A 115343-nucleotide genomic window follows, 5' to 3' on the forward strand; every position below is an offset into this window, starting at 1 on the left:
TTATTCGTAGTCCATCAATTGCGTGAAAATCCAATTTATACTGTTATTCATTGTTTTTAGTTGGCTATGAGGTTTTTGTTAAGTTGCCAGCAACGATTCTATAACCACACCTCAAAGTGCGGTTATTTCTCCTTTATCAAAACAAAAGGTGCACAATACATCCAAACACCGATTGTATTGTGCACCTTTTAATTCTTTATTAATTCTTCCCAGTCCTTTTGAGGAGAGGAATCTCAGATTTTCTTTAATCTCTATGTGGGATAGGGCCGTCAATTTGTTTTATTGTTTTAAAGTTTTTTTGTTTACCGTAAAACTAACTTTTTTGTTTTCTTTTTCCAATAAAAATTAACACTTTTCCATCAACACTTTTTTTTAAAATAAAAAAGGCCACCTTCCGGCAGCCTTTCTTTAAACATAAACATTTCAAATTCATCAAAACACCCCAATCTCCCCACTTCCCCCAAACCGATTTTTCTCAGCCCTGGCGACACCACCGGTAACCACTACTGAAGTATCGCAATCATGCTCCCATTCAGCACTTCCCCGGAAATTTCCGGTTTTGGTAACCTTATGGATGGTAACCAGATTCATGTTGGGGTATTTCAAGGTAAGTTTGGTGGCACCATCCGGAGAGAGACGGAGACTGTCGGCACTATCCAGGAACACCACATCGTATTTGCTCAAATCCGCTGGTATCTTATCGACCAGAAAGAAATCCGGATGCACTGCTTTGAGCATCTTGATTTTTTTCTGGAGGGTAGCTCCGAAACCTTCCTCATTGGCCACGAAGAGGACGGTTTTCCCCATCTGGTCGGCCAGATATTTTGCCAGGTCGATTGCCAGGGTGGACTTGCCACTACCTCCTTTACCGTAGATCATCAAACGGAATGGTTCGCTCATTTCACCCAGAAGTTTATGCCACTTTCCGGAAAGGCCCATGGGATAGAAAGCTTTTTTCTCAAAGTCGGTGGAGGGTATTGCTTTTCCGGATTTGACCGTGATTTTCCGGTTCTGTTTTTCCAAACCATCGATTCCGGCAAGACCTTCCAAACCATTAAGTTCTGACTGGCTGATGGTAGGGATAGTGCTACTTCCGGCAATATATCTCTCCAGTGCTTTTCTAATAATCTGAAGTTTCGTGCTTAAAGGCTTTGAGGCATTAACCCCTGCTTTTCCGGCTTCGATCTTCTCCAATATCTTTTTTGCCTCCTCTTTAACTCCTGTTTTGCCCTGGATTCGTAAAAACCGTTTAATGACCAGAACTGCCGGCATGGTGGCAAGCCCGGTTGTAATAGATTTAAGCTCTGTAAGCTTATCTTCCGAGAAATTGACGGTTATGCTGCCACCATCATTGACCATGGCAATCAGCTTGTCCTGCATATACTCAATTTGGTCAGAGTAGCGCGAAGCTTTGCGCACCCGTCTTTCAATGATGGCTGTCTGTAGTGATTTCAGCATGGTGAGCAATTCCTCATGAGTCTTGGTTTTCCCGTTCATCGCCACAAAACGCCTTAGAAAAGATACTTCAGCATCCACCTTTTCGGTATGTTCGGGAAGTGGTTTGTCGATGCGGGCCAGTTTCTGCTTAATGAGCCCTTTCAAAATCGTTTCAGAAACTTCCTTTTTGGTGCCCTTGTCAGTTCGATAAACGTAGGTCGGTTCGCCCGATTCTGTATGCGAAAGGGATTCAATTTCCGATTTTTCCACATATCCGTTTACATAGGCATAGAGGAATTGACCTGCTTTGTATTTGTGCTTTTTCAGCTTTTTGCGGGTTTGGCGCGGCTTTTTTTGTTTTTGAGTTTCTTTGTTTTCCTGTTTCTTAGTTTTAGAATTTTTCTGTTTGGAAGTTTCTTTGTTTCCCGTTTTATCCTTTGTGCTTTTCAATGCTTCCGGATTGGCTTTGATGTCTTTGCCCAAATTCTCGAAATACTTATCCAGAATTCGATGGATAGTAGCCAGGTTGTCGGGGTTGGTTTCCTCATGAATGTTTTCAATAATCTTAATGACCTCCGGGTGTTTGCGGTTAAAAAAGTCGCCGTGTGCCAGTTTTGAGAAGTCAATTCCTTTTGCTTTCTCAATGTAGTTGTCGATAGTAAATGCCATTTTGTGAAATATTAGTTTTTCAGAATTCAAATTCCATCTCCATTTCCAGCTCCAGAGCTGTTGCCAGGGAGAATGCTTTTGGTTTTTTAGTTTCTTTGTTTTGTCCGATGCGCTGCCTGTACCGTTTTTTGTCGATGGCCAGCTGCTGACGTGCATACGCTTCATCCGGATCCTGATGTGCGATGGCCTCAGACACATCTTCATCCTCAAAAATAAGCTCGTACATGGTTCGTGACATCTGTGCAGATAATGAGTATTTGTCCTGCAGAATCTGTGTCACTTTGGACAATACGGACGGATCGAAGCTACCCACCATATTGCTGCTTCTTTTGTTGAAGCCGTCATTTCCGTTCATGAGCCTAAACAACTCTGAATCGGTGTAAACATCCTTGTTACGGGCTCCAAAGGGAATTACCAGGTCATAACCATCGTAGCCACGGGACAACACAATGCCATTGGTCAGTGCTACCAGTGAGTTTCGCTGCAGTGATTGCAAATAAGGCAAAATCTTAATGACCGGCACCTGAACACTGGCTGTTGCTTTGTCCTTTTCCCATCCATCGGGCATCAGAATACCTTTTTCTTTGCCTCCGCCCTGCAAAGTAAAATCAATCAGCTTTCCCCGGTAATTGGCAATCCCTTGAAGAATATTGTCCGTTATGATGTAACGGGTAATGCGATCCGCCTGGCGTTTTTTCATCATCTCATCCCACTGGTTGAGAATCTCCACCTGACTGTAATTGTCCAGCGAACTGCTCAATCCTATGATTCGCTCCACCATGGCTCCCTGATCACCCGAAAGAGCCAGTACCATGTATTTACGGCCATCACCAACCGCAAAGCGTACCTTGATTTTGGAAAGCGTGTATGGGTTTTCTTCCTTATGGTTAATGACAAATCCCAGAAAAACGGACGGAGACGGATCATTGGAAACAATGTTGGGCACATAAACGCCTCGTCCTGGATAAAAAATCCTAATGCGGTTGCGGATTGCCCGCCTGAGAAGTTCCGATTTTTCCTGCTCCGATTTGATAAGTGATGCTTTGGAATTCTCAATCTCATCCATCCGTTTTTTAAGGTAAGCAGACTGTTCTGCCTGACTTTTCAGTTTTTTGTAATTCTTCTCCTGACGAATGTGCCTGCGGGCTACGTCCAGGCGTTTATCAATGTGATTGAGCATATTTTGAAGCCGGGTCTCCAACGATTTTTCCATTCCGGCAATGATCTTTTCCGTATAAACCATCGGATCATCAGTGCCGGTGGTTTGTCCAATCAATTCCTGAATCTGACTTTTGCGGAACGGCTTACGTAGATTGGCACAATCACATGTTTTCAATATGGAATCGCGTCCGAAAGCACTCTTGCCGCCTTTCCCGGCCTTGATGACTTTCCGGTCAATGACCACAGCATCCAGGGCAACAGCTTCCACCTCCAAATCGTATTCCTCGATTTGTTTGAGATACTCCACGTATTCGGTGTATCGAAGAGCCATATCGGTATAGAATTTCTCCTGGTCGGCTACCGATAGAATCGCCACGCGACCCGACACTTTCTGAATACCCCCTTCGCGTACTTCCGGAACCTCTAAGCCAAGAGGTTTGCCCAGCATTTCATCGATCTCCGGATTTTCTATGAGGTAATCTGCTACCAGCTTGTCACCGTATTTGTTCAGGAAATCCACCTGCTCACCTATCTGACTCTGATTGGCCTTTTGGTTACTGGTGGTGTTGGCATCAAGACTCCGGAGTTTTCTTTGCAGCATCATTTGAAGCCTCTTTTCAGCCGGAATGGCTGATGAGATATACCGATAACGGGGCTTGAGTATCTGTCCGGTGCGGTTGATGCGACCGCGTTTTTGCACCTCGGTATTAATGTCCAGTTCAGGCTGAAGCACAATCATTTCACGCTGCTTTACCTGTCCTTTGGCAACTTTACGGGTTACAATGGCATGGGCAGATGCACCGGTGGATCCACTCTGGTTGATAAGCAGGCAATCCACCTCATTATCGTTGAATTGCCGGAAAGCATCATTGGTGGCAACCCGTTTTCGGCTTAAAATAGTACCCGTTTCCTTCCCGGAAAACTGCACCATGATTTTCCGCCCGGTTACCTCCGCCACTTTGAAGCCTGCCTTTTCAATGATTTCCACAATCCGGTCAATGGGAGATATGGTGATTCCGGTGGAAACGCGGTCTATCTCATCAGTAATCCGGTTGTATTCTGCCAGGGCCTCTTCGCTGATCATGGTCGGTTCCAGGTAATCGTATTTCTTCTGCCCCCGGTAATCGGTAATGGTAATTTTCAAAACCGATTTGAGCCCCTTGTACAAGACATGTTTAAAATCTGTATTAATGGCTTCTCCGGGTGCGGATTCAGCAATCTCTTCCAGGAATGAACCCATGGTATTGGCAAAGGCAATAATCGGCTTGCGTCCGGCTTTCAGCGAACGGATGGCATCACGGGCCACATCCTCCGCTTTCAGACTCAAAAGCAGCTGATTGATCACATTAAAAACTTTGGAGAAATAGGGCTGATTGTCCACCCCTGCAGAAGAAGTGCCTTTTCTGGAGCTGGCTTCCCCGCCTTCAGCCTTCATGGCATCATCCATGTTATCTACCGCCTCGGTGACATAATCCTTTTGAAAGGCAATGATGTCCCGGATAATTTCCGTTACCTTATCAGCAATGCGGCGGTGTTCCCGCTCATTTTCTGTCAATGTTATGTAATCCACCTCAATACCTTCAAAAGAGCGTTCGCGGCGAATCATTTGTCCCTCCGACACCAGCTGGGCCGAGAGAATCTCCTGCAATGCCACCCCGCCACGGGTAATGGAATCCACCAGCTCATCTTTGGTCATGTTGGCCTCCGAGAGACAGGTTTTAAGGGCATAAATAGGCATATTGTCTGGTCGCTTGGCAAAGGTGGCAGAGAGGAATACCACTCCCGCAGCATTCTGAATTACATTCATCAGAAAAGTGCCTGTTTGTGAAGCACCCGAAGCATTGTGAGCTTCATCCATAATGATAATATTCCCCTCGGCCATTGTTGCCAGGAACATTGGTTTTAATGGTTTCTTATCCGGCTGATTGAACTGGGTATAGGTAGCCAGGATTACATCATATTTCTTTGGCAGTTGCTGCGATTTGAAAACCGATTCCTGAACAGCTTTGGCATCCGGCTGATAGAGAATATTTCCTTCCGCATCCTTTATTTTGGTTTTGGCATCATCGGCATTCACGATAAACGGCACCAGATGTCCGGAACCAATATCTGCCAGGTCGCGGTAGATGTCAGAGAAAAGGTTGGGCTTTTCACTTAAAAATATGGGAATCTTCTTTTGCTGATTGGCATAACGGATCATGGCCGCCGCAATACGTCCTTTCCCTATGCCTGTCTGGTCACCCACTATCAGCGACTGATTGCGCTCTTCAATATTGTAAATGGCCAGAGCTACGGCATCTATCTGCTCGGCAGAAAGAGCTGATGCAAGTTCTTCCTTGCTTTTGTACCCCAGCTTTTTACGAACCAGCTCAAACACATTGCCTCCGATATGCTTTTTGATTTTACGAGCTGCAATGTGCGTCTCATCCGCCATAGAATCGGGCACCTGGGTTTCCAGAATAACCCCTTCTTCCGAAACCGGGATATAAAGTTCTCCCAGTCCTTTGCCTGCAGACTTGTGACCACGGGAAGTCAGAAACAACTGCCAGTGATGGGGATTGCGCTCTGATAAATCTTTCAGCCGGCCTGAGAACTTTTTAAAGCCCGAAGCCGGTTCAAAACCCCAAAACAACAGTTTTTCACTGATTTCAGGGGCGGGTCTTTTGTCGAACGTTATTGTTGCTTTCGATTGCAGGGCCTGTTTCTTTTTGTCAATCTGTATGTGAAAGGTCATATCATTTGTTTTTTAGTTTTTCTGTTTCTCTATTTTTCAGTTTTTTACTTCCTGAGTTTTTCTGTTTCAAAGTTTTTCTGTTTTTCAATTTCTTTGTTTTAATCTTTCCTTAATAGCTGCGATGCGCGCCTCCCTGTTGTTGAAAACCCGGCCAACGGTTATTTCTTCTCCGTCGATAAACCGGGCTGTCCAGGTGCGATTGTGATAAAACTGTACTTTGGAAAAAGCCTTGTATCCCTTTTCCCTTTTGTCGGCTTTGCAGGCAAAAAGCTCCGGTACGACCTGTGATTCCTGTAAAACCAGGGGCTCTTTCTGGCTTTTAATGGTTATTTCCACAATACCGGAACGTGGTAATCCGGTCACGATGCCATTGGTAATGATGTTTCCGGTGGCCAGGAACGAAACGCGGTCTCCGGTTTTGAAAAGGTGTTCCGCCTTGGGTTTCAGAGCAGCAAGATCCAGGAAGTGTCTGATGTCACAATTAAGGATCCGCTGGTAAAGTGCATCAAGGGAAGAGACCACTTCCCGCAGGTGCCGGCTCTTTGCGCTGCCTTGCGGGGCATAATCCGCAATGCCTCCGGGTGTCTCCTTACGTCCTGCAATCAGGATAAGACGTGTATCAAAAGCGGTTCCCTGGCGGGAATAGAGTTTGTGCCCGTCAATGGGAATGATGTCCTCCACATGATAAAAGTGATAGAGAAAATTCAGAAAGTAACGGTCACCCTTATTGGTAATCAGTCCTGAATCGGGATTGTAACGGGTATGCCCGCCAATGATTATGGCTGCCCGCCCGTCATCCTTCATGGTCTCCAGGGAGCGGATGGCCATGATGTGTTCCAGCTTTTTGATGTGAAAACCCTCAACCTGTTCGATGGCTTCGAGATCACCAAAAGGCGGGTTGGTAATGATTCCGTCATAGATTCGACCAAATCCGAATGGAAGAGAAGCATCCAGACTGGTTATGGTTTTAAATGGCTGCCGGTTCAGGTTTTGAAGACGGATCTTATCCAGCTCGTTCACATGAAGCTGTTTGTAAGGTAGTGCATGACAAAGCAGTCCGTTTCCGGCGCTGGGCTCAAAGTATTGGGCCTCTCCCTTGGCCTTTTTGACCCATAACCCGGCCAAAAAAGAAATAGGTGCCGGAGTTGAATACTGTTGCAAAAGCACACTCATGGAAGTGCGATGCGAGAGGTTAATCTGTGAGCGATAAAGCTCAACTATCCTCTCAAATCGTTGACGAAAGTTTATTTTTTCATTAAAGGCAATTCTTCGGGCTTCCAGTACAATGGCCAGTTCTGTCAGCTCTTTTACCTTGTTTTGGTTGTCAATACCAAAGCGCTGACGGGCCAGCTTCTCAATGGTGGTTTTGTTGTGAGAAGTCTTTTTGCGTAGCTCCTGCTGAACGGCTTTTACAAAATCCGTTTCCCGGGAATTGGAACTGATGGAATCCTCCGAAAAGGCGAATTCCATCTCTGTTTCCAGTTCCAGAGCCAGGGCAATAGCCAATATGGTGAGTGCAACTTTTGCGGTTTTCATAATTTTCAGAATTCAAAAGTCATTTCCATCTCCAGTTCCAGAGCTCTGGCCATCGTCACCGGAGGATTTTGTTTTTTTGTTTCTTTATTTTTTTGTTGGGAAGTTTCTTTGTTTTTCTGTTCTGATGGTTTTTTATTTTTCTGTTTTTCAGTTTCCACAAAAACAACCCCGCCTTCAGCATTGCCCTGTTTATCCAGTTCTATAAATTCATCCACCCGCTGATCGGTAAAGGGCACAAAATGACCCAGGCCAATCACTTCACGGGCCTCACTGATAATGCTCTCAAACAATCGGTTAAGAAAAGTTCTTTCTTCTCCCTGAGGATAAACGCCCACCCCGAAATGCGCTCCGCTAACCAGATAGTTGTTTTCCATGCCTTTGGCACTCAACCGGTCAAAGACAAAACATTCAAAAGCCCTGGCAAACATCTCCACCGGAGAAGCCCAGTATTTTGTGCCGTAGAATTTCGATTCCGCATAGAATTCTGAGATGTTGTTAAGGGTAAGCGGGATATCCAGAAATTCAAGACCAAACTTTCGTGGAATACTGCTCAGCAGCGCTTTGGCATTGCTGTAAAAGGAAGGATATTTTAGATAGCCCGGGTATCTTCGTTTCAGAAAATCGAGAGATTCTTCAGGTGACTCTCCGTATTCAACGCGAAAGGCGTATTTGGCATCTTTGGTATAAAACCGTCGGCTAATGATTTTTCCGGCATTGTGCTCATTATTGCCTCGGTAGATAAAGCGGGCCAGATTAGTGACTTTGTTGTATAACTCAACTGCCTTCGGATTTTGAATATAGCTGTCACTATCAATTTCTATATGCTTCTCACGAAATGCATAACATCCTGTGGCCATTTTACCTTTTCGAAGACCATAGCTCATCCCCAACAGATGGTCAAAGAAATGTCCCCACTCGTGTGCCACGGTTCCGTCCCCGCGCTTTCGCGTGAGATTGATAATTTGACGCATGGGCTCATAGTGCGCAAGGGCTTTCCCTTTTCCCCTGGCGGCAAATGCAATGGCCAGATTTCCGATTTCATGAATCCGGCAGATGTCAATATCCAAAGCTTCACATAAATCTGTAATGGCACCAATGAAATAGCGGATATGCTCTTTCAGCTCCTTGTCGGTAATGGAATTGCCAATCTGCACGGCATTAAAACCGTATCGCCTGGTCAGTACCTTTTCCGAGATGTCATTGTCAGAAATAAACAACCCACCTTTGCGCCTGATGTGCGAAAGCGGCAGGCCTGAGTTGATCTCAATTTTGTCGCTTTTACCGGTATTTTTTGTCGCCTTTTTGAAAGCCCAGTCCCAGGAAGGTTCCTTGTAGAGGACATTGGCGGTTTCATGAACTTTCCTGCTTTTCAATATCAGCATATTGGAAAAACGCGAAGAAAAGTTCTCACTTAAAAGACGCTGGAAGTAGTATCGCTTTTTCGTTTTAAAATAATGATCCAATCGCTCGTAATGGTCTTTCAGAAAAAGATCAACTTCAGTATAATCCCGGCAATCTTTAAATTCCAGGGAGTGCCGTATCATTCCGGAAAGTTCTATCGTCATTTGCGCGGAAGTGCTGTAGGCCATGGCTGCATCCAAAGACCACAAAACCTCAGGCAAATTATCCACTAAAGGCTTTACAGAATCATACTGACCAAGCTTCTGCTGGAGGTATTCGGCCGTCCTGACATAAACTTTCCGCATATCTGCCGTGTTTGAAGAAGGCTTTGGCGGAAAAGATTTTCGGAATTCATTCTTCAGATAGCAAAGGGCCGGATCGGCATTGGATTCCTTCAGGATTTTAAAGTCATAAGCAGGCCAGACGTTGTCTTTTACCACCATTTCAATGGCTGAGACTTCATCCTGTTCCAGTTTGTCCAGGTCTTTGGAGTTGACCAGAGATCGCATGGCAGCGCGCTCCTTGGCAGAACCCGGAACATACTCACCGGCATCCCTGAATTTGCGTTTTTTCTGCTTCTCCTTTAGGAATTCCACTAAATCAGGCGACTGGCCTAACATACTTCCAAGAAAAATGGTTCTTACCTTTCCCATGGATCAAAAACATCAATTATTTCGCTAATGCTGACATCTATCCAGTCGCCTTTCAATGCGGAGGCTTCGGGAGCCTGAACCACCTTCCCGTGAACCCATGATTTATTGAAGCAATAAACCTCTATGATTATCTCCGAATCCCCTCTGATCACTGAGATGTGACTGCGCTCAAAAAGCTGAGAGAATAGTTCTTCTGATTTTTTGGTTACCATACTCAAGTACCGCTATGGATTTGACCTCTTTTTTATTGATGATGAGCTCGGCTACAGGAAGTCCCCGCTGGTTGTAACTCTTTATCAGCAGGTAGTAGCCGCTCTTTTCCGACACACCACTCAGTTCTCCACTGGTGTAGGAGTTACCGTTTAGGAAACTGACTTTGGCCCGGATCTTCATTTGTAGTCTTTTTGCCGGCTGCCCATGGAGCTGCCAAAGTGAAAGCCCACCACCTGATTGCGCTCCTGGAGAAGCGAACCAATCACCGTTCCGATGGCTGCACCAACAACCGATCCCAGAGAACTGCCAATGGTTACTGCAGTCTGTTTGTCTTCAATGAAACCTGAAGCCAGGAATACAGAACTGATGGTCACTACCACCTGCACCAAAAGCAAAATGAAGATATAGGTCAGATTCCGCCCGATGATCTGATGTCCGATGGCATCAGCTGAAGCCTTGTCGGCATCAATGTACTTCTGACGGGCACCGGCCCGGTCGGACACCTCTGTTTTATAGGCATCAATATCCAGGACATACATTTCTTTTTCCCACTGCATCCGGTATTGCTGCAATTCATCCAGTGCCAGCCTGGCTTTTTCATCCTTTTCGGCTTTGGTTTTAAGCAAATCACTCACTTTACCAATGGCAACCCCTGCGGGATTGGGAGATGTGGCAATCTCAAAAATATCAGTAGCAATGGAGGGCACTTTCTGCACCACTTCGGCGCAGAACTGCTTAAATGATTTCTTTGCCATCGGGGTTAGGGATTAAGGGGGTTAGGGGGTAAGGGTTTGTCATCCATTGAAACTTGATTGAATACCCGTTCTTTGAGCCATCCGTAGATAAATTTGCGTTGTTCCGGTCGCGCCTGGGCAATCCTCACATAACGCGAACACTGCACCGCATTCATCAGCATACAAAGTCTTTCGGGCATGGGGTAACGGTTGACAAAGGCCAGGGTTTTTATCCCCAGGCGACCATCCAAGTCCAGGTCGCTGCCATACCGGTTCCGGTAATTAAGCAGATTGCAGCTGTTCTGCAGAATTTCCACCGCTGTCTCCGGGCCCATATTTACGGCAGTGTCCAGCAACTCAAAAGCCAGCTGGTCATTGCTTATTTTATCAAAGCCGGGTTTGTACCAGTACTGCCGGAGATAAATCTCCCTGGCCGTTTTTACATTCAAATCTGCCATTGGCCCGTCATACCCGTTATCTCTGGCCGTTTTCAGGGTAATCCCGAATTTTGTTTCACCTCCCAAATCTGACGGATCATTCACGTACCCGCCTTCGATTTCAATGATTTTGGAAATGAATTGATGTTCTCTTGCCATTTTGTGAAATTTTTATTGTCTATTTAATCGCATAGCCGGTGGGGAATATCTGCTCAAAAAGTAGCTTGTCATTTTCCTTTTTGATCAGCAGCATCTTTTTTATCTCTTCATTGCTGGAGCTAAGCAAAAGAAAATATTCATTAATCTTTTTCAGCTCCATCTTAACGCTTGCATTGGTTTGACCGATACGACCATCCATTTCATCAAGATTGGTTGCTACCTGGCGAAAACTCCCTGCCACCTCCAGTCGGAAATGACGAAGACTATCAGACGCTGCGTTTTTTTCATGCTTCAGCTCCACAAGCTCCTTTTGGAGAGTGGGAATATCCTGTAAATAAGCCAGCGTTTCATCGACCTTGCGCCCAATTGTCCATATTTTTGTGATGACCGAAAAAGAAAGAATCCCGGCAACCAGCAGATTCATCATCCTGGCAGAAAACAAGCTGCTTCCGGTAATTATCCGTATTTGTTGAATTAGTTCTCTCATGGCTTTATCTGTTAAATCCGTTGTAGTTGAGCTTTATCAAACCGCCTTTGGGCATTTCGTTGCATTTCACGAAAGTGCCTCCCAGAAGAAAAGTCCCATCACGCATAGGCTTCATGAAATAGGCGGTTCCTTTGGTATTGGAAGAAGTTATGATTTCAGCTGTCCGGAAGCTTCGGTCGAAGGAACCATCACTGTTGATCCGGAAAAGACTGTTGGAAAAGACATCTTCCTGGTGAACCAAAGGATCAGCGCCATTGGTGCTCAGAAGAATCTTCCCGTCAGGTGTGGGATACAGTCTTCCCCCATTGCTGTTATGAGGATATGGCCCCAGGGAGAAATCAGTAACAAAAGTTTCATCCACAGTCCCGTCTGAATGTAAACGCCAAATCTGGCTTGCTCCGTTAATACCTGTGCTTTGCCCTCCGGCCACCAGGATTTTCCCGTCAGGTAATACCACGATTCCGTTGAACCGCAATTCGGTAAGCCCTGATTTAAAGGTGGGGTCGGTTGTTCCGTCAGGATTCAGACGAACGCAAAAGAGGCTCTCCGAACTTCCGTTAATCCGGTTTTTACTACTGTAGCAAACCAGAATTTTCAGATCTTCCTGGATTGCAATAACGGACGGGGCATTCGTAGCAGAACTTCCCAAGAAAGAGAAAGTATTGTCAAAGGTTCCATCCGCATTCAACCGAACCAACTTGCCTGTAAAGGGTGTGCCTTCATAGCTTGCTATGGATGTGCCCCACACATAAACTTTCCCGTCCGGTGCTACATCAAATCCATTGGGAGCTGCGGGACTACCGGAAGAGCTATAAAATCCCGTTACGGTATTTAAAAACAACGGATCCTGATTCCCTTCTTTGTCCAGCTTGCAAATATGCTTGAAACGGTCATTGTAAAACTGTCCCAACACAATGGCACCGCTTCCATCGGGAGTCAGCTTCACCTTTGAGATGTAGGAATTCAAAAAACCGCCAAAATCCGTGCGAAAGGGAGTTCCGTCCGCATTCAGCATAAAAAGGCGGTCAGTAGTTCTTGTTCCAAGGTAATCATAAGCCGAGGCAACCGCCCAGATTACAGGGTGCTCCGGATCCCCGCTGTAATCCACATCGATGGAAGAAACAGAGGGCGTCGAGGAAGAAGTTACATTGAAACCCCGCGAATTCTGATTAAAGATTCGTCTCCCCATTTTTTTGCGTGGTAAAAGCACCGAAGCAAATTCAGCGGTTGAATTGATTTCCATCTTGTATATTCCTTCTTTTACGGTGACAGTTGCCTCAGAGGCAAGGGAGAAATTATCAATTACCCTTTTCTGCTTACCGAAAACCCCGGTAAGCGACAAGTGTGAAATACCGGAGTTATACTCAGGCTGTGACAGCTCCACATCCTGATCAAAGACTACACATTGCCTGTCATCTGTTGGAGAATTAACCAACAAAGGTGAAACCAGAGCGTTCATCTCTTCTTCCAGCAGTGGCTTCCAGTGATCATTGGTGATACCTCCTGTCAGCACATATTTGGTTTTGGTACTGAGCACGCGGGTTTCCATGCCATCATAGCGAATTGCCGGGTTTATGGCGTTCCGCTCTTCCAGGGTAGCAACCACTGTTCTCTGAGTATCTACAGGCACATTCCTGTTAACTTTAAATCCGTCAATGACTTCAATAGGCATAGCGCAGGGTTTATGGATAAATAACTGAAAAAACTTTGTTGACAACCGAAGTGGGCATGATGCTTCTCCAGACAAAATAGCTGTATGACCATTTTGGGAACGCCTGTGTGGTGGTAACCATCACATTTTGCATGGAAAAGGAATCTGAAACATCGAAGCCGTTGTTGTCACGAAAAACCGGTTTGATATTTCTGAAAGGGGTGGCAAACCAGATGTATTGGTTTTCTCCGTTTAAAGGAATGGCAAACTCTCTGGTGGATTCGGGGACTACCAGTCTGGCCAGACCTGAATACAGATTAGAGCCACTCATAATCGGGCCCATGCCATAAAGAACCGGATAATAAAAGTGAAAGGTTCGCAAGCCCGATGCTATGCTTCCCGGCGATCCGTTTCCTCCCACATCAGCCAGAGCTTTAAAAACCTGCTTTTTATCGTGTAAAGGGGCAGTTCCATCGCCCTGAATGGTTATTGGTGTGGAAAAATCGTTGGTCGTGCCCACATGTACCAACGCATCGTTGTTGGTCACATGAATAATCCGCCGATTGGCAACCTCTGTCTCATCGTTTGCGGTAATGATTGCCCTGAGCGTAACGGTCTGACTGGTGCCATATTCATAGGTGGCATCACCGCCTGCAAAACCAATTTCGGCCGGAACAAATGGATAAAAGTATTTCTCCAGAAAACCTTTTACAGAGATGGCTGCAGGATTAATTTGAGGGATGCCGGCCCGCTTTACCATTCGGTTGCCATCAAAGGGTAAATCAGTAATTACAGGCAGCTCATCTGTATTTACGGGATTATCGGAGTCACTCACGCTTCGGATGGAGGAAACAAGGTAAGGCTCATTGTCAATGATGACGTAATCTCCTTCCACAAAACGAACCCTTTGAGAAGAAAAGACATAATCGGGAAACAAAGTCTCTTTGCCGCTGGCAGAAGTAATGTATATCATAGCCGGATAGATTTAAAGCATTTGGTAAGCCTCTTCGAATTGACGATCGGTTACGGGAAAAGCAGGGCCGTTTTCCATCACAGACATGGCCCGAACCAGTTTTCTCAATAGTGCTTTGGTGCTGACTAGTCCGGCATTTTTATCCAAACCTGTCTGAGAGGCAACAAAAGTGATGTAGCCGGAAGTATTGTTTTCCGAGATTGGTGCATACTTGCCGATAAGTTTGACCAAGGTGTTGTACCCGCGGTCAATATCGTTTTTCAGCTGTTTTATCATGGCTCTGACCCCGTACTCAAAAGAGATAAACTGCTCAAATGTCCCGTCAGAATTCTTATCTGCCGGAAGCTTTCCGTTCCAGGCAGAGGATGTAATCTTCAGGTTTCCCGGATTGTTATTGCGGATTCCCCGGGGATAAGTAGCGCTGAGAAATCCCGGCAGTCCGAAATAATTTCTGACCACCGGGTCACTCTCACGACTGACATGGGGAAGAGATTTTCTTTTTTTGGCCTGTCTCACTGCTATGATGGCCAGTATCATGCTCCCTGCAATTAATGAGGCAGCTACAATGTGTCTGGTTCTGCTTTTCATTTTCAAAAGGGAACATTAAGTGCATTAAAAATTTCGCGAACCCGAATTTTGTCTTTACTGCCCAGCTCTTCATTGAACCAGCCTACCAGGTTCAGGTCACTACCAAACCAGAGACTGGTCACGACCCCATACCGGCGAATGCCAAAAGCTTTGATGAGCATCAGCAGATCATCGCGGTTGCGCATACTCTGAATGATGGCAAAAATGGTCTCCTCGTCCGTTCCCGGGCCGTCCATGGCCAGGTAAAGACTCTGTGCCATGATGCCGTATTCACTGTCGCTGAAGGAAAGGCCCGTTTTGCTTATCTGCAGTTTGCTCAGATTGTTCCCGGGAGTTTCTTTGGTATTTCCCTTGATCTTTTTGTAAATAAAATAGCCTCCACCAACAGTCACAGCCGTTAGGAATACCAGTTTCATTATTGAAAAGGATTTCTCCATTATTCCGGGGGCGGCCTGTACGGCAGCGGCAGCAATCAAAGGATTCATTGACAAAAGAGTTTAAACCAGGTGGATGAACTTCAGTGCCATTTTGGCCACTGAAGGATTGTCGTTGACTTTCTGTAAAAGCAGTAAAAAATCATCGTGATTGACCTTCTTTACCACGTTTTGCAAAAGGTTCTCCATGCGCTTGACCTTCAAAAGGCTTTCGCTCTGAATCTGAATAGTGATGTGATTCTTCATGTGCTAAGCCTCCTTTGGTTGCAATGATTTTTCATTGATCAGTTCCAGTAATTCCAGCTGACCTTCGGGATTGTTTTCCATGAAAACCATCACATGTATCAGGTGTTCAATGGACGCATCTGTCCAGGTGGAAAGAACCTCGGATATTTCACGAATGGTATTGTCTTTGGGTGTTGCTTCAGTTATCTGACTTTCTACTTTGGACTGAGATTGATTTGGGCCGGAAGTTGACTGATTCACATCTTCATCAATCCCCAGGAGCCCTTTCAGTATAGGACTTTTGGTGGCCAGCTGCATGGCAATATTGGTGATGGCTCCAATGCCCACATCTTTAATCAGACGGTTGGGTTTGTATTGCTCATTCTCCTCTTTCAGTTCTTCGTTGGCCGTTTCCAGACTCTCCAGAGACAGGCGGGTCTGACGAAGATCATCATCCAACTCCCTGTTCTCCGTGGTGAGCTTCTCCAGTTTCTCTTCAAGTGCCGAAATATGGTTTTTCAGCTCCAGTTCGGTGAACTTCCGGTCATAGTTGAGCCGGTCAATCATCATATCTTTGGTGTGGCGTTCCCGCTCAAAAGCCAGTAGAGCGCCCAGCCCGTTTTTCACCCCTTCAAATCCTTCAATGCCACTCAATCCTTCGAAAACATTGTCGATGGCAGAAGGAGCAACTATGGGTTGCATCATTGGCATGTTGGCCGTGGTACCTCCGGGTGCAGGTTCATCGCTCACGCGGATTCTTAAAGGGTAATTGCTAAGGGCATTCCCCTTGATACCGGTAAACTCATCAATGATGATTACATCGGGCGTGAAATTGTTCATCATCTTGTTGATGCATTCGCGAAACAATGTCCCGCCTTTCATTCTTTTGGTGATGAATTTATGGGCAATTCCGGGGTTAGCGTCATTCTCATAACTTACCAGAAAAGCATAAGGGCTTTTTGCCTCGTCCCAGTAGTCGTATTTCCGGGCGATGGACTCAATTTCTTTTAAATACTTCTTTTCCATGTCGTAAAAGCATTATTGGTGATCGTGATAGATGGGCTGGACTTTCAAAAACTCCAGTTTGTAAGGGCGAAACGTCAGGTAATTCTCCAGAGTAATTTCCAGATAGTCGCGAAAAGCGGCATACCTCGACAACTCCAGGTTTTCGTACTCAATGGCGGAGGTGGTAAAGGTGTTATCACTGCTTCGAATCCGCAGACGAGCCACCTGGTCAATGTCGTTGAGATTCTTTCCGGTCAGAAAGAAAAAAGCATTGCCTATGTCATGAATCTCTTTGGGGGAGTTAATCATAAGCACCATGGGCACGGTTACATGACTCTTGATGTTTTCCAGTTCATAAACCTTCTCCCGGATTCTTTCCTGCAGAATTACATCCATGACTTCAGACAATTAAATAGTTTCGTAGAAGAAGTAAGTTTTCACATAAAAAGGGTTGACTGCCCGTCCGTTGTTTTTAAAAACCAGTCGTACAAAGGAGTTGACCTGTTCCTTTTGCGAAAGGCGAAGCAGATCGTAATGCACACTCTTGGAGTTCATGTTCAAATCGATGGGCATATCCCTGACTGCAATGTCACGACCGCTGTTGAACAACACACTGAGTTCTCCCACATTGGATTTGTCCCAGTTGATGTTTTGCCAGTAACTGCCCGATTTAACCCAGGTAATGTGGTTGAAATAGTGGTTCAGGACAATGCGGGCCGTCTCATAAGCGTCAAAACTGTAGATGTTGTAAGTCTGTGGCACATAACCAAACCAGGATGCGTCCGGGTAGCCATAAAGATTCCCAAACCAGGTATAGGCATTGACTTCTCTTGTTGCTTCGCGCCCTCCCGAAAAAATTGTCACATAAACAGTAGCCGTTTCATAGGTTTCCCGGGCAAAATTGGAAGGCTCCTCAAAAAAGGTGTTCCGGTAGTTGGGAGTGGTTGCCCCGGTTTTGTATGTCATCTCCTTTGTAAAATTCTGGTACCAGGCTTTCAAATCTTCCGGGGTCCAGGCTTTCTGTTGATTGACAAATCTAAGCGGTTCTCTTGTGCCGTAGATATAGCTTCCATCCACCAGCTTTTGTTTGTTAACCCCCAGCTGAACGTACCAGCGTTGCCTAAGACCGATGGCAAAGAATCCGGCATTTACGCGCTCTTTCAGCGTTGCCAGCTTTCCCGTAAGATAATCAGCCGTGAAAATGCTTTTCTTCTCCGGATCCTGCTCCCTGTTTATCAGGGCAGTGATATATTCGGAAATCAACGCCTGGACAAACTGATCACGTGCTGATTCTGTCAGCGCCTGATCGCCTGCGCCATCTTCCAGGACGTTTCGTCCCAAAAATGCCGGGAGACCCTGATTGTCACTTAGAAAAGCCGTTGCCGTATAAGTAGGTTGCAGATGGTCGTACCCCCAGGAAACGGTAACACCTTTTTCCCGGTCGTAGGCATTCACCAGCATTCCGGTAACCTCCCGTGTGTTGAGCGGTAACTGAATATCTGACATAAAATCCTCTTTGGGAAAAGCCTGATGGGTATGAATAAGCACTTTCTTTGCCATGCCGGAAAGATGAACAATTAATAATCAACAGCCCTCAAATAAACGCTTACCGTGTAGGGGTAAACCGCTCCGGGAGCTGCACCGTCTTTGTAGTTCAACTTGATTTTGCTGTTGCGGGCACGTACCTCAAATTCATAAGGCATATCGTTGATGCTAACGCCCACTGTGCGGTTGATCAACACCGCCTCAAAGCCTTCAGGGATGATCTCCGTATCATCAATACTAAGATCAAGCATGGAGCCCACCAGGGCATTTTGTTGATCCACATTGATGAACACACCGGTAATCCGGTCATGCTCCTGCTTGGTGTTGGTATTGAGTAATTGCGATTGTCCGGCTTCGGTTACCTGAAGCCTTAAAACCTGATACTTCTGTTTGCCTTTGGGAGGTTGCGGCTGAGCTTTCTTCTTTACCGCACCCAGTTCTTCAGTTTCCATGACAGAGTGTTTTTTAGTTTTTTTAGGGGTAAGAAAAGACGGCTTCTGCAGCCGCCTTTTCTTTGAAAAAATCCACAGCAGGATCAGAAACATAAAGCCCTTACTTCTTGTGGACTTTACATCCGATAAGCGTGAACTTCACTGCTTCAAGCGCTGATCCGGCTTTGGTCATGGTCAACCTGGGTTTAATTTCCATCTGGGGTTTGATCCACTTGGGGTGATCCAGTTTGAAAATGTGAGGTTTGCCACCATCGGTACTTTCGTTGTTGAAAATCTCGCAGGAGATATTTTCAGGCAACAAACTTTCAGCTCCCACTTTTAATTCAAACTCACCGTTTTTAATTTTGGCCGGCAGATCATCCACAAAATCACTGTCTGTGGCAGCTCCGCCATCCGGGAATGTTCCGAAGTCAAGACACACGGCAGTAACCAGGAAATGCTCATTCAAATCGAGCTTGGCACCATTCAGGTTGCTGCGTCCTGTTGCCTTATCATCGCTACTGGTAAGCAGATCAATAACACTTTTGCCTTCGATGGCTTTAATTCCGTAGATGTTGGCATCCACCACCTGAAGCGCCCTGTTGGAAAGACCTTTTACAATCTCCGGAGGCAATTCATTCTTCTTCATTTCGAAGTAGCCCTTGGAGGTAATATCAGTGCGAAAAGCCGCAGCTGTCATTACACTGTTTTTACCTTTGTTTTGTCCAGCGCTGTGGGCCTGACGAACAAAGGGTTTTACCGCTTTTTGTGAAATTCTTTTGGCAGCGGGACGACGCACCTGGGCAGGAACGCCGATCTCACCCAATACACCTTCGATTTCCTCTTCCATGGAAGAGCTGGCATACTCTAAACCTTCAATCATGGCATCTAATTAATTTGTGGTTAAAACTGTTGTTTATCGGAAAAAAGCAGTTGTTAGAATCTTACGCCGTTATGGAAAGATCATCATCTTCATCAATAGCCGAGATAGAGCCGTCTCCATCAAGTCCTGCAGTAATCTCATCACTGGTCACGGCAGATAAGTCGCCAATATCAGCGGATCCCTGAATCTGGTCGGATACTTTCTCCGCATTCACATCCTGATCATCGTCAGGCCCCATCACGGGAATCTGATATTCGGGCAGTGCCTGATACGAAGGAGGAACATCTCCCAGGCCGGGGCCGGCAAGCATCTTCTGACCGGTGAACTTCTGAATTCCATCCACAATACCATAAGCAGCAACGCCTAATCCCATGCGTTTAATCAGGGGGTGACGAATCATCTGATTAGCTATCAGACCTACGCCTGCAGTGGCCACGGGACGAATTAAATCTTTCAGGTCGGTGCCGTCAATGCCCATCATACCGCTCACGGTATTGGTGCCTTGTTCAACAAAGCCGGCCACTGATTTTCCCAGGATAAGTCCTGCTCCGACGGCAGCTGCAACTTTTAAATCGTCCATCATCTTATCTCCCGATACACGGGAGGAACGCCTGCGGGATGCTCTGCTTGCATACCTTCGAGGCCTTCTGGTTGTTGTTTTTCTTTTTGCCATTTTGTGAAATTTTTAAGGGGTTTCTCTCATTTACCGAAGAATCACTTTTTTTACGCCTCTTCGGGTTTTTCTGCGTACTGCCGCCTTTCTTTTGACAGGCTTTCTTTTCTTTTTAGTCCGCCGGGGTGCCGGAGGGCCTGCCAGGGCTTTGGGGCGGCTGGTTGTTCGTGGCAGGGCTGCAGGCTTTCTTTTAGGCTTGAACATTACATAAGCTGCTGTTCCCACAAGAAGAAGTCCTCCGCCAATGAGTAACTTCTTTTTGTGCCTGGCCAGAAAGCCCGGTTGCTGAACTGGTGCTGGTGTTGACATAGTTGATATGGTTTGCATTGGAGTAGCATAAGATTGAACAGGGGCCCTGACCGTCACACGAGGTGCAGAAACGGTTGTCACAGGCCTGCTGTAAGTTTGTGTCCTGACTGTTGGTCGAACAGTGGCAGATTTCATCGTTGCAGGCCTGGAAGCCATCGGACGGCTGGAGGCAACAACGCTTTGAACCATTTTTGTAACCGGAACAGTTGTTTTTCCACGGGAAGAGCTTCCTCCTGACTTGTTCACCAGTGAGGATGTAAGTTTTCCGGCTGCCGGGGCCAGTGCCATGGTTAACGGGTTGGAAGCAACTACTGCCGTTAAAATCGGGGCAACCAGAGGTTTTGCAATCTTGGTAATCGTCTTGAAGCCTTTCTTAGCCACCTTGGAAACACCTTTTCCTACTTTTTTAGCCAACCTCCCGATTTTCTTAAAGAACCCACCTTCCAAACCACCGTCCAGGCCTTGGATGGAAAGTTTAAAAACGCCACTGTTTTCCAGAAGCTCTTCATACTTTTCCAATCTTTCCAGCACCTGATCGCGCATGGGCGTATGCCAGTATTTGATGGCATCATTGAGCATGTTGAGCAGACTGGTCGAATCATTGGTGAAGTTCTGTACCAACGCAGGATTGACCTGGATCGCATCCCGTGTTTTTACCAGATAATTGTAGGTTTTCTTCAAGACATCCTCGTCCGACACATCTCCCAGGCCATCCAGCCCTTCCAAAAATGTTTTTCCGGAGATGATTTCTTCGATATCCGGGTCTTCCAGACCATGGAGCATTTCGATGGGCATTCCTGCCAATCCTTCTACTGAGTAAAGTGAAGCCATATTAAAATCGTCTTTTTGTTCTGAATAGGGCTTCTCAAAATTGAAGCTGTCCAGAACCGGGTCAATAATTATTTCCGGGTTATTGTCTGTCGCGGGAATGCACACGTAGATATGTTGGTAGTAGTCTCGTCCGTAATATTTTGTTATCCTGAATTTGAAAGGGATATTCAGACAATGCAGGATGGAAGCACAAAAAATGGAATAACAGTCACAATCAATACCGGCGCTGTCAATGCCCATCTGCTTGTGACGCACCTGGCCGTCATGCCAGCTGCGCGCGGGTGTTCTAAGCTCCTCCACGCCGGGACGATCGCGGCGGTATTGCAGATAATTGTAAGCAAACTCGAAGATGTTGGCCGCTGTTTCCTGTACGGTACGCCCTTTCAGAACCTCCGCTATTTGTGCTGCTTCCCGATGATGATCCCGGACAATCTGAATGGCCAGGTCAACCACCTCTTCCACCTCGCCATTGCTGGTAAGTCGTTTGTTCTTATTATCCGGTTTGGGGAAGTATTTATTGAATTTGGAGCCATCTTTCACTTTCCTGGGGCCTGCCGACAATGCCAGACCTGTCCCTTCCAGTGATTTGGTGGTGGTCATGGTGGCACCGTTAACCTTTACAGTTATGGAAAAACTAAGATGCTCGGCCAGGAGTTGTTTCAGCTGAGCTGAGTTATTAAGAATGTCCTGCGTTACCCCGTTACTGTTGAGCGCGTGAACAGGCATCTCTATTCTGATGCTCTTTTCACCCGCACTATTGGGCATAATGACAGTAGTGGAAGCATCAGGAGTGGAATAACCAATGGGCTGTCCGTTGTAATATGCTTTTACCGAAGGAATCTGGAGATTTACCGTATTCTCAGAATGGTTGTAAATTCGGATACCCACCGAAAGGACTACCCGGTAGGCCGCAATGTCCAATATATTGGAGGGAACAACCAGGTTATGGATCTTGAAAGAGGAAATAACAAAAGAAACCCGGTCACTGATGTCCATCAGCGACCAGAGTTTCTTTACTGCAATGCCGGTTCCGACGGCAAATAACCCAAACAAAACTGCTTTCTTCCGATTCATGAAACGAAATTAGCAGCAGGAAGATTCCCCTTTCGGGGTTGTTCAGGTTTAATGGGTGTTTCTGTTGTTTTTTGCCAGATAACCGGGATTCATCTGGCTTTTTGGCTGTTATCGGGGTTTGGTGGTTGCTGAGCGGCGCTGACCTTAATTGCGACGATCAAAAAGCCTGTTGCTAATCTTCTCTTTCAAAGAAACTATGGCATCATCAAGCAGTTCAAAGCCCAGGTTTACAATTTTCCGGGAAACTTCCTCGGGTAAAAAATCTGGAAACCGAAACGCTGAATTGCCGGAGAGCTCTTTCAGGCGTTGCTTCATGGCCAAATGGATTTTAATAAACTCATCCTTATTGCCACCCTTGTCGGGATGAAATTCAAGGGCCAGGCGACGGTACTCGGTCTTTAGCTCCTGGAGGGTGTGACAGTGGTCGAACATGAGAAATACTTTTTAGTTTCGGGACTATCGATATCGGGCAATCCAAAGTGGTCAATGACTATTTGGGCCTGCCGTGGAGTCAGCGTTTTGTGCGTAGGCGCATATCCGGCAGCCCGGAGTTGTTCCATGACCTCCCGACTCTCTTTCAGCATCCTGGAGAAGGCTTCCACCGGACGCGAGTAAACCCCTTCGCGCATGTACATCCGGGCGAAGAGGGACTTGGGGACACACCCCTTGATTTTTACTTCCATAAAATTGTTTTTGAAATTAATGAATAGGGGAATTCTCGTTTCGAGGCCCTTGTTTTTCAAGGTTTCTTCCCGGATAATGGTCATTCCAGGAATCGGTAAATGGGATCATCCGATCAATTTCCTTTCTTGTTCTGTTATCGAAGATGATGACTTTCTGAATTTCAGACTCGTTAAATGCGCGCATAACGTAGCGCTTCAGCTTCATAGCACCATACTGTAGTGAGTAGTGATCCCACTTGGTGACAGACGCCCGGTTGGTTGAGGTTCCGTTTCGAAATACAATCCAGGCATAGGACAGAGCGGTATCCGGATCAAAAAATTTTCCCATGATGTTAAGGTTTTAAGCGTTTACAAGTTCGAAAGGCTGGTTGGTGCTTCTCAGCTGCCTGATCTCTTCCAACATAGACAAAAAGTGTTCGTTGCCCTTTTCGGCAGTTGGCTTTGTTCCCATTGGACAACTGGAAACACGCTGAATGAATTCTGCCTCCAGGTATGGGATGCAGCGCCTTACGGAACTTAGCTGCCGGGTATAGTTTTCAATGGTGGGATTCTGCAGGTAGTCATCCACGCACTGCAACAGCTTCTTGCGTTCAGTCTTCTGCTTTGTCTTGCGATCCTGCCACATCTTCTTCTGCGTAATCCATCTGAATGTACCCATCAAACCATTGGGATTGTCTTTGTGAAAAAACATGGAGGGGGAAACAAACCACTGACCCGTCAGGTAATACTCTTTTTTGCGGAGATAACCGGAAGCCATGAGCAGACGATTTCGCAGGTTTTCGAGTTGTGTCTCCAAAGCCTTTGGGGAGGTGTCGTGGCAGAAGTAGTTGGCCGCCAAGTATTCGATGGTCTGCTTCTCTTCCGGCCGGTGAATTTTACGCCCATTCCAAAGCTGGCCGCCATAGAGGGTTTTCAGATGGTCTGGCAAAAGCAGGTTGTCCTGCTGAGGATCTGCATTCCAAAGAAGCCAGACAGCGTATTTGTAGAGGTATTCAGCTGCCAGCAGCGACCTTTTCCGGGCATTTGACTCTCCTTGATTAACATAATCGCGCGCGCCCCCCGGCTCGTCGAAATTTTGCACAGCAGCCCCTTCCAAAGAACATTCACTCCGTTCAGGGCCTGCACTCTGACCTACTTCCGGTGTCTTTAAAAGTGTCTTTTTGGGGTTTATTAAATCCCGCATTTCATTGGCCTTTTCGGAAAGTGACAATTCTGGGTTATCAACACCCGGGGAATTAACCGGCATTATTTTTTTATTTTTTCTGAAAGAAACAGATACTTTAGATGGTTTGCAATTTGCTTTTTCTTTGAGATAAAGCGCTGAATTTTGGCCTTTTAAAAATTCTGACGTCGGATGATATTCCGGATCCTCTGCATCCCAGAGCAAGATCAACTCCGGATGAACGTACAAATCATAATTGGCCTTCACACCATGCGTTATTTTACTAACGATGGCACCGCATTCCTTCAGTCTTTCCAGACGTCGGTAAACGGTAGAGGCTGCCCTCGGAGTACTCCGACTCAATCGATATGCAAGATCCTTGTTGTTGGTATTAATACGTACCGGACTGCCGACAGGAACAGGAAGCGGTGAGAGTTCCGTATTTTCAAAAAGGGAAAGCTTCAGCTCAAACTGGCTGACAGCTTCAAAGTAGAGTTGTTGCAGAAGTGAACGGTGTGCTTCGGTTAGTTTCTTTCGCCTGGCTTCCGGGAAATTACGATTCTGCTCATCAATCTTCCGGTTGGTGTAAAAAATAAAATTATCCAGAATTTGCTGATGCAGCTGAAAACTTTCCCTTTTTATATAAGGCTTGACTATTGATTTTCTAGCCAAAGGTTTGTACTTTTGGACCGAATTCATTTTAGTATGTTTAAAGTGAATCGACCTCCATAGGGGTGCCACCCTGTGGTTGTCATTTTGTGAAATTTGAGTGTTATCGCCAATAATGCTCATTAAAGGGGACTCAAAAAAGTCCCCTTTCTCTATTTAATGCCCTAATAATAAGGGCGTCTTCCGGTAGTTTTTGATTCTGCAAGGAATTCGTCCAGGGCTTCGCGGGTTATGATGTATTTCCTTCCTGAACGTTGAGCTTTGATTTCACCGCGTCGAAGAATTTGAACCAATGTGTTGCGGTGTACTCCGATGATTTTGGCAGCCTGTTCGGTGTCAAAAATTTCTTTATCCGATATGGATACAATTTGGCTACTCAATGAGGCAAGTTCGCTTCTGACAAGTCTGATTTCGGACATCAGGACTTCAAACGGATTCTGAAGTGTTTGGGTTTCCATACAATTATGTTTAAAGTTAAGTAATGCAGGGTTTTACTCTGTGCCATACCCTGCAAACCATTTTGTGAAATTGATTATTAAATTTTTGTTTTTAAGTTTTATTATTTTCAATCTTTACTCTTGTTTTCAGCCCGCCCCTATTAAAAGCCCTCTTGCTTAAAACCTTTAATAAACTGAAAATCATTTATTTTAACATACCTGATAAGTAAAGATATGTTAAACGCAAACATAGAATAAAAGTAGATTCAATTCTAAATTTTAATAAAATTTTTTTCACTTTCATGTAAGATTTTTCAAAATGTCAGTAAAAGAGAGACTTAAAACATTTATCAGGTACCGGGGCGTTGGTGAACGACATTTTTGCCGAACCATAGGTGTATCTGAATCGTTTGTCAGTGCTATGCGAAAGTCGTTGCAACCTGATAAGATCAGCAACATCATCCACCAATACCCGGAGCTAAACATTTACTGGTTGCTCACCGGTGAAGGTTCCATGATTCAGAAATCTCATGCCAGGCTAAAAGAGGCCAAAACCACCATCCACGTTCTCAATGATCTCATCGACTCCCGGGAAGAGCGTATTCATATTCTGGAAGAAGAGAACACTGCTCTTAAACGTGAAATTGACTCCCTGCACAAAAAAAATCACCCTTTACAAAGAACGTTATGACTCCGGTGATTCTCCCGGGAAAGGTGGAGTCATCCTGACCTTTCCCGAGCTTTACTCCACTTTTCGCGACCTTTTCAGCACCTTTCATCTGCATAAGTGCTGTAGTCGGCTCCTTTTAGTTCCATTTCACATTCTGCAACTGCTTTTTCAGCCGCTGTTCACTCTGATGGATGTAAATCATACTGGTTTTTATATCGCTGTGTCCCATGAGTTCCATGATCAGATAGGGATTGGCTGTAATATCCGCCAGTAAAGTGCCAAAGGTATGTCTGGCCACATGAAAACTAATTGCTTTCCTGGTTTTGGCCATTACGGCAATAGCTTTCAAGTGACGATTTACAACCTGATTCGCTATTGGTTTGATGATCCGGGATGTCCCGTCTCTTTTTTCAAGCAGCTTTTTTAGAATTTGCTGGGGTTTCCCTTCAAACATTAGATACAATGGCAATACAACGTCCGTGGTTTTGGCGTATTCCACCTTGGCTTGTTTAAAGCGAATAGTGTATCCTTCTTCTGATGATTCAATGTTTTTTTCTTTTAAGGCCATCAGGTCAGAATAACGAATTCCGGTATAGGCTGAGAAAAGAAACAAATCCCTTACATAACTGATCTGTTCAAAGCCAACTTCCGGGAATTCCAGGTCTTCTATTCTTTGAACTTCTTCAAGAGATATATTCTCCCTGGTTCCCGGCACCTTTTTGGAAGAGAAATCATTGTAGGGGTTGTCTTCAGATTTGATATACTTTCGCTTAATGGCTATGTTGATAAAGCGCAACAGGTTTTTGTGATGCTTGTGAATGGTGTTTTGCTTAAGTGCTTTTGCCCGTAGCATTTTGTCGAAAGCCACCACCTTTTCATAGTTGAAGTCTGAGAACTCACAACGGTTTTCACCGCAGAATTCCTTAAAAATATTGATGGTGTAGTTCCATTCTTTTCTTGTGCCGTAAGCCATGTGCTCATCATTTTCAGCCTCGGTTTCAAGAAAAGTGATAAAATCGAAGGGGGTGTTCTTGTTGTTAACAAAATCTTCCAGGACAGATTTTGAAAATTTACGGCCGCTATTGATCAGTGAATATTCAAAGTTTTGAATGTCACTAATCATGTTATGCAGATATTGATTCATGGAAATGTAGTTGGGGTGGGAGGGTTTGACTTTGTCTTTGTACCTTCCTGAGGTTCCCCATTGCTCCGGTTCCAGAAAAATTTTTGTTGAAATGTACTTTCGCTCTGTCCGGCTGAAGTAAATTTCCAGTTCCAACGGTGCTTTGTCGCCGTCTTCAAGTTTCTTCTTTCTCCTATTGAAGACAAACTTGTACTTTGCTTGTTGCTCCATCTGTTTTCAAAAAAACGTGTTACATGGTATCACAAAAACGTGTTTTGTGTATCGCAAATGTATCACAAAAACCGATTTTAAATGTTTTTTTGAACAACAACAAAAGAAGTGCTAAAACAAACAAAAGCCGCATAAACAGTGACGTTCATGCGGCTTTTGTGTTTTGTTTTTATTTGAAAATTTTCTTTCAGTCGGGATGAGAAGATTCGAACTTCCGACCCCTCGCCCCCCAGACGAGTACTCTAACCGGACTGAGCTACATCCCGAGCAATAATGTTGTCTTGTTTTTAAGACGGTGCAAAGATAACCAAATTGAAGGTCTCTGCAAGCCCCCAAAGCCAAAAATTGCGATTTTTTTAAGGTAGAAGAAACAACTGCTTTGATTTTAAAAAAGTTACAATTTCCTTTTATTGATAAAAAGAAGATCGGGAATAAACATTATCTTTACGTAACTGACACAAAAGAAATCAGATTAAAACGACTAAACCCATATTAACATGATTGACACAGAAGCTTTCAAAAGAATGTCTTACGGACTGTATGTCGTATGTTCCGGTAATCAGAGCAACGGAAACGGTTATATTTCGAACAGTGTATTTCAGGTAACAGCAAGCCCTGCGCAAATGGCGGCCTGCTGCCACAAAGACAACCACACTGCAGGCATCATAAAAGAAACCGGAAGTTATTCCATTTCAGTTCTCCATAATGAGGCTGAAACGGCAATCATTGACAAATTCGGTTACAAAAGTGGAGCAGACATTGACAAACTAAAAGGGATGAATGTGGAATATGGGGGAACCGGAATTCCAATTCTTCTCAACGAAGCCATTGCATGGATTGAATGTAAGGTGGTAAAACCGATTGATGTTGGCACCCATCTTATTTTCATTGGCGAAGTGCTTCAGACTGAATTGCTGGACGAAACAAAACCTGCAATGACTTATGCGGAATTTAAAGAGAAAAAACAGCGAACGGCTCCTGCCAATGCCCCAACCCACATTGATGAACAAGAATCAACAGACTCAGAAAAATCAGGGGACAAATACGAGTGCCAGCAATGCGGGTTTGTTTATGAAAACGACAAAGAGGGCACCCCATTTGATGAGTTGCCCGACGACTGGCAGTGCCCGGTTTGTGGGGCACCAAAATCAAAATTTAAAGCTATATAGTTTCTGTCCATAAAGTACCACTTGCGTCGTTACGCTTGCCGCCAAAATACTCATTTACGATTATATAGACATACTATATAGCCCTTATGAATCAAAGATCGACGAAATCAATAAGCCAGGTTTAAAAAGAATAGTTTTGTAGATTTGCCAAAAATTTTTTGATGTATTCCAGACTCTTCTTTTTCAACCCCACCAACGAAATGGCCATTGCCAATGGGGAAGTATCCTATATGCCTCCGCGACACTTGCATCATTTCGAAATGGATATGGCTGCTCTGCCATGGCTGTTGGGCACTGAAAAAGATTACATCCTGGTCAGAAAGAAGGAAGGCAATTCTATTCAACATCTGGAACGGTTCAATTGGGATTTACCTTCTTTGGTAACCTCCCCCGAGGATCTTTCCTCCAAAGATCAACACAACCTGTGGTTTTCTCCCTGGGGCTGGAGTCCGGCTGTTTACAGACATTTTAAGCCCTGGGAACCATTTAGCCATCCACTCTGGTCATCAAACCCCTTTGCCAACTGGAGAAAAGAGCTGGCGGGTATTTTGAGCAGAGAAACCAGTTATCAACTTCTGAAAAAGATCTTTGCCATAAAAAGTGCGAACCCATCGGCATATTCCCTCATTACCATTCCGGATATGCCCATGGAAGTTTACAAAGAAGAAAACCTCACCGAGATCCTCCAAAAGCAATCTCCTCCGTTGATTGTCAAGACACCCTTCAGTGCATCAGGAAGAGGACTGTTCAGAATACGAACCGCTGAAGATGCACCCGAAAAATCCCTCTGGGTAAAAGGGATGCTCAAAAGACAGGGGAAAATATACATTGAAAAGATGCTCAGGAAAGTTCAGGATGTCTCTTTCCAGTTTTATATGAATCCTGATGAAATAACATTTCTGGGACACAATTACTTCTATGCCGAAGCATCCGGACAATTTGCCGGCTGTGCCATCGGAATTCCGGAAACTTCCTCTCCCCTGTTCAGGGACCAAAAGCTTGTATCTGAATCCATTGAACAGGCATCAGAACTTCTGCATAAAGGAGTCTCAGCATTGGGCTTAAATAAACACTATACGGGGCCTGCCGGGATTGACGGAATATTTACAGAAGACACCAACGGCAAATTAAAGTTGCAACCCTGTCTGGAGATTAACCTGCGGTACAATATGGGATATGCCAATGTCCTTTTTAAACAAAAAATGCACCCTGAAGCAAAGGGGAAATGGAAAACAGGCATCTTTACTAAAGAAGGATGGAGGGAATTTTGCCAAAAAGAAAGCAAAAAACACCCGGTGAAGATGCTTGATGGCAAACCGATAAGTGGCTTTATTCCTTTTGTTGATCCTGAGGGCAACAAACTCTTTGGAGCCTGGCTGCACCTACGCTAAGTCAGGCTTGAGTTTCCTGCTCTTCAATCTTATCTTTTTTAAGGACGGGAGCAAGTTCCTCTTTTATCAACTTCAATGTCGCCTTGTAACCTACCTCCACCAAATCGTCAATCCGGTCAAAATCGAAAAAGGTAAACTCTTTCATCTCTTCCGGTTCAATCATAAAATCACACAACTTACGACTCTCCACTACATTTTGCTCAACTCCAAGACTAAAAGCCCGCTGAGCAATATCTTTCATCCCCTCTATTTCTTTCATGGGACCATTGTAATTCACATGAACCCCTATCAAAGTCTGACATTTATCTTTTATGGACCGGGCCGGAAGATTGTCAAACAAACCTCCATCAATATACGTGACACCGTCAATCACCTGCGGCAAAATTATTACCGGAACGGAACAGGAAGCCAAAACAAAATCAATGAGCGGTCCTTTTTCGCCTTTCACCTCATTTTTACCGTCGGTAATATTAGCAACCGACAAATAAAACGGCTTTTTAAGCGCAGAAAAATCATCCTTTTCAATTTTGTCTTTGAGAATTTTCTTCACGGCATCCAGTTCAAAAAAACCATTCTGACCAATGCGCAGTGAAACCAGATTGTAGATCTTATCCTTCTTCACAATTTCCAAAATCTGATCAGGACTATATCCGGCTGCATAAAGCACTCCAATCAGAGATCCCATACTTGTGCCGGAAACAATATCGGGTGACATCCCGTTTTCATCAAGTGCCTTGAGAACGCCAATGTGAGCAAAGCCTCTGGCACTGCCACCACTAAGAGCAATCCCAATATTATGATCGTACCTGTTTTCAGCAGGGGCAGCAACTTCTTTGGAGGCTGCGTCCTCAGATTTATTTTTCTCTTTGGAGAACCAATTAAACCAACCCATTCGACTGATTATTAGATAAAACTTCTGATTGACAATCACAAAGTAAAATTATCAAAAAAGGGAAAAACAACCAATTTGTTTTTCCCTTTTTAACGAACCGTTAAAAACGTTGTCTCATGCATTTACTTCTCCACCGAGTACATAATCAATGCAGAATAGGTGTTAACTCCCTGGCTTGAATGTGATGAGTACTCCAGATCAAGAATTTGTTCAGGTGTAATAGCTTCCTCCTGCAAAAATGAATTCATTTGATCATCAAGAGACATATCGTAATCATCCAATCCGGTATACTGAAAGTGTTTGGTAAAAACTTTTTTCATAGGTACATTAAATTAAAAAAATTAAACCGATTCCGTTTATAAACTGATTGACTCCGCAATCAAATTAGTTTGATTTCTTGTACGCAGAAAAGAGCTTTTTGATTCAAAAAAAGAGCGGAAGATCTTCTTTTTTTCAACAAACACCTGTAATTGATTGCTATATAACGCATAGCAATTAAAAAGGCCGGAAACATTGATGCGCCCGGCCTCTACAAACAATCAAAATCAGATTATTTCAGGTTATTAACGGCCTCAACCAACTCAGAGAATCTTTTATCCATTTCGGTTCTGATTCCCTTGAAAAAAGCCTTCACTTTTTTGGGATCATCTTTCCCGTCGGGATGATTTACCTTTGCAATGACATCATTCCGAAAATCAATAGCATCAGTGACCACCTTTTTAAAATCTTCTTCTTTAATCTGATCAAATATCATTTTACGAACATAAGCTTCAGTAACAATTTCCGAAGCAAGGAAGTTTATGTCTTTTTTTAAATCACGAATACTTGCCATTTTTATCTGTTTTTATGGTTCTTCTTCAAATTTAGTTGTTTTTTTTGAACTCTGAGAATTGTGAATCAAGAAAAAAGCCCCTGATGGCAATTTTAATAGAAAAGGCCCCATACTCTTTCCATTTATCACAAAAAAACGAACATTCGTAAAAGAATACAATCATTTAGGCATTAATGAGAAACACCGGAAAGATAAATTCTTAAATTTGTGTGTGTCAGAAAGTGCTTGTGCTTTTTTTAACCCAAAAAGCGCAGCCTGACCCAAGTAACCCATGTTCAAAAAGAAAAAGACGACCCAAAACGTTGGGCCGTCTTTTTTACTTTATAATAAATTGTTTGATTAATTCAGCCACACTTCAAGCTGGTCCATCACCCTGTTTTTTAGGGAGTCCGGTAAATTATTTATTCTGGTCCGATGTGACCCTCCAGGTTTCTCAATTTTCAACATTTTACTAAACCCTTCAGGTTCAAGGGATGTTGCACTCCAGGGATCATTCTCCCCGGTAATAAGAATCATTTCAGGATCAATCTTCTTTAATTTTTTCAATATGCTGAGCGGCACCTGCTCATCAAAAGAAAGATTTTCCACCTCCGGAGCCATAAAACGATTGGAAACGGTATCTTCCTTTATTTCATCCAGAAAATCTTTGAATGGAGCTGCCAGGTATGGATAATACCCGAGCTCTTTATATGCCTGATAAAAGAAAGGACCAATTTCTTCCCACTGCTGATCTGAAAAATATCCAAAATCGCTTCCCTGATGCAGATGGGCAAAAAGCACTTCAGCATCTGCCCCGGGCTCGGGAATTTCATCCACAGGTCCGCCCCACTGCCACAAGCTAAATGGATATTCAAGCACTGACAACTCAAATGCACGCTCCTTCCCCATTCTAAAAGTATATTCTTTTTGTGCAACCAAATCATTAAACCAGGGCATCAATTCCTCCTTGCGTTTCAAAACTTCTTTTTGAAAAACGGCAATTCGTTTGCGTTGTTCGGCTGTGCCCACACTGTCAAAGAACTCCACCAAACGGCGATCGTCCCGTTCAAAATTAAATGGCGCCACATAGGAAACAGTAACATCAACATCCTGTGGGAAAAAAGCCCGGTGAATCATTGCGGTCTGACCTCCCTTACTTATTCCGGTATTAACCCATTTGCCTTTGTAGAATTCCTTCAAGGCTTCAACTACCCGATGATGATCTTTAGCAGCCTGCTCCACCGTCAGGTACTCCCACTGCACAGAATCGGGAACAGACTCTCCAAAATACCGATGCTCCACAACCACCTGATTGGCCTGCAGTAAAGAAGCCAGTTCGGATGTAAAATTTCCAGGAGCCATATAACCTTCTGTAATCAAGACCACAGGAGCTTCGTGGGATTTGTGAGACAGCCAGACACGTTGCTTAAAAAATCCTTTGTCCGGATTGTTGTGATCCAATGGTTGATTGATCCACAACAACCATGCTTTGGAGTACATGGAATCCGGTTTAATCTCCTCAATGGAAGAAAAAGCGGGTCGTGATTCCACAAACTCTGTGGCAGTTTGCCATTTTACACTACAAAATGAAAGAATACCGGTAAATACCAGCAGAAATGAAATTCGTAAAACTTTTGCCATTTTCTTACGTTAAATGAAATCTTCAAAGAGGCCAAAATTACATCAAATTGTTTTTCTTTGTAATGATTTAAGTTAATAAAAATAATAAACCATGAAGCATCTTTCTACACTATCAGTATTCTTCTTTCTTTTCAGCTTAATCTCGGTAGCAGCCCCTTTAAAAGAGGTTCACCGTTCCACCAAAACATACGACAATATAACATCGGTTGATATTAAAGGAGATTTTTGCAAAGTAATACTGAAACCATCGGCCACCCCGCAAGTTACCGTAAACAGTTTTATTGAAGCATCCAAAGACATTGAAGGTTTTGGCATCAATGACCAAACCGAAGCAGGAAAACTCACTTTGTTGGTGGCTGTTCCTTCAGAGCATGTATCCACCAAGTCGGGTGAAATTGAGATTCAATTACCTGCCGGCACGGAAATTAAAATCAAAACAGCTTCGGGTTACATTGAAGCTTCAGACCTGAAGGGGTGTAATGTAAATGCGCACGCCTCTTACGGAAAAATAATTGTGGAAAACTTAACGGGTGATTATTCTTTCAAAACCTCCACCGGAGGTATCAGTGTAAACCAACTGAGCGGAAAAGTGTCTGCAACATCCACAAAGGGAGACATTGAATTGACGGACATTGATGCATCCACCACCATTGTTACCGACGCCGGAGCCCTGACTCTTAAAAATCTGAAAGGTAAAATTAACACCCAAAGCAACACAGGTACCCAAACCATCAATAATTTGACTGGTGACCTGATGCTAAGAACCTCCACCGGTGAGATAACCCTCAACAACCTCAAAGGCAATATTGAGACTGCCAATGATGACGGGGATGTATGGTTAACGGATGTGGAAGGAACGTTGCGTCTGATATCCATTTCCGGCAACCTGGTGGGGAAAAACATCCTGCTAACCGACAATGCCTATTTTGAAACTACCAAAGGAAGAATTGAGATGGAACTCCGAAACGATATGAATGAACTCACTTTTGATCTGGCGTCCAATTACGGTTTTCTTTACATCCCTGGAAAATCAAAGAAGAAAAAGCTGAGAGAAGGCAAAGGCCCCATTCTCATTTCAACTTCATCGAATAACGGAGCGCAACGCTTCACATTGGTTAATGAATAATAGAGATATTAAAGAACAAAAAGCCGTTCATCCCAAAATCGGAAGAACGGCTTTTTTATTTCTAAGCCCCATCAGGAATTACTTCTTGTTTGATTTTCCTGACTGACTTTTGTCTGCATCATCATTTTTCTTACCACCTGCAGGCTGACCCTTGGATTGAGAAGCCTTTGCTTTCGTTGCATCAGCATCCTTTGCTCCACCCTTTTTGCGGCGCTCAAGTTCTTTAAGCACTGCATACTTTGCAGCTGCAATGGTTTCACGATTCACTTTTTCGGTGATTCGTCCTTTCATCAAATCGTCAAACTCAATGTAACCATCCATCAGCAGCAACTGGGTAATCATATTGTTGATCATCGTTTCGTCGCTGTATCCTTTGGCCTGGTAGAGTTTTCCTGAATCTTCAAGGAACTCTTGAGCAAAATCGGGATAGTTGGGCAAACTCATCAGTTCATTACAGGTTTCCCCAAAGCTGCTCAACTCAATATTGAGGTTAGGAGTCACCAACAGTGGGCTGAACTCTTCCTTCTTGTCTTTAGGACAGAACATATTGACACCACTCATATCCACAGAAACTGAAGGATCATCCATCCTGACAAATTCTGCCTTCATCATCTTATCCAACTGATAAAGATAAAAATTGTATCTCCACAGCTCATTACTGCTCTGACCATTGGTGAAAATGTGACCATACTTCTCACGTACAATTCTACGTACGTGATTTTTCTTATCGTTGATCTCACTGCTATTGGCACGCAGTTCCTTAATCAGATTGGTGAGCGATTGAGCAGCCTTTTGTGGTCCCATAATCTCTTTCCCCTTCTTGCCGATCTCAGTGGAAACGATACCACATTCAATCTTGGAACCTTCTCCATTACCGTCGGGCCCGCCACTCAGTACATCAATCAGCTGGTAGCGCTGCTCAATCTGTCCGTCCTGAGCAATAAACGGCTGTCCTGCAGGGGTACTGGCAAGGGAGTCGAAGATAGAGCTGAAGATATTTCTTGAAAGGATCACATCCTCCATCTGATCATTCAGTTCCACATGAGCAATAAAGCGGTTTTTCACGATATCGAAATTCACCTGAGTAACAAGCCATTTCTCATCTTCGAAAGGTATCTTTTTACCCATAAAGATCTGGTTGACCACTTTTTCAACATCTACCTTATCCATCATTTTGTATGAGGATGCCAGATAATACTTGCCATCTTTGGGATCAATTTCCCAATCAAGCACATCATCCAGATAGTTTCCGTGTTGCGACAACACCTCCACAATGTTCTTATCGGCGGTATAACGCGACAGGGTACGCTGAAAGTGTGGTCCATCCTGACTGGTTGCTTTTTCTTTTCGCTCACCATGCGAATCGATGTAAAGCAGGAAGTTTTCAGGATTACTGACTCTGGTAATACCGGCTTCCTCCTTGGAATAGTTGTGAGCAGTAAGAATGATATCAATCTTGTAAGGCATCTGAATTTCACACAGACCGCTGATAGTACTTCTGGAGTTCAGATCTTCCACATTACTGTCGGCACTACTCTCAAACAGGTATTTATAATACTTTATGTATTCCGGATCAAAATCTGTAACACGTGAGAAGTCGCCCTCTTCAGTTCCAAATCCATAAATATTTCCCTCCTTGTCACGGAAAACATGGTACATATCACCAGCCACATTCTTGATGGAGCGAACGCCCGGAAGATTCTGTTCCAACCATTTAAGTGTGAGTCCGGCAAGCATTTCAGACTTACCTACCCCACTGTCACCATCCACTTCCACCACGAAAATGGAACCATCTTCCAACTCAATAGCAAAAAGTGATCCGTGTTTGGGAATACCACCCATCTCTTTCACCCGCTCATTCATCATAGTGAGCCATGGCTTCTTCACATCACCAAAATAATCGGCTTCCTTACGCAGGGGTGTCACCAGTGTTTTGATGTTACCACGAGGTCCTTTAATATCGAAGTACCCAACCTGCGGAAATGAGATTACTTTTTCCGGAGCTCCCAGCAACAGGAATACATCAGGCACAAAGTTTTCGGCCTCTTCAAGTGAAATATCTTTGTACTGAGTCAGTCTGAAAAAGTCGGTCAGATATTTAATATATCCCTTTTGGAAAATAATCAACTGGGTTACGACACCGCTTTTCATTATTTTACAGCGATAATCGTCGGGATCCATATTGGCCACAAAACGAGCAAGTCGGCGTTCGAAGAATTTGGAATCGGGCTTGGTCGAAAGCGCTTTGATATAATCGTTTTTCGACTTGTTACGATTCATATCCAACAGATACATAGGTTCATCATCTCCACGATCAATTTTGTGGAAAGGATATTCACGCTTCTTGGCATCGGTGGAGATACGTGTGTGTCGCTGAACCGATTGTTCAACAGAAATCACCCCACACTTGGTCATCACGTCATTGATCCAGTTGAGAGATCCTCCGTTAAACTCCTTGAGGGTTTTGTCCTTAACTTCAAAATTACGGAATAGTGTGATACCATGCTGAATCATCTGGTTCACATCACTATTCTGACGTCTGAAATAGGTATCCAACACTTTTATAAGTGTATGTGTATATTTATGGTAATAATCGGTACCTTTTGACAGATTCTGAAGAAGAATCAGGAAGCCCACAACTTTCTGGGTCACCTCAGCCAAACGGGTTTCGTCCACTTTTATATCTTTCTTACGAAGGATATAATTCATGATGTCGTCCACCTCCTGAGGAAGAATATCGGTAAGAATATTCTCTGTAAATATCTTCAGATCGGCATCATCGGTACTGTTTATACGATCCTGAAGAAATTGCATCTTCTTGGTAACATGATTGAAGAAACTGTTGTCGTTCTTCAGCAGGTAGAGATAAAGCACCTGATCGCTGACCGACAGGTCGCTTTCGAAAACACGACGCTTCACCACATCTGCAATAAACCCGAGACTTCTGGCAGAGATGCCAATTTCAGAAAACTGTTTATCCTGACGCAGGGTTTCCACAAAGTGACTTACATAACGTTCCAAATCAAAGTCTTTAACTGCCAATCCGGTGACTTCCTCAAAAAGGTCACAGGCAATGCGTATCATTTCGCGACGACTGGGTTCGATGGTTGCCTGCTCAAATGGCAGGTTGAAGTGCAGGAGTATTTCCTGAATGTGCTTCTTCAGCACGGCATTCACACCTTCCAGACGAGCCACATCCATGTAGTAGTCACCACTGGCCTGAAGCGTCAGAATCTTCATTTTCGTATCCGAGAAGAGCAGACGTTCCATCTCAATCAGGATTTCGCGCATGATGTTCTTCTCTTCCGGATCGTCGAGCACGTAATGATTCGGATGGAAAGTTTTCTTATTGTTAATGTATTTCAATATGGTGGCTTTGCTAAAACGCGAAGCAACTATATTGAAGTTAAGATTTCTCAGCTGAGGAATCTTCTTGTAGATCTGCGGAAGTAAATTCTCATATATTTTTGTAAATGCGCTGCTACGCACAAACTCTTCCACATCCCGGCAATCACCCACATTCCCCTGAAATTCAATCACTGAATTTTTAGAATCTCCGATGGTGGTAATGGAGACACCACTAACCTGAGGGGATGCATGATAAAGCGAACGATTCTCATTGATGAGTAACGACTGATTAACTTTCTTAGTCAGGTCACGTACCTGTTCATAATCGGAAAATACAGCATTCAGGAATTCATTATCTTTTCCGGAATTCAGGATTTTACTCATCAACGCCGGAACTTCAGCTTTTGGTTCAGCCTTACGTGCAGCCTGCAGTTTTTTCCAGTAGTTTAAGAATAAGGTAAAGGCTGTTCGTACTTCCCTTTCAAAAATCTCATAACTTTTGGATGTCCCCTCAATGAAACCACCCAATGAGAAGCGAACGACTCCGGTGCGATATGGTAGCGCTGAAATTCCTCTTTCACCGGCAATTTTTTTAGCAAAATCTTCAAGATCGTTGTAACTGCCAAAGTTTTTAAACAACAAATTGAAGAGATAAGAACCATCAGAATGGATAATAGAGACATCTTCAACCTCCAGTTCCTGAATAACCTCTTCAGCAATTTTGGCGGCTGTCTTTAGACGCAGATTGGATTCCGTTCTGAAGTTTTTGTTGATTCTGAAACGGTTCAAACCTTTTACAAGTTCACCTCCGTAATAGATATAGAAAGGCACATCCTTGTACTTAAAGTCATCGGGAAGTCCCAGAATATCAAGTTTGGCTAATGACACCAACTCATCGAGTAAAAACAGGTGCATGGGACTACCTTCGAATCCGGCACGTACCAAATCACCTGTCGCAGTTTTCTTTTTACCGTCATCAGCAAGTGAGGCAACGATAAAGCTTTCAATCTGATTGACAATCCGGCTACGGCTGGCATCTTTAGGCAATCTCGATTCCAGTTTATCCTTCAATGCTTTTGCCTTCAGACCAACCTCAAGCACGGCATTCAGGAAGTACAGAGAGCTGCTGTTGCCTCTGACAGCCTGATTTCGTTTACGGGAATAATCAATAACCTCCTTCATGGCCGGAGTAGCCACTAGAGCACCAAGACGATCGCCCGATCCTGCCAGGTTTTTGGTGGTAGAAAGTGACGATACAGCCCGCATTTTAGAGTAAACATTCTCATTATTGAAGATGTAACGGGAAATGGACCGCCATTTGGGCATCATCTCTTCTTTCACCTTCACACTATCGGTGTAAGCCTCGTCAAGCAACAGTGTAATTTTGCTATTGTTAACAAACTTCAGAAACTCAATCAGGCTTTCACGATTGAAATCACTGTATCCTGTAGGGTTGGACGGATCATTAATGATGATGGTAACATTTTCACAGAACCGATCCCACAAATTGCCGCTTGCATCAAAAAGCTGTAAGGTGTTTTTGATTCTGGAAAGTTTTGTCAGCAGGCGTTCATAATCAATCCGTTGATCTTCCAGATTCTCAATTTCAATATCAAACGGATTGATGTAAAACTTATCGTCTGAAAAGAGGTCTGTATATTCCCATGCAAGCACTTTATTATAAATGATGTACGGCTTCGGACTCTTATCGCGATAAAACAATAAATCGCGAATAATCATCTGTACATCATCAGAAATAGAGGTCTTGTCCAGGTTTCCAAGATCACTAATAAACCCTTTAATAACCTTCTGATCTTCTTCGCTGAGCTTTTCAAAATCTTTATACACGCCAAGGTCGATAAGCACATTGCGGAACCGGCCTTTATTATCAGATTCATTGTCAATTTTTGCAATGAATTTCTGATACTTCTCCATAAAGAGATTTACACCGAAATTTTTATGAAAATGGTTATGAAGCGTCCTTTTGTAATTATCAGGAATAAAGTTTATGATGGTTTTACACCTGTCAAGAATTTTATCCTCAATGGGTTTCACCTTACGCTGAAGCAGATATTCGCCATAGGTACGAATCTGGTTTCGTCCACCTCCTTCAAGGATTGTGGCAATCTGCAAGGCAGGAGTGTCCGAATAAAAATACTTACGAATGCGATCTTCAAAAGTATTGATGAGGTCATCATTTTGTTTTTCACGCGTTTCGGGTGATGCTGCATTCTGGATAAACTGAATAAAATCGCGAAAACGTGCCAGGGAATATCGGTCCTTAAGAATCTGACGAGAAAATGAATCAAATTTAAACAGATTGGTATTCTTCACCTGATCATTGGTTTGCCCCAGCTGTTCTTTTTTTATTTCGTCAAGTTCCTGATTGTAATCTTCAATTTTCTTATCGAGCAGTTCTTTAAATTCCACAAGGTTCTTGTTGTTCACATTCTCAAGTATCAACCTGAGGTTGAGCTGCGTATTGGCAGGAGCTCCAAGCTTCTTGGTATGAACTTTATTCAGGGTGTTGATAACCCCGTTGTGGAAACTAAAAACAAGAGAGGTATTGGAAGCATGTGATTCGGGAGAGTCGTCAATAACCACGATGCGCGAAATAAGCGGGAACCATTTGGAACCGGCAAACATATTCTTACGCATATGTTTCACTTTCACCACAAAAACGCTGGATGTATCCTCCTGCATCAACTCATACAGTTCTTCGCTTTTGGTGTTTTCCAGCACTCGCACAGAGCTTGTACCGAACACCTCACCTTTTATCAGCTCCACAGCGGTATCGCTGTTTCCCGACACGACAGTCCGGATAAGTCCGTTAAGACCTTTAAAGTTGACTGCCCATTCGGTTCGGTGCAGAAAATTACTTTTCTCTGCTTTGGTGGTATAATGGGTACTCTGATTGATCATCTGCTCCAGAGTATCCATAAGATAATTCCAGTGAGCCTCATCAATATCTCCGATAACCCCTATGACATCACGAAAACGACGCAACTCCACAGGCGCATCACCAATAATCACCTTGGCCAGGAAATCGATGGTTTGTTCAGTTACAGGAGGCGTACCAACGGAAAAATCATGCGTATTTCGTATGTTTTCAATCCACTTTTTCTGCTGTTTATTCACAATGTCATGGTCTGCAAAGTAACCAAGACGCCGGTTAAAACCCTGTTTCAGGGAGTTGTAAATAAATGCCTTCGAGTCCTCGTGAGGATAGAGCATAAGAGAAATGTCCGAATACCCTGGAATTTCCTCACGAAATTTAAGGAGGAACTTTTGAATTTCGGCCTGTTGACGTGCCGGATCATTGGGCTCTTCATAACAAAGGCGCACAAAAGCCTTTAAATTATCGAAGACAAAGTTAGGCAGAAATACTTCTGCTCGTTCACCCAACGAGGCATAAAGGTCGATGTATTCACGAGCCTCTTGTCGTAAAAAAGCTTTGGGGACTCCTTCGATTTGCATAATAAATGTCAATTAAAAATTCCGGTTAATAAATATCCTTTTGTCCTGTAATAAGTTTCTGTCCATAAAGTACCAATTGCGTCGTTACGCTTGCGGCCAAAATACTCATTTACGATTAGTAAACTCCGTTTTTGGCGGCTTCGCAAGCCTGGCAATTGGTGCTTTCTAACCAGAAACAGCTCTAAAAACAGAATTTGCTTAGTTTATAGACATCCTGTAAATAATATCTCCTGCAACCTGCGCTTAAAGATTTACTAATTTTAGCGCCATTTGATTTCAAAATGTTACAAATATAGATATATCAAAAATAAAATAAAAGCAAAACCGCCCTGTTTTTATCCTTAGACACGGATATTAACAGGGCTTAACGTTTTGCATTTACTTCTTACAGAACCTAATTCCGGCAAATCATGAAGATTTAGCGGGAACCCTTGAGGTATTTATACAATTCACTGTCGGTAGAAAGGATAACATGCGTTTGATCATCGAAGGTTTTTTCGAAAGTTTCCATGGATTTCATAAAAGTGTAAAGAGTTCTGGAAGCGGACGATCGGTTGTAGGCATTGGAATAAATGGCTGCAGCTTCACCATCGGCCCGTCCCATGATTTCCTCGGCTTCTCTGAATGCTGCCGATTGAATAGACTTGAGTTCCCGTTCCTTCTCACCGTTAATGCGAGAAGCTTCACCCTGTCCCTCAGACCTGAACTTGTCAGCTATGCGATAGCGTTCACTCTTCATCCGCTCATAAACCTGTGTGCGGACATCTTCCACATAGTTGATACGTTTCAGGCGGAAGTCCATCACTTTAATCCCCAAATCGGCAGTTTGTTCATTGGCTGCCTGAAGAATCATAGCCTGTATTTTCTCACGTCCCACATCAATCTGTTCCAGACTGTCACCAATCATTTCACTGATAACACCCGATGACATAGGCTGTCTGTTACTTGTTCTGACAGCTTCAATAAGATTATGATTGGCAATAAAATCTCTTGTTTCCCCATCAAGAATATCATCGAGCCTGGACTGGGCGCCCAATTCATTACGCAGACGTATAAAGAACTGTAAAGGATCCACTATTTGCCAGCGGGCATAGGTATCTACAAAAATGTATTTCTTGTCTTTGGTCGGAATCTGGTTGGGATCACCATCCCATTCCATATACCGTTTCTCAAAAAAATTAGCCGTTTGAATAAAAGGAACCTTGAAATTCAGTCCCGGTGTTGTCACAGCCTCTCCCACAGGTTTACCAAACTGGGTAACAACGACCTGCTCGGTTTCATCCACCACATAAATACTCCCCACCAGAGTAATTAATGCCAGAAAGAGAACAACTATTAAAGTAATTTTATTTCGTTTCATATTCGATCTTTTATTATGTTGATTCGTACGAATCTCTTTAATTTAAAGGTTAAGGTCAAATGGAGGAACCCCACAGGGTTCATGCTCCTGCTTATTCCTGGGGGTTAAGTTTTTTCACATTATCCATCTGCATCTGCAAGAGCGGCAATACATTGTTGCCCTCCTGGTCGGTAATAATCTTGTTGCCCAAACGAGGAATAACTTCCTGCAGTGTTTCCAGATATATCCGTTCACGGGTAACTTCAGGAGCCCTGACATATTCAGAATAAAGTTCATTGAAACGAGCCACCTGTCCTTTTGCGTTGTTCACACGCTCAACGGCGTACCCCTCTGCTTTTTGGATGGTCTCTTCGGCCTGTCCTTTAGCTCTTGGAATTACTTTATTGTATTCCGATTTGGCCTGATTGATTAGCGTCTCTTTCTCCTGCTGAGCTTCGTTTACAGCATTGAAAGCTGCCTTAACCGGATCGGGTGGATTCACATCCTGAAGGACCACCTGGTCAATTTTAACTCCCAGTTCGTAATTATTGGCCAATTCCTGAATCAGAACCTGAACACTGGAGGCTATTTCGGCACGCCCAACAGTCAATACTTCATTTACTGTGCGGTCACCCACCACCTGACGGACAGCACCTTCTGATACATCACGCAGGGTGGATTGGGGGTTTCTGACCTTAAACAGAAATTTGTAAGGGTCATTGATACGGTACTGAACCACCCACTCCACATCGGCCAGATTCAAATCTCCGGTAAGCATCAGAGATTCATCGCGTGTACCACTTTTGGTATATTCAGAGCGTACGTTAGATGAAGTTGTTCTAAAGCCAAACTCCAGTTTTTGCTGTCTTTCAACAGGAACTTTATAAACGGTCTCGATGAAGGGAATTTTAAAATTCAAACCCGGCATCACAGTTTTGGTATATTTCCCAAACCGTACAATGACACCAGCCTCTTCGGGGCCAACCTGGAAAAATCCGCTCCAGGCCACAATTACAATAACGATTACTGCTGCAACCGATTTTATATTCTTCAATACTTTTTTCAAAACAGGAGGCATCTCCTGATTTGAGAATTCAAATTCACTCATAATTTAATTAGAATTTCTCCCGCGTAATCGGGAATTACTTGCTTCGTATATAGACAAATTTAGTGATTTTCAGACATAACCCTCAGGAAATTCCTGACAGCATCCACAGTTTCGAGTTTGTATGCTGCATTGGTGTGTTTAATTCCCACCTTAATGGTTACGGCTTCGGGTGGCAACTCCTTAAACAGATATTCATCGGTCCAGTCATCTCCCATAGCCATTATGTAATCAAACTGCTTGTTTAGCAAATAGCGATTGGCAGCCACTCCTTTATTAATGCCACCGGTCTTCACCTCCACCACTTTGTTTCCTTCCATAATTTCCAGGTTGTGGTTGGCAACCATAGTTGTCAACTCATCCTTCAGTTCTTTGGCGCGCAACTCGCCCAATTCGGCTTCGGCCTTTTCGTAATGCCACACCAGAGAATAATTTTTCTCCTCAAGGTAAGTTCCGGGAGTACGAACGACAAAACTATCAAGGATAGGACGTACCATCGGCATCCATGAATTGGTGGCATTGGTCAACATTTGCCAGTCATTACCACGCTCACGCATCCACACTCCATGCTCACTAATGAGGCTCACATTGGAACCATCAAACCATTTGCTAAGGGTTTCCTTATCCCGTCCGCTGATAAGCACCACTTCATTTCTTTCATCGCTGGTAAGGGCATTCAGAATCTCGTGCAATGGATCATCCGGAGCGGCACTGGGCTCTGCTTCACGCGTAACTTTCTTAAAATGTGTCAGTGTTCCGTCATAATCAAGGAAGATAGCTCGTGATTTGGCTTTGGAGAAGTCATCCAGTAATTTCTTACTGAGTTTGGTGGTAATTTTCTTTGCCAGAAAATCAGTCTGAATCTGAGCTATCCGCTTCAAAGAGGAGACAAATTGCTCTGCCCATTTAAACACATCATAACGCTTCAAACGCTTCTGAATAACAGACATACGGGCACGTTGCTCATCAATGGGCATCTCAAGTGCCTGTTTGATCGCATCAGCAACCTGGCTTTCATGATTGGGGTTAATTACAATGGCCTCGCCCATCTCTTTTACCACACCGGTCATCTCGCTGATAATCATCACCCCGGTCTGATTGGTTCGTGAAGCCACATACTCTTTAGCCACAAGGTTCATTCCGTCACGCACCGGAGTTAACAAGGCTACATCGCTCATGCTGTAAAGCTCCACCAGATTTTCAAAAGGCATGGAGCGATAAAAATACCATACCGGAGCATAATTTACCGTACCGTAAAGTCCGTTGATGCGACCAACCAGTTCATCCACCTCACGCTTGAGGCGCTGATACTGCGGAACACTATTGCGCGATGGCACTGCCAGCATCACCAGCGTTACTTTAGTTCTGTATTCGGGAAATTTTTCCAGGAATTTTTCAAAAGCCCTCAGCCGGTTGGGAATCCCTTTGGAATAATCAAGCCGGTCGATGGAAAGTATTAACTTCCTGTCGGGAGATACCAAAAAATACTTTTCCAATTCCTTATGCAGGGTAGATTTCTCCTGCATAGGCCTGGAAATTGTTTTGATTGCCGAATCATGAAACTTGTCATAGTCAATTCCCATAGGGAAGGCATCAGCAAGAATAATTCTTTCATCGATATGTATCTGGTTGAATGAGATTTCATAACCAAATAAACGACGCACACTACTTAAAAAGTGACGTTCATAATCATAAGTGTGAAATCCGATCAGATCAGCCCCTAAAAGTCCTCCGAGCAGTTCGTTACGCCAGGGGAGAATGCGAAACACCTCGTATGACGGGAAAGGAATGTGCAGAAAGAAGCCAATGGTAATATCGGGCCGTTTGGCCTTTAGCATTCCTGGCACCAGCATAAGCTGATAGTCATGCACCCAGACAAAATCTCCATCTTCCACCACTTCGAGTGTCTTATCGGCAAACTTTTGGTTCACTTCTACGTATGATTCCCAGAACTCGGGAGAATAATCAACATATTGATTGAAGTAATGAAAAAGAGGCCAGATCGTTCTGTTACAAAAACCTTCGTAAAAGGTATGTACCTCATCGGCAGTAAGAGGGACGGTATCACACCCTTCCTTATCGAGCAACCCTTCAATTTCCTTAAACTGATCTACCGTATAGCTGTCGGTAGCTATTCCCGGCCAACCGATCCACCGGCCCTCAAAATCCTTGTAAACCGATTTCATTCCGGTGGCCAAACCACCCACACTGGGTTTTAACAAAAATTTATCATCTTCCGAAACTATACTGAATGGCAATCGATTAGAAACTATGTGAAGTTTTTTCATGGGTTTATGCTTTTTATTTTGCTTTAAAGTATAATGTTTTTTCTTTATTTTACAAACTTTGCATCGTCAAAACAAACAAAAAACTGAAAAGATTGAACACACTAACTAACATGAACAACCTAAATTATGGTGTTGTCGGTAACGGCAAAAGTGCAGCATTGATATCAGATAAAGGATCCGTGAACTGGCTTTGTTTACCAAAATTTGATTCTCCATCCATTTTTGCTGCACTACTGGACAAAGAAAGAGGGGGGCAATTCTCCATTGTATCCGTTACAGGAGCTGATATTACTCAAAGATATGAATTTCATTCCAATATTTTAATAACCCGATTTGAATGTGTCGACGGTATTTTTGAGATTCATGACTTCATGCCTCGCTACAAAACGGACAACAAAGGCTATTACCTGCCTCCGGACCTCATCAGATATATAAAACTGATCGAAGGAAAACCAAAGATTAAAGTACACTTTGATCCCCGGCTGGAATACGGTAAATATGATACACACATCACCTTCAATGGAAAATATGTAAAAGCCTATACTACCAAAGGCAACTATGATTCTCTGTATTTGTATACCAGCATGGATAAGCTCTCGGTGGTAGGTCAGTTACCCATCACCATCGAAAAGGATCAGTTTATTCTCATCAGCTACAACCAGAAACTTTTGGCTCAGGACCTTAACAGAGCCTATCTGAAGCTACAGAGAACAAAAGTTTACTGGCTCGATTGGGCAGAACGCACCACCAGATTCAAAAACTACAATGATGAAATCATGCGTAGCGCCCTATTGCTGAAGCTTTTGAGCTATCACAAAAGTGGGGCTATTCTGGCTGCAGTTACCACGTCACTGCCTGAAACCATCGGAGAGGTTCGCAACTGGGACTACCGTTTTTGCTGGATCAGAGATTCATCCATGGTGATAAAGGTCATGACCATGCTCGGCCATTTCAATGTGGCACATAAATATCTGAATTTTATTATTGACCTGCTCCCCGATAAGGATGAGAAAATTCAGATAATGTACGGAATCAACGGTGAGAAAAAACTTACCGAGACAGAACTGCCACACCTTTCGGGATATGAAAACAGCAAGCCGGTCCGCATAGGGAATGCGGCCTACAAACAAAAACAAAACGACATCTACGGCATTCTGGTTGATGTGATCTATCAGTTGTTTCACCTGTTCACCACCTCTCTGGAGCACAGTGAGGAGTTGTGGACCATCGTCCGAAACATCATTAAAATTGTGGAACGCAACTGGCAAAAGCCGGATAAAGGTATCTGGGAAATCCGTCACAGCACCAAACATTTTACCTTCAGCAAGGTTCTTTGCTGGGTAGCTGCCGACCGGGGCATTAAAATAGCGGAGCTGCTGCACCAAAAAGAATACATAGAGAAATGGGGCAAACTAAAAGAAAAAATCAGAAACGATATATTCAAAAATGCCTGGTCAGAAGAGAAACAAGCCTTTACACAGGCTTACGGAACGGAAGACCTGGATGCCTCTGTTTTGCTGATGGAAGCATATGGCTTCATTGAAGGGAAAGATCCCAAATTCAAAAGCACTGTAAAAGCCATCCAGGAAGAGCTTGAGTACAAAGGACTGATGTACCGATATAAGAATAAAGATGATTTCGGACAACCCTCTTCTGCATTTACGATTTGTTCTTTCTGGCTGGTGAGAAGTCTTTACAAGATTGGAGAAAAGGATGAGGCCAAACGCAAGTTCGATGAACTGCTGAAATACTCCAATCACCTGGGGCTATTCAGTGAAGACCTGGACTTTGAAACCAAACGAATGCTCGGGAACTTCCCGCAAGCATACTCCCACCTGGCATTAATTGACACAGCCATGTTGCTGGCCGGTGGAGAAATATCCAGTGAGGAGAAGATTTTGGGGAATATTGGGTAAACAAAATACCTGATTTCCTGATTGATATAAAACAAACAGGGGCTGCCCAATACTTTTTGGGACAGCCTCTGGTTGTTTATATCATTTTCTTATTTCAATAGTCCGTTAAAAAGAATATAAACGCAAAGACACAATGACGCAAAGTTTTTATTATGAGAGAGTTATGCACTGCACTGTAATTTATGTAAACCATTGATTATTAATTACTTCTAATCCCGAAACTTCGGGATAACGGAGTATTGTTATTTCCACACAGACTTCAGTGATTTGAATTTCACATCAGCATAAAAAGAATTATTCTCCCCGGTTAATACCAACTCATTGTAGATTTCCTCAGGGAAAACCAGATTGGTCTGACTGGAAAGACCACCATTAACAAAAACCTCAACAGAACTCTGATCTACTATTATTTGAAGATTTAGAATCTCCTCATTAAAAACAACCGGGCTCTCAATTGATTTGCGAAAAGCACCTGAGAAGTCCGATGTTCCGGATTCTGTCCGGTCAAAAATTAACGCTCCCCTTTCCATATCATATCCAATCGTTACAAGTTCACCATTAGAGTTTTGCAACTTCAGAATATTTCCTGAATTTGAAAATCCGCTTATGGAAACAGATAACTCATAAGCATCCGTAGCATCCAAATCCAAACTGACATCATTCGTTACCTGACCGGCAAATAAGGCCACCTCTTTTTGCGATATCATATTAATCTCATCTACAATTTTAGAACCAACGATTAGATGCCCGTCCGGATGAGTGTAAAGAAAAAGTTCCCTGGGTAACGTCATAGCACCTCTGAATACAGAAGCAGGTGTTTGTCCGGCATACTCCCAATTGCTCATCCACCCCATAAAAATACTCCTGCCCTGAGGTTCATTGCTCCAGGTCACACCTGCATAATTGTCTTTCCCATAATCGAGCCACAAAGGGTAAGGAGCATTGTCAGGAATAAACTCATTCCCGTCAAAATCACCAACAAAGTATTGCGTGCCGGTTCCCCCGTTGGGTGCACCATTGGTACTGACAATCAGCACCCATTTTTCCTCACCATTATAGTCCATTGATATTAAATCGGGACATTCCCAAACACCATACGGCAAACCTTCATAATATTCAAAAGCATTCAGTCTGGTCCATTCCAGCAGATTGGCAGAACCATAAAACGTAATGGAATTATAGGTCGCCAAAGACATGATCCATTTTTCGGACTCTTCGTGCCAAAAGACTTTAGGGTCACGAAAATCATTAATTCCGGGATTGGGGATTACCGGATTTCCCTCATACTTTTTGAAGGATCGCCCGTTATCTGTACTATAAGCCAGTGATTGGGCCTGTTTGTCGCCGGCCGAAGTATAAATTGCAATCATGGCATTCTCCCCAAACCCGGCTGTGTTGTTCTTGTCAATAACAGCACTTCCCGAAAATATTGCTCCCAAATCGTCAGGAAATAAAGCAACGGATAAATGCTCCCAGTGGAATAAATCTTCACTAACGGCATGTCCCCAGCTCATGTTGCCCCAATCGGTCCCTAAAGGGTTGTGTTGATAAAAAAGATGATATTCACCATCAAGATAAACCATCCCGTTGGGATCATTGATCCAGTTTTTCTCTGCGGTAAAATGGATTTGAGGCCGATACTGTTCTTCATAATCGGCCTGTACCTCCTCGTTTTCATAATCTATTTCATCATTGTCACAAGAAAGTGTGACAAACCCGACAAGAAACAAATACAACAGGAACTTCACATTTTTTGATTTAAATTTCATAGTCTTAAACTTTATTTTGGGCTTAAGTTTATAGTCGTATGTATATTTTTAGAGATTGCTTCTCCCGATTTCGTGCCTCATCGGGATCGCAATGACGCTCTTTCACTTTTTATGGAAGAGGTAGGTTCCGTCATTGCGAGGGCTATGCCCGAAGCAATCTCTAATGAAAAAACGCTACTTTAAACTATAGCCTTTTTTCAAAAGACTCATCATAAAAACTCATTCTAATTTCGTCGAGCCAGATAATTGATTGCATTCTTGGTAAACTTTTGAATATTTCCGTGATGAGGATTTTCACCATCAGGATTAAGTTCACCCTGTTCATTCTGGTTGAATTCGAATCCACCTATTCCCTGATATATAGCTTTGCCACCATACTCTTCAGTTGGCAAAAACTCTACAACTCCAGCCATCCAGTAATCCCGAATTCCGCCCCACACACCAAGCCATTCGGCCTGCAGTTCCTCAGTAAACGCCTGATAAATTTCGGGGTTATCATTGGGGCCGATACCAAAATATCCGGGAATATTTTCTATCACATGATTATGGTCCTCTTTCCAACCAGGACCGATAACCGGGAACCACATATAACCATCATCATCGACATTCATAGAAATTCCGCTATAAACAGGATGATTGCTTACATTGTGAGCCCATCCGCCATTTTCTGCATCCAGGGTAACACCTATCCCCCAACTGTCAGGGTTATCAGAACCTTCGCCCGAACCAATAACCATTGGGAACTCACTGGAAATTCGTCCCAAATCCCATAAATAGCCACAGGCATGGGAGTTCAACAACAGACCGCCACCATCTTTATAAAAGCTATTCACTGCACTCAGAACCGAATTATCCAATGCAATCTCCGGCAATTCAGCACTCATATCATAGTACCACCAGAGCACACGATATTTTGACAAATCTGCCTCTCCGTTTTGAACTTCCTCAAAGCTTACAAATTCACCATTGTCATAATTAGAGAAAAACCACTCAGCGGCCGCTTTTTCGTCATCGTCTTCGATAGTAGCAACACTCGAATGTGCACTAAGAAATCCAATATAAAACAACTCGGTGACATTTATGATGTAATCGTTATAGACGTTACCATTTACCAATCTCACAGAAACAGGCTCCGAGAAATCCATTACACCCCCAATTTCAGGGCTCATTTCCACCCCTGCGGGTACATCAATCTCCACATTCAAGTTGGTTAAATCAGTACCATCCGGAACCTGAACATTAATTTCTCCATCAATTTCATTGATTTCACCTTCAACACCATTTACAGAAAAGCTCATTATTTGGGTATCTCCATCAAGCTCAAGGTTGCTGGCTGTCCATTCCTCCTGGCAGGAGCTAAAAAGCCCCCCTGCCAAAAGAAATATCATTACTGAAGCTATACTATTTCGTTTCATAACAAATATCTTTTTTTAATCACTGAATTACAGCACAATTAATAACTTGGGTTTTGGTCATAAAGTCCCTTACTAAAGTTTATTTGCTGAAGCGGAATGGGAAGGTATTCATCCTTATTTTTATCAAAATCCCCATTTTCATAATAGGTGATTCGTTGCGCCTCAGACTGATAATACTCGTTCAAAACGCTATCGGCAACACCCCAGCGCACCAGGTCGAAAAATCGGTAGCCTTCCATGGCAAACTCCAATCTTCGTTCCCAGCGTAAAGCTTTCCGTGCAAAATCATTGGTCCAGTCACAATTGACTCCGTCCTCATACAGAGCAGTTTGTAAGTTAGGAGCATACTCAATTTTTGGAGTACTCACCTGCGCTCTGGCTCTGATTTTATTTATCAACGGCAGCGCTTCATCTTCTCTGTTCAGTTCAATCAAAGCTTCGGCACGCATCAGCAACACATCAGCATAACGTATAATGATGCGGTTTTTCGAATTACCATAAAATGGGTCAATGTTTATGAATGCATCGCTCTCGGGATCGACATTCTCTTTCAATGAAGCATAAACTCCGTAAATCCCGGGATTTCTGTTCCAGCTCTCCTCATAAATCTGATTATCATTGTATTTAAAAGGATAACCGGGTATAGCTACAGTATGGTACAAACGCGGATCAACAGTATGGATTCCTTCATCATAAGGTTCATCGTTATAGGAATCAAAAGCAGGCAGTCCGTTCTGTGTTTTAAAAGCATTCACCAGGTTATGACTTGGTTTATGAAAATCACAGCAGCCAAGCCCCTGTGGTGTAGCCAGCACATCTGAGAAATTCAGACGCCCGTGAAATGTTCCGTCATCATGGGAAAATTGAATGGAGAAAATGGCCTCCGGGCCGTTCTCATACGAACCGTGAATAAAATTATTGGCAAAATCCGGCTCCAGGGTGTAGGGAGAGCCCATGACATACTCAGTAAGCTGAAGCACCTCATTCAACATTGCCTGGTCAACCCCTGTGACGTTGTGTTGTGCATCCTGCTGGTAAGCCTGATAAAGCAGCACACGCGCCAGATAGGAAGCAGCGGCATAACTGGTAACACGTCCAACCTCATCTTGTTGTTTCGGGGTGTTTTCGTAAGCAAAACGGAAATCATCGGCAATCCTTGACCAAGATTCATCATTGGACAGTGCAGTATTGGAGATGGTTTCATAATCTTCAGCAGGCACGGTTTCATCGATATAAGGCACATTTTTGAACAAGACCTTCAACAGAAAATAAAAATGTCCCCGGATAAAACGCAATTCTCCGGTGCGTTCTGCTTTTTGTTTATACTGCTCCTCTGTCACAGAGTTCAAAACCCTGAGCGCTGCATTGGTTCTGGAAATACCAACATAGAGATTGAACCACATACCATCAGTGGGTCCCGCATCCAGACGCATATTCTCAGAGATTTCGTAAAAGTGAAAATCATCAATATCGGCCTCATCGCGACCTCCTTTGTAAGCATCATCAGACCTCACACTGCCATAAGGCCATAAACTGAATGGCACATCATAATGGTCGTTGCCAAGCATGGAATAAGCGGCAATCACCAGTTTGTCAATCTCATCGGGCGAGGTTACCTGACTTTCGTCGAGTACTCCCTGTGGTGTTTGCTCCAGAAAGCTGTCCTTACAACCACTGAAAAGCACCACCAACACTGCTGCAAAATATATTATTGTTCTTTTCATCGTTCCTCTTTTTAAAATGTAGCATTAATACCAAAAGTGAATGAAATGGGTTTTGGATATCCAAATCCGGTGTTTTCAGGGTCAACACCTGTAAAGTCCTTGCTGGCTATTGTGAACAGATTTTGACCGGAAACATAAACCCTGAATCGTTGCATTCTGATTCTTGAAGAGATACTCTCCGGCAGCGTGTAGCCAAACTGGGCATTTCGCAGTTTCAGATACGACCCGTTTTCCACATAATAAGTGGAGAATCGTCCTTCGTTATTGATATTGGTTGACTGAAGCGCAGGAATATCCGAATCAGGATTGGCCGGACTCCAGGCATTCAATAAGCGGGTTCCCTTATTGGAGCCGGTTTCTCTTACACTCCAGAAATCGGTAAAGGTTTTCATCGCATGCACATTCAAATCCACATTGTGAACCCCTTCGGCAAAAAGACTCAAATCGAACTGACGATACTCCAGATTGATATTCAAACCATAAGTAAAATCAGGATGCGGGTCACCAATCCAGGCGCGGTCTTCCTCAGTAATGAAGCCATCTTCATTCAAATCTTTGTATCTGATGCGGCCCAAACCTTTACCATCCTGTACGGCATGATTGTCCACCTCATCCTGGGTTCTGAAGAGACCATCAGTAACATATCCAAACATTGACCCGATTGGACGTCCAAGGATATTTCCTCCCTGTTCTCCTGTGCTGTAGGCATTCCACACATATTCCGGGAGTTCAGTGATTTCATTTTTGTATGCAGAGATATTTCCACTGATGTCGTACGACAACCCGTTGCTCATTTCTCCACGATACCCCAGAGAAAAGTCTAATCCGGTATTCTTCATGGATGCCCCGTTAAAAGTCTGACTACCGCCTTCGCCAATTACAGCAATATAAGGAGGTGTAACAAGCATATCCTCAGTCTCTTTCTGATAAACCTCAATGGTTCCGTAAATGGTTTGTTTCAGGAAACCAAAATCCACACCTATATTACTCTGGGTCGTGGTTTCCCATTTCAAATCAGGATTCCCGATTTGCTCTCTTTTAAATCCTGAGGGCAACTGGCCGGTTCCTTTGCCTTCGATATCATAAGCAGTACCACGAATAATCACCCACGTAGGGTCAGCAATACCATAATCGGGAACAAAAGAGGTCAGCGTTCCATAATATCCGTCATAACTCTGATTTCCTGTCTGGCCCCAGCTGGCGCGTAACTTCAAATCAGAAACAAAATCAGCATTGTCCATAAAAGATTCCTGGCTGATTCTCCATCCTAAGGAAAAAGCAGGGAAAAAACCGAAGCGATTATTTTCTCCGAAACGTGAGGAACCATCATACCTTACTGTGGCTGATGCCATATATCGATTATCGTAGGTATAATCGGCCCGTCCAAAATATGAAAGAAGAGAATAACCAATTGAACCACCGGTAGTTCTGGCATCGCCGGTTCCGGTATTGGGCCACATAAAATCAGTGGTTTCCACATCAAATCCCTCCTTTGTGGCGTTAAAATCTATATTTTCTTCCCGGAACATTTCTGTACCGGCCAGAAAATCAACATTGTGGTTGCCGGTCTGAAGATTGTAAGTGGCTGTATTGGTCCAGGTCCATTTCAACCAGTGTCCCTGTTGCATATCAACCGCAGTCCGGTCGTTTTTAAGGAATCCTGCCTGATAACTTCTGGTGAAACTTCTTTTGTAGAAATTCCCGTAATCCAGTCCGAAGCTGGTTTTAATATTCAATCCTTCAACAGGTTCCAGGTTGGCATAACCATTTCCAAAAGTACGCCAGTAACGGTAACTGTTGTCTTTATTGGCGTCCAGCACCCTGAGTGGGTTATCACGGTCGTTCATACCTCCCGTAGGGCCACCCCATCCACCATCTTCAGTGTAAACAGGAATAACCGGCAAAGCCTGAATGGCCTGGTCTATTGCCGCTCCCGCATTGGCTTCCAGCTCCTGAGTCATATTCAGAGTGAAATTTTCACCAATGGTCAGTTTATCATCCCAAAGCTTATATTCGGAGTTCATCCGTGTGGAAACACGGCTGAAATTACTGTGCTTGATGATTCCTTCGTTGTCAAGGTAACCGACAGAGAAAAAATAGTTTCCTTTTTCTGTTCCATTGCTCACTGATAGGTTATAAGACTGCATAAGAGCAGGACGGGTGACTTCTGAAAACCAGTCTGTATCAGCAGGTCGCATGGTTTGAGCTGCATCCAGATAAGCCGGCAGTAAAATTTTATTAAGTTCGGGATTCCCGTTTCCATCGTAGCCCCAATCGTATTCATACCCCATATTATTGGTATTGGGTTCAGCGCCCCTGTTCACATAGGCCTGCCACATAGCCTGTCCGTATTGCTCTGTATTTAATACATCAATCTTGTTGTTGTAATAAGATGAGGAAAGGTATGCATCAAATTCAACAACCGTTTTACCTTCTTTGGCCTGTTTCGTGGTAATAACAATTACCCCATTGGCGGCACGTGAACCGTAAATACTGGCTGCCGACGCATCTTTCAGCACCTGAATACTCTCAATATCATTGGAGTTCAATTCATGCATACCTGCCTGAGTAGGAACACCGTCAATGATATAAAGCGGATTATTATCGGACCTCAGAGAGTTGATTCCGCGAATGTTGATGCTGGCATTTCCTTTTGGACTACCGTCTGAAGTAATGCGCACACCCGGAATCCGTCCCTGCAATGCTTTTATCGGGTTGCTTTCCGGACTTTTCATCATGTCATCCACTTCCACAACCGAAACGGCTCCGGTAATATCAGAGCGTCTCTGTGATGAGTAACCGGTCACTACAACCTGTTCCAAATCCACATATTCCTGTTCCAGGGTTACATTAATGGTTCGCTGCCCATTTACAGGAACCTGAACAGTCTTCATACCAATGAAACTAAATACGAGCGTTTCTTCTCCCGACACATTAATAGAATATTGTCCTTCCGCATCGGTTATAGTCCCCTCCGTTGTTCCTGCTTTCACAATGGTAACACCGGGCAAAGGATATCCCTCTGAATCGACGACTGTACCGGTAACCTCAATCCCCTGGCCCATAACCCCGGGGATAAACAGCCCCACAAAGGCCATTATGAGCAAACCCCTTTTCAAGGTTCTAAAATTTCGATTTTTCTTCATGATTTTGCTGTTTAAGTTGACTGTATAGATTTATTCCAATTCTCATAACATGAATGCTTTATTTACCAATACCGGACACCAGCTCTTCCGGAATCACCGGCATTGCACCTGCCCGGGTGCAAACAAACGCCGAGATTTCAATAGCAGAGCGATGAATCTCTTTTAAAGATTTATTTGCCAGTAACCCGATGGTCAGTGCAGCCGTGAACGAGTCTCCTGCTCCTATCGTATCTGAAACCTCTACTTTCGGAGTTTCCATTTCCGACATCTCCTCGCGGGTAATTAGGGCACTTCCGTTACTGCCTTTGGTCAAAGCAACCAAACGCAGATTATATTCCTCCAAAAACTGCCGGCAAACAGACACATCATCTCCTGACATATTGAACAGTTTTCTCAGCTCATCTAATTCTTCATCGTTAATTTTGAATACAGTAGCATGCTCCAGTGAGCTTTCGATAATCTGGCGACTATAAAAAGACTGTCTCAGATTGATATCAAAAACCTTAATACACTTCTCGGGAGCCATTTCTAAAGCGTGCTGAATGGTTTTGGAGGAAACTTCGGAGCGTTGTGCCAGGGAACCAAAACAAATGGCATCTGCCGACACAATGGCCTCTTTAGCCGCGTCGTTCAATACAATAAAATCCCATGCAACATTCTCATTTATCAAATAATCAGGAACTCCGTCCACTAACTTTACATCCACCGTTCCTGTTGGTTTATCAACACGGGAAATACCATTCGTCAGGTTTCGCTCCTGAATAATCTTTAATATTTCATCTCCCTCTTTATCATTTCCAACAGCACTGACTGCTGCCCCGCGCGCACCCAATTGTTGAGCGTGCCAGGCAAAATTGGCGGGAGCCCCGCCCAATTGTTTGCCTTCGGGTAAAAGATCCCACAGAATCTCTCCTATTCCGACTACAATTTTTTTCTCCATGACTTTTTATTTTGGGAAATACCCGTTGCCCTTAGGGATTGTGCCGAAATAACTTGCCGCTTTAAACTTGTTCTTTTGCTCTTTAACTTCCTTGAAAACCCATTAAATAGCTCGCTATTCGCAGTATTTTCAAGTCGGTAAAGAACAAAATAACTTCGTTAAATCTGTCAATATATTTCATTACAAACCCTTAGCCCGACAGGTAAGTGCTGCCTTTTTTGCGGGCAAACACCCGGTTTAACATGCTGACTTCAGACAACGGGTATTTTGGTTTTATTCTTCTCTCAATCCTAACTCTGACTCAATCTCTTCCAGTGATTTTCCTTTGGTCTCCGGTATTTTTGCCATAATAAATACAAAGGCTACGATGGTAAAGACCAGGAAGAATCCGAAGGCAGCGGCTCCGCCCAGACCGTTGAGCATCCAGGGGAAAAACTGCACCACGATGAAAGTACAAACCCAACTTACTGCGGTAGAAACCGACATGGCTATTCCACGAATCTTATTGGGATATATTTCCGAAGTAACCACCCACATTACGGGTGCCAGAGAAGCGGCAAAAAAGGCGATGTATCCAAGAATTGATATCAACACACCCAGACTGTCTGCTCGTCCGGTCATAAATGCAAAAACCAGGTAGAGAAGAGAAATGGTCATACCACCTGTGCCTATGAGCAACAGTTTTTTCCTGCCAATCCGGTCTATCAGCCAAACGGCAACCAGGGTAAACAGAAAGTTTACCACCCCAACCATAATGGCCTGCAAAAGAGCCATATCGCTCCCCACTCCGGTTTGATTAAAGATGGTGGGAGCATAAGCAATGATTGCATTGATACCGGTGATCTGCTGAAAGGCTGCCAGCATGATTCCCAGAAATACAACCTTGCCCAACTTACCTTTAAACAAGGATGAAAACTTCACTCCTTTTCCTGACTTCCTCTGGTCCTCTTCAATCCTTGTCAGAATAGAGTCATACTCTTTCTGAGCATTCGCCGTTCCGGCAACTTTTTTCAAAACACCCAGTGCTTCATCCTTGTAACCTTTTAAGATGAGCCACCGTGGACTTTCCGGAAATTTTATCAACATAGCGGCAAGAAACGGAATGGCAATAAACAAAGGACTTGCCAGCATCCATCGCCAACCTTCATCGAATCCTATCATGTAATAATCAAACACATAAGCACCTAATATCCCAATTACAACCCCCAACTGATTAAAGGTTCCCAAAGTTCCTCGGACTCTTGCGGGTGATATTTCGCTTATATAAGTGGGTACCATAACAGAAACTGCTCCCACACCGACTCCTCCGATTACTCTTGCCAGCGACAGCGCAATCATTGAGTTGGCCAACCCACTCCAAACGGCTGAAATACCAAATAAAACGGCGGTAATGACCAATACCATTTTGCGTCCGATTTTCTCGGACAACGAACCGGCAGTAAAAGCACCAATCATACACCCAATAATCAGAGCACTGACCACCAGGCCAATCTGAAACTCACTCAAAAGAAACTGCGACTTTATGGAAGAGACCGCACCGGAAATGGCAGCCATATTAATTCCAAAAATCAAACTCCCCATCACTGCTACAATGATGGCCCACAACAAATTTTTTTCAATCTTCATAGCTCTATATTTTTGCCAATTGAATTGGCCTTTATTTCCAAATAGATTTTAATCCCCGTACCTGCGATGACACCACTTTGGTTTGAGACGATTCAACCACTTCCACATTATTCAAAAGCTCCTGCGGAAATACCAGGTTGGTCATCTGCAATCGTCCTCCATTTACCAACAATTCACTGGAAGACTGGTCCACAACCATCTCTATCTCTGTAACCGGCCCGAAATCAAGAGGAGCAGTTACCAGGTCGGTAAAATTTTCATGAAATGCTGTTTGGCCCGAGTTGCTGCGGTCGAAAGTGAGTAAGCCTTTTTCCAAATCAAACAGGAAGATTGCCTTGTCTCCTTTTGTATTTTTCAATGCAATTTCAAAGAGTGAGCTTTCATTGGTCTCCACATTCATCTGATATTGGTAAGCCGGGAATTCTTCGGGATTCACAGTAAGTACATTACCTTTTTCCCATTCGGACGCAATTTTGTCCAATGTTTCCACAAATTCGGACTGCACAAAGAGATTGCCTGACGCATCTTCTTTCAATGTCAGTTTTCGGGGCAATGTATTTGAGCTACGCCACTTTTCGGTGGGCACAACATTGGCATACTGCCAGTTGCTCATCCAGCCGATAAACAGGCGACTTCCGTTTTCATCCGGCACATTAGACCAGGTTACCCCGGCATAATTGTCTTTTCCGTAGTCCAGCCACACTTCCTTTTCAGCAGGCCAGTCGGAAGTGAATTCTGTTCCATCAAAATCACCGATGTAATACTTTGTTCCTGACCCGCCATTAGGGGCACCCGGATTTAAACTCACCAGCAAAACCCATTTCTCTTTCCCATCAGGAGTCGTCATCGGAAAAAGATCAGGACATTCAACCACACCTCCATGGTCAACACCACTTCCAAAATCACTTTCAAAAGCCCAGGTTTTTAAATCGGTGGATGAATAAAAAGAGACCCGGTCTTTCACAGCCAGTGCCATAATCCACTCCTCTCTGTCTTTATGCCAGATTACCTTTGGGTCTCTAAAATCTCTTATTCCGGGATTATCCAATACCGGATTGCCTTCATATTTCTTCCAGGTTCTACCATTATCCAGACTATAAGCAATACCTTGAGTCTGATAATCGATATCACCATTGGCTTCTTTTTCATGGCTGTGATTGGTGTAAATGGCGACAAGCGGAATTTCTCCATCCTTTCCGAATCCGGAAGTATTGTTGACATCCGCAACTGCACTACCTGAAAATATGGTCCCCAATGAATCGGGATAGAGCGCAATTGGCAGATGCTCCCAATGAATCAAATCTTTACTGATTGCATGTCCCCAGTGCATGGGACCCCAAACAGTACTATCAGGATGATATTGATAGAATAAATGGTATTCACCCTCAAAATAAACCATACCATTGGGATCATTCATCCACTGATTTTCAGGACTAAAATGGACCTGAGGTCTCCAGGGCTCATTCATGTATTCTCCCGAACGATTAACATTTTCTTTTTTCACGCCTGTACACGATAACATCATCGGTACAATGAATAGTGAAATCAATAATTTCTTCATAACGTCTCTTTTTGTTAAACCTTTAAACCTGTCTTATCTTGCTTTTGCAAATTTTCGTTAACACAAACATAAAGATGTTACCAACAACCCACCTATCCCGGATGTTACCAACCCTATCAATTTTGTTTCCAACATCACCTTTAATCCCTTAACAATAACAGGTGTTACATGCATTGTAACATGAGTGATACCCATTTCAAAAAACAGTTCATCACCCCTAAATTCATTTCCTTTTTTCCACTGAATTAGTTTTAATTTTCCTTAATTTGCCAATATCAATCCAATCACTTTTATGAAAAATTACCTAATTCCCCTTTTTATATTAAGTGCAATACTTTTTTCTGTCCTTACCGGCTGCAACAAAGAGAAAAAAGAGACTTTTCACATCGGATTTTCCCAGTGTGCCAGTGACGTATGGCGAGAGACCATGAACAAAGAAATGGTCATGACAGCCGCATTATACCCTGATATTCAGCTAACCATCCTTAATGCAGAAGAAAACACCCGACGCCAGGAGCTTCAGATTCAGGAATTAATTAATAAGGACGTGGACTTGTTAATCATTTCGCCCAATGAATCGGGGCCCATCACTCCCATCGCCGAAGAAGCCTTTAATCAGGGAATCCCCACCATAATCATTGACCGGGAGATAAACTCAGAAAATTACACCGCCTTTGTAGGAGCCGACAATACCCAAATTGGCAAAGATGTAGCCTCCTACATTGCCAATATGAATAACGGAAGAGGAGCGATTTTTGAAATAAGAGGCATGGATGGTTCCAGTCCGGCCAAAGACCGTAACAGCGGTTTTATGGAAGTACTGAAGAAATATCCTGATTTAAAAATTAAAGAAAGTGTTGAAGGCAAATGGTTGCCTGAGATAGCTGCACAAAAAGCAGCAACGGCATTTAATGAGTATGATTTTGACATTGTTTTCGGGCACAACGATGTGATGGCACAAAGTGCAAGGAGAGTGGCAGATTCATTAAACATCAACAACCTCTTTGTGGTAGGTATAGATGCGCTTCCAAACCTGGGGATGGAACTGGTGGAACAAGGGGTATTACAAGCTTCTTTCATTTATCCTACCGGAGGGAAAAAAGCCATCGAAGTAGCCAGAGATATCCTGACAGGAAAAACGTTTCAGAAACAAAACATTCTGGGGACATCGGTCGTTGATAGTTCCAATGTAACAGTTTTGCGTCTTCAGATGGATCAGGTGATGGCTTTTCAGGATATTTTGAACCGCCAGACAAGCCGCATTAAAGAGCAGGAAATCCAGTTTAACGACCAGCGTTCCCTGCTCAATGTGGCATTAATCAGCCTTGCTCTATTGGTCGTTTTATCGCTTTGGCTTGCCTATTATTACACCATGATTCGCCGACGAAATGCCGAATTAGACCATAAAAACAAAGCCATTGAAAACCAAAAAGAACAACTTCAAAATCAAAACCACCAAATCAGGGAAATGAACAAAGAGGTTCAAAGGGCCACTCAGGCTAAACTGAGCTTCTTTACAAATATAAGCCACGAATTCAGAACGCCGTTGACACTCATTCAGGCACCGGTCAATGAGGTTCTCTCGTCTCAGGATATTGAAAAGATCCCGTCGGTGAAGAATAATCTATTGCTGGTCAGGCAAAACAGTGACCGCTTGCTAAGGCTGATTAATCAACTCATGGATTTCAGAAAAATGGATGCCGGTAAACTCAAATTAAATATCTCTAAAGTCAACCTTCATCAGCTTATCGAAGAAATATATAACGCATTCATTCCTTTGGCCCGTCAAAAAAACATTGATTTTTCATTTGACTGTCCTTCAACGAACAGAATCATCCACCTGGATGTCGATAAAATAGACAAAGTTCTTTTTAATATTCTTTCAAATGCCTTTAAATTCACGCCTCAAAACGGGCGTATCAGAATTAATGTTTCTCCTGTTGATGATACAAAAATAAAAATTGCTGTGGCCGACTCAGGGCCGGGAGTCCCTCACAAGAAAAAAGATAAAATTTTCAAACCATTTTATCAGCAGGACGAGCACCGTTCTGCCGGAACAGGAATCGGTCTTTCTTTATCAAAGGGGTTTATTGACCTCCATAAAGGAGAAATCCTTGTGGCAGACAATACCCCTACGGGAAGTATATTTACAGTTATCCTTCCTGATAACAAAGACCTGCAGGCGACCAATAATTTAAAAACAGCACCGGACATTTTTGCTCAACCGGTTATCGATGAAGTCAAGAAAGACACAAATTCTGATGATTTCTTCCCAGATACCATTCAGCCCAAACCAACTTTACTCATTGTGGAAGATGATGAACAACTCAAATCCTATCTTCTACAATTATTGTCCTCCGACTATTCCATTGAAACAGCATCCAACGGGAAGGCCGCACTTTCTTTACTTGAAAAAAATCAGGCAGACCTGGTACTGACCGACCTCATGATGCCTGAAATGGACGGTACCGAACTGACCGGCCACCTCAAGAACAATATTGAAACTAGTCACATTCCTGTCGTCATGCTTACAGCCAAGGCCGGCATGGAGCAAAAAACTGAGGGCATTGAAACCGGGGCCGATGCCTATATAGAAAAGCCTTTTGACCCCAAATACCTCAAAGTCCGAATAAAAAAACTTATTGAACTGCGTAAGACGCTTCGCAGCCATTATCAAAAAAACATTGGTAATTTCTATTCCGATGGAACAGACTTCAACACCCCATCTATTGATCAGAAGTTTCTCTCCAGATTACATTCAACCCTGGAAGAATGGTACACAGACCCGGATTTCTCCGTGGAAAAAATGAGTGAAATCGTTGGACTTTCAAGGATCCACCTTTATCGAAAAATGAAAGCATTGACCAACTACACCCCATCAGAATACATCAACAAATTCAGGCTTCATAAAGGAATGCAAAGACTCAGGAATGAGAAAGGAAACATCTCAGGAATAGCTTTAGACGTGGGGTTTACCTCACCCGCCTATTTCACCAAAAAATTCAGGGAGGAATTTGGCAAGACCCCATCAGAGGCAATTGAAGAATGAAAAGAGTTAATAAACCGTTCTGATTACTTTAAAGAAGTTCCGTTTTCCGGTAAAGCAGATACCTAACCCTTCCAACCACCTGTTTTACAACAAAATAACCTTCCTATTTAACCCTAAAATAACTAATCTCTTCAAGCATTTGAGCAGCCAGAGAAGAGAGTTCACTACTTCCTGATGAAACCTGTTCACTGATGGCTGCACTTTGTTGAGTGATACGGTTCAATTCCATAAGAGCGCTGTTTACCTGGTCGGCTCCAACAGACATCTCACGACTGGCCGCCGTAATTTCTTCCATCGCCTCAAGGTTACCGCGCAAATCGGGTTCTAAAGCAGATAGCCGAGATTCGGTCTCTTCTGACATATTTGTACTCTTCTCAACAAGTGCAGTGATGATGTCAGCATCAGCACGACTTCTCTCAGCCAGCTTACGGATTTCGGCTGCCACCACAGAAAAGCCCTTTCCGTGTTCGCCTGCCCTGGCTGCTTCAACGGCAGCATTAAGGGCCAGAATATTGGTCTGACGGGCAATATCACTGATAGCATCTATCCGATCGGATACTTCCTGCATCAATTTGCGTGTTTCCATTGACATTTTAACACCTTCAAGAATTTCACCGGTCATTTTTTTGGCATTCTCACGAGCTTTTAAAGAATTGTCAGAGTTCTGCTGAATATTCCCAACCATCTCCTCCATACTGGAGCTAACCTCTTCTGATGCGGAGGCCTGCACATTAGCACCTTCAGACATCTCCACAGAGGCCTTATTCATCTCGTTTCCGGCATTATTTATCTTTCTTGCCCGCTCTTCAATGCCCTGCACAACTATTCTCAGACGATTTACCATGCTGTTCAATGAGGCCCCCAACATACCGATTTCATCTTTCCGGTCTTCATGACTTTGTATGGTCAGGTCTCCCTTCTCCATTTCAGTGGCAAAAGAAACAGCCCTGCGAAATCCAAAAGAGATATCACGCGATTGATAAAAAAGAAAGACAAGAATAATGGCTAAAATGGTAAATACAGAACCACCCACCGTAAACACAAGTTCTCCCACACGTCCCTCTATATAATCCCGATTAAGTCGATAGGTCAAATAACCATTCATTTCAGGAAGATAGATATAACCAGACCATTCATCGGGAGAAGTTAATTCCCGGGTGGTTCCTGTTTGAGCCTGATAATGCATCAGTTGATCCATTAAAGTGTTCCATCCCGAAGAATCCTGGGGAGCAATCAAAAATTCCTTTTTTTCATTGAAATACCCCAATTCCTCCTGCTCGGTTTTCAGATTGGCGACCAGATTTTCAATACCGCTAAAGTCTGATTCGGGGACACCAACAAAAAGCATCCCCTGAAGTTTTCCATCAACAATCAATGGCTGATAAACAGACAAATATGCTCGATCTACAACAAACGCTGATCCGTGATATGTTTCTCCCCTTTCAATAGTTCGAACCACTTCCGATTCATTGGGTATAAAAGTTCCTGTTGCACGCACTCCATTCTCATCAAACACACTGGTTGCAACACGCAGATAGCCCTGATCAAATTTCTGAAAAACAGTAACTGTCCCTCCACTTATCTCACTTAAATAATCAGCATACCCTGAATTGTTTTGCAATTGATCTCCCCCTACATACCAGGAAGGTAATTCAACAGACATTACATTTCCGGAAACCTGATTTTCTGCATCAAAATAAACCTGTTCATCTTCAGCAATTGAAACAGGATTACTTTCAAAAAGATACCGTACTACTTTAATAGATTGCTGCAGTTCTTCCTCAACATTCTCCCGATGAGAAACAACCATTTCTTCCATAAAAAGCAACCTGTCTGAAGCAGTTACTACTGCACTCTCTTTTATAGTGTTCCCCAATGAAAAATAAGAGTAAACAGCCAAAATGGTCATAAAAAAAGCAATAATACCACCAAGAATAAAATTGAGCCGGGTAGAAATCTTAAGGTCTTTGCTTCGAATGTGAAAATTAGAAAGAAAACGTGCCATGTTCAAAAATCGTCTTTGTAAACTAAACTATATCAACACCTTACAACGACACAAAACAAAGAAAGATTCACAAAAAAGGACAAGAAAATTTAAAAAGAAGGAAATATTTAGAGCCTGTCTAGAAACTAAGCAAAATCTGTTTTTAGAGCTGTTTCTGATCAGAAAGTGCCAATTGCAAGGCTTGCGAAGCCGCAAAAAACGGAGTTTACTAATCGTAAATGAGTATTTGGGCGGCAAGCGTAACGACGCAAGTGGTACTTTATGGACCGAAAATTAGAGAAAGTTTACTTCATTTCAGCAACCAGTTGACGTAAAAAATCCCGTTCATAATAGTCCTCATCCACTACCTCCCCATTCCAAATAAGAACATCCAGGTCAATTTCCCGGGGACCAAATTTTGCACGGGAACGGTCGCGTCCCATTTCATCCTCCATTTTTTTAAGTAGAGACACCAATTCTTCTATGGAGAGAGCCGTTTCTATCAGAGCCACAGCATTCAGGAAATCGGGTTGGTCAGTAATTCCAATGGGAGAAGTAACAATCGGCCCGGATAGTTTTATTAATTGAAAATGTTTGTGAAGCCTGCCAAAAGCATTTTCAATATTTTGTCGGGCATCAATGTTCGACCCCAATGCTATGATGGCTTCATTACTCACAATTCCGATTTGTTTTTGGTAAGACTGAAAGAAACACTTTTTGCAAATCGCAAAGCATGAGGTTTGTCCACTTCAACAGAAACTTCTTCCACACGAGAAATATCCAATATTAAGTGAGCCACTTCATTGGCCACTTTTTCCAGCAGATTGAATTTTCTGTTTTCAACCAGGTCGATTATTCTTTTGCAGATATCCCGGTAGTTTAGTGCGGCTTCGGGATTATCGTTGATTTCCTCACCGTTGATCTGGTATTGAATAGAAATATTCAACAACAAATCTTGCTTTTTTCCCAATTCATGCGGATTAAATCCAACTTCGGTACGCAACAAAAGGTCTTTAATAAAAATGGTAGCCATAATATTACAAAAGGTGAGATCCACTGTCACAGAAGATTATTTGTCCGGTAACAGAAGGATTATTTAACAAAAAAGAGACTGAAAATGCGATATCCTCCACAGCAACCTGCTTTTTAAGAGGGGTTTTTTCCACAACATCCTTCAGGTAATCATTCCCTTTACGTGGAGGTGGCAAAACGGGTCCCGGTGCAACCCCGTTTATCCGGATATCCGGAGCAAAGTCAAGAGCTCCCATATGAGTCAGTTCAGCAAGCGCTTTCTTCGCCAGCAGATAGGCGGCATGTCCTCCTTCATTTTTCACAATTTTAGTATCCAGCATATTAACCACAGCCCCTTTCCCAAAAGTATTGGCAAAGGCCTGAATCAAAAAAAAGGGAGCATCAAAATTTATTGCCATCTCCTTCTTCATAAAAGAGGGAGAAGTCTCAACTATCTTTCCGGAATTAAAAGTACTGGCATTATTTATCAAAGCATCAATGCCTTGAATACTATCAGGCAAACGATTGAATAAGCTCAGCACGGCATCAATATTGGATAAATCGCATTGCAAAAGGGGAAATTCCCTGTCAGAAAAAGAGTCCTGAAGTTCCCTGGAAAGTTTCTCAGCATCATCGCGGCTGTGATTGTAATGGATCACAACCTCCCATCCTTCCTCAGCAAGCCTTCTGGCAATTGCAGCACCAACACGACGAGCACCTCCTGTAATTAAAACGGTTCGACTCATAGTCTCCTTTTTATTCTGCTAACCTGGTATCATTGATAAATTAAATCCACTATCTTCTCCAACTCCACACGATCTGTCTCATCAAAGGTGTTTAGTTCTCTGCTGTCCACATCGAGCACAGCCGTCACTTTTCCGGATTTATCGCGAACAGGTACAACAATCTCGGATTTACTCAGTGAAGAACAGGCTATATGCCCGGGAAACTCTTCTACATCACCAACCACCACACTTTTTCCTGTATTAATTCCGGCCCAGCACACACCGGTGTCCTTCTTCAATTTCAGACACGCCACCGGTCCCTGGTAAGGCCCCACAATCAAATTATCTTCTTCATCAAGAAAATAAAAACCTGTCCAGAAATAATCGGGAATTTTGTGATGAAGCAATGCAGCAATGGTACTCATCCTGGACCAGGGGCTTTCTGTCGCTTGTATCAATTCTTCAACTTGCCTGAAAATTCTTTGGTATCTTCCTGATTTGTTTTTGTTTGCCATTGGTATTTTTCTAATTAAAATTCTTCTTAAAGCATTTGAAAAGATTTTAAATTCCATCTCCTACATAACACCCTGTACTCAATAGTGTAAATATAAAAATTATCCTCAAAAGTCAAAGGGGACAAAATATAAAACTGGTTACCATTCTTTCTTTAAACATATCCTTAATTGATAAGAATACATTTCTGCCTATTGATTATCTTTAAGTTTCATCGTAATTTGGGACAAATCAACACACTATAGTTTGTTCAAAAAGATCAGATATAAATTCATGCCAGAGAGTCCCATTCCATTCTAAAAACCAAATTTTGAACCAATGAGATACCTTACGTTTCTACTAATTTCAACAATATTTTCCGTTGCCGCCTGTACTTCCGACCAGACAGAGGAACCGGCTATTCAGGGTAGTCCGAAAGAGGAGATTAATGATGAACAAGCTTCCGGAGAAAAGGAGGACGAAGATCCGGAAGAAAATGAAGATGAAACTGTTTGGGAAAATGATGAAAAGAGCTCATCTGTACCAACCTATATCGCAGACCACACAATAGCCACTGAAGAGGTATTAAGAGGCATTCCCGTACAATACATAGATTATGCGAGAGAAAACTTTCATATTGCCTACCAACACACATCGCACGGAACACATGTTTCCCGGGGTGTTTTTGGACTACCGGATTATAAGGAAGGCGATGATCAACGGTTCGGAGTTTCTTTAAACAAACAGGAAGCAGGAAAACTGACCTTTTACGATTATGCACTTCAAACTTATGCCGCAGATGGAGAAACTGCCACAGACCTGAGTGCTGATGAGACAGGATTCATCCAGGCAACACGTAATTTTCTGGAGGATCCGGACAATGCCCATGTAAATGTGATTATGTGGTCGTGGTGCGACATTGCAGGACACGATGTTTCGGGAAATTACCTTCCGGGAATGACTTCACTCATTTCAGAGTATGGTGAAGGAGGTTCAAAAATAGGCACAGCAGAAGGCCAGCGCCAGAACGCTGTATTTTTCATCTTCATGACCGGTCATGCCAACGCCAACAACAACATAGGAGACGGCAAGCCGGCCAATCAGGCAGAATTAATCAATAATTATTGTCTGGAAAACGAGCAATATTGCCTTGACTACTACAGCATCGACAGCCACGACATGGAAGGTAATTATTGGGAAGATGCCAGCGATGACGGCTATTCCACTCGTTACGATGGAAACTTCTACAAAGATTGGCAGAATAGCCACTCGGTGGGAGCCGGTTACTGGGAAAACAAAGAAGCTCCTGATGGAGATGTGATGTATGGAGCTCACAACACCCAGCACATCACGGCCAACCGAAAAGCCATCGCTTTCTGGTGGATTCTTGCCCGACTGGCAGGATGGGACGGTACACCGGGATACTATACCGGAATCGATATGTAGTTTTTGTCCATAAAGTACCATTTACTGCGTTACGCTTGCCCTAAAATTCCTCATTTACTCAAATAAACTGCGCATTTTCGGGCTTCGCAACCCTTGTAACTGACACTTTCTTGACAAACACATAACCATAAACAAATTATTCTTAGTTTATAGACGGGCACTAACCTGCATTATTCACAAATAATCTATTCCGATGTCCAACTACCTGCAAAATCCAACCGTCCTCAATAAAATGGATTTGAAAATAATCCATTATTTCCTGCATCCATTTTATCTGCGGTTGATTGTATTTCTTGATATTTGAACATCTCATAACAAAAACTCATGAATAAAGCAGGCTGAGTAGTATCAGCTAGAAAACCCCTGTTTTTCTATGTATGTTATTACATAAGTAATTATTAAAATCTTAATAATTGATCACATAGAGCGATGTTAGATTGCCTCAATATCAAGTACTTGATAAAAAAAGCGTCAAGTGCAGGAAGGTAGGTGATGACTGAAAAAACAGGACTTTAACTTTCGTAAATGACTGTATTGAAGGCAAGTTCAATGCAGCAAATGGTTTTTTCTTGCAAGCACTATGTAGTGTTTGTATATAAAATCCAACATCTGCGTTGTTGCTTAAAATATAAATCCTCAAATACATTAGTATTCTGCGGTTTATATTTTTCACACGCCTTGAATTTGAGCTTTCTATCTCAAACACGTAAAAAACGCTTAGTTTATGGATAGTCTCTATGTGGGAATAAAAAACAACCGACCACTGCCTTAACAGTTGGCCGGTTGTCCACTCATCCACTAAACCCAAAACCCTTCTATCATTCCGGTACTCGTTTGCTTATTTGGGCTTCCAAAAAATATTATACGGCGTAGCTTCCTTCACGGTCCCTCAGCATCTCCTGCAACTTCTTACGTGTAAAGAAGATGCGGCTTTTCACTGTTCCAATGGGAAGTTCAAGTTGTTCGGCAATCTCTTTATACTTGTACCCATCAGTATGCATTCTAAAAGGAATCCTGAAATCATCATCCAATTGCTCAATGTATTGATTCATCTCAGTTACTGAATGAACCATTTCAGGAGTTTCGGAAGCATAATTCTTTTTAAAAGCATGTTTAAACGCATCATCCGAACCATCAAAAGTGTTTCTGGTTTTCTGGTTGCGACGATAGTTATTAATAAAGGTGTTTTTCATAATGGTAAACACCCATGCTTTAAAATTGGTATTGGCCACAAACTGATTGCGATATGTGAGCGCTTTCAGGATAGTTTCCTGCAACAAATCATGCGCATCATCGTCATTTGAGGTTAAACTAAGGGCAAAATACAGGAGTTTATCCTGAAGCCCCAAGAGTCTGTTATTAAACTGAATTGATGTCATGGTGTATGGTTTTTGATTAACTTTCTGTCTAACAAATATAGTCAATAAATAAACGGTTGCAAATAAAATGCAAAGAGAATTTTTTCCTTATTTGTACTTTTTCTAAATAACAAATTTGTTATTTATTTGATATTCTGATGTTTTCATTTTTTGAAAACAAGAAATTCTAAATTACAAAAAACAAGAAAAAAAGTCAAGGCCTTAAAAAGTTAAACAACAAAATTGCCAAAAACATTAACACTCCACAACATTATTTAGAATGATTATAGCTTTTTAGGAGGGTCAAAATCACGATGTTCCAACGGGCTTTCTTCTACAACACCTGCTTTTTTCTTCCGGGAAGAAAACCAACTATCCAATGCAGATTTCACCCACGTGCCCTTGATAAGAGTGTAAGAAACAGCCAAAGAGAGGAGCATCACTGCAACACCATAAAGTTCCTGTACCTCATACTCTGAAAAGTCCCAGATAATAACTTTTCTTGCAAGAGCAATCATTGCAACCAGGAGAACAACTTCCACATGAATTTTCTCCTCCTCAAGAAAGGCTTTTACCGTATCGAGCAGTTCAATACCAATAAGAATAATGAGAAAGAGTCCAAAAAGGGACTGTAACCTCTGGGCATTAAAAAAAGTCTCGGGACCTGTAATGGCTCCAAGCACAACATTCATGATAATATTTACTGTACTCACCAGAAGAATAAGTGACATTACGATCAAAAGAAGAAATATGATTCCTCGCTGAAGTATTTTTACATATTTGAGCATATTTTTTTATTTAATTAGTGCCCGTCTATAAAGTCGGGAAAGTTTGTAAAAAGTCATGTGTCTGGTCAGAAAGTGCCAGTTGCAAGGCTTGCGAAGCCGCCAAAAACGGAGTTTACTTAGGTAAATGAGTATTTTGGCGGCAAGCGTAACGACGCAAATGGTACTTTATGGACAGACACTAATTAATTTCATCTCCCAAAAGATAGACATTTATGGCGAAATCATTCACATATCGCGGGAAAAACTGTATTTTAGCTTCCTTACAAAGGGCAAACAGATAAAACACCACCCTCTGTCACAACACAATTTCAAATTTCATTATTTAGTGTAACATGCAACCATTCCGGACACCTGAAGCAAATCTGATATTTGAAACAGCCTCCATTCACAATATAGGGAAACAAGAAATTACTTTAAGCCAGAAAACCGCCGGTGATGCATTTTCATTTGCTGCTAAAAACGGGTTGGTTCCATGGATTTTTTATCAAATAAACAACCATAACAACAAAGGGGTTCATTGGCCTCAGGGCATAAAGCAGTCCATGCGAATGCAATATCTTCAGACACTGGTAATGAACCAGCAAAAATGGAAGGTATTCAGAGAGATTAAAGAGTTGGCCAAAACCCAAAACATTCCCGTGATACCGTTAAAAGGGACTGCATTGGCTTTCAGCCTTTATCCGGAGGAGGCTTTACGTCCCATGGGCGACCTGGACATTCTTGTCCCGCCAGATAAGGTTCATGCACTTCGGGATCTGTTGTTAAGCAAAGGCGCCCTTCCCCTGCATGTCCCGATTTCCAGGATGCATGACCAAGTACATGCACACATTTCAGCGCTCAGCTGGCAGAATATCATGATAGAACCTCACCAAAGGCTTTTTGCCTTGGGAAGCACAATGAACCTTAAGAACACTGACTTGTTCAAACACATCCAACCCATTCCGGCCTACCCCGAGGTTGACATTTTTGAAGACCGGATGCAGGCTTACCACCTTGCCACGCATGCCTTCAAAGGCTACAAAATGGGGGGAATGCGACTGGGTTGGTTGCTTGACATTGCCCTTATTCTGGAGAAAAACAAAAAAAACAACGACTTCATCCCCTCAGTTCTTGCCCTGAATCCTGAAGCAAGGAAGGAGATTCTGGCTCCCATCCAATGGGCCTCACTTTTGTTAAACGAAACACCAGCCACCGAACCGGAAATACCGTTTCCAGATGAAATTCTCTTTCACAAAGAACAGAATGCCTCAAAAAAACATAAAATAATGGTGGCTAATGAAATAATGGGACTTCCAGGCCTGTCTAACAAAATAAGGATGCTCCGGGGAGAATTTTTTCCACAAAAAGCTTACATGGATCACAAATACGGGAAACACAGAGGCTTAGCTCTCATTCTGCTTTACCTGAAAAGGATTGCCGGTTTCAGGTTGCCAAGAAATCAATAATCTTCGTTACCCCTTTCTGAAGGTTTTCGGTGGCAAGTTTGAGATTTTGATCAAACTCCTCATGTGTAGGAATTCCGGAATCCATCAAATCCGTAACCGCCTTTACACAAAACAGGGGCACCTGGTGAAGCCGTGCCACCCAGGCCACCGCAGCAGCCTCCATTTCTTTTATTTCACCTCCTATTTTCCGAATATTCTCCTCATCATGCTCAGGCATATCCAATGAGTTTCCTGTGGTTACAACGCCCATTTTGAACCCAAGAGACGTCAGGTCTGAAACATCCAAAACCGGAAAATAACCAATACTTTGCTTATCCCATCCGGCAATGGGAACTCTCCTGTCGTGAAAAACCACATGATCGCGACTTAAAAAAACATCTCCGATTTTGGCTCCATTCTCACCAAAGGCTCCGGCGGTACCGGCATTTACAATCAGTTGCGGATCAAACTTATCTATTGCAAACTGCGTGGCCAGAGTAGCAGCCTGCGTTCCGATAAGGTCAAGACCGGTTTCAGGATCTTTTCCGTTAATAACCAGCGACAACTGAATATTTCTGTATTCTCCAGTCCATGCGCGCATAGGCAGCCCCTGACAAAAAGAGGAATCCTCCACAAGCTGCAAAGCATCAATAAGAGGTTGCGCTTCTGCACGCATTGCAATTACAAAGCAAATATTGGTATAGTTCTTCATTTCAATTTTTTATTAATCAAAATCAATAGTTAACTGTAACGGTCCGCTATCCTCACGAGGAGGAAAATTAGACACGGAAATCCCGAGCAACCTGACGGGTTTTTCAGGATTGGCCAAATTTAACAAATCCTTCACAACCGATACCAATTGTCCGGGATTCACAAAGGGTTCAGAGGAGGAATGGGATCTGGTAATCTGATCAAAATCATTGTATTTCACCTTCAGCGTAACTGTTTTGCCAAAGGCTCCGTGTTTTTTTATGCGCTCCCAGAGCCCTTTCTCCAGTTTTTCCAGCTGAGTAAGCATCTCATCACGCGTAGCAATATCCTCATGAAAAGTATTCTCAATCCCCACTGATTTTCTTTCTCTGTGAGGTCGTACGGGCCTTTCGTCGATCCCGTTGGCTATTTGATGAAAAAAGATTCCGGCCTTTCCAAAATTACGAATAAGCATTTGCAGGTCTGCATTCCGAAGGTCTTCTCCTTTAAACAACCCGAGATCATGCATTTTCTGAGCAGTGCGGGGACCTACACCAAAAAAATCATCCACCGCAAGCCGCCCGATAAAATCCATCACTTCATCAGGCTTGATCACAAATAATCCGTTAGGCTTATCCTCATCAGAAGCAATCTTGGCTAAAAATTTATTGATGCTGATTCCGGCTGAGGCAGTAAGCCCTGTTTTCTCCCGAATTCTCTCTTTTATCTCCCTGGCAATAAGCGTGGCCGATGGAATCCCTTTTTTGTTGGAAGTAACATCCAAAAATGCTTCATCGATGGAGAGCGGCTCCACTAAATCGGTATAATCCCGAAAAATGTCCATGATTTTGGCAGAATCGGCCTTGTAAACATCAAACCGGGCTTTTACAAAAATCAAACCCGGACATTTGCGTGCAGCAATTTTGGATGGCATGGCGGAATGGACCCCAAATACCCGTGCCTCATAACTTGCAGCAGCCACTACCCCGCGATCACTGCTCCCTCCAACAGCCACAGGTTTCCCTCTGAGTCCGGGGTTATCGCGCTGCTCAATAGACGCAAAAAAAGCGTCCATATCTATATGAATAATTTTCCGAATCACGGTGCAAGTTTAATAAATATCCGGAAGAGAAACATCCCAGGTTAAACTACAAACGGAAAAGCTTCCTATCTTTGGAATTGAAAAAAGCAGATAAAAAGAAATATGCATCCACAAAATACCCCAAAAGTAGAATTAAGAACCAGTGAAGACGGGTCAACCACTCTTTACCGGCCCGACCTTGATGAACACTATCATTCCATCCACGGGGCCATCCAGGAGTCTATGCACGTTTTTATCCGTGCAGGACTTTTGTCTCATCAGGCAACCGCTCTAAACATCCTGGAAGTAGGTTTCGGGACAGGCCTCAACGCCTTGCTGACAATCCTCCACCAGGCAAAAAAGAAGGTCTTTTACCATACCATCGAACGATATCCTCTGGAGGCAACCATTGTTCAGTCGATAAACTATCCTGAAATATTGGATGTACCAACATCGACTGAATATTTTAAGCAATTGCATGAGGCACCCTGGAATAAAGATTGTGAAATAACACCTGCTTTTACGATTCATAAAGAAGCTTCGGATCTGGCACTGTTTACTCCACAGAAACTCTACAATCTCGTCTATTTTGATGCCTTCGGACCCGACAAACAACCGGAACTGTGGACCCCGGAAATATTTAAAAAAATATCAGAAAGCATGTGTGAAGGTGGAGTTCTGGTAACATACAGCTGCAAAGGGACCGTAAAACGGGCTCTATCGGCGGCAGGGATGAAAATAGAAAAAATTCCGGGACCGCCGGGAAAACGAGAAATGCTGAGAGCAACGAAAATATAACCTCCATAATGAAATCGCAAGATTTTTACTAAATTTCGCAACCGAAAAATTAACCCGCATTATTAATAAAACTGCGATGCCTTAAAATAAAAAGTGTCCAACCGGACGTGTGGGTATTGGCTTAAGTTTTTGATTCCGGAGACATCTCATGATGCACCCGACAGGAAGATCAATAATGCAGGTAAATACAGTAAAAAAATTAACCATAAAAAACAAGTTCTAAATTATGAAAGGAAAACAACTGATCCCCGGCCTTATCGCCGTAATTCTTGTATTCTCTGCCTGCAACAAGGTGCCCAACACCGGTAAAGCAAACATGGAAACACAACTCGATAGTTTAAGCTATGCCCTGGGTTTTTATGAAGCATCAGAGTGGAAAAAGAAATTTGAGCAAACGCCATTTGACACCATCGACTACAAAAAAGTAGCACTGGCATTCAAAAACTCCGAACTCGTGGAGAGCTACCTCAACTTCAGAAAAGGTCAGTTCGACACCATCGACATTGATATGTTCAAAAAAGGCTTTTTCAATGAAATTGCCTACGATAAATCCTACTATACTGAAATCACGGCCGACATTTATATCCGGAAGATTTTTCAACAGGTAAAAGACAAAAACGACAGTCTCAGGCAGATTGAAGCCCAGAAAAACCTGGAAAAAGGAGAAGCTTTTCTGGAAGAAAATGCCAAAAAAGAGAATGTAATTGTGTTGGAAAGCGGACTTCAGTATAAAGTTATTGAAGAAGGTGACGGGAAAAGTCCCTCCATTAATGACCGTGTTAAATGCCTTTACCACGGGACACTGATTGATGGCACCGTGTTTGACAGCACTGTTGAAAGAGGTGACACTGCACAATTTGGAGTAAACCAGGTTATCAAAGGATGGCAGGAAGCCCTACCTATGATGAAAGAAGGTGGAAAATGGCAACTGTTTGTTCCGGCAGATCTCGCATACGGAAATACTGAAAGAGGTGAATTCATTAAAGCCAATGAAACCCTCATTTTCGACATTGAATTAATCGAAGTAATCGAAAGAAAACAGAATACTAATAAAAGACGATAACATAGAATAATAAACCAACATCGAAGGCAGACAGGCTCTTCTGAAAATTGGTTTGACTATAAATTCCAAGAAGAGACGTTTTTTTTAAAGCGTCTCTTCTTTTTTTCGATGGTGTCCGGCAAAGAATTGAGATTGCTTAACTAGTTTCTGTCCATAAAGTACCACTTGCATTGTTACGCTTGCCGCCAAAATAATCATTTACGATTAGTAAACTCCGTTTTTTGCGGCTTCGCAAGCCTGGCAATTGGCACTTTCTGACCAGAAACAGCCCTAAAAACAGAATTTGCTTAGTTTATAGACGGACACTAACTAAGTTCACTATGGCGGGTCTTTATGGCCAAGCACCTGACCAGAAACACTTAAACGGAACGCAAGCGTTTCAAAAAAAAGAGTGAAACCGTCATTGAGACAGCCCCACTCCTTTCACACACAACTAATAAAACCTATATAAAAACAGGTGCAATATAAACAAACTTCTTAATTCTTTGAAAAAATAGTATCAAATTTTGTCTCAAAAGGAACAATAAATTTGACAATATTCTGCTCCCTTTCCGGGACTTCAATTAGTGCACGGCTATTTTGGCCGCTGCTGCGGTAAGCTGCTGTTGAAAATACTCCATGGTTTTAAAGCCTTCATCCTGATACTCCCAGCCACCGAAAAAGTAGTATTCAGCTGACGAGTCGCTTTCAAAATCTATGGCCACCATGTGTGTTTCCACAATTCCATCTCCCTCATCCGGAGCCTTCCAGGTTTCGACAAAGTCGGTGTCGGGAACCAATATTCCCATTCCCAGCATTTCACCGAGATATGCCTGATTTCCATGGGATGCTACAATTTGCATTCCATGCTCTTCCATTTCAAAAGCCTCTTTCTGCTCCATGTTAACGATGCCGGTTACCAGTTCTTCGTCACCCTGTAGGTTATTCACCCGAACTTTGCTTTTGTAAAAATGATCTCCGGCATTAATAGAAATCACATGCTCCACATCATAAGTCCTTTCTGCTACCGGAACCCCAAAATAGTTTAGCTTAAGAATGGCACGCACAGGGCCTTCCGTCACAAACTCATAGGTTCCTTTCTCACACCGGCCCACACGGAATGTCTCTTCACCAATCCGGATTGCAACAGCACCTGCCCCCAAAGAATTTCCTACCTTGAGAATATCCATTCCCCAGTCGTCCAGTTCATGATAATTTTGCCCTTTGATACCTGCTGAATCAAGAGCCATTTCAGTTGTGGCTTTACCAAAAATATCAATCCCGTTACGGGCATCATAGTAATTTCGGAAGCCAACAAGGTCGTTCTCCCAGGCAGGGCCTTCCATTTGAAAAATCCCTGAAATGGTCGGGCTATCGGTGGACTTCAATCGTTCCTCGCCGGACACCTCTGCATAGGGTTCATCCACATATCCAAACCGCACATTGGTTCTTTTCGGGAAATCAGGCAATTCACTTTTATCAACTGCATTAAAATAAACCGTTTGTGGAACCCCTGCTTCCAAATTGATCAAAAAAGCCAGTTCATCCCAGCGGCCATCTTTGTCCAGATCATCACACTGAGCAGAAAGACTAAGGCCTTCAGAATTTACAACTTCAATATATTTATTGCCAATATCCTCAGGCAGATAATCATTCACCTGCTCATAAGAAAGCACTACAACCTTGTCCTGAACCGATAACGTGGAGGATACTTCAAACCCTTTTTGAGGAGCAGAACATCCCACCATCAGGAATACTCCAAAAAAAGTTGCAAAAATTGATTTGTTTAGCATAACAAAGGATTTTTCAGGATTAAACATCATTTTCGCCTTTTACGTAACCAAAATTAGCCAAAATACCACCGTCCACATACAGCACGTGACCATTTACAAAATCACTTGCCTTTGTTGCCAGAAACAATGCAGCATTACCAACATCTTCCGGTTCGCCCCAACGGCCGGCAGGAGTTCGCGTCATTACCAGATCGTTAAAAGGATGATTTCCTTCACGAATGGGAGCGGTTTGTTCAGTGGCGATGTATCCAGGACCAACACCGTTGATTTGAATATTATACTTTGCCCATTCGCAAGTCATGTTGGCCGTCAGCAATTTCAAACCACCCTTTGCCGAAGCATAAGCTGATACTGAGTTACGACCATAAACACTCATCATGGAGCACATATTAATAATTTTCCCAGAACGGCGTTCAATCATACCGGGAGCAACGCGCTTGGCTACAATTAAAGGAGCTACCAGGTCAACATCAATAACCTGTTTAAAATCTGCAACAGCCATATCCAGAATTGGGATACGCTTAATAATTCCGGCATTGTTAACAAGAATATCAATAGGACCTACTTCTTTCTCAATGGCAGTTATTCCCTTATCGACATCTTCCTCATTGGTCACATCAAAAGTAAGGGTAAAAACATCAATGCCTTCTTTGGCGTATTCTGCTTTACAATTCTCCAATTTATCACCTGACAAGTCATTGACGGCAATTTTGGCTCCTGCTTTCCCAAGGGTTTTTCCGATGGCCATTCCGATTCCATGAGTTCCTCCGGTAACCAAAGCCACTTTTCCTGTTAAATCAAACAATTCATTTATCATATCAAATACTTTTTTAAAGAATAAAAAACAGACTTTTGGGAGACAATGGGTTGTCAGCAAAAAATCGACTGCTGACAGCCCAATTCAAGCTCGTGTGGTCTCTTTTCAAATTATTTCAACTCTTGCTGAGTTAAATGATTCATATCGCTGTAATCCTTATTTTCTCCGGCCATACCCCAGATAAATGAATAATTTGAAGTTCCCGAAGCACTGTGGATACTCCAGGAGGGAGAAATAGCCACCTGTTCGTTCTTCATCCAGATATGCCGTGTTTCGTCCGGCTGGCCCATAAAATGACAGATTGCCTCTTTTTCGGGCAATTCAAAATACAGGTAAGCCTCCATCCGCCTGTTGTGAACGTGTGGGGGCATGGTGTTCCAGGTACTACCGGTTTTAAGTTCGGTAATTCCCATCTGCACCTGGCAGGTAGGAATGACATCGCTCACAATGAGTTTGTTTATTCTTCGCTCGTTGGACGACTCCTTAGAACCCATTTCAGCAACCACAGCCATATCCAACGTTACTTTATTATTGGGATGTTTGGTGTGAGCTGTTGCACTGTTCAAATAAAGATGAGCAGGCTTTTTGGGGTCAACAGATTCAAAAACAACCTCTTTATTTCCGCTTCCCAAATAAAGACCTTCCTTGTATCCCAATTCATAAACGGTACCATCAGCGGTTACTTTTGCGTTGCCACCAATGTTTATAATTCCAAGTTCGCGGCGCTCCAGGAAATAATCGGCTTTCAATTCCTCAAAAGGCTCCAGTTTAAGTGGTTTATCGGTAGGCACGGCGCCACCAACAATCAATCGATCGTAAAGCGTGTAAACCACATTAATCTCTCCCGAAACCATCACATTTTCCATCAGAAAATCTTCGCGGATACGTTTGGTATCATAATTTTTAAAATCTGCAGGATGTGCAGCATACCTAAAATCGTAATTCATAATACTATTTTTTAAAATTGTTAAACTTTTACCTGATAAATCAATATTTAAATCCTGCTCCCGATTATTGTTTCTTCTTACAAGTCAGGAAACATTAAAATCTTCACCATCTGAGGTTTCATCTCTTCCAGATTCTCATTTCCTTCTCCCTGTCCTACATTCTGAACAAAAAGGTGTAACGCTTCTTCTCTCTTCCACATCCCGGTGTCGTAAGAAGGTTCCCACTGGCCAACTTCCACATCAGCAATAGTTTTTAAATCCCATTCCAAAGACTCATTTCCCAAATTTGCAGAAGCGAAGCAAATCCTGTTCATCTGTTCCTGATCTCTGTAAATCACATGCACTTTGGGCGTTTTCTGTTCCTCGACCAGAACCTGTGGGCGGCTAACCGGGATTCTTCTGCTGCCTTCCCCTTTGAGAGAAAATGCCATTTTCCGGTTTGAAACCCTGGATACTTCCCATTTTCCGTTCTTCAGAAACACCAGGAAAAACTGAGGCACCTCTTCTTCCCCGGGAGTCCAGTAAGAAGCTATATAAGGTTGCCCTTTTTTATCAGTCGTAATAGATGTCTGGTTAATCAGACTGCTGCCTTGGGGAATTTGCAATGCATATTCAGCATTTCTTGCAGTTATGGGCATCTCCAATTCAGCACCATCGCTTTTCTGCCATGTTCTCCCCCCATCATTGGAACGGGCATAACAAAGGTCATGATTGGACATTACATCCCATGTTTCACGCCACACCCACGAAAGATGTAAAGAACCATCCCCACCGACACACATTTGCCAATAGGCATTTCGTTCGCCTTCTCCATCAATTAAGTTATCATGAAGACGAACCCATTTTTTCTCTTGCGTATTGTAACGGTTCAAAACAAGATTTCCTCCGCCCGAGCCGCCATACCTGTAGGCGAACAATAAATCCCCGTTGGGTAAAATATAAAACTCAGGATAAGTTACACCATTTTGCTCCAGGCTTCCAACCATTGGTTTTACCTCCGTAAATTCCAAACCACCCGGTTCAATACTCCGGCAATATTTAAGGGCACTATTGTGGTGGTCCCAGGCCAGATGCAGATAACCATCAGTATCCACCATCATGCTGATAACATTGTGTGCATCAGACACATTTCCTTGCATTCCGGTTTTATGCACCTGCCACTCCAATGATTCTAAAGCCCTTTTTGCAACCACAACATTGCCAGTGGAATCGTACCATGAGGCATACTGGAAATGTTCATCGCTAATCACAGAGTTTTTTCGGAATATGGTTGCATTCACCGATGTTTTTGCCCAGCCATCACCCAGTTCCATTACCCTTGGTTTTGATGGCTCAGCCGGTAAAGTGCAAGACTGAAAAACCATTAATATTACAAGCAGATTTATTATTACAATTCTCATTTAAGTTTTTCTACGATTAAACAATCCAAAATATTAGCTATACTTCATTGTCAGGTAACTTCTGGACTGCAAACAACTGATAATAATTGATTAAAAACCCAGGAAGACAAACTACAACTCACTCATAATGATTACCTTGCGTCATAGCTTCTCTGCATTTAGGTTTTTATTTACGGACCATTTAGACAACTGAATTCATCAACAAAGCATCCGAACCAGATGATCGCCGCTGAATCAGGCGAACAGGGATGTGAATTTCTTCACTCACCGGCTCGTCCTTACCAATACTTTCAATAACGGCTTTCGCAACCTGATTGCCCATCTCAAAAGCATTTTGCTCCACACTGGTCAGCGTGGGTTCCACCATCTCGGCAAATGGCTCATTTGCAAAACCTGATATCTTAACATCCCCGGGAATAGCCTTATTAAGTTCCTTCAACTTTTGAATAGCCCCTAAAGCCGATAAATCACTAGCTGCAAAAATCCCATCCACTTTTTTGGGTAGTACAATTCTGGCGACGGCTTCCTGCCCGGCTTCCTGGATAATACAATTTTCCACAACAAGAGAAGGATCATATTCAATTCCTGCCTTCTCCAATGCGTATCGGTACCCGTCAAGTCTCTCCTGATAGACATTTACATGCAAAGCCCCTGCAAAATGGGCTATTCGCTTACATCCGTTCTTAATTAAATGTTGCGTGCTGCGCAGAGCTCCCAGAAAATTGTCGTTCACAATTCGTGCCCCCACTATCTGCTCCGTAACACGGTCAAATTGAACCAATGGAACTCCTTCGTCAATCACCATTTGATAATGACTGAAACCTTTGGTTTCCACAGAGTGAGAAATAATAATTCCTGCAACCCTGTTCCGCAACAATGTGTGAACCGCCTTCCTTTCATGCTCTTCACGCTCATGGGTCTGAATAATCAACAAATTGAATCCCGCGGGATTAAGCAAAGCTTCCACTCCACTAATAACATGACTAAAGAAATGACGATTAATACGGGGAACCACCATTCCAATAGTATCACTCCGTCCGCTTCTTAAAGAAGATGCAAGCACATTGGGCTGATACCCCATCTGGGCAGCCACCTTTAAAACACGCTGCCGGGTGTTTGATCCAACCCGCGTGTTACCCGCCAGTGCACGTGAAACCGTTGAAGGAGTAACCCCCATTTCGTGGGCAATATCAGTAATTGTAACTCTTTTCTTTACCATGCATTAATTATTACTCCGACAAAAATACAAACGTTTGCACAAAAAACACAAGTTATTCGAGTTTTTTTTTTAATCTCACATTTTATATTTAAAAAATATCTGTCGGATGCAAAATATAAAAACAAAATACTCTTTGTCGGAGAAGCTAAAGACACCCTCCACGTATAAGCCTATTTTTCAACCCATTACAATCACAAACAAACAAAAAACACCCCATTAAACAATAAATCACCTCCACTTTTAACACAAAATATCATCAAAAAAACTTGACCAAAGGAAAAGAATGATTTATCTTCGTGTTCGTTAACGAAATCATATTTCATCTTAAAACGTCATCACCAATATGAAAAAGTTCATTCATCCTGATTTTCTACTTGAAGGAAAAACAGCCCGTGAAATTTACAATGAGTATGCAGAAAACCAACCCATCATAGATTTTCATTGTCATCTCTCACCTCAATTAATTGCAGAAGATCACAATTTCGATAATCTGGGACAGGTCTGGCTGGAAGGCGACCATTACAAATGGAGAGCCATGAGAACCAATGGAGTTGATGAAGAATATTGCACTGGATCTCCCACGTTTTACGACAAATTCATGAAGTGGGCCGAGACGGTCCCCCACACAGTCGGAAATCCCCTTTATCACTGGACACACCTAGAACTGGCACGTTATTTCAATATCTTTGATTTACTGAATCCCGGCACAGCCGACACCATTTACCACGATGCCACCGAGATGCTTCGGCATCAGGATTTTTCGGTAAAAAGCATACTAAAAAAAATGAATGTGGAAGTGGTAGGCACCACCGATGACCCGGCTGACAGGCTGGAACATCATGCCAAATTAAAAGATTTCAAGGTAAAAGTGCGCCCCACGTGGCGTCCTGATAACCTTATTAAGACTGAAGATCCAAAAATCTTCAACAGCTACATCGAAAAACTGGAAGCAGTTGCCGGCAAAAACATCTCAAATTATGCAGACTTACTGACCGTACTTGACCAGCGACACCAGTATTTCCACGAAATGGGATGCCGTGCATCGGATCACGGACTAGACAGAATGTATTGGACCAATGCTGCCGGAATTGACCCCGAAAAGGCCTTTTTAAAGTTGCGTGCCGGTGAAAACCTTTCAGACACCGAAACTGAAGGTTACCGTTTCTCTGTCATGCAGGAACTTTGCAAACTCAACCACAAACGAGGCTGGGTTCAGCAATTCCATCTGGGAGCAATGCGAAACAACAACACCCGGTTATTCAACAAACTTGGACCCGACACCGGATTCGACTCAATCGGACGGCCTCAGGACAGCTTCAAAATATCCCGTTTTCTGGACAGTCTGGATGCCAACAACCAACTGGCGAAGACCATTCTTTACAACTTAAATCCAGCAGACAACGAGACATTTGTTACCATGATTGGCAACTTCCAGGATGGATCAGTACCCGGAAAAATGCAATGGGGAGCTGCATGGTGGTTCCTGGATCAAAAAGTGGGTATGGAAAAACACCTCAATGATTTGTCGGTACTCGGCTTATTGTCCCGATTTGTGGGAATGGTTACCGATTCCAGAAGCTTCCTTTCATTCCCACGTCACGAATATTTCAGAAGAATTGCCTGTAACCATATCGGAAACGAAGTAGATAAAGGAGTAATCCCCAACGACAAGGAAATTCTTAAGAACCTGGTGGAAGGAATCTCTTATAAGAATGCAAAAGAGTACTTCGGGTTTTAGTGTTTGTCTATAAAGTCCAACTTCTGCGTTATTGCTCAAAATCTAAATCCTCAAATACCTTAGTATTCTGCGGTTTAGATTTCTCACACGCCTTGAGTTTGAACTTTCTATTTCAAACACATGAAAAACGCATACTTTATAAACAGGCCCCACTTCGGGTTTTAATAATCAATCTACTAAACACAAAATATCAGAACAATGAGTAAAAGAGTTGTCACTTTCGGAGAAATAATGCTCAGGCTTTCCACTCCGGGCTACCAAAGATTTGCACAAGCCACATCATTCGATGTAAATTATGGAGGAGGAGAAGCCAACGTAGCTGTTTCACTGGCCAACTATGGTCTGGACTCCAGGTTTATCACCCGTCTGCCCAACAATGATATAGGCCGTGCCTGCCGAATGGATCTTGACAAATATGGGGTGGACACCGGTCACATTCAATATGGCGGTGAGCGCATCGGGATCTACTTTCTGGAAACAGGGGCTGTAGCACGTGCCAGCAAAGTAGTTTATGACAGAGCGCATTCCTCCTTTTCGTCAGTACAACCGGGATCCTTCAACTGGGATGAAATTTTTGACGGAGCTGACTGGTTTCACTGGACAGGAATCACCCCTGCCGTTTCGCAGGAAGCTGCCGATGTGTGTCTGGAAGCCATCAAAGCAGCCAATGACAGGGGGGTAACCGTTTCATGCGATTTAAACTACCGGAAAAACCTTTGGAAATACGGCAAAAAGGCCGGTGAAGTAATGCCTGAACTGGTAGCAGGATGTGACGTGGTACTCGGCAATGAAGAAGATGCCGAAATGGTATTGGGCATCAAACCCGAAGGAGTGGATGTAACCGGCGGTCATGTGGAAGCAGAAGCCTACAGAAGTGTCTCACAGCAAATCATGAAACAATACCAGAGGGTGAAGAAAGTGATTACCACATTAAGAGGTTCGGTAAGTGCCAATCACAACAGCTGGTCAGGGGTTCTTTACGATGGTAAGAATCTTTACACTGCCCCCACTTATCAAATCACACACATTGTGGACCGTGTAGGTGGTGGAGATTCATTCATGGGTGGACTGATCTACGGCTTACTTACCTATGACAACGATGAAAAAGCACTACAGTTTGGTACTGCGGCATCCTGCCTGAAACACACCATCCCCGGTGATTTCAATCAGGTGACCGTGGAAGAGGTTGAGAAACTAATGGGAGGCGATGCTTCCGGTCGGGTTTCGAGATAGAGCCTGGAGGTTGGAGTTTGGAGGTTAGTGGTTAGAAATTAGAGGCTGGAGGATAGAGGTTAGAAATTAGAGGATAGAAGACAGAAGCTGGAGAGGTTAGATAATTGGTAGGTTGAAGTTTCTCTGCATTTAACCACGAATTCACCTCGGGAACGGACAGTCAAATAGTGTCTTATTAAGGATGAGAATGTAACATTTTTTCAACAATTACAATTACCAAAAATGGCAAAATATACAAGAATAGAAGTCTTTCAGAAGATGCAGGAAACAGGCGTGGTTCCTGTGTTTTATCATGCAGACATTGAAGTAGCAAAAAAGGTACTGAAAGCATGTTATGATGGAGGAATCAGGACCTTTGAATGGGTCAATAGGGGCGACTTTGCCCATGAAATATTCAGTGAACTGAACAAATATGCACTAAAAGAGCTGCCCGGAATGATTCTGGGGGCCGGCTCAGTAGTGGAGGAAGGCACCGCGTCTATATACATTCAGGCCGGAGCCAATTTTATTGTATCTCCCCTTCTGAATGAAAATATGGCTCGCATTTGCAACCGCCGAAAAGTCATGTGGGCACCCGGTTGCGGATCTGTCTCTGAAATAGGAAAGGCTGAGGAATTGGGTGCCGAACTGGTAAAAATATTCCCGGCCTCGGAAGTTGGTGGCCCATCTTTCGTAAAAGGTGTAAAGGGTCCCTGCCCATGGACCAATATCATGCCCACTGGCGGAGTGGACACCTCTAAAGAAAATCTTCAGCAATGGTTTGATGCAGGTGTTACCTGTGTCGGAATGGGATCTAAACTATTTCCCAAAGAGATTATTGAAAAAGGAGACTTTGCTGCATTAACTGCCAAGGTAACCCAACTAATCAATACCATCAAAGAAATTAAAACAGCTTAACTATGAATGCACCAATCAAAGAACTCAACATCGAAGGCAAAGTGGCCGTAATCACCGGAGGTGGCGGCGTAATTTGTTCTGTAATGGCCAAAGCTCTGGCAATGAAAGGCGTTAAAACCGCCATTCTGGATCGCGACAAAGAAACCGCTGATAAAGTGGCGGCTGAAATAACGCAAACTTACGGCACAGAAAGTATCGGTTTTGCTGCCGACGTACTAAATAAAGGCTTGCTGGAGGCTGCAAAAAAAGAGATCAATGAAAAACTGGGAGACATCGACTTCCTGATTAACGGGGCCGGAGGAAATGCAGCTACCGCAACCTCCAAAGTAGAGAAAATTGAAAAATCAGACCTCGAAAACCTTGAGGACACTTTTTTCGGACTTGAGCTGGAAGGGTTTGATAAGACCTTTGCTTTGAATTTCCAGGGCACCTTATTGCCTTCGATGGTTTTTGCCACGGATATGGTTAAAAACGGCAAAGGAGGGATCGTCAATATCTCCTCCATGAATTCTTACCGGCCATTGACAAGAATTCCTGCCTATTCAGCATCCAAAGCAGCCATCAACAACTTTACCCAATGGTTGGCCGTGCATTTTGCAAAAACAGGAGTTCGCGTCAACGCCATAGCACCCGGCTTTTTGCTTACCAACCAAAACCGTTTTCTACTGGTGGATGAAAAAACAGGAGAATCCACGCCAAGAGGACAAAAAATTATGAACGGAACCCCTATGGAACGTTATGGAAGCCCTGAGGAACTCACAGGAGCTCTTACATTCCTGTTATCCGACTGGTCAGAGTTTATCACAGGCATCGTCATTCCTGTTGATGGCGGCTTCAGTGCATATAGCGGAGTTTAAAACAAATTAACAAAAAATCTAACAGGCAGAATCTATGGAACAAACGTGGAGATGGTATGGACCGGATGACCCGGTATCGTTGACGGACATAAGGCAGGCAGGTGCAACCGGAATTGTTACCGCATTGCATGAGATTCCCATTGGAGAAGTGTGGACATTAGATGCTATAGAAGAACGAAAAAGAATAATCGAATGGAACGATAATATTACACCACCTCAACCAAGAGGATTGGATTGGTCGGTGATTGAAAGCATTCCCGTTCATGAGGACATAAAGCAAGGCAAAAGCAACCGGGACAAATGGATTGAAAAATACAAGCAAAGCATTCGGAATGTGGGTAAAGCAGGCATACCGGTGGTCACTTATAACTGGATGCCGGTGGTGGACTGGACGCGCACAAATCTGGAAATGAAACTCGATGACGGTGCCCTTGCTCTCGCTTTTGACTATATTGACTTTGCTGCTTTCGACATGTTCATTCTCAAACGAGACCAGGCAATAAAAGATTATTCGGAAGAAATAATCAAAAAAGCAAAAAACCGCTTCAGCTCCATGAGTGAAGAAGAAAAATATATTCTTCAAAAAAACATCATCGCCGGTCTCCCGGGCGGACAGGAAGGATATGATATCGAAACCTTCAGAAACAAACTCAGTGAATATGATGCTATTGACGCAAAACAATATCGGGAAAACCTAAAATACTTCCTGGAACAAATTGTCCCGGTGGCCATAGAATCCGGTGTTCGTCTGGCCATTCACCCGGATGATCCACCAATCCCGCTTTTTGGTCTGCCACGGGTGGTTAGCACAGAATCCGACCTTCAATATATCCTAAGCATTGTCGATTCCATTTACAATGGTCTTTGTATATGCACCGGGTCACTGGGTGTTTTACCGGGCAATGACTTACCAGGAATCATAAAAAGGATAGGCTCCAGAATTAATTTCCTTCATTTAAGGAGTACTCAACGTGATGGCTTCAATAGTTTTCACGAAGCCAGTCACCTTCGGGGAAATGTGGATATGTACAGCGTAATGTGCAATGTACTCAAAGAGGAAGAAAAAAGGCATGCGCAGAATCGTCGGGACGAAATGATTCCTATGAGAGCCGATCATGGGCACACAATTCTAGATGATTTGAATAAAAAAACCAACCCCGGCTATTCAGCAATTGGCCTTTTAAGAGGAATGGCAGAACTCAGAGGTTTGGAAATGGGCATCAGAAAAAGTGGTGCCGTTTACAATGAACATAGCAAATAATCTATCTTTAAAATCTACTGAAATGAACCTACAATTAAAAGAAAACTATAAATACTCAATGGTAGTCCCCACCAGTATGGGACTGAGAATTACCCCTGAAAACGGTCAACCCGTACACAGCAGCGACACTTTTAAAATGCAGGCAACCAGTGCCGAAACCAACGTAGCAAGTATTTCCTCCTACCTGGGACTTCCGGTAAAGGTGCTTACCACTTTTGTGAAAGACAGTCCGCTGGCTCAATTTATTAAAAGCAATCTGCGCAACCGCCACATGGACTACGAAGGGCCCGAAGTTGAGCAGGGAAATCCCTGGGGATATCGTCACCAGTTTAATATCGCCGACAGCGGTTACGGTGGTCGCGGACCACGGGTTCAAAACGATCGTGCCGGAGAAGTGGGACGCACTCTGAACGCCAAAGATTTTGATCTGGAAAGAATATTTGGACAAGAAGGAGTACAAATAGTCCATCTTTCAGGATTAATTGCAGCCTTATCGCCCGAAACCAGTAACTTTTGTCTTGAAGTAGCGCGTTCAGCCAAAAAACACGGTACACTGATTTCATTCGACCTGAATTATCGTGCCTCTTTCTGGGAAGGACGGGAGCAAGAGCTTCGGGACACCTTTACTGAAATTGCCTCTGTTTCGGATGTCTTAATCGGAAACGAAGAGGACTTTCAGCTTTGTCTGGGTATTAAAGGCCCAGAAGCAGGCGGAAAAGCCATTGGTGAAAAAATCGACAGTTTCAAAGAGATGATCATGCGGGTCAAAAAGGCCTTCCCAAATGCATCGGTATTTGCCAATACGCTTCGCGAAGTAATTAGTGCCAACGAACACTTGTGGGGGGCCATAATGCTTCAGGGCGATAACTGGGAAGTCATAGAACCACGCCCCATTCGTGTGCTTGACCGCATTGGCGGAGGTGATGGTTTTGTTGGAGGTTTGCTCTACGGTATTTTAAAGAAGTGGGCTCCTGAAAAATGGATTCAATTCGGTTGGGCAACCGGAGCTTTGGCCACCACATTCCTCACAGATTACGCGCAGCCCGCGGATGAGGATATGGTCTGGAGTCTTTGGAGCGGCAATGCCCGGGTGAAACGATAAGAAGCTTATAAAACACAAACGCTATGATATATTTTCAACGCGGATCAAAAAATACAGCATTAAGTCCACAGGACTTAAAAGATGCCCTTTTTACAGCGCTGGACAAAATCGGGCCCCGCAAAAGGGTAATTGCTGTGCCACCCGATTACACAAGGTATCACTCCAAAGCCGGTGAACTTACCACTTATGCCTATGATTTCTACAAGGAGAACCTGACGGACATTCTGCCTGCGCTGGGGACGCACAGTCCCATGACAGATGAGCAGATTGATCATATGTTTCCGCGAGTTCCCAAAGATCTTTTCAGAATACACGACTGGCGTAACGAAATTGTAACCCTGGGCGTAGTCCCTGGAAGTTACATCTCGGAAATCACCGATGGACGAATAGACTATGACTGGCCGGCCCAGGTAAACAAACTGCTGAATGAAGGCGGACACGACCTGATTCTTTCCATCGGTCAGGTCGTTCCCCATGAAGTGATTGGGATGGCCAACTATAACAAGAATATCTTTGTGGGAACCGGCGGATCCGAAGGCATCAACAAAAGTCATTTTATCGGAGCAGCTTACGGAATGGAAAGAATTATGGGACGCGCCAACAACCCTGTAAGACGCGTTTTGAACTATGCATCCGAACAATTTGCATCTCATCTGCCCATCATCTACGTACAAACCGTAATCGGACGTGATGAGGCAGGAAATCTTGTTCCTCGCGGTATTTTTATTGGTGATGATGAAGAGGTATTTGAGCTGGCTGCTGATTTATCCATCAAGGTCAATTTCGAAATGGTGGATGAACCCCTGAAAAAAGTGGTGGTATATCTTGATCCATCAGAATTTAAAAGTACCTGGCTGGGCAATAAAAGCATCTACCGTACACGCATGGCACTGGCTGATGGCGGAGAGCTCATTGTGCTGGCTCCCGGCCTCAAAGAATTCGGTGAAGACAAAACCATTGATCAGCTAATCAGAAAATATGGTTATTTTGGCACCCCTGCCACACTCAAAGCAACGGAGGAAAATAAGGAGCTAAGAGAAAATCTGGGGGCTGCAGCCCACCTGATTCACGGGAGTTCGGAAGATCGTTTTTCCATCACCTATTGTCCCGGGCATCTTTCCAAAGAAGAAATTGAATCCGTCAATTTTAAATATGCAGATTTGAAGGAAATGACCAAAAAGTATAATCCGGAGAAACTAAAAGACGGAAAAAACATCATGCCTGACGGAGAGGAGATTTTTTACATATCCAACCCGGCAGTTGGTCTGTGGGCCCATAAAGATCGTTTTAAGGACTAAAGCCCCCTAAGTCGGCCCAAGAGGGACTTCCATGAGCAGATGAGTGGGGCATGGAGAAAAAATCAGGATTTACAAAAAATTAAAAGACATAAAACCATGAAAGAATTATCAGACATAGGATTGATTGGGTTGGCCGTAATGGGCGAAAACCTGGTCCTTAACATGGAAAGCAAGGGCTTTCAGGTATCGGTATATAACCGGACTACCGAAAAAGTGGACAACTTTGTGGAAGGACGAGCCAAAGGCAAGAATATCAAGGGCACACATACCCTTGAAGAACTTGTCAAGTCGCTGGAGCGTCCCCGTAAGGTAATGATGATGATAAAAGCCGGACCTGCAGTAGATAAGCTGATCGACAGTCTCATACCACTGCTGGAGCCGGGTGACATCCTCATTGATGGCGGAAACACACACTTCCCCGACACAACGCGTCGTACCGAATATGTCGAAAGCAAGGGACTTCTGTACATTGGTACCGGCGTATCCGGAGGTGAAGAAGGCGCCCTTCTCGGACCATCAATCATGCCCGGAGGATCGCCCAAAGCCTGGGACGCTGTTAGACCCATCTTCCAATCTATCTCTGCTAAGGTTGAAGACGGAACCCCCTGTTGCGACTGGGTAGGAGAAAAAGGAGCCGGACATTTTGTGAAGATGGTGCACAACGGTATTGAATATGGCGATATGCAAATCATCAACGAGGCCTACCACATCATGAAAGAGCTGCTGGGCATGTCGGCCGACGAGATGCACGAAGTTTTCAAAGAGTGGAACGAAGGTCCGCTGGACTCCTACCTCATCGAAATCACCCGTGATATCCTGGCCTACAAAGATGAAGACGGGGATCCGCTTGTGGAAAAAATCCTGGATACAGCCGGACAGAAAGGAACCGGTAAATGGACCGGTATTTCGGCGCTGGATCTTGGTATTCCGCTTACATTGATCGGGGAAGCCGTATTTTCCAGATGTCTATCTGCCATCAAAGACGAACGTGTACAAGCTTCAAAGATCCTCTCAGGACCAAAACCGGAATTTACAGGAGACAAAAAAGCATTCCTGCAGGATCTCCACGATGCTGTTTATGCATCAAAAATCATCTCTTATGCTCAGGGCTACGCATTGATGGGTGCTGCAGCTGAAGAGCATGGATGGAACCTCAACTACGGTGGTATTGCTTTGATGTGGCGGGGCGGATGTATCATTCGTTCGGTATTTCTGGGCAAAATCAAAGAGGCCTATGATGCGGATCCCAATCTCACGAACCTGTTGCTGGCCCCCTTCTTTAAAGAGGTGGTGGATAAAGCTCAAGCCGGATGGCGCCGGGTCGTGTCTAAAGCTATTGAGAACGGAATTCCCACTCCGGCATTTGCCACAGCACTGAATTATTACGACGGATACCGTCACGACCGCCTGCCGGCAAACCTGTTACAGGCTCAACGAGATTACTTCGGTGCCCACACTTATGAACGCTTAGACAAGCCAAGAGGCGAGTTCTTTCATACCAACTGGACCGGACGCGGTGGAACCACTGCTTCCACAACATACAATGTGTAAACACCGGGCCCGTCAGCTTCAACGGAGGCAGACGGGCCTCAACTCCATTCAATTCAACGACCTGATTCTATGACACCCTGAAAACCAGCTGGTTTAGGGGATGACAAAACAATGAAATTATTCTGATGATGAACAAACAAATCATTGTTTCTTTACTTGTACTGATGATTTTTGCCGGAGGATGCGGCTTAAAATCGGATGTGAGAGTATTGAAACTGGGACACTCACTCGACACAAAGCACTCGGTGCACATTGCCATGGAATTTATGGCCACAAGAGTGGACGAACTTTCTGACGGAAAGCTAAAAATAGACATTTATCCCAACGGCGTTTTGGGTTCGGAGCGCGAAAGCCTTGAGTTGCTTCAGCTGGGAAGCCTTGACATTACAAAAGTATCAGCCGCTGCACTGGAAGGATTTGTGGAAGAATACAAAGTATTTGGACTCCCATACATCTTTGCCGATCAGCAACATGCTTTTTCAGTTATGGATGGACCTTTGGGAAAGGAAATCCTGTCCAAAGGAAAAAAATACTGGCTTCAGGGACTTTGTTTTTACGATGCCGGAGCACGCAGTTTCTATACCTCTCGTCCCATTCGCAAACCGGAAGACCTGTCAGGACTCAAAATGAGGGTAATGCCAAGTATCACTTCATTTGCAATGATCAGAGCTATGGGAGGTTCCCCCACCCCAATATCATGGGGAGAATTATACACTGCCCTTCAGGGAAAAGTTGTTGACGGAGCAGAAAACAACCCACCCAGTTTCTATCTGTCTCACCACTATGAAGTTTGCGATTACTATACGCTTAATGAACACACGAGAATACCCGATGTGCTACTCATGAGTACCCATGCCCTGAAAAAAATGAATGAGCAGGAAAAGGAGTGGCTGATGCAAGCCGTACGTGAATCAGTGGTGGTACAACGAAAAGAGTGGATGAAGTCGGAAAAAGAAGCATTGGAAGCTCTTGAGAAAGAAGGTGTGGAAATAATTATTCCGGACAAGCAGCCATTCAGAGATGCAGTTCAGAGCGTTTATGATCTTTACAAAGATAATGAAGAGTTAAGTGCACTGATAGAACGCATCAGAGCCGCAGAAAACCAAACACCGGCAACCAGGGATAGCAGTTCCGTGGCAGAGGAAAATGAAGAAAAGAGTCAAAACTTAAATTGAATATCGATATGCATCTGAGAGCAAAAATTGATAAAATACTGGAGGTCTTTCTTGTCATATTGACAAGTGCACTGGTGCTGGATGTGGTCTGGCAGGTTGCCAGCCGTTATTTGTTGTCCAATCCCAGTTCCTTCACCGACGAACTTGCAGTTTTTCTGCTGATTTGGGTAGGAATGGCCGGTGCAGCCTATGTAAAAGGGAAAAATGAACATTTGGCTATAGATATTCTCCCGGACAAACTCCAACCAAAAAACAAAAACAAACTATTGGTATTCATCAATTTTATGATCATCATTTTCAGCCTGAGCATCATGGTTATCGGAGGAGTATGGCTGGTTTACACCCGGTTCCAGATGGGGCAGGTCTCCTCTGCCCTCCAGGTACCTCTGGGTTTTGTTTACTCCATTGTTCCGATTAGTGGCTTACTGATGATTTATTACTCCATTGACGATATCAGAAACCTGATTAATGCAAATAAAAAAATAAAAAGATAATATCATGGAATTAGATATGTTGGGCATTATTGTCCTGGTCTCTTCATTCATATTTTTTCTGGTGATAGGCACACCTATTGCCTATAGTATTGGGCTCTCAGCCATGGCTACCATGCTAGTGAGTTTTGATGTATTGCCCGCTTTTTCCACCATGGCACAGCGCATGGCAACAGGTTTAGAGAGTTTTTCCCTCCTGGCCATACCCTTCTTCATACTGGCGGGCCAGTTAATGAATTCCGGGGGGATAGCCATGCGGCTCATTGAGTTTGCAAAAGTCCTTGTTGGTCGCCTACCAGGTGGCTTAGCAATGGTAAATGTAACGGCCAACATGTTGTTTGGAGCCATTTCTGGTTCTGCTGCAGCTTCTGCCTCAGCCATGGGCACCATAATGGGGCCACGAATGGAAAAAGAAGGATACGACAAGAATTTTTCAGCAGCAATAAATGTAACCTCGGCCACCACCGGACTGTCTATTCCTCCCAGTAACATCCTCATTGTATATGCTCTTGCCAGTGGAGGAACCTCTATTGCTGCGTTATTCCTGGCCGGATATGTACCCGGAATCTTAACAGGTCTGGCTATCATGCTGGTTGGTTCGGTCTATGCATACAGAAAAAAATATCCAGTTGGAGATAAGATTCCATTCAAACAAGGAGTTAAGAAGTTTCTGGATGCTATTCCCAGTCTGATGATGCTGGTCGTTGTAATTGGAGGTATTATTGCAGGTATTTTCACTGCCACTGAAGCTGCTGCTATAGCAGTGGTTTACAGCCTTATACTAGCGCTCATCTACAAAGAAATAACGGTAAAACATTTACCGACTATTCTCATCAAAACGGTAAGAACAGCAGGCATGGTATTGTTGCTAATCGCTGCATCCATAGGCCTTTCATGGGTAATGTCTTTCGAGAACATTCCGTCAACCGTGAGTAGCGCATTATTATCCCTTTCTTCAAATCCGTTTGTGATTCTTTTAATCATTAACCTGGCGTTGCTGGCTGTGGGAATATTCATGGATATGACTCCGGCAGTATTGATATTTACGCCAATTTTTCTACCTATAGTAACCACCCAGTTGGGGCTTGACCCCATTCATTTCGGCATCATAATGATTCTGAACCTGAATGTGGGACTGGTAACACCTCCGGTTGGCGCGGTATTGTTTATCGGATGCAGCGTGGCAAAACTGAAGATACAAGACCTTATTAAACCACTGATACCATTTTACATTGCCATGTTTGTGGTGCTGCTGCTAGTGACGTTTATCCCGGAGATTTCCCTTTGGGTACCACATTTCTTCGGATACTAAATTACCCGGCACAGTGGCAAGTACCTTAGAGGTATTTGTCACTGACATGGGTTGAGAGATGAGGATTGAGAGATGAGGGTTTCATTTGGACAAAAACAGTCAAAACCCTGAAATTAGTATTGTACAGAAGACAAAAGTTTGCCTCCGGGATTTCCGCTAAAAACCGGAAGTCCCTTATGAGCCCCCCGGGGTTAACAAACGACATTTCAAATAAATGAAGCAGGTTAGAATAAAAGATATCGCCAGTAAAGCAAATGTATCGATTGGCACCGTTGACCGTGTATTACATAACCGCGGTGAGGTAGCCAAAAAGACCAAAGAAAGGGTTCTGGCCATTGCAAAAGAGATGAATTACCAACCCAACATTGTAGCCCAGGCCCTTACAACCAAAAAAACATACCGATTTGCAGTACTGATCCCACGCGGAGGAGATGATAATGTTTACTGGCTTGCCCATCCCAAAGGAATAGAGAAGGCAATCCGGGATCTTCATCCCTTCTCCATCGAAATTGATTACCGTCTTTTTGAATTGCATAACGAGGCTGACTTCATAGATAAGACCAATGAAATTCTGACTTTTCCACCAGATGGTGTCATCATGGCCCCCATTTTGAAAAAAGAGGCCATCAGATTTTGTGAGGACCTTGATCAACAAAGAATTCCTTACATCTTCATCGACACTTTTATCGATAATACCAACTGCACGGCATTCATTGGTGAAGATGCATTTCAGGGAGGAAGAGTTGCTGCAAGCCTCATAGACTTTGGTCTGGCAACCGACAAGGATATTCTTATCGTAAACCTGGCCAAAGATCTGGAGAACACGCAGCACCTGAATCGCAGAAACCAGGGTTTTTTGAGTTATTTTCTGGATGCAGGAAGAAACAATGGCATGAAAATCACCGTGGAAATCGCCTCTACTGACCAAAATGCCGTCGAAGAGAAAATGGATCAGATTCTGCAACAAAACCCTAACATCGGAGCAATTTTGGTTTCCAGTGCTAAGACACACATCATTGCCCGATATCTGGAGAAGAAAAGAGTTGAGGCCATCCTGATTGGTTATGAGATAACGCGGAAAAACACCGACTATTTGAAAAAAGGTATCATTCACTTTCTGATTGGTCAGAAACCAATGGAACAATCAGAAAAAGCTGTAAAACGGTTGTTTGAGTATCTGACCACCCACAACATTACCATGAAACATGAGTTTCAGCCGGTGGAGATTATCAACACCGAGGTACTTAGCCTTAGTTAGTTTGTTAGTTAGTTAGAAAGGCAAAAGGCAGAAGTTCTTTTGGCTGAGGGATGAAGACAATAACAACTCAGAATCAAAAAGCATTAAAAGACAAACCATAGAATTTAGAACTATAAAAAATCTTAGTCATGAAAAAACTATCCAGGTATTCATTTGGCATGGGCGATCGTTTTGCCCATCAGGCCGGATGGCAGTTGAAAACCATCATTGAAGCAGAGAAAAACGGAGTTGAAATTACTCCTGTCTGGAACAAATCGAACCGGGAACATACCACCATTGGCAGTGAACCTGCAGATACATTAAGAGCTGCAGAAGAAAGCATCAAAAAAGCCGGATACAACAAACAGTGGTATATCGATGCTGACCATGTAAATCTGGACACGGTGGATCGATTCCTAAGCACCTCAAACTTTTTTACCATTGATGTAGCTTCTTACATCGGGAAGAAAAGCGAAGCCAAAGAAGAAGAAGATTTCATGGGGGAAATGAGACAATTCATCGGCAACCTGGAAGTCCCCGGATTGAATACTGCCTTTAATATTACTGAGGAGATGTTGCGTGAGATCGCAGATCAGTATTTGTATGCCGCGCAGATGGCAGGAGAAACCTACAGGCGAATTGAAGCCGAAAAGGGTAAAGGTAATTTCATAACCGAAGTTTCCATGGATGAGGTTCCCAATGCACAGACACCGGTGGAACTGTTCTTTATTCTGGCCATGCTGGCTCATTACAATGTACCGGCGCAGACCATAGCTCCAAAATTCACCGGACGCTTTAATAAAGGTGTAGATTATGTTGGTGACATCAATGCCTTTAACAAGGAGTATGAAGCAAATCTTATGATTATCGACTTTGCCATTCAGCAATTCGGACTTCCGGAAGAGTTAAAACTAAGTATCCATTCGGGATCCGATAAGTTTTCCATCTACCCCATCATCAAAGAACTGTCTAAAAAACACAATAAAGGGTTCCACCTCAAAACGGCCGGAACTACCTGGCTGGAAGAAGTAATTGGTCTGGCGCTGGCCGGAGGTGAAGCATTGGTTTTTGTAAAGAATCTATACTCCAGAGCATTAACCGATGTGGAAAAGCTTTGTGCCCCGTATGCTGATGTCATCGATATTGACGAGAACCAACTTCCCTCCGCAATGGAAGTCCAGGGCTGGACTGGCGAAGAGTTTGCCAATGCACTTAGACATATTCCGGAGCATCCGCAATACAACTCCAATCTCCGTCAGCTGGTGCATGTGGGCTATAAACTGGCCGCCGAGAGAATAGAGCAATACAACATGCTGCTGGAAAAACACGCCGATATTGTAGGACAATGTGTGTTTGAGAATCTATATGAGCGGCATGCCAAAAGGCTGTTTGTGGATTAATTAGTGTTTGTCCATAGTTAAAAAAACGTTTTTGCAATTAGAGATTGCTTCGGGGGTTGCCCCGCAATGACAGTGCACCGGATGAAAGAGAAAGAAAAAGGGCTGCTCCGGTTTAGGAGCAGCCCTTTTTGCAAATTCACATATCAAAAAGCTATTTACAAATCAATCATCCTGCTTCTGCATAAAATCAGGAAAGCCACTTTTCGTCCACTCTACAACGCGTGCACGTGTTGCTCTGTTTGGATCGTCAAGGGCCTCTCCTTCTATTTCTTTATAGTCGCGGGCATGATAAATCATTACTACCGTCTCACCATCTTCTGCCACAGTAAAAGAGTTATGTCCGGGGCCATACCTGTCAAACTCAGGGTTTGAGTAAAAAACAGGACCTGCGGATTTATGCCAGTTATTCACATCCAGCAAATCGGCATCCTCATCAATCCATAAAAGTCCCATGCAGTAATTATGATTGGTTGCGCTGGCAGAATAAGAAACGAAAATACGCCCGTCTTTTTTAATAACTGCCGGCCCTTCATTCACATTGTATTTTACCCTTTCCCAGCTATACTCGGGTTTGGTGATAACAACCTCTTTCCCGCTAAGAGTAGTAGGGTCTTTCATTTCGGAGAGAACCAGTCCGGTACCATGTCCCTCATCCAAAACATTCTGGGCCCAAATCATATAAAGTTTGCCGTTGTGCTCAAAAGTGGTTGCATCCAGTGAGAAAGAGTCGTGCTCAGTCATTATCCGGCCTTCCTCTTTCCATTCTCCCTCCAGGGCATCATCAGCCTCATTGGAGAGGGCATACATTCTTATATTCCAAATGTCCTCTGACTCGCCAGCTGCAAAATAGATGTACCATTTACCATCGATCCTATGAAGTTCGGGAGCCCAAATGTGACTGGCCATTACACCTGTTTCATGTTTTCGCCAAACGGTTTTTTCTTCCGCATCCTTGAGCCCGTTGATACTTTGGGCTTTCCTGATGACAATGCGGTCGTACTCCGGAACAGTGGCAATCAGGTAATAGGTGCCATCATCTGTTTTATACACCCAGGGATCGGCACGTTGCTCTGCGATAGGATTATCGTATTCAATCTTTTGTGCTAAAACAGAGGAGGAAAAGACCAAGGTCATTATTACCACCAGAAAAAAACTAAACGATCTCATATAATTTCATTTTGATATAAAGATTACCGGAAGGATATAATTGCTTCAAAGCCGGATATTCTCTATAATTAGTTAATACTTTCATTGCGCTATCCTGTCTGTCCCTTTTAAGGTCTGTGATAGCCATATGCAAGTTTAACTCCGGATGATTTCAAACATGAGGACTTTAGTTTTTTTTAGGGGGATAAATGTTTCCAACTATTAAAATAAAAATATTCATTTTTTCCTAATCAGCCGTCTCAGCACAATAACAATCTAATAACCAAACCATTGATTCCAAAACCTCAAAAAGCCCGGAATGAAAAAGAATTTTTCAACCCTGATGATTTCTAATTTATGAAAACCACTAAATAGAGGATTATATGGTATCAAAATTCAGATAACAAAATAAGGTCTGTTCAGAGACTTCCGTACAGACCTTAGTGAAAAATAAATATTTACCATCAATGCCCGGTTGAAAAAACCAACATTCATCATTTTGCCCACGAGGGAGGTCCTGCCTGTCCGCCAATAGAGACATCCTCCATTATAACATTCCGGGCATCGCGCAAATCTATTGCTACATCAGCTTTTTCGATGGTCACATTACTGAAATAGATATCATGCACTTTCAATTCAGGAAAACCATGAACCACAATTCCTGCAGCCGACGCTTCCCGGGAGTAAACATTATTCACATATATATCATGAATATGTGTAACATGCCCCTCACCCTCCTGGTGGTAAAACGAAGTAATGAAAAAAGCATCCTCCACATCCTGAAGTTCAACATTGTTAAAATGAATATTTGATATTTCTCCTCCTCTGTCGGGATTTGATTTCACATACAAACCACGTTTAAGATAACCTGAAGCATCACAACTATCCACATAAATACTATGAACGCCTGACGACATCTCACTCCCTATGACGAGTCCGTGAAGCCCTTTCAAGCGGCAGTTGCGTACCACAATATTGTGCGATGGCATTTTCATCTCGCGTCCTTCTCGATCACGACCGGCTTTGATCACCACATTGTCGTCTCCATTGTCAAAGTCAATATCTTCAATCAATACATTTTTGGTGTACTCCAGATCTATCCCATCGTTGTTCTTATTGTGTGCATCATAACTCATACCCCGCAACGTTGCATTTTCACATTTCAACAGATGCACACACCAAAAGGGCGCGTCTTCAATTCGTACATCCTCTATGAGAATATTCCGGCAGTTGTAAAACTGAACCAGGTGAGGACGTAAATAATGTCCTTTGCCAAAAATTCGCTCTTCAAGGGGAACTGCATCGTTATTCATTTTACGTGACAACATCTGACTCTCCTTTTGGATTTCTTTCCAGTTTTGCCAGGTATCAGAAGCCTCGCCATCAATAACCCCCTTACCGGTTATGGCTACATTGGTAAGGTCTTTTCCGTAAATAAACGGACTGTAATTATAAAGCAGCGTTCCTTCCCAGCTGGTTTCCACAACGGGCAGATAATATTCGGGGTTGGAAGCAAACTTAAGTACCGCTCCTTCTTCAATTCTAAGATTGATATTGCTAACAAAATGAATGGGGCCATTGAGATAATACATTCCCGGAGGTACCACGATAACTCCCCCTCCGGTATTTTTGACGGCAGCCATGGCTTTATCAAACGCTGGTTTGCTATCAAAAGAGGAATCATTTGCCAAAGCACCAAAATCATTAATCACAAGAACATTATCCGGGAAATCAGGAATACTGATTTGTCCCAAAATCTCTTCCTTACTATCGAATTGGGATTGTTGCGGAGAATTCGAGAGCGAACATCCCGCCAGGATAATAAAAATCACCGCGACATACCCCCATTTATGCTGTCTGATCCACATAGTTATTGTTTAAATATTTTTACCGGTCATTTCACAAATCATTTAGTCAACCCAAGCCCTTCAATATATCTGACAAATGATTCCAGACTGTTAATTTCTTCTTCTTTTTCACAGGCTGAAGTTACCCACAGAGAAAGATACTTTGTTGGCTCTGACACCAATTCAAACTGCTTCTCTTCCTTGGTAATACTCGCAAAATCATCAGGATTAAACAATACAGCTCCGCCAATATTCAATTGAACTGCCGCCACATCTTCGGGATGGATGCCCCATGTACAAATAAAATTATCAGACTGTCTGACTTCTGTTTTATCATGATAATTGATGCCCGTCAGAAAATAAACCGGATTACTGCTCAATGCAAAAGCCTCGACCTTGGCCTCCCGATGTCCGGAGAAAACGGTAACCCGCACCAACACATCAATGGTATCTCCCATATAAGGAATTCCTTCAGACAGCACTTCCATATAGGAGATTCCGGCTTCTTTTTTTACGCGGGCTGTTCTCTTAGTGACAGGATCCAGGAACATCTCTTCTTTGGTCTCCGGATTCCATAATCGAACACCTCCCATACCAACAGTGGAACCTACTTTGTACTGATCAGCCCCCAAGCCCTCATTCTGCTGCTCTTCTGTAGGATACCACCCTGCTTCTGCCAGTTCAAGTCCGGGACGCGTTTTATTATACACATCCACCGCCACTTTATGATCAAAATAGAGCCTTAACCCCATCCATTCATTTTCTATGGCAGGACCATGATGTTCCAGTTTTTTGTAGAGATCGCCTGTTTCCGAAGAAATTTCTGTTTTTTGTTCGTCTGTATCCTTCCATTTAAGACTGATGTCGGTTTTGTTTTGAGAATAACTACAGATTGTAACAAAAGTCAGTAGAACAATAAGTATTGATTTCATCCGTATAAAATTAATTTTTCAAGGCCGGATGGAACTCGCATGCAAGGAATTTATACATTGTCTTTTGTGACACCCCTTGCCATGCTCGTTTCATCAGTAAATAATTAAACTAAGTTATTGGTCTGATGGAACTCGCATGGAAGAACTTATACATATTCTCTTGTGCCAATAGTTGCCATGCTCGTTTCATATCACTAGTATTTTATTGGAAGTATTCATCACATAATAAAGCTCTTACATGCGGAAAACATTATTATTTCAAGGCTTCTGCCAGGGGAAATTGCATCCTTTTTAATTCCTCAACCACAAGACTCGCCATTTTCCGGGCTCCTGCAGGAGAAAAATGAGTGTCGTCTTTTTCCCCTTTTGGGTAATTGGGATGTCCCGCTTCTACCCATAAATACAATTCCTTAGAGAGGGAATCTCCTTTTTCACTCACCAATTCAGCGCTCAATGCGCGATGATCGATAACGGGGACATTCATTTCCTCAGCGACCTCTTTGGTGGCATCCGGATAATTTCCATGTGTGGGTATCAATATTCCGTTTTCATCGAATTTTCGACGAACCACAGAGGTCATCAAAACAGGGAAAGCCTCTCTTTGCCTAACATCCGTAACAAATCTTCTGAGATGATTCTTAAATTCCGGAAGGGTAGAGTATCTATCCCCTTTTGATGGACTTTCATCGTTATGACCGAACTGAATAAACACATAACTACCCGGAGTGATCCTCCCCATTAAGGAATCCCATCGTCCTTCATAAATGAAACTTTTGGAGCTTCGCCCGTTTTTTGCATGGTTTTCAAACTTAACTTTAGCAGAATCAAAAAATTCAGGAAAAACCTGTCCCCATCCGGTCTCCGGAAAAGCATCAGGTTTCTTATCGGCCATTGTGGAATCTCCGGCAAGGTAAACGTTAAAAACAGTAGGATTGGAACATCCGGTTATTAATAAAATCAGTATAAAAAGGAAAAAAGATCGTTTCATGGATAAAAAAATTATGACAACCAATTTGCAATACTCTGGTAAATCTTATTGACTATCATTGGTGACCGGTTAAAAACATGAGATTGCTTCACTACGCTCGCAATGACCGGACCTTGCAGTATATTAAGGGTTTGCAGAGGGCATTGCGAGCAGAGCGAAGCAATCTTCTTTCATTGTAATGGTTTTTTCCGGACAATAGTGATGGACTGTAAAAAACTATTCGACCAGACTATTGAACCAAATCTCTATGTTGACATAATCATCAGAGATTGATTTTAAAGCTGCGTCTTGCGGATTATTCGGATCCAACCCGTTTACTTCTTCCCAGGCATCCGGCATTCCGTCATTGTCTGAGTCCTTAGGATATTCTTCGGATTTCAGTTCGGGCCAACCGCCAACATCGGTCTGTGAATCGATTATTCCATTTTCTCCGTATGTAAAAGTTCCCTGCTGAACCTCTTCCATTATCCTGCGATCCACAGCATCTCGGTTCAGAGAAGCTCCGGCATGTAGAACAACCGCTTTAAAGGCATCTTCGGCACTAAGCGGAGTATAATCGGAGATTTGGTGAGGTTCCGAAACAAAAACAGAATCAGCCGGAAAATCGTCGATGTCTATCCCAAGAACATTGTTCTCAGTAATCTCAGCATTTTCGTGCATCACATTACCGGAAATATAATAATTGCTGAAGGGCTGATATGGCTCCAAAAACTCCTTTGATGCACTCTTTGACGTTGCCGGACCCGGTTTAAAATAATTATTCACAATGTTATAGTTCCCATCCTCACCGGCATACATACATTTCGACTTCCAGTTGTAAACTACATTATTTACCAGTTCGGCTCTTTCCAACTTAGGTTGTTTATGATATCTGCTTCCATGCAATCTGGGGTTGCGACTGATATGATGCACCATAAGATTACCAATAAAAGAAGCTGTTTTTCCACCCCAGATGCCACCATAACCGTGATCCCCTTTGTGGTGAACAGAAGAATTCATACTCTCACTGATAATACACCATTGCAGCGTTGAGTTTTCATTATCGTAAATGGAACAAACCTCATCGTTCCCCCAACTAAAGCTGCAGTGATCCACTATTACATTGCGGTTTCGCATGGATGTGAAGGCATCAACCTCATCTCCGGACTCATCTCCCGAACGAACTCTGATGTAACGAATAATAACATTATCATCTTTGACTTTTACAGGATAACCTGTTAAACATATTCCATCCCCCGGAGCTGTTTGTCCTGCAATGGTTAAGTTACCATTGTTAATATCAAGTGGACTCTTCAAATTAATATTACCGGACACTTTAAAAACCACAATCCTCGGACCATGCTTCCGAACAGCTTCACGAAGGCTGCCCGGTCCCTCATCATTCAGATTGGTTACCATTACTATTTCCCCTCCACGACCACCTGTAGTATATTTCCCCGCGCCAAGAGCTCCGGGGAAAGCAAGTGTGGATTCATCAGACTTTTGCTGAGAACAGGCCCATCCGGAAATCATCAACAGGAGGAGTGTTCCTACGACCTTTATTCTTTGGATCATTTATGCCTTTTTTTATTATCAACACGTTAAATGTATTCTTCACCCATTGCATCGGAGTTATCTGTTTAACTCAATGGCAGCAAGAATAAATGGGCCAACCCCTTTGGGGTCATTATCCACCTGAGTTTCGCTAATGTAATACTCATAAGTACCATCGCGATATGGATTACCTCCCAGCCCACAGGCTCCACAAATATGATGCATAGTAACAAGTCCTTTATCATCAACTGTGATCAGATGCTCCAATATGCCATCAAAAATATTGTTGGCTGTTTTAAGGTAAGATTTATCCAGGTAGCCTTTACGGGCTCCTTTAGCAAAAGCGTAAGCAAACATCGAGCTACCGGAGCCTTCAATGTAATTTCCCTCACGACCGCCCATATCAAGAACCTGGTACCAAAGTCCTGTTTCTTCATCCTGAACTTTCATCAGAGCATCGGCTGTATTCTGAAAAACCGTAATAATAGAATCCCGTTTGGGATGATCTTCAGGGAAATAATCCAGCACATCCACAATGGCCATCATATACCATCCCATAGCACGACTCCAGAAATGCGGAGAGCGGCCAGTCTCAGGATCGGCCCAACGTTGCTCTTTACTTTCGTCCCAGGCATGATACATCAGTCCGGTCTCCTCGTCGTGTGTCACTTCGTAAGTCAAAAGAATTTCGTGAGCAACCTCATCAAACCATTCAGGAGCATTAAACTCCCGGGCATACTGTGCTAGAAATGGTGTAGCCATATACACACCATCGAGCCAGATCTGCCATGGATAGATCTTTTTATGCCAATATCCGCCACTTTTTGTTTTGGGATGATTGCGCATCTGTTCCACATGCATCTCAATAGCCTTGCGGTATTTTGCGTCTCCTTTTCGCTTGTAAACAGTAATAATATTCTTGGCCGGATTAATTCTGTCTATATTGTAATCAGTAGGGTCATACTTTCTTACGTCGCCGGACTCAGTAACAAAATAGTCAACATAATCCTCCATGTACTGGGAGTAGATTGAATCCACATGTCCCAATTTGTCTATTGCCTGTCCCACCATAGCAATATCGTATTGCCACTTTATTTTATCGGGATTCAGATAATTGACCAGACTGTCGTGACGCTCAATCACCGAGTTGGCCATTTTTACGGACCATTTCTGGTTTTCTTCGGCAGGTTTTTCTTGCTTACATCCCGCTGAAGAAAGGAGCCCCACGATGGCCACTATGTATATTAGAATCTTCATGATTTAATTTTTTGATGTATTAATAATAATTGCCTCTTTCCCGAACTTATTTATCTCCGGAACGCCTGTCAATAAGTCTGAATCTGCACAAGCAAAAACAAGATACAGAAAATCAGTTCCCAAATCCGATTCCAGATGTTACCAGGTCATTCAGGTATATCTCAATATTTGTATAGGTATCATCAAGTTTATTTCCTGATACATCCGAAGCATCATTGGGGTTCAGTCCCTTTTCTGTTTCCCAGGCATCGGGCATTCCGTCGTTATCTGTATCTTCCGGAGATGTTCCGGGCTCCAACTCAGGCCACCCGCCAACGGCTGACTGAGTATCAATAATCCCCAGTGCTTCCCCATAGCTTCCGCCAAAAGTAGCATCTCCGTTTCTTACTTCACCTACGATACGTTCATCCACTACATCGCGAACCAGGCTTGCTCCCACATGTTCCAACACGGCAGTATAGGCATCTTCGGCAGAGGTGTAGTCAACAGCGGTAACATCAAACCTCGAGTCGGCAACGAGTTCATTTTTGTCACCACCACTCTTCAGGTCAATTCCTAACCAGTTATCGGCAGTTATCGAAGGAAATCCATCCACGTAATTGCCCGACACATAGAATTTACCATAAGACTCTTCATAATAAGCTTCAAAAATACGGTCGGGATGACTTCCGGTAGCAGGCCCTGCCTTGTAATAATTGTTGACAATATTGTATTGTCCCCCTTCTCCTCCATAGGAGGAATTATCTCCCCAGTTATAAATTACATTGTTGACCATTTCGGCCATTTCGCGGGTTATACCATCACGAACCCCATAAAAACGGGGGTTTCGGCTTTTGTGATGAGCCAACAAATTGTGATGGAATGTAGCATTGTAACCACCCCAAAGTCCTCCATATCCATGCGCTCCTTTGCCATGAACTGATTCGTTAAGACTTTCTGCTATCAGGCTCCACTGCATGGTGAAATTTTCATTGTCATAAAAGGAGGCACATTCATCGGTACTCCAGCTCATACTGCAATGGTCAATAATAATATCAGAATGTCTGCGTCCCCAGATGGCATCGCCCTCCACGGCATTCTCATCCCCCATTCTAAAGCGAAGGAATCGAAGAATCACATTGTCAGCTGCCACAGTAACCGGATATCCTGCCAGCGTGATACCACCTCCGGGTGCGGATTGTCCGGCAATGGTAAGATCACCATTTGATATTTTCAACTCAGAATTAAGATTAATCGTACCACCTACCGCAAAAACTATAGTACGTGCCCCTGACTGACCAATTGCGTAACGAAGCGTTCCTTCAGAAACTCCATCTTCCAGCGAAGTAACCACATAAACATCGCCTCCCCGACCACCGGTAGTGTACATACCACCACCTTCGGCACCGGGAAAAGCGATGGCCTGTTCTGTTGTATCATCCTGGTCATCATCTGTTTGATTGTCGTCTTCAGAATCATCCGGGTTTTCATCAGGAGTTTCCGTTTCAGGCTCTCCCGGACCGCTAATTTTCTCCTCTTCTTCACAAGCAGACAGAGAAAAAAGTACCAAAACAACAAAAAACAAATAAATAAATCTTTTACACATACTTAGCATTATTAAATAATTCCAATCGGGAGATATTAACAAAATTAAAAAACAGGGATGCAGCCCAAGAGCTGCACCCCGCTAAAAAACCAGGTTTATTGTATCCACCGGGGATCACCCATCGGCGCATTCCCCTCACCTGAATTACGTATTGGAGAATTAAAATCAATACTGAAATCACCATTTTCGGCATCAGCAAACGGACTTGCAGTATCATCAGTAATATTATTTGGTCCATTCAGTTCAGAACCTGAAAGATTAACCGCATTGTGATAATAGTTGTAATCAATCACAGGATAACTTGCTGCCGGGTCATCTGCACGGAATTGAGCATCTGCCATTTCAGAGAAAACATTATTTTTAACTGTTACCATGTTGCCTATAGTTCGCACATATACCACGCGATTGCTGGGAGTGGCAACATTGTAGAATGTACAGTTTTCAATATTAATTACCTGACCTTCGAATCCGGCAATATCGTCGCAACGCAGGAAGTGACGGGTACTACTGGAATTACTGAAAGTTGTGTTTGTAATAGCAATATTGGAAATAGCACAACTTCTCAAATCAAGAAACTCATTATTCCCAATGGTTACATTATCAACAATACAGTTATCAATTATCAGACTATTAACACTTCCACCTTCTGTTCCTCTAAGCAGTGAACGGTCATAATTACTAAATGTACATCCGCGAAGAATCAATTCATCAGCAGCAACAGCATCACTGCTGATACGTGTAGCATAGCTTTCTTTCTCCTCAGTATTCACGGCTCCCTCAAGGATGGTGTATCCAGAGAAATTCAGGTCTTCCAAAATCCAGCTAGTTCCACCTTCGAAGTAGAAAGCGGCATGAATTGTGGGTTTATCACTGGCATTCAATGCCTTCACAGTAAGCGAACCTGTAGCTGTAATTACACCTGAACTAACGGTATAGTCACCCGGCTCAAGAACAAATGTGCCTTCTCCTGCTGCATTAATAATTTCGATCAGATCTTCATCAGGACCAACAAGTGTGGCATCACCAATGTCTATAAGGGTTTTGAAACTAATGGATCCACGCTTAATTTCACCATTAAAAATTTCTGCAGTATAATTGGTTTCACCGGTCAGACCATCACACAATTTTTCACCCAGAGCCTGCTCGTCTGCGCTTATCTGATATTCCATTTCTCCACCTCCGGCAGAAGATATTACAATATGAGTTACGGCTTTCTCAGGATCCCATGAGATAACCACATCATTGGCGCCAACGTCATCACCCTCAAGTTGATAAAGAATATTTTCTGTAGGGGTCATAAAAGTCAGTTCAGCATACTCGGAATTATACTCAGGATTCTCAGCTATTGCCATTATCCGAACTGAATACCTTGCACCACCTTCAAGATCAGGAATAACAACGGGTAGTTCGGTTATCCCTGTAAAAGATTCAACAATATCAGTAAATTTCAGGCTGTCTTTACTAAGGTCCATATTATATGATTGGGCCCCCAATATTGGCAGCCAGCTTAACTCCACTGTTGTCCCGTCAAAATTGGTGGTCAATTCCACCGGACGAAATAAACGAACCTTCTTATTGGCTTCATCATCATCGTCGTCACAGGCTGGCAGAGTAATCATCAAACCGGCTGCAAATAAAAACATTAACTTCCAAAGATTAAATTTCATAGCTATTGAATTTTAGAATTAAAAACCATATTCATTAACAAAAGCGCCGTTCGCATCATCAATTACAGGCTGTGCAATTGGCAACAGATGTCTGTTCGGGTATTGATCCAAACCCGAAGACATCAGGTTTAGCCATTGAACAAATTCATCTTTATCTGTATCACCAATGCCGGACATCCATTCCACCCTGTCGAAATCAGGGATATTAATATCACCCAATTCTTCATCCAGATTAAGCGTCTGAAAATTCAAATCTTCAGGATCATCTTCAGAATACTGATAATAAAGATATTGAGGAACATCATCATAAGGAGCCTCTCCAGATACAATCCGACGGTTCATCTCGCGTGCTTCTTTAATCTTTTCATCCAGCAAATTCCACCGGATGAGATCATATTTTCGAATGCTCTCTCCGCCAAATTCAAGAGCTCTTTCATGGACAATGGCATCAAAAAAGTCTTCAGCACTTGCGAGACTTTCCACATAGTTTTCAACCAGTTCAGGATGCATTTCAGAATCAAAAGCTCTGCGTCGAACCTCTTTCAATGCATCCTTTGCCGCAGCCGTTGGGCCGTTCAATGCGTTCTCAGCCTCGGCAAACATCAGCAATACATCCGAATAGCGCATCATTGTCCAGTTAATTCCTGTCAAAAGTTTATTTCCAGCGTTCCGGTTGGCCGACAAATATGCATCCGTCATCCATTTCAAATTCCATTTAGCAAATCGGAATTGCGTTGGGTCCGTGTAAATCTCCATCTGAGGGAGGTTATTGTATTTATAGAATGCCACCGTTACCAGCCGACGACTGTCTTCAGGCTCAAAAGAATAGAGGTAATGAGGTAATGTAAGTGCACCACCCTGGTTACCGCGACCATACTTAGGGTTGGTATCATAACGAATACCAATATAATACCCGGCCTCACCACTACGTGCCATACCGTGTCCTACCTCAAAAAGACTCTCATAATACTGGCGATCAGGTTCAAGTTGATTCTGACGTACAAAAACATCTTTATAAGAAGGATTCAGCGAATGTACTCCTTCATCCATAATCTCTTTACACTCCTCACGGGCTATCTGATAATAGGTTTCCCAGTCAGAACCCCGCTCCATTGTGTTGGATTCAGCACGAAGACTGTAACCTCCCCTTGTTAAGGCAATGCGCGCCATTAATCCTTTTACAAAGCCTTTACTGATACGTTCGGGTGTTGCTGCATCACTTCGATCAATCCAGGGAACATATTGTTCAGCTTCCTGAAGGTCTTCAATCAAAGCTTCCAATATTACATCACGATTGGTCTTTGGGATAAAGAAGTTTGACCCGTCAGGATTGGTAGGTTCTGTCTTAAAAGGAACATCCCCCCAATTACGGACCAACTCAAGATAAAACAAGGAACGCAAGGTCAACGCCTCACCATAATAAGCCATCATTTTGGCTTTTGCTTCTTCATCGTCACCACTCATCACAGGACTGTCGGGGACCTCTGAAATCATGATATTTGCGCGCTCGATGGCACGATACAATACATTCCAGGGCTTTGTAAGTTCACTGTTACCGGGTGTCGCAAGATAATTCCCAATTCCACGCCGGCCATTATCACCATAATCCCCTGTACCAAAAGCGACCACTTCAATGTCTGAATTCATGGAAGCATACATTGGAAACATCTGTGAATAGGTATCATCATGCGTCATCAGCGAATAAATGCCATATAATGCATTTTGCGCAAAAGCCGGATTAGAGAATACCACATCGGTGGTATAACTCGATTTCGTTTCTGTCTCCAGGAAATCATCTTCACAACCAGTGAAGACCACAACCCCGAGCAGCATTGCTATCAAATATATCGATAAAGTTCTCATAATCATCAAATGTTTTTAGAATGTAAGGTTTACACCTGCAATAATTGAACGACTTCTGGGATAGGCAGAGTAATCAACCCCGGGAGTAAGCGGAGTGGAGCGTCTGGTATCCACTTCAGGATCATAACCTGTATAGTTTGTAAGTGTCCAGAGGTTGTATCCTGTCACATAAAATCTCAGCTTATCAACAAAGAATCGAGAAGTCAGATTCTCAGGAAGAGTATATCCCAGTGTCACATTGTTAAGTCTCAGGAAAGAACCATCTTCAATAGCCCAGGAGTGTAATACCACCCGACTCATCATTGGGTGCCATATTTCCACATTCTGATTAAGCATCTGAAGTCCTTCAGGACTATAAACAAAGTCGCCGGTCTCGGGATGAACGATAGAAAAACGATCTTCCCAATTCATTGATGAGAGAAGGTTCCCATAAAGTCTGGTATCAGGGAATGAAGTAAACTCCAATTTGTTGGCATTATACACATCATTTCCATAAACCCAGTTAAAAAAGGCCGAGAAATCAAAACCTTTATAGGTGGCTTGTAGGTTAAACCCACCAGTATGATCAGGATTGGCGTTACCTATAATGGTACGATCGTCTTCAGGATTAATAGCATCTCCCTCACCCCCGAGATCTTTAAATTTCAAGGTTCCCGGTCCAAAAAAACGAGCTCCAATTAATGTACTGTTGTCAGGTACACCTTCTTTCAGAGAATAAGATTCGGTGACGGGGTCATAGTTAAAATCACTGTATTTATACATTCCATCTGTAACATATCCCCACATTTGTCCTACAGGCTCACCTTCTTTTAGCAAATAATCACCCGTTGGTCCGGAAGAACTACCGTACCACTCTGAACTTTGAAGCGACATCTTTACATCACCCAACTTTTCAACATTGTTGATGTTAAAAGCAATATTAAATGAAGCACTCAGTGTAAAGTCGCGTTGCTGAATAATACGTCCATTCAAGGCAAGTTCCACACCCTGATTGGATGTTTCACCAATATTCTGCATCTGATAATTAAATCCGGTATTGGATGGAATATTAGCTCTTATCAAGAGATCTTTTGTTGTATTGTAATACGCATCAAAAGAACCATCTATCCGATTGTTGAAGAATCCAAAATCCAGACCTGCATTACGGGTATAAGTGGTCTCCCATTTCAAGTCAGGATTGGCGATAGTACTTCCGGGAACCAATTGATTCTGAAGATCCTCATCCACAAAATAAGGTTTATCATCATCGTTGGTGGTATAAACCATTTTCCACATATCATCGCCAATACGGTTGTTCCCGGCCGTACCATAACTGAGGCGAAGTTTCAGATTTGAGAGGAAATCGATACCACTCACAAAGGGTTCATCTGAAATACGCCAGGCACCGGCAACGGACGGAAAATATCCCCAGCGATTTCCTTCAGCAAATTTACTGGATCCATCAGCTCGCATGGTAACTGACAGAAGGAATTTATTCAAAAAATTATAGTTAAGGCGTCCGAAATAAGAGGATATTCGATCCTCAGGCGACTCAAACGATTCCGTAGGCTGCGGAGTTCCAAGATTCATCATCGCTAAAGCGGCATCCACGGTCACATCACTTGGAAAAAACCGGGACTCCATATCCAGACTTTTAGAATTATAGGTATAAATCTCTTGTCCCAACAACAAATTAATATTATGACCTGGAAGAACATCATCCTTGGCGTATGAGATGGTATTGGCAACCCTTTGACGAAGACGCTCACTGGTATCAATGGTCACCATTGGGGTTCCACCACTGGTATTTTTTGACTGTGAAGTAGATGGCCCGTAGAAACGATCATCCCTGCGATTTTCAAATTCAACTCCCCAATCACTTTTCAGTGTCAAGCCGTCAATTATCTCATAACCAATTCCGGCATTAAAATTAATACTGCGACGGTCGGAGTTCCGGTAATCATCGTTTACCACATCCACCGGATTGTAAAGTTGACTGGCAGCCTCCATATCCGTATCAAAGTCAACTGCAGCCAAAAAATCCTGCAGCCCACGTACCGGAGCATATTTTACAGCATGTTTCAAACGACTATTGGAAGAAGACCCTTCGGTGGAAGTTCCTGCTCCTGTCACATTGGTATCCGAAAACCGGGTATTAAAATCAACAGTCAACCGATCAGTAATCTCACTGTTAATCTTAAAATTGATATTATTTCGCAAATATCCTGCCCCCAGCATTATACCCTCATCATCGGTGCGAGTCATACTAAGATTATACTTTGTTTTTTCAGAACCACCGGTCACACTGACATTATGGTATTGAGTGATGGCTTCGCGACCAAAGAGTTCATCCTGCCAATTGGTGCCAGACTGTGCTTTGTAAAGTTCAAGATCACCAAATACACCATAATAACGCTGAAAATTGCGGGCAGTGTTTCCACTCTCGCCACCAAGCTCATATTGCCAAAGAGCATATTCATATGGATCAAGAACATCAAGTGTTTTGGCAATTTTTTTAACCCCGTAATACATATTATAATTAACAGTAGTCTTTCCGGCAACCCCATCCTTAGTTGTAATAATTATAACACCATTAGCTCCCCGGGCACCATAAATAGCAGTAGATGAAGCATCTTTCAACACATCAATCGATTCGATATCCGAAGGAGCAATGTCGCTGATACTGCTCACGGGAAAACCATCCACAATATAAAGCGGGGAGTTGTCCTGGGTTATTGAACCACCTCCACGAACGCGAATTTTTATTTCTGCATCAGGAGAACCTTCCGTGGTGGTAATTTGTACCCCGGCCAGGCGTCCTGTAATGGCTTGCGCAGTAGATGAAACAGGAATATCCTGAAGATTATCACCGGAGACTGAAGAAACCGACCCGGTAAGATCACGCTTTCTAACTGTTCCATAACCGATGGCAACGACTTCATCCAGACCAATCGACGACTCCTCCATTGTTACATCAATGACAGACCGCCCATTAACTTCAATTTCCTGGTCAGAAAAACCAATAAATCTAAAAACAAGTACTGTATTCTGAACATCGGAAACATCTAAGGAGTAATTTCCGTCAATATCGGAAACCGTCCCTGTGGTTGTTCCTTTAATAATTATGTTAACGCCCGGAAGCGGATCACCATAATTATCGGTAACCGTCCCCCTCACAGACGTTTGCTGCTGAGCCCGTCCCGAAAAGGAAATAAAGACGAGAAGTCCCAGTACAAATAAAGTTTTGAAAAATAGTTTTTTCCTCATAACAAGTTTGATTTTAAAGATGATTTAAATCTTATGCTGAATTTTTATTCAGGATTGGGGGTATTGTGATAAATGCTAAAATACAACAGATCCACCTAGCAGGTATCCGAATAAATATCTAAAATGGTGTTGCAAATTGTTAATTACCATAGGGTGTATTTTATCTAAACACTGATACAGTGACACTTAAACTGAATTAATAAATCTTAATTAATAAAGAAATTAAGATTTCACTGTATTAATAGTCAACGAAAAACAAGGAAGTGGGTGCTGATTTGAGTAAAAAAAGGGAATTGAGCTGTTTCCAGGAAAAAGCAATAGAACAAGAATTACACATTATCTTGAACAAGAGGTTTTAGGTATCACAATAAAGCTGCCATTTATCCCAAGAGTCTTTATCAGCATGATATTTCTTCATTTACAAACACTGTTGTCCGGAAAATCCATTATTATGAAATAAGATTGCTTCGCTCTGTTACCAATGAAACGAGCATGGCAACGATTGCCACAAGAGAATATGTATAATTTCTTGCATGCGAGTTCCATCCGACCTTAATTAATAAATTTTATACGAATGAAACCAGATATTAACAAAGAATACCAAAAAGTCAGTTTCCTTTCCGTCGTAATAAAGATTCCCCAACTGGTTAGAATTTTGGAGGTATCCGTTCGCCATCCCAGACGCAACAAGTATTGCAAAAGTAGCTGCAAAACAGAAACAAGCAGGGGCGGCCCAATACTTTTTGGACCGCCCCATCTAAAAAACAATCAGTCAAATATCTAAAACCCTTAATTAATCTTTACCTCATCAGCCTCAACCTCAACACCAACCTTCACCATCTTTTTCACATCAGGCAAGGAGTTTTGTTGAATATTGATATTATCAGTAAGCTCCCCAAAGATACCAAACGCGGTATTTCCGGAAACTTTAAACTCCATTTCTTCAGCTTCAATGTTTTTCCCGTTGTAAATCATAAAAGCAGGGCCCTCATCTGCCGTAACTTTCACGTTTCTCATTTTAATACCATCTGCATCAATAATACTTACACCGTTGGTGCCTCTTAAAACAGCATTCTCCAAATGCACATTTTGCAGATTCATTTCCGGAAGTCCCATAAAAAAGGCAGCATTTCCAAAGCCATTGGCACGGATATTTTTCATAAATATATTTCTGAATGCAGGGGTCTCTTCAGTGACAGGAGCTGCTTCAGCACGCTCTTCAGCAGGAGCACTATTACCACCATCATCCATCACAGGAGCATTACCTCCATAAAACAAGTTAAAGCGAATGGGCTCGGTAGGAATATCAATCATATCAATATTAGAGATGAAAATATTCTCAACAACACCTCCCCGGCCACGGGTGCTTTTGAAACGAAGTCCCACATCGGTTCCCATAAATGTACAATCAGAAACATGGACATTTCTAACGTCACCAGACATTTCACTTCCTACCACAAAACCACCATGACCATGGTACACAATGTTTTTTTTCACAATTACGTTCTCGGTGGGCATACCTCTTCGTCGTCCATCTTCATTTTTCCCTGATTTAAAGCAGATGGCATCATCACCCACATCAAAGGTATTGTTGTAAATCACCACATTTTTGCAGGATTCAAGATCCAAACCGTCTCCATTTTGTGAATACCAGGGATTCCGAATGGTCAGATTCCGGATGGTAACATCCTCACTCATGAGCGGATGAATATTCCATGCAGGAGAGTTCTGAAACGTAGGCCCGTCAAGCAAAACTTTTTT

At 43.2% G+C, this 115343-nt stretch carries 90 protein-coding genes and 1 tRNA gene (1 of these 91 running past the window's edge); 23 read left to right on the forward strand and 68 right to left on the reverse strand.

Annotated features, from left to right (window positions below):
- Window positions 1-432: 432 nt before the first annotated feature.
- From BY457_RS11920 to BY457_RS12045, 26 genes are all read right to left on the reverse strand, one after another.
- A complete protein-coding gene (locus tag BY457_RS11920; RefSeq protein ID WP_181256468.1) occupies window positions 433-2106 on the reverse strand; it encodes an AAA family ATPase in 1674 nt (557 codons plus the stop codon).
- Window positions 2107-2125: 19 nt separating this feature from the next.
- On the reverse strand, window positions 2126-6001 hold the full coding sequence (locus tag BY457_RS11930; protein WP_106153562.1) for a strawberry notch-like NTP hydrolase domain-containing protein: 3876 nt from the start codon (window positions 5999-6001) through the stop codon (window positions 2126-2128).
- Window positions 6002-6085: 84 nt separating this feature from the next.
- The gene (locus BY457_RS11935) at window positions 6086-7537 is read right to left on the reverse strand and encodes a hypothetical protein (RefSeq protein WP_106153563.1); all 1452 of its coding nucleotides are present in this window, start codon (window positions 7535-7537) and stop codon (window positions 6086-6088) included.
- 5 nt (window positions 7538-7542) lie between these two features.
- The gene (locus BY457_RS11940) at window positions 7543-9591 is read right to left on the reverse strand and encodes an LPD1 domain-containing protein (protein WP_106153564.1); all 2049 of its coding nucleotides are present in this window, start codon (window positions 9589-9591) and stop codon (window positions 7543-7545) included.
- Entirely contained in the window at window positions 9579-9809 is a 231-nt protein-coding gene (locus BY457_RS11945) for a hypothetical protein (protein WP_181256469.1), read from the reverse strand. Before BY457_RS11945 ends, BY457_RS11940 begins: the two co-directional genes overlap by 13 nt.
- Window positions 9760-9984 (reverse strand): hypothetical protein, encoded by a 225-nt coding sequence (locus BY457_RS11950; protein WP_106153566.1) that lies wholly within the window; start codon window positions 9982-9984, stop codon window positions 9760-9762. Before BY457_RS11950 ends, BY457_RS11945 begins: the two co-directional genes overlap by 50 nt.
- Window positions 9981-10559, reverse strand: coding sequence for a hypothetical protein (locus tag BY457_RS11955; RefSeq protein ID WP_106153567.1), 579 nt, complete (start codon window positions 10557-10559; stop codon window positions 9981-9983). Before BY457_RS11955 ends, BY457_RS11950 begins: the two co-directional genes overlap by 4 nt.
- 5 nt (window positions 10560-10564) lie before the next feature.
- Window positions 10565-11134: a glycoside hydrolase family 108 protein gene (locus BY457_RS11960; RefSeq protein WP_106153568.1), complete on the reverse strand. Its 570-nt coding sequence runs from the start codon at window positions 11132-11134 to the stop codon at window positions 10565-10567.
- A gap of 19 nt (window positions 11135-11153) precedes the next feature.
- A complete protein-coding gene (locus tag BY457_RS11965; RefSeq protein ID WP_106153569.1) occupies window positions 11154-11621 on the reverse strand; it encodes a hypothetical protein in 468 nt (155 codons plus the stop codon).
- 4 nt (window positions 11622-11625) lie between these two features.
- Window positions 11626-13293, reverse strand: a complete 1668-nt coding sequence (locus BY457_RS11970) for a hypothetical protein (RefSeq protein ID WP_106153570.1) — start codon at window positions 13291-13293, stop codon at window positions 11626-11628.
- 10 nt (window positions 13294-13303) lie between these two features.
- Complete coding sequence (locus BY457_RS11975; protein ID WP_106153571.1) at window positions 13304-14245, reverse strand: hypothetical protein; 942 nt, start codon at window positions 14243-14245, stop codon at window positions 13304-13306.
- A gap of 12 nt (window positions 14246-14257) precedes the next feature.
- The gene (locus BY457_RS11980) at window positions 14258-14833 is read right to left on the reverse strand and encodes a hypothetical protein (RefSeq protein WP_106153572.1); all 576 of its coding nucleotides are present in this window, start codon (window positions 14831-14833) and stop codon (window positions 14258-14260) included.
- Between the two features lie 2 nt (window positions 14834-14835).
- Window positions 14836-15318 (reverse strand): hypothetical protein, encoded by a 483-nt coding sequence (locus BY457_RS11985; RefSeq protein WP_106153573.1) that lies wholly within the window; start codon window positions 15316-15318, stop codon window positions 14836-14838.
- Window positions 15319-15330: 12 nt separating this feature from the next.
- Window positions 15331-15513 carry a hypothetical protein gene (locus tag BY457_RS11990; RefSeq protein WP_106153574.1) on the reverse strand — a complete coding sequence of 61 codons (183 nt, stop codon included), beginning with the start codon at window positions 15511-15513 and terminating at the stop codon, window positions 15331-15333.
- Between the two features lie 3 nt (window positions 15514-15516).
- On the reverse strand, window positions 15517-16518 hold the full coding sequence (locus BY457_RS11995; RefSeq protein WP_106153575.1) for a hypothetical protein: 1002 nt from the start codon (window positions 16516-16518) through the stop codon (window positions 15517-15519).
- Window positions 16519-16530: 12 nt separating this feature from the next.
- On the reverse strand, window positions 16531-16893 hold the full coding sequence (locus BY457_RS12000; RefSeq protein ID WP_146130977.1) for a hypothetical protein: 363 nt from the start codon (window positions 16891-16893) through the stop codon (window positions 16531-16533).
- A gap of 12 nt (window positions 16894-16905) precedes the next feature.
- Complete coding sequence (locus BY457_RS12005) at window positions 16906-18057, reverse strand: hypothetical protein (RefSeq protein WP_106153577.1); 1152 nt, start codon at window positions 18055-18057, stop codon at window positions 16906-16908.
- 17 nt (window positions 18058-18074) lie between these two features.
- On the reverse strand, window positions 18075-18494 hold the full coding sequence (locus BY457_RS12010; protein WP_146130978.1) for a hypothetical protein: 420 nt from the start codon (window positions 18492-18494) through the stop codon (window positions 18075-18077).
- Window positions 18495-18594: 100 nt separating this feature from the next.
- Window positions 18595-19356: a hypothetical protein gene (locus BY457_RS12015; RefSeq protein ID WP_106153579.1), complete on the reverse strand. Its 762-nt coding sequence runs from the start codon at window positions 19354-19356 to the stop codon at window positions 18595-18597.
- Between the two features lie 61 nt (window positions 19357-19417).
- Window positions 19418-20029: a hypothetical protein gene (locus BY457_RS12020; RefSeq protein WP_106153580.1), complete on the reverse strand. Its 612-nt coding sequence runs from the start codon at window positions 20027-20029 to the stop codon at window positions 19418-19420.
- A 30-nt stretch (window positions 20030-20059) separates the two neighbouring features.
- Window positions 20060-22243: a hypothetical protein gene (locus BY457_RS12025; protein ID WP_106153581.1), complete on the reverse strand. Its 2184-nt coding sequence runs from the start codon at window positions 22241-22243 to the stop codon at window positions 20060-20062.
- 144 nt (window positions 22244-22387) lie between these two features.
- The gene (locus BY457_RS12030) at window positions 22388-22675 is read right to left on the reverse strand and encodes a hypothetical protein (protein ID WP_106153582.1); all 288 of its coding nucleotides are present in this window, start codon (window positions 22673-22675) and stop codon (window positions 22388-22390) included.
- Complete coding sequence (locus tag BY457_RS12035) at window positions 22642-22926, reverse strand: DUF4248 domain-containing protein (RefSeq protein ID WP_181256470.1); 285 nt, start codon at window positions 22924-22926, stop codon at window positions 22642-22644. The genes BY457_RS12030 and BY457_RS12035 overlap by 34 nt, the downstream gene beginning before the upstream one ends.
- A 16-nt stretch (window positions 22927-22942) precedes the next feature.
- Complete coding sequence (locus BY457_RS18905) at window positions 22943-23254, reverse strand: hypothetical protein (protein ID WP_146130979.1); 312 nt, start codon at window positions 23252-23254, stop codon at window positions 22943-22945.
- A 12-nt stretch (window positions 23255-23266) separates the two neighbouring features.
- On the reverse strand, window positions 23267-24760 hold the full coding sequence (locus BY457_RS12040; RefSeq protein WP_146130980.1) for a hypothetical protein: 1494 nt from the start codon (window positions 24758-24760) through the stop codon (window positions 23267-23269).
- A gap of 161 nt (window positions 24761-24921) precedes the next feature.
- Entirely contained in the window at window positions 24922-25215 is a 294-nt protein-coding gene (locus tag BY457_RS12045; RefSeq protein WP_106153585.1) for a helix-turn-helix domain-containing protein, read from the reverse strand.
- A gap of 298 nt (window positions 25216-25513) precedes the next feature.
- Between BY457_RS12045 and BY457_RS12050 the strand changes: the two genes are divergently transcribed.
- Entirely contained in the window at window positions 25514-25885 is a 372-nt protein-coding gene (locus BY457_RS12050) for a hypothetical protein (protein WP_106153586.1), read from the forward strand.
- 115 nt (window positions 25886-26000) lie between these two features.
- On the opposite strand, the gene BY457_RS12055 is transcribed toward BY457_RS12050, so the two are convergent.
- Window positions 26001-27218 carry a site-specific integrase gene (locus BY457_RS12055; protein ID WP_106153587.1) on the reverse strand — a complete coding sequence of 406 codons (1218 nt, stop codon included), beginning with the start codon at window positions 27216-27218 and terminating at the stop codon, window positions 26001-26003.
- Window positions 27219-27409: 191 nt separating this feature from the next.
- Window positions 27410-27484: transfer RNA gene (locus BY457_RS12060), tRNA-Pro, on the reverse strand.
- A 231-nt stretch (window positions 27485-27715) separates the two neighbouring features.
- On the opposite strand from BY457_RS12060, the gene BY457_RS19365 reads away from it, so the two are divergent.
- Both BY457_RS19365 and BY457_RS12070 read left to right on the forward strand, forming a co-directional pair.
- A complete protein-coding gene (locus BY457_RS19365) occupies window positions 27716-28387 on the forward strand; it encodes a flavin reductase (protein WP_106153588.1) in 672 nt (223 codons plus the stop codon).
- A gap of 161 nt (window positions 28388-28548) precedes the next feature.
- Window positions 28549-29778, forward strand: coding sequence for a hypothetical protein (locus BY457_RS12070; RefSeq protein ID WP_106153589.1), 1230 nt, complete (start codon window positions 28549-28551; stop codon window positions 29776-29778).
- 1 nt (window position 29779) lies between these two features.
- On the opposite strand, the gene BY457_RS12075 is transcribed toward BY457_RS12070, so the two are convergent.
- The 4 genes from BY457_RS12075 to BY457_RS12090 form a co-directional block, all read right to left on the reverse strand.
- The gene (locus BY457_RS12075) at window positions 29780-30670 is read right to left on the reverse strand and encodes a patatin-like phospholipase family protein (RefSeq protein WP_258176714.1); all 891 of its coding nucleotides are present in this window, start codon (window positions 30668-30670) and stop codon (window positions 29780-29782) included.
- Between the two features lie 122 nt (window positions 30671-30792).
- Window positions 30793-30990: a hypothetical protein gene (locus BY457_RS12080; protein ID WP_106153590.1), complete on the reverse strand. Its 198-nt coding sequence runs from the start codon at window positions 30988-30990 to the stop codon at window positions 30793-30795.
- 230 nt (window positions 30991-31220) lie between these two features.
- The gene (locus BY457_RS12085) at window positions 31221-31502 is read right to left on the reverse strand and encodes a hypothetical protein (RefSeq protein ID WP_106153591.1); all 282 of its coding nucleotides are present in this window, start codon (window positions 31500-31502) and stop codon (window positions 31221-31223) included.
- Between the two features lie 339 nt (window positions 31503-31841).
- Window positions 31842-33122: a S28 family serine protease gene (locus tag BY457_RS12090; protein WP_106153592.1), complete on the reverse strand. Its 1281-nt coding sequence runs from the start codon at window positions 33120-33122 to the stop codon at window positions 31842-31844.
- Window positions 33123-33213: 91 nt separating this feature from the next.
- On the opposite strand from BY457_RS12090, the gene BY457_RS12095 reads away from it, so the two are divergent.
- A complete protein-coding gene (locus BY457_RS12095; RefSeq protein WP_106153593.1) occupies window positions 33214-34248 on the forward strand; it encodes a DUF4097 family beta strand repeat-containing protein in 1035 nt (344 codons plus the stop codon).
- Between the two features lie 78 nt (window positions 34249-34326).
- On the opposite strand, the gene BY457_RS12100 is transcribed toward BY457_RS12095, so the two are convergent.
- The 4 genes from BY457_RS12100 to BY457_RS12115 form a co-directional block, all read right to left on the reverse strand.
- Entirely contained in the window at window positions 34327-41073 is a 6747-nt protein-coding gene (locus tag BY457_RS12100; RefSeq protein WP_106153669.1) for an aminotransferase class I/II-fold pyridoxal phosphate-dependent enzyme, read from the reverse strand.
- A gap of 418 nt (window positions 41074-41491) precedes the next feature.
- Entirely contained in the window at window positions 41492-42433 is a 942-nt protein-coding gene (gene hflC, locus BY457_RS12105) for a protease modulator HflC (protein WP_106153594.1), read from the reverse strand.
- 91 nt (window positions 42434-42524) lie between these two features.
- Window positions 42525-43520, reverse strand: a complete 996-nt coding sequence (gene hflK / locus BY457_RS12110) for an FtsH protease activity modulator HflK (RefSeq protein WP_106153595.1) — start codon at window positions 43518-43520, stop codon at window positions 42525-42527.
- 59 nt (window positions 43521-43579) lie between these two features.
- The gene (locus BY457_RS12115) at window positions 43580-45805 is read right to left on the reverse strand and encodes a bifunctional alpha,alpha-trehalose-phosphate synthase (UDP-forming)/trehalose-phosphatase (protein ID WP_106153596.1); all 2226 of its coding nucleotides are present in this window, start codon (window positions 45803-45805) and stop codon (window positions 43580-43582) included.
- A 92-nt stretch (window positions 45806-45897) separates the two neighbouring features.
- Between BY457_RS12115 and BY457_RS12120 the strand changes: the two genes are divergently transcribed.
- A complete protein-coding gene (locus BY457_RS12120; RefSeq protein ID WP_258176715.1) occupies window positions 45898-47721 on the forward strand; it encodes a glycoside hydrolase family 15 protein in 1824 nt (607 codons plus the stop codon).
- Window positions 47722-47963: 242 nt separating this feature from the next.
- Here the strand turns inward: BY457_RS12120 and BY457_RS12125 are convergent, their stop codons facing one another.
- The 7 genes from BY457_RS12125 to BY457_RS12155 form a co-directional block, all read right to left on the reverse strand.
- A complete protein-coding gene (locus tag BY457_RS12125) occupies window positions 47964-49490 on the reverse strand; it encodes a glycoside hydrolase family 32 protein (protein WP_106153598.1) in 1527 nt (508 codons plus the stop codon).
- Window positions 49491-49714: 224 nt separating this feature from the next.
- Window positions 49715-50905, reverse strand: a complete 1191-nt coding sequence (locus BY457_RS12130) for a DUF4960 domain-containing protein (protein ID WP_106153599.1) — start codon at window positions 50903-50905, stop codon at window positions 49715-49717.
- A 38-nt stretch (window positions 50906-50943) separates the two neighbouring features.
- A complete protein-coding gene (locus BY457_RS12135) occupies window positions 50944-52629 on the reverse strand; it encodes a RagB/SusD family nutrient uptake outer membrane protein (RefSeq protein WP_106153600.1) in 1686 nt (561 codons plus the stop codon).
- A gap of 11 nt (window positions 52630-52640) precedes the next feature.
- On the reverse strand, window positions 52641-55775 hold the full coding sequence (locus BY457_RS12140) for a SusC/RagA family TonB-linked outer membrane protein (RefSeq protein WP_106153601.1): 3135 nt from the start codon (window positions 55773-55775) through the stop codon (window positions 52641-52643).
- Window positions 55776-55833: 58 nt separating this feature from the next.
- On the reverse strand, window positions 55834-56715 hold the full coding sequence (locus tag BY457_RS12145; RefSeq protein ID WP_106153602.1) for a carbohydrate kinase family protein: 882 nt from the start codon (window positions 56713-56715) through the stop codon (window positions 55834-55836).
- Between the two features lie 273 nt (window positions 56716-56988).
- Entirely contained in the window at window positions 56989-58341 is a 1353-nt protein-coding gene (locus tag BY457_RS12150; RefSeq protein WP_106153603.1) for a sugar porter family MFS transporter, read from the reverse strand.
- A 31-nt stretch (window positions 58342-58372) separates the two neighbouring features.
- Window positions 58373-59902 (reverse strand): glycoside hydrolase family 32 protein, encoded by a 1530-nt coding sequence (locus tag BY457_RS12155; RefSeq protein ID WP_106153604.1) that lies wholly within the window; start codon window positions 59900-59902, stop codon window positions 58373-58375.
- A gap of 292 nt (window positions 59903-60194) precedes the next feature.
- Here BY457_RS12155 and BY457_RS12160 point away from each other — a divergent pair, with 292 nt between their 5' ends.
- Window positions 60195-62951, forward strand: coding sequence for a hybrid sensor histidine kinase/response regulator transcription factor (locus tag BY457_RS12160; RefSeq protein ID WP_106153605.1), 2757 nt, complete (start codon window positions 60195-60197; stop codon window positions 62949-62951).
- 103 nt (window positions 62952-63054) lie between these two features.
- Here the strand turns inward: BY457_RS12160 and BY457_RS12165 are convergent, their stop codons facing one another.
- From BY457_RS12165 to BY457_RS12190, 5 genes are all read right to left on the reverse strand, one after another.
- Entirely contained in the window at window positions 63055-64956 is a 1902-nt protein-coding gene (locus tag BY457_RS12165; RefSeq protein ID WP_106153606.1) for a methyl-accepting chemotaxis protein, read from the reverse strand.
- Window positions 64957-65240: 284 nt separating this feature from the next.
- A complete protein-coding gene (gene folK, locus BY457_RS12175; RefSeq protein ID WP_106153608.1) occupies window positions 65241-65612 on the reverse strand; it encodes a 2-amino-4-hydroxy-6-hydroxymethyldihydropteridine diphosphokinase in 372 nt (123 codons plus the stop codon).
- Window positions 65609-65968 carry a dihydroneopterin aldolase gene (locus tag BY457_RS12180; RefSeq protein WP_106153609.1) on the reverse strand — a complete coding sequence of 120 codons (360 nt, stop codon included), beginning with the start codon at window positions 65966-65968 and terminating at the stop codon, window positions 65609-65611. The genes folK and BY457_RS12180 overlap by 4 nt, the downstream gene beginning before the upstream one ends.
- A gap of 4 nt (window positions 65969-65972) precedes the next feature.
- Complete coding sequence (locus BY457_RS12185) at window positions 65973-66692, reverse strand: SDR family oxidoreductase (protein WP_106153610.1); 720 nt, start codon at window positions 66690-66692, stop codon at window positions 65973-65975.
- Window positions 66693-66721: 29 nt separating this feature from the next.
- Window positions 66722-67186: a GAF domain-containing protein gene (locus BY457_RS12190; protein WP_106153611.1), complete on the reverse strand. Its 465-nt coding sequence runs from the start codon at window positions 67184-67186 to the stop codon at window positions 66722-66724.
- A 316-nt stretch (window positions 67187-67502) separates the two neighbouring features.
- Between BY457_RS12190 and BY457_RS12195 the strand changes: the two genes are divergently transcribed.
- Window positions 67503-68609 (forward strand): hypothetical protein, encoded by a 1107-nt coding sequence (locus BY457_RS12195; RefSeq protein ID WP_106153612.1) that lies wholly within the window; start codon window positions 67503-67505, stop codon window positions 68607-68609.
- Between the two features lie 860 nt (window positions 68610-69469).
- On the opposite strand, the gene BY457_RS12200 is transcribed toward BY457_RS12195, so the two are convergent.
- On the reverse strand, window positions 69470-69988 hold the full coding sequence (locus tag BY457_RS12200) for an RNA polymerase sigma factor (protein ID WP_010663841.1): 519 nt from the start codon (window positions 69986-69988) through the stop codon (window positions 69470-69472).
- A gap of 263 nt (window positions 69989-70251) precedes the next feature.
- Window positions 70252-70755, reverse strand: coding sequence for a phosphate-starvation-inducible PsiE family protein (locus BY457_RS12205; protein WP_106153613.1), 504 nt, complete (start codon window positions 70753-70755; stop codon window positions 70252-70254).
- Window positions 70756-71087: 332 nt separating this feature from the next.
- Here BY457_RS12205 and BY457_RS12210 point away from each other — a divergent pair, with 332 nt between their 5' ends.
- Window positions 71088-72200, forward strand: a complete 1113-nt coding sequence (locus tag BY457_RS12210; RefSeq protein ID WP_106153614.1) for a nucleotidyltransferase family protein — start codon at window positions 71088-71090, stop codon at window positions 72198-72200.
- Here the strand turns inward: BY457_RS12210 and BY457_RS12215 are convergent.
- Entirely contained in the window at window positions 72178-72891 is a 714-nt protein-coding gene (locus BY457_RS12215; protein ID WP_106153615.1) for a phosphorylase family protein, read from the reverse strand. The two genes, BY457_RS12210 and BY457_RS12215, sit on opposite strands and share 23 nt — an antisense overlap.
- 12 nt (window positions 72892-72903) lie before the next feature.
- Window positions 72904-73971, reverse strand: a complete 1068-nt coding sequence (gene dinB, locus BY457_RS12220; RefSeq protein ID WP_106153616.1) for a DNA polymerase IV — start codon at window positions 73969-73971, stop codon at window positions 72904-72906.
- A 102-nt stretch (window positions 73972-74073) separates the two neighbouring features.
- Between dinB and mnmD the strand changes: the two genes are divergently transcribed.
- Window positions 74074-74748, forward strand: a complete 675-nt coding sequence (gene mnmD / locus BY457_RS12225) for a tRNA (5-methylaminomethyl-2-thiouridine)(34)-methyltransferase MnmD (protein WP_106153617.1) — start codon at window positions 74074-74076, stop codon at window positions 74746-74748.
- Window positions 74749-74974: 226 nt separating this feature from the next.
- On the forward strand, window positions 74975-75811 hold the full coding sequence (locus BY457_RS12230; RefSeq protein WP_106153618.1) for an FKBP-type peptidyl-prolyl cis-trans isomerase: 837 nt from the start codon (window positions 74975-74977) through the stop codon (window positions 75809-75811).
- A gap of 563 nt (window positions 75812-76374) precedes the next feature.
- On the opposite strand, the gene BY457_RS12235 is transcribed toward BY457_RS12230, so the two are convergent.
- The 5 genes from BY457_RS12235 to BY457_RS12255 form a co-directional block, all read right to left on the reverse strand.
- Entirely contained in the window at window positions 76375-77583 is a 1209-nt protein-coding gene (locus tag BY457_RS12235) for a DUF4861 domain-containing protein (protein ID WP_258176716.1), read from the reverse strand.
- Window positions 77584-77602: 19 nt separating this feature from the next.
- Window positions 77603-78400 (reverse strand): gluconate 5-dehydrogenase, encoded by a 798-nt coding sequence (locus tag BY457_RS12240; RefSeq protein WP_106153619.1) that lies wholly within the window; start codon window positions 78398-78400, stop codon window positions 77603-77605.
- Window positions 78401-78510: 110 nt separating this feature from the next.
- Window positions 78511-79347, reverse strand: a complete 837-nt coding sequence (kduI, locus tag BY457_RS12245) for a 5-dehydro-4-deoxy-D-glucuronate isomerase (protein ID WP_106153620.1) — start codon at window positions 79345-79347, stop codon at window positions 78511-78513.
- Between the two features lie 77 nt (window positions 79348-79424).
- The gene (locus tag BY457_RS12250; RefSeq protein ID WP_258176717.1) at window positions 79425-80660 is read right to left on the reverse strand and encodes a BNR repeat-containing protein; all 1236 of its coding nucleotides are present in this window, start codon (window positions 80658-80660) and stop codon (window positions 79425-79427) included.
- 268 nt (window positions 80661-80928) lie between these two features.
- Window positions 80929-81966, reverse strand: a complete 1038-nt coding sequence (locus BY457_RS12255) for a LacI family DNA-binding transcriptional regulator (protein ID WP_106153622.1) — start codon at window positions 81964-81966, stop codon at window positions 80929-80931.
- Window positions 81967-82309: 343 nt separating this feature from the next.
- Here BY457_RS12255 and uxaC point away from each other — a divergent pair, with 343 nt between their 5' ends.
- The 13 genes from uxaC (at window position 82310) to BY457_RS12320 (ending at window position 97518) form a co-directional block, all read left to right on the forward strand.
- Complete coding sequence (uxaC, locus tag BY457_RS12260) at window positions 82310-83704, forward strand: glucuronate isomerase (RefSeq protein WP_106153623.1); 1395 nt, start codon at window positions 82310-82312, stop codon at window positions 83702-83704.
- A 198-nt stretch (window positions 83705-83902) separates the two neighbouring features.
- The gene (locus BY457_RS12265; protein ID WP_106153624.1) at window positions 83903-84937 is read left to right on the forward strand and encodes a sugar kinase; all 1035 of its coding nucleotides are present in this window, start codon (window positions 83903-83905) and stop codon (window positions 84935-84937) included.
- Between the two features lie 222 nt (window positions 84938-85159).
- Window positions 85160-85834, forward strand: coding sequence for a bifunctional 4-hydroxy-2-oxoglutarate aldolase/2-dehydro-3-deoxy-phosphogluconate aldolase (locus tag BY457_RS12270; RefSeq protein ID WP_106153625.1), 675 nt, complete (start codon window positions 85160-85162; stop codon window positions 85832-85834).
- Window positions 85835-85836: 2 nt separating this feature from the next.
- On the forward strand, window positions 85837-86691 hold the full coding sequence (locus BY457_RS12275; protein WP_106153626.1) for an SDR family oxidoreductase: 855 nt from the start codon (window positions 85837-85839) through the stop codon (window positions 86689-86691).
- Between the two features lie 34 nt (window positions 86692-86725).
- Window positions 86726-87952: a mannonate dehydratase gene (uxuA, locus tag BY457_RS12280; RefSeq protein WP_106153627.1), complete on the forward strand. Its 1227-nt coding sequence runs from the start codon at window positions 86726-86728 to the stop codon at window positions 87950-87952.
- Window positions 87953-87974: 22 nt separating this feature from the next.
- A complete protein-coding gene (locus tag BY457_RS12285; RefSeq protein ID WP_106153671.1) occupies window positions 87975-89054 on the forward strand; it encodes a sugar kinase in 1080 nt (359 codons plus the stop codon).
- 23 nt (window positions 89055-89077) lie between these two features.
- Window positions 89078-90352 (forward strand): lactate racemase domain-containing protein, encoded by a 1275-nt coding sequence (locus BY457_RS12290; protein ID WP_106153628.1) that lies wholly within the window; start codon window positions 89078-89080, stop codon window positions 90350-90352.
- A 96-nt stretch (window positions 90353-90448) separates the two neighbouring features.
- The gene (gene gnd / locus BY457_RS12295) at window positions 90449-91903 is read left to right on the forward strand and encodes a decarboxylating NADP(+)-dependent phosphogluconate dehydrogenase (protein ID WP_106153629.1); all 1455 of its coding nucleotides are present in this window, start codon (window positions 90449-90451) and stop codon (window positions 91901-91903) included.
- 125 nt (window positions 91904-92028) lie between these two features.
- A complete protein-coding gene (locus BY457_RS12300; RefSeq protein WP_106153630.1) occupies window positions 92029-93078 on the forward strand; it encodes a TRAP transporter substrate-binding protein in 1050 nt (349 codons plus the stop codon).
- An 8-nt stretch (window positions 93079-93086) separates the two neighbouring features.
- Entirely contained in the window at window positions 93087-93572 is a 486-nt protein-coding gene (locus BY457_RS12305; RefSeq protein WP_106153631.1) for a TRAP transporter small permease, read from the forward strand.
- Window positions 93573-93576: 4 nt separating this feature from the next.
- On the forward strand, window positions 93577-94881 hold the full coding sequence (locus BY457_RS12310; RefSeq protein WP_106153632.1) for a TRAP transporter large permease: 1305 nt from the start codon (window positions 93577-93579) through the stop codon (window positions 94879-94881).
- Window positions 94882-95095: 214 nt separating this feature from the next.
- Window positions 95096-96139 (forward strand): LacI family DNA-binding transcriptional regulator, encoded by a 1044-nt coding sequence (locus tag BY457_RS12315; RefSeq protein WP_106153633.1) that lies wholly within the window; start codon window positions 95096-95098, stop codon window positions 96137-96139.
- A 128-nt stretch (window positions 96140-96267) separates the two neighbouring features.
- Window positions 96268-97518 (forward strand): tagaturonate epimerase family protein, encoded by a 1251-nt coding sequence (locus tag BY457_RS12320; RefSeq protein ID WP_106153634.1) that lies wholly within the window; start codon window positions 96268-96270, stop codon window positions 97516-97518.
- A 162-nt stretch (window positions 97519-97680) separates the two neighbouring features.
- Here BY457_RS12320 and BY457_RS12325 read toward each other — a convergent pair whose 3' ends face one another.
- From BY457_RS12325 to BY457_RS12375, 11 genes are all read right to left on the reverse strand, one after another.
- Entirely contained in the window at window positions 97681-98685 is a 1005-nt protein-coding gene (locus BY457_RS12325) for a glycoside hydrolase family 43 protein (protein ID WP_106153635.1), read from the reverse strand.
- 473 nt (window positions 98686-99158) lie between these two features.
- Window positions 99159-100532 carry a glycoside hydrolase family 28 protein gene (locus BY457_RS12330; RefSeq protein WP_106153636.1) on the reverse strand — a complete coding sequence of 458 codons (1374 nt, stop codon included), beginning with the start codon at window positions 100530-100532 and terminating at the stop codon, window positions 99159-99161.
- Between the two features lie 38 nt (window positions 100533-100570).
- Complete coding sequence (locus BY457_RS12335; RefSeq protein ID WP_106153637.1) at window positions 100571-101443, reverse strand: DUF4861 family protein; 873 nt, start codon at window positions 101441-101443, stop codon at window positions 100571-100573.
- A 253-nt stretch (window positions 101444-101696) separates the two neighbouring features.
- On the reverse strand, window positions 101697-102431 hold the full coding sequence (locus BY457_RS12340) for a rhamnogalacturonan acetylesterase (RefSeq protein ID WP_106153638.1): 735 nt from the start codon (window positions 102429-102431) through the stop codon (window positions 101697-101699).
- Window positions 102432-102647: 216 nt separating this feature from the next.
- On the reverse strand, window positions 102648-103985 hold the full coding sequence (locus tag BY457_RS12345; RefSeq protein ID WP_106153639.1) for a pectate lyase: 1338 nt from the start codon (window positions 103983-103985) through the stop codon (window positions 102648-102650).
- Window positions 103986-104042: 57 nt separating this feature from the next.
- Window positions 104043-105221 carry a glycoside hydrolase family 88/105 protein gene (locus tag BY457_RS12350; RefSeq protein WP_106153640.1) on the reverse strand — a complete coding sequence of 393 codons (1179 nt, stop codon included), beginning with the start codon at window positions 105219-105221 and terminating at the stop codon, window positions 104043-104045.
- Between the two features lie 112 nt (window positions 105222-105333).
- Window positions 105334-106806 carry a pectate lyase gene (locus BY457_RS12355; RefSeq protein WP_106153641.1) on the reverse strand — a complete coding sequence of 491 codons (1473 nt, stop codon included), beginning with the start codon at window positions 106804-106806 and terminating at the stop codon, window positions 105334-105336.
- A 95-nt stretch (window positions 106807-106901) separates the two neighbouring features.
- Window positions 106902-108473: a DUF5123 domain-containing protein gene (locus BY457_RS12360; protein WP_106153642.1), complete on the reverse strand. Its 1572-nt coding sequence runs from the start codon at window positions 108471-108473 to the stop codon at window positions 106902-106904.
- A gap of 18 nt (window positions 108474-108491) precedes the next feature.
- Window positions 108492-110336, reverse strand: a complete 1845-nt coding sequence (locus BY457_RS12365) for a RagB/SusD family nutrient uptake outer membrane protein (RefSeq protein WP_106153672.1) — start codon at window positions 110334-110336, stop codon at window positions 108492-108494.
- A 15-nt stretch (window positions 110337-110351) separates the two neighbouring features.
- Window positions 110352-113582, reverse strand: a complete 3231-nt coding sequence (locus tag BY457_RS12370) for a SusC/RagA family TonB-linked outer membrane protein (protein ID WP_106153643.1) — start codon at window positions 113580-113582, stop codon at window positions 110352-110354.
- Between the two features lie 789 nt (window positions 113583-114371).
- Window positions 114372-115343, reverse strand: partial view of a glycoside hydrolase family 28 protein gene (locus BY457_RS12375; RefSeq protein ID WP_106153644.1) — the 3' portion only. It continues 735 nt past the right edge of the window; 972 of the gene's 1707 nt are visible here — the last part of the coding sequence; its start codon lies beyond the right edge, outside the window; its stop codon occupies window positions 114372-114374.

This window comes from Marinilabilia salmonicolor, from assembly GCF_003003035.1.
GTDB lineage: Bacteria > Bacteroidota > Bacteroidia > Bacteroidales > Marinilabiliaceae > Marinilabilia > Marinilabilia salmonicolor_A.

Excerpts from the sequence above, each read along its gene's own strand:
- BY457_RS11920 (WP_181256468.1), bottom strand. The coding sequence starts at position 2,106 with ATGGCATTTACTATCGACAACTACATTGAGAAAGCAAAAGGAATTGAC.
- BY457_RS11930 (WP_106153562.1), bottom strand. The coding sequence starts at position 6,001 with ATGACCTTTCACATACAGATTGACAAAAAGAAACAGGCCCTGCAATCG.
- BY457_RS11935 (WP_106153563.1), bottom strand. The coding sequence starts at position 7,537 with ATGAAAACCGCAAAAGTTGCACTCACCATATTGGCTATTGCCCTGGCT.
- BY457_RS11940 (WP_106153564.1), bottom strand. The coding sequence starts at position 9,591 with ATGGGAAAGGTAAGAACCATTTTTCTTGGAAGTATGTTAGGCCAGTCG.
- BY457_RS11950 (WP_106153566.1), bottom strand. The coding sequence starts at position 9,984 with ATGAAGATCCGGGCCAAAGTCAGTTTCCTAAACGGTAACTCCTACACC.
- BY457_RS11955 (WP_106153567.1), bottom strand. The coding sequence starts at position 10,559 with ATGGCAAAGAAATCATTTAAGCAGTTCTGCGCCGAAGTGGTGCAGAAA.
- BY457_RS11960 (WP_106153568.1), bottom strand. The coding sequence starts at position 11,134 with ATGGCAAGAGAACATCAATTCATTTCCAAAATCATTGAAATCGAAGGC.
- BY457_RS11965 (WP_106153569.1), bottom strand. The coding sequence starts at position 11,621 with ATGAGAGAACTAATTCAACAAATACGGATAATTACCGGAAGCAGCTTG.
- BY457_RS11970 (WP_106153570.1), bottom strand. The coding sequence starts at position 13,293 with ATGCCTATTGAAGTCATTGACGGATTTAAAGTTAACAGGAATGTGCCT.
- BY457_RS11975 (WP_106153571.1), bottom strand. The coding sequence starts at position 14,245 with ATGATATACATTACTTCTGCCAGCGGCAAAGAGACTTTGTTTCCCGAT.
- BY457_RS11980 (WP_106153572.1), bottom strand. The coding sequence starts at position 14,833 with ATGAAAAGCAGAACCAGACACATTGTAGCTGCCTCATTAATTGCAGGG.
- BY457_RS11985 (WP_106153573.1), bottom strand. The coding sequence starts at position 15,318 with ATGAATCCTTTGATTGCTGCCGCTGCCGTACAGGCCGCCCCCGGAATA.
- BY457_RS11990 (WP_106153574.1), bottom strand. The coding sequence starts at position 15,513 with ATGAAGAATCACATCACTATTCAGATTCAGAGCGAAAGCCTTTTGAAG.
- BY457_RS11995 (WP_106153575.1), bottom strand. The coding sequence starts at position 16,518 with ATGGAAAAGAAGTATTTAAAAGAAATTGAGTCCATCGCCCGGAAATAC.
- BY457_RS12000 (WP_146130977.1), bottom strand. The coding sequence starts at position 16,893 with ATGGATGTAATTCTGCAGGAAAGAATCCGGGAGAAGGTTTATGAACTG.
- BY457_RS12005 (WP_106153577.1), bottom strand. The coding sequence starts at position 18,057 with ATGGCAAAGAAAGTGCTTATTCATACCCATCAGGCTTTTCCCAAAGAG.
- BY457_RS12010 (WP_146130978.1), bottom strand. The coding sequence starts at position 18,494 with ATGGAAACTGAAGAACTGGGTGCGGTAAAGAAGAAAGCTCAGCCGCAA.
- BY457_RS12015 (WP_106153579.1), bottom strand. The coding sequence starts at position 19,356 with ATGATTGAAGGTTTAGAGTATGCCAGCTCTTCCATGGAAGAGGAAATC.
- BY457_RS12020 (WP_106153580.1), bottom strand. The coding sequence starts at position 20,029 with ATGGCAAAAAGAAAAACAACAACCAGAAGGCCTCGAAGGTATGCAAGC.
- BY457_RS12025 (WP_106153581.1), bottom strand. The coding sequence starts at position 22,243 with ATGAATCGGAAGAAAGCAGTTTTGTTTGGGTTATTTGCCGTCGGAACC.
- BY457_RS12030 (WP_106153582.1), bottom strand. The coding sequence starts at position 22,675 with ATGTTCGACCACTGTCACACCCTCCAGGAGCTAAAGACCGAGTACCGT.
- BY457_RS12035 (WP_181256470.1), bottom strand. The coding sequence starts at position 22,926 with ATGGAAGTAAAAATCAAGGGGTGTGTCCCCAAGTCCCTCTTCGCCCGG.
- BY457_RS18905 (WP_146130979.1), bottom strand. The coding sequence starts at position 23,254 with ATGGGAAAATTTTTTGATCCGGATACCGCTCTGTCCTATGCCTGGATT.
- BY457_RS12045 (WP_106153585.1), bottom strand. The coding sequence starts at position 25,215 with ATGGAAACCCAAACACTTCAGAATCCGTTTGAAGTCCTGATGTCCGAA.
- BY457_RS12050 (WP_106153586.1), top strand. The coding sequence starts at position 25,514 with ATGTCAGTAAAAGAGAGACTTAAAACATTTATCAGGTACCGGGGCGTT.
- BY457_RS12055 (WP_106153587.1), bottom strand. The coding sequence starts at position 27,218 with ATGGAGCAACAAGCAAAGTACAAGTTTGTCTTCAATAGGAGAAAGAAG.
- BY457_RS19365 (WP_106153588.1), top strand. The coding sequence starts at position 27,716 with ATGATTGACACAGAAGCTTTCAAAAGAATGTCTTACGGACTGTATGTC.
- BY457_RS12070 (WP_106153589.1), top strand. The coding sequence starts at position 28,549 with ATGTATTCCAGACTCTTCTTTTTCAACCCCACCAACGAAATGGCCATT.
- BY457_RS12075 (WP_258176714.1), bottom strand. The coding sequence starts at position 30,670 with ATGGGTTGGTTTAATTGGTTCTCCAAAGAGAAAAATAAATCTGAGGAC.
- BY457_RS12080 (WP_106153590.1), bottom strand. The coding sequence starts at position 30,990 with ATGAAAAAAGTTTTTACCAAACACTTTCAGTATACCGGATTGGATGAT.
- BY457_RS12085 (WP_106153591.1), bottom strand. The coding sequence starts at position 31,502 with ATGGCAAGTATTCGTGATTTAAAAAAAGACATAAACTTCCTTGCTTCG.
- BY457_RS12090 (WP_106153592.1), bottom strand. The coding sequence starts at position 33,122 with ATGGCAAAAGTTTTACGAATTTCATTTCTGCTGGTATTTACCGGTATT.
- BY457_RS12095 (WP_106153593.1), top strand. The coding sequence starts at position 33,214 with ATGAAGCATCTTTCTACACTATCAGTATTCTTCTTTCTTTTCAGCTTA.
- BY457_RS12100 (WP_106153669.1), bottom strand. The coding sequence starts at position 41,073 with ATGCAAATCGAAGGAGTCCCCAAAGCTTTTTTACGACAAGAGGCTCGT.
- hflC (WP_106153594.1), bottom strand. The coding sequence starts at position 42,433 with ATGAAACGAAATAAAATTACTTTAATAGTTGTTCTCTTTCTGGCATTA.
- hflK (WP_106153595.1), bottom strand. The coding sequence starts at position 43,520 with ATGAGTGAATTTGAATTCTCAAATCAGGAGATGCCTCCTGTTTTGAAA.
- BY457_RS12115 (WP_106153596.1), bottom strand. The coding sequence starts at position 45,805 with ATGAAAAAACTTCACATAGTTTCTAATCGATTGCCATTCAGTATAGTT.
- BY457_RS12125 (WP_106153598.1), bottom strand. The coding sequence starts at position 49,490 with ATGAAATTTAAATCAAAAAATGTGAAGTTCCTGTTGTATTTGTTTCTT.
- BY457_RS12130 (WP_106153599.1), bottom strand. The coding sequence starts at position 50,905 with ATGAAACGAAATAGTATAGCTTCAGTAATGATATTTCTTTTGGCAGGG.
- BY457_RS12135 (WP_106153600.1), bottom strand. The coding sequence starts at position 52,629 with ATGAAAAGAACAATAATATATTTTGCAGCAGTGTTGGTGGTGCTTTTC.
- BY457_RS12140 (WP_106153601.1), bottom strand. The coding sequence starts at position 55,775 with ATGAAGAAAAATCGAAATTTTAGAACCTTGAAAAGGGGTTTGCTCATA.
- BY457_RS12145 (WP_106153602.1), bottom strand. The coding sequence starts at position 56,715 with ATGGAGAAAAAAATTGTAGTCGGAATAGGAGAGATTCTGTGGGATCTT.
- BY457_RS12150 (WP_106153603.1), bottom strand. The coding sequence starts at position 58,341 with ATGAAGATTGAAAAAAATTTGTTGTGGGCCATCATTGTAGCAGTGATG.
- BY457_RS12155 (WP_106153604.1), bottom strand. The coding sequence starts at position 59,902 with ATGAAGAAATTATTGATTTCACTATTCATTGTACCGATGATGTTATCG.
- BY457_RS12160 (WP_106153605.1), top strand. The coding sequence starts at position 60,195 with ATGAAAAATTACCTAATTCCCCTTTTTATATTAAGTGCAATACTTTTT.
- BY457_RS12165 (WP_106153606.1), bottom strand. The coding sequence starts at position 64,956 with ATGGCACGTTTTCTTTCTAATTTTCACATTCGAAGCAAAGACCTTAAG.
- BY457_RS12180 (WP_106153609.1), bottom strand. The coding sequence starts at position 65,968 with ATGGCTACCATTTTTATTAAAGACCTTTTGTTGCGTACCGAAGTTGGA.
- BY457_RS12185 (WP_106153610.1), bottom strand. The coding sequence starts at position 66,692 with ATGAGTCGAACCGTTTTAATTACAGGAGGTGCTCGTCGTGTTGGTGCT.
- BY457_RS12190 (WP_106153611.1), bottom strand. The coding sequence starts at position 67,186 with ATGGCAAACAAAAACAAATCAGGAAGATACCAAAGAATTTTCAGGCAA.
- BY457_RS12195 (WP_106153612.1), top strand. The coding sequence starts at position 67,503 with ATGAGATACCTTACGTTTCTACTAATTTCAACAATATTTTCCGTTGCC.
- BY457_RS12200 (WP_010663841.1), bottom strand. The coding sequence starts at position 69,988 with ATGACATCAATTCAGTTTAATAACAGACTCTTGGGGCTTCAGGATAAA.
- BY457_RS12205 (WP_106153613.1), bottom strand. The coding sequence starts at position 70,755 with ATGCTCAAATATGTAAAAATACTTCAGCGAGGAATCATATTTCTTCTT.
- BY457_RS12210 (WP_106153614.1), top strand. The coding sequence starts at position 71,088 with ATGCAACCATTCCGGACACCTGAAGCAAATCTGATATTTGAAACAGCC.
- BY457_RS12215 (WP_106153615.1), bottom strand. The coding sequence starts at position 72,891 with ATGAAGAACTATACCAATATTTGCTTTGTAATTGCAATGCGTGCAGAA.
- mnmD (WP_106153617.1), top strand. The coding sequence starts at position 74,074 with ATGCATCCACAAAATACCCCAAAAGTAGAATTAAGAACCAGTGAAGAC.
- BY457_RS12230 (WP_106153618.1), top strand. The coding sequence starts at position 74,975 with ATGAAAGGAAAACAACTGATCCCCGGCCTTATCGCCGTAATTCTTGTA.
- BY457_RS12235 (WP_258176716.1), bottom strand. The coding sequence starts at position 77,583 with ATGCTAAACAAATCAATTTTTGCAACTTTTTTTGGAGTATTCCTGATG.
- BY457_RS12240 (WP_106153619.1), bottom strand. The coding sequence starts at position 78,400 with ATGATAAATGAATTGTTTGATTTAACAGGAAAAGTGGCTTTGGTTACC.
- kduI (WP_106153620.1), bottom strand. The coding sequence starts at position 79,347 with ATGAATTACGATTTTAGGTATGCTGCACATCCTGCAGATTTTAAAAAT.
- BY457_RS12250 (WP_258176717.1), bottom strand. The coding sequence starts at position 80,660 with ATGGAACTGGGTGATGGCTGGGCAAAAACATCGGTGAATGCAACCATA.
- BY457_RS12255 (WP_106153622.1), bottom strand. The coding sequence starts at position 81,966 with ATGGTAAAGAAAAGAGTTACAATTACTGATATTGCCCACGAAATGGGG.
- uxaC (WP_106153623.1), top strand. The coding sequence starts at position 82,310 with ATGAAAAAGTTCATTCATCCTGATTTTCTACTTGAAGGAAAAACAGCC.
- BY457_RS12265 (WP_106153624.1), top strand. The coding sequence starts at position 83,903 with ATGAGTAAAAGAGTTGTCACTTTCGGAGAAATAATGCTCAGGCTTTCC.
- BY457_RS12270 (WP_106153625.1), top strand. The coding sequence starts at position 85,160 with ATGGCAAAATATACAAGAATAGAAGTCTTTCAGAAGATGCAGGAAACA.
- BY457_RS12275 (WP_106153626.1), top strand. The coding sequence starts at position 85,837 with ATGAATGCACCAATCAAAGAACTCAACATCGAAGGCAAAGTGGCCGTA.
- uxuA (WP_106153627.1), top strand. The coding sequence starts at position 86,726 with ATGGAACAAACGTGGAGATGGTATGGACCGGATGACCCGGTATCGTTG.
- BY457_RS12285 (WP_106153671.1), top strand. The coding sequence starts at position 87,975 with ATGAACCTACAATTAAAAGAAAACTATAAATACTCAATGGTAGTCCCC.
- BY457_RS12290 (WP_106153628.1), top strand. The coding sequence starts at position 89,078 with ATGATATATTTTCAACGCGGATCAAAAAATACAGCATTAAGTCCACAG.
- gnd (WP_106153629.1), top strand. The coding sequence starts at position 90,449 with ATGAAAGAATTATCAGACATAGGATTGATTGGGTTGGCCGTAATGGGC.
- BY457_RS12300 (WP_106153630.1), top strand. The coding sequence starts at position 92,029 with ATGATGAACAAACAAATCATTGTTTCTTTACTTGTACTGATGATTTTT.
- BY457_RS12305 (WP_106153631.1), top strand. The coding sequence starts at position 93,087 with ATGCATCTGAGAGCAAAAATTGATAAAATACTGGAGGTCTTTCTTGTC.
- BY457_RS12310 (WP_106153632.1), top strand. The coding sequence starts at position 93,577 with ATGGAATTAGATATGTTGGGCATTATTGTCCTGGTCTCTTCATTCATA.
- BY457_RS12315 (WP_106153633.1), top strand. The coding sequence starts at position 95,096 with ATGAAGCAGGTTAGAATAAAAGATATCGCCAGTAAAGCAAATGTATCG.
- BY457_RS12320 (WP_106153634.1), top strand. The coding sequence starts at position 96,268 with ATGAAAAAACTATCCAGGTATTCATTTGGCATGGGCGATCGTTTTGCC.
- BY457_RS12325 (WP_106153635.1), bottom strand. The coding sequence starts at position 98,685 with ATGAGATCGTTTAGTTTTTTTCTGGTGGTAATAATGACCTTGGTCTTT.
- BY457_RS12330 (WP_106153636.1), bottom strand. The coding sequence starts at position 100,532 with ATGTGGATCAGACAGCATAAATGGGGGTATGTCGCGGTGATTTTTATT.
- BY457_RS12335 (WP_106153637.1), bottom strand. The coding sequence starts at position 101,443 with ATGAAATCAATACTTATTGTTCTACTGACTTTTGTTACAATCTGTAGT.
- BY457_RS12340 (WP_106153638.1), bottom strand. The coding sequence starts at position 102,431 with ATGAAACGATCTTTTTTCCTTTTTATACTGATTTTATTAATAACCGGA.
- BY457_RS12345 (WP_106153639.1), bottom strand. The coding sequence starts at position 103,985 with ATGATCCAAAGAATAAAGGTCGTAGGAACACTCCTCCTGTTGATGATT.
- BY457_RS12350 (WP_106153640.1), bottom strand. The coding sequence starts at position 105,221 with ATGAAGATTCTAATATACATAGTGGCCATCGTGGGGCTCCTTTCTTCA.
- BY457_RS12355 (WP_106153641.1), bottom strand. The coding sequence starts at position 106,806 with ATGTGTAAAAGATTTATTTATTTGTTTTTTGTTGTTTTGGTACTTTTT.
- BY457_RS12360 (WP_106153642.1), bottom strand. The coding sequence starts at position 108,473 with ATGAAATTTAATCTTTGGAAGTTAATGTTTTTATTTGCAGCCGGTTTG.
- BY457_RS12365 (WP_106153672.1), bottom strand. The coding sequence starts at position 110,336 with ATGAGAACTTTATCGATATATTTGATAGCAATGCTGCTCGGGGTTGTG.
- BY457_RS12370 (WP_106153643.1), bottom strand. The coding sequence starts at position 113,582 with ATGAGGAAAAAACTATTTTTCAAAACTTTATTTGTACTGGGACTTCTC.